This is a genomic window from Pantoea sp. X-Soil-TKNS-1211 (genome assembly GCF_059730495.1).
Map to the genome: position 1 here is coordinate 1541122 of NZ_AP035953.1, position 114964 is coordinate 1656085.

General features: G+C 51.8%; 116 protein-coding genes, 5 tRNA genes and 1 pseudogene (2 of these 122 running past the window's edge). 76 read left to right on the top strand and 46 right to left on the bottom strand.

Features of this window, described 5'->3' with window-relative positions; translation table 11 throughout:
- Positions 1-625: the 5' portion of an envelope biogenesis factor ElyC gene (gene elyC, locus AC6I8W_RS07320; RefSeq protein WP_497837575.1), read on the bottom strand. It extends 161 nt beyond the left edge of the window; 625 of the gene's 786 nt are visible here — the first part of the coding sequence; it begins with the start codon at positions 623-625; its stop codon lies off the left edge, out of view.
- Between the two features lie 124 nt (positions 626-749).
- On the opposite strand from elyC, the gene cmoM reads away from it, so the two are divergent.
- The 7 genes from cmoM to AC6I8W_RS07355 all read left to right on the top strand — a co-directional run bounded on the left by cmoM (position 750) and on the right by AC6I8W_RS07355 (position 11394).
- The gene (cmoM, locus tag AC6I8W_RS07325) at positions 750-1520 is read left to right on the top strand and encodes a tRNA uridine 5-oxyacetic acid(34) methyltransferase CmoM (protein WP_497837576.1); all 771 of its coding nucleotides are present in this window, start codon (positions 750-752) and stop codon (positions 1518-1520) included.
- Positions 1521-1531: 11 nt separating this feature from the next.
- Positions 1532-2854 carry a chromosome partition protein MukF gene (gene mukF, locus AC6I8W_RS07330; RefSeq protein ID WP_497837577.1) on the top strand — a complete coding sequence of 441 codons (1323 nt, stop codon included), beginning with the start codon at positions 1532-1534 and terminating at the stop codon, positions 2852-2854.
- Complete coding sequence (gene mukE, locus AC6I8W_RS07335) at positions 2835-3560, top strand: chromosome partition protein MukE (protein ID WP_497837578.1); 726 nt, start codon at positions 2835-2837, stop codon at positions 3558-3560. The genes mukF and mukE overlap by 20 nt, the downstream gene beginning before the upstream one ends.
- Positions 3557-8023: a chromosome partition protein MukB gene (gene mukB / locus AC6I8W_RS07340; RefSeq protein WP_497837579.1), complete on the top strand. Its 4467-nt coding sequence runs from the start codon at positions 3557-3559 to the stop codon at positions 8021-8023. The genes mukE and mukB overlap by 4 nt, the downstream gene beginning before the upstream one ends.
- A 156-nt stretch (positions 8024-8179) precedes the next feature.
- Complete coding sequence (ldtD, locus tag AC6I8W_RS07345) at positions 8180-9988, top strand: L,D-transpeptidase (RefSeq protein ID WP_497837580.1); 1809 nt, start codon at positions 8180-8182, stop codon at positions 9986-9988.
- Between the two features lie 188 nt (positions 9989-10176).
- A complete protein-coding gene (mepK, locus tag AC6I8W_RS07350) occupies positions 10177-10728 on the top strand; it encodes a peptidoglycan L,D-endopeptidase MepK (protein WP_497837581.1) in 552 nt (183 codons plus the stop codon).
- A gap of 36 nt (positions 10729-10764) precedes the next feature.
- Entirely contained in the window at positions 10765-11394 is a 630-nt protein-coding gene (locus tag AC6I8W_RS07355) for an MBL fold metallo-hydrolase (protein ID WP_497837582.1), read from the top strand.
- Positions 11395-11483: 89 nt separating this feature from the next.
- On the opposite strand, the gene AC6I8W_RS07360 is transcribed toward AC6I8W_RS07355, so the two are convergent.
- The 4 genes from AC6I8W_RS07360 to pncB form a co-directional block, all read right to left on the bottom strand.
- Positions 11484-12674 (bottom strand): amino acid aminotransferase, encoded by a 1191-nt coding sequence (locus AC6I8W_RS07360; protein ID WP_497837583.1) that lies wholly within the window; start codon positions 12672-12674, stop codon positions 11484-11486.
- Positions 12675-12874: 200 nt separating this feature from the next.
- Positions 12875-13954, bottom strand: coding sequence for a porin OmpF (gene ompF, locus AC6I8W_RS07365; protein ID WP_497837584.1), 1080 nt, complete (start codon positions 13952-13954; stop codon positions 12875-12877).
- A 300-nt stretch (positions 13955-14254) separates the two neighbouring features.
- Positions 14255-15655: an asparagine--tRNA ligase gene (gene asnS, locus AC6I8W_RS07370; protein WP_497837585.1), complete on the bottom strand. Its 1401-nt coding sequence runs from the start codon at positions 15653-15655 to the stop codon at positions 14255-14257.
- 159 nt (positions 15656-15814) lie between these two features.
- On the bottom strand, positions 15815-17035 hold the full coding sequence (gene pncB, locus AC6I8W_RS07375) for a nicotinate phosphoribosyltransferase (protein WP_497837586.1): 1221 nt from the start codon (positions 17033-17035) through the stop codon (positions 15815-15817).
- Positions 17036-17266: 231 nt separating this feature from the next.
- Between pncB and pepN the strand changes: the two genes are divergently transcribed.
- Positions 17267-19882, top strand: coding sequence for an aminopeptidase N (gene pepN / locus AC6I8W_RS07380; protein WP_497837587.1), 2616 nt, complete (start codon positions 17267-17269; stop codon positions 19880-19882).
- Positions 19883-19970: 88 nt separating this feature from the next.
- Here the strand turns inward: pepN and ssuB are convergent, their stop codons facing one another.
- From ssuB to ssuE, 5 genes are read right to left on the bottom strand one after another with little or no spacing between them, the layout of a single operon-like run.
- A complete protein-coding gene (gene ssuB / locus AC6I8W_RS07385; RefSeq protein ID WP_497837588.1) occupies positions 19971-20762 on the bottom strand; it encodes an aliphatic sulfonates ABC transporter ATP-binding protein in 792 nt (263 codons plus the stop codon).
- On the bottom strand, positions 20759-21544 hold the full coding sequence (gene ssuC, locus AC6I8W_RS07390) for an aliphatic sulfonate ABC transporter permease SsuC (RefSeq protein ID WP_497837589.1): 786 nt from the start codon (positions 21542-21544) through the stop codon (positions 20759-20761). The genes ssuB and ssuC overlap by 4 nt, the downstream gene beginning before the upstream one ends.
- A 10-nt stretch (positions 21545-21554) precedes the next feature.
- Positions 21555-22700 (bottom strand): FMNH2-dependent alkanesulfonate monooxygenase, encoded by a 1146-nt coding sequence (gene ssuD / locus AC6I8W_RS07395; RefSeq protein ID WP_497837590.1) that lies wholly within the window; start codon positions 22698-22700, stop codon positions 21555-21557.
- 10 nt (positions 22701-22710) lie between these two features.
- Entirely contained in the window at positions 22711-23664 is a 954-nt protein-coding gene (locus tag AC6I8W_RS07400) for a sulfonate ABC transporter substrate-binding protein (protein ID WP_497837591.1), read from the bottom strand.
- Positions 23665-23674: 10 nt separating this feature from the next.
- Positions 23675-24226 carry an NADPH-dependent FMN reductase gene (gene ssuE, locus AC6I8W_RS07405; protein ID WP_480370044.1) on the bottom strand — a complete coding sequence of 184 codons (552 nt, stop codon included), beginning with the start codon at positions 24224-24226 and terminating at the stop codon, positions 23675-23677.
- 746 nt (positions 24227-24972) lie between these two features.
- Here ssuE and AC6I8W_RS07410 point away from each other — a divergent pair.
- The 4 genes from AC6I8W_RS07410 (at position 24973) to AC6I8W_RS07425 (ending at position 29180) form a co-directional block, all read left to right on the top strand.
- A complete protein-coding gene (locus tag AC6I8W_RS07410; protein WP_497837592.1) occupies positions 24973-25980 on the top strand; it encodes a glycosyltransferase family 2 protein in 1008 nt (335 codons plus the stop codon).
- A 58-nt stretch (positions 25981-26038) separates the two neighbouring features.
- Positions 26039-27340 (top strand): flippase, encoded by a 1302-nt coding sequence (locus AC6I8W_RS07415; protein WP_497837593.1) that lies wholly within the window; start codon positions 26039-26041, stop codon positions 27338-27340.
- A gap of 134 nt (positions 27341-27474) precedes the next feature.
- Entirely contained in the window at positions 27475-28485 is a 1011-nt protein-coding gene (pyrD, locus tag AC6I8W_RS07420; RefSeq protein WP_497837594.1) for a quinone-dependent dihydroorotate dehydrogenase, read from the top strand.
- Positions 28486-28637: 152 nt separating this feature from the next.
- Positions 28638-29180, top strand: a complete 543-nt coding sequence (locus AC6I8W_RS07425; protein WP_497837595.1) for a cell division protein ZapC — start codon at positions 28638-28640, stop codon at positions 29178-29180.
- Between the two features lie 4 nt (positions 29181-29184).
- On the opposite strand, the gene AC6I8W_RS07430 is transcribed toward AC6I8W_RS07425, so the two are convergent.
- Positions 29185-30294: a YcbX family protein gene (locus AC6I8W_RS07430; RefSeq protein ID WP_497837596.1), complete on the bottom strand. Its 1110-nt coding sequence runs from the start codon at positions 30292-30294 to the stop codon at positions 29185-29187.
- Between the two features lie 109 nt (positions 30295-30403).
- On the opposite strand from AC6I8W_RS07430, the gene rlmKL reads away from it, so the two are divergent.
- From rlmKL to rmf, 6 genes are all read left to right on the top strand, one after another.
- Positions 30404-32515 carry a bifunctional 23S rRNA (guanine(2069)-N(7))-methyltransferase RlmK/23S rRNA (guanine(2445)-N(2))-methyltransferase RlmL gene (rlmKL, locus tag AC6I8W_RS07435; protein ID WP_497837597.1) on the top strand — a complete coding sequence of 704 codons (2112 nt, stop codon included), beginning with the start codon at positions 30404-30406 and terminating at the stop codon, positions 32513-32515.
- A gap of 5 nt (positions 32516-32520) precedes the next feature.
- On the top strand, positions 32521-34434 hold the full coding sequence (locus AC6I8W_RS07440) for an ABC transporter ATP-binding protein (protein ID WP_497837598.1): 1914 nt from the start codon (positions 32521-32523) through the stop codon (positions 34432-34434).
- Positions 34435-34451: 17 nt separating this feature from the next.
- Entirely contained in the window at positions 34452-35735 is a 1284-nt protein-coding gene (gene pqiA / locus AC6I8W_RS07445) for a membrane integrity-associated transporter subunit PqiA (protein WP_497838128.1), read from the top strand.
- Positions 35707-37350: an intermembrane transport protein PqiB gene (pqiB, locus tag AC6I8W_RS07450; RefSeq protein WP_497837599.1), complete on the top strand. Its 1644-nt coding sequence runs from the start codon at positions 35707-35709 to the stop codon at positions 37348-37350. The genes pqiA and pqiB overlap by 29 nt, the downstream gene beginning before the upstream one ends.
- The gene (pqiC, locus tag AC6I8W_RS07455) at positions 37347-37913 is read left to right on the top strand and encodes a membrane integrity-associated transporter subunit PqiC (RefSeq protein ID WP_497837600.1); all 567 of its coding nucleotides are present in this window, start codon (positions 37347-37349) and stop codon (positions 37911-37913) included. The genes pqiB and pqiC overlap by 4 nt, the downstream gene beginning before the upstream one ends.
- Before the next feature lie 277 nt (positions 37914-38190).
- On the top strand, positions 38191-38358 hold the full coding sequence (gene rmf / locus AC6I8W_RS07460) for a ribosome modulation factor (protein ID WP_013508548.1): 168 nt from the start codon (positions 38191-38193) through the stop codon (positions 38356-38358).
- 75 nt (positions 38359-38433) lie between these two features.
- On the opposite strand, the gene fabA is transcribed toward rmf, so the two are convergent.
- A complete protein-coding gene (gene fabA / locus AC6I8W_RS07465) occupies positions 38434-38952 on the bottom strand; it encodes a bifunctional 3-hydroxydecanoyl-ACP dehydratase/trans-2-decenoyl-ACP isomerase (protein ID WP_013508549.1) in 519 nt (172 codons plus the stop codon).
- Positions 38953-39018: 66 nt separating this feature from the next.
- Positions 39019-40877 (bottom strand): annotated as a pseudogene (locus tag AC6I8W_RS07470) (AAA family ATPase).
- Between the two features lie 53 nt (positions 40878-40930).
- Here AC6I8W_RS07470 and matP point away from each other — a divergent pair.
- Positions 40931-41401: a macrodomain Ter protein MatP gene (gene matP / locus AC6I8W_RS07475; protein ID WP_497837601.1), complete on the top strand. Its 471-nt coding sequence runs from the start codon at positions 40931-40933 to the stop codon at positions 41399-41401.
- Between the two features lie 67 nt (positions 41402-41468).
- Here the strand turns inward: matP and ompA are convergent, their stop codons facing one another.
- Both ompA and sulA read right to left on the bottom strand, forming a co-directional pair.
- Positions 41469-42539 carry a porin OmpA gene (gene ompA / locus AC6I8W_RS07480; RefSeq protein ID WP_497837602.1) on the bottom strand — a complete coding sequence of 357 codons (1071 nt, stop codon included), beginning with the start codon at positions 42537-42539 and terminating at the stop codon, positions 41469-41471.
- Positions 42540-42888: 349 nt separating this feature from the next.
- Positions 42889-43380, bottom strand: coding sequence for an SOS-induced cell division inhibitor SulA (gene sulA / locus AC6I8W_RS07485; RefSeq protein ID WP_497837603.1), 492 nt, complete (start codon positions 43378-43380; stop codon positions 42889-42891).
- A gap of 223 nt (positions 43381-43603) precedes the next feature.
- Between sulA and AC6I8W_RS07490 the strand changes: the two genes are divergently transcribed.
- Positions 43604-44203, top strand: a complete 600-nt coding sequence (locus tag AC6I8W_RS07490) for a TfoX/Sxy family DNA transformation protein (RefSeq protein WP_497837604.1) — start codon at positions 43604-43606, stop codon at positions 44201-44203.
- 19 nt (positions 44204-44222) lie between these two features.
- Here AC6I8W_RS07490 and yccS read toward each other — a convergent pair whose 3' ends face one another.
- Entirely contained in the window at positions 44223-46361 is a 2139-nt protein-coding gene (gene yccS / locus AC6I8W_RS07495; protein WP_497837605.1) for a YccS family putative transporter, read from the bottom strand.
- A gap of 9 nt (positions 46362-46370) precedes the next feature.
- On the bottom strand, positions 46371-46814 hold the full coding sequence (locus tag AC6I8W_RS07500; protein WP_480370085.1) for a YccF domain-containing protein: 444 nt from the start codon (positions 46812-46814) through the stop codon (positions 46371-46373).
- Positions 46815-46937: 123 nt separating this feature from the next.
- On the opposite strand from AC6I8W_RS07500, the gene helD reads away from it, so the two are divergent.
- Positions 46938-48992 (top strand): DNA helicase IV, encoded by a 2055-nt coding sequence (helD, locus tag AC6I8W_RS07505; protein WP_497837606.1) that lies wholly within the window; start codon positions 46938-46940, stop codon positions 48990-48992.
- Between the two features lie 4 nt (positions 48993-48996).
- On the opposite strand, the gene AC6I8W_RS07510 is transcribed toward helD, so the two are convergent.
- Both AC6I8W_RS07510 and AC6I8W_RS07515 read right to left on the bottom strand, forming a co-directional pair.
- Entirely contained in the window at positions 48997-49458 is a 462-nt protein-coding gene (locus tag AC6I8W_RS07510) for a methylglyoxal synthase (RefSeq protein WP_497837607.1), read from the bottom strand.
- 68 nt (positions 49459-49526) lie between these two features.
- The gene (locus AC6I8W_RS07515) at positions 49527-50165 is read right to left on the bottom strand and encodes a YccT family protein (protein WP_497837608.1); all 639 of its coding nucleotides are present in this window, start codon (positions 50163-50165) and stop codon (positions 49527-49529) included.
- A 176-nt stretch (positions 50166-50341) separates the two neighbouring features.
- Between AC6I8W_RS07515 and AC6I8W_RS07520 the strand changes: the two genes are divergently transcribed.
- The gene (locus tag AC6I8W_RS07520) at positions 50342-50764 is read left to right on the top strand and encodes a CoA-binding protein (RefSeq protein ID WP_497837609.1); all 423 of its coding nucleotides are present in this window, start codon (positions 50342-50344) and stop codon (positions 50762-50764) included.
- A gap of 31 nt (positions 50765-50795) precedes the next feature.
- Here AC6I8W_RS07520 and hspQ read toward each other — a convergent pair whose 3' ends face one another.
- Together hspQ and rlmI are read right to left on the bottom strand one after the other, a co-directional pair.
- Positions 50796-51113 (bottom strand): heat shock protein HspQ, encoded by a 318-nt coding sequence (gene hspQ / locus AC6I8W_RS07525; protein ID WP_497837610.1) that lies wholly within the window; start codon positions 51111-51113, stop codon positions 50796-50798.
- 59 nt (positions 51114-51172) lie between these two features.
- Positions 51173-52363 (bottom strand): 23S rRNA (cytosine(1962)-C(5))-methyltransferase RlmI, encoded by a 1191-nt coding sequence (gene rlmI, locus AC6I8W_RS07530; protein ID WP_497837611.1) that lies wholly within the window; start codon positions 52361-52363, stop codon positions 51173-51175.
- Between the two features lie 85 nt (positions 52364-52448).
- Here rlmI and yccX point away from each other — a divergent pair, with 85 nt between their 5' ends.
- Positions 52449-52727 (top strand): acylphosphatase, encoded by a 279-nt coding sequence (gene yccX / locus AC6I8W_RS07535; protein ID WP_497837612.1) that lies wholly within the window; start codon positions 52449-52451, stop codon positions 52725-52727.
- Here the strand turns inward: yccX and tusE are convergent, their stop codons facing one another.
- Complete coding sequence (gene tusE, locus AC6I8W_RS07540) at positions 52728-53054, bottom strand: sulfurtransferase TusE (protein ID WP_497837613.1); 327 nt, start codon at positions 53052-53054, stop codon at positions 52728-52730.
- A gap of 99 nt (positions 53055-53153) precedes the next feature.
- Positions 53154-53810 (bottom strand): FtsH protease modulator YccA, encoded by a 657-nt coding sequence (yccA, locus tag AC6I8W_RS07545; RefSeq protein ID WP_480371546.1) that lies wholly within the window; start codon positions 53808-53810, stop codon positions 53154-53156.
- A 223-nt stretch (positions 53811-54033) separates the two neighbouring features.
- On the opposite strand from yccA, the gene AC6I8W_RS07550 reads away from it, so the two are divergent.
- The 3 genes from AC6I8W_RS07550 (at position 54034) to agp (ending at position 56093) form a co-directional block, all read left to right on the top strand.
- Positions 54034-54121: transfer RNA gene (locus AC6I8W_RS07550), tRNA-Ser, on the top strand.
- Between the two features lie 35 nt (positions 54122-54156).
- Positions 54157-54244: transfer RNA gene (locus AC6I8W_RS07555), tRNA-Ser, on the top strand.
- A 256-nt stretch (positions 54245-54500) separates the two neighbouring features.
- The gene (agp, locus tag AC6I8W_RS07560) at positions 54501-56093 is read left to right on the top strand and encodes a bifunctional glucose-1-phosphatase/inositol phosphatase (RefSeq protein ID WP_497837614.1); all 1593 of its coding nucleotides are present in this window, start codon (positions 54501-54503) and stop codon (positions 56091-56093) included.
- A gap of 88 nt (positions 56094-56181) precedes the next feature.
- Here the strand turns inward: agp and AC6I8W_RS07565 are convergent, their stop codons facing one another.
- Genes AC6I8W_RS07565 through wrbA form a run of 3 tightly spaced genes read right to left on the bottom strand, consistent with a single transcriptional unit; the run spans position 56182 to position 58481 of the window.
- Complete coding sequence (locus AC6I8W_RS07565) at positions 56182-57555, bottom strand: NAD-dependent succinate-semialdehyde dehydrogenase (RefSeq protein ID WP_497837615.1); 1374 nt, start codon at positions 57553-57555, stop codon at positions 56182-56184.
- A gap of 54 nt (positions 57556-57609) precedes the next feature.
- Positions 57610-57840: a YccJ family protein gene (locus tag AC6I8W_RS07570; protein ID WP_013508568.1), complete on the bottom strand. Its 231-nt coding sequence runs from the start codon at positions 57838-57840 to the stop codon at positions 57610-57612.
- A gap of 20 nt (positions 57841-57860) precedes the next feature.
- Positions 57861-58481, bottom strand: a complete 621-nt coding sequence (wrbA, locus tag AC6I8W_RS07575) for an NAD(P)H:quinone oxidoreductase (RefSeq protein WP_497837616.1) — start codon at positions 58479-58481, stop codon at positions 57861-57863.
- A gap of 43 nt (positions 58482-58524) precedes the next feature.
- Here wrbA and AC6I8W_RS07580 point away from each other — a divergent pair, with 43 nt between their 5' ends.
- The gene (locus tag AC6I8W_RS07580; RefSeq protein ID WP_497837617.1) at positions 58525-60225 is read left to right on the top strand and encodes a recombinase family protein; all 1701 of its coding nucleotides are present in this window, start codon (positions 58525-58527) and stop codon (positions 60223-60225) included.
- 41 nt (positions 60226-60266) lie between these two features.
- Here AC6I8W_RS07580 and AC6I8W_RS07585 read toward each other — a convergent pair whose 3' ends face one another.
- A complete protein-coding gene (locus AC6I8W_RS07585) occupies positions 60267-61181 on the bottom strand; it encodes a hypothetical protein (RefSeq protein ID WP_497837618.1) in 915 nt (304 codons plus the stop codon).
- An 856-nt stretch (positions 61182-62037) separates the two neighbouring features.
- Here AC6I8W_RS07585 and AC6I8W_RS07590 point away from each other — a divergent pair.
- From AC6I8W_RS07590 to AC6I8W_RS07615, 6 genes are all read left to right on the top strand, one after another.
- Positions 62038-62874: a hypothetical protein gene (locus tag AC6I8W_RS07590; RefSeq protein ID WP_497837619.1), complete on the top strand. Its 837-nt coding sequence runs from the start codon at positions 62038-62040 to the stop codon at positions 62872-62874.
- 667 nt (positions 62875-63541) lie between these two features.
- Positions 63542-63910, top strand: coding sequence for a hypothetical protein (locus tag AC6I8W_RS07595; RefSeq protein ID WP_497837620.1), 369 nt, complete (start codon positions 63542-63544; stop codon positions 63908-63910).
- Positions 63911-64118: 208 nt separating this feature from the next.
- Complete coding sequence (locus AC6I8W_RS07600; RefSeq protein ID WP_497837621.1) at positions 64119-64670, top strand: recombinase family protein; 552 nt, start codon at positions 64119-64121, stop codon at positions 64668-64670.
- A gap of 329 nt (positions 64671-64999) precedes the next feature.
- Positions 65000-65221, top strand: a complete 222-nt coding sequence (locus AC6I8W_RS07605; protein WP_497837622.1) for a hypothetical protein — start codon at positions 65000-65002, stop codon at positions 65219-65221.
- A gap of 834 nt (positions 65222-66055) precedes the next feature.
- Entirely contained in the window at positions 66056-66832 is a 777-nt protein-coding gene (locus AC6I8W_RS07610) for a hypothetical protein (protein ID WP_497837623.1), read from the top strand.
- Positions 66833-66905: 73 nt separating this feature from the next.
- Positions 66906-69167, top strand: a complete 2262-nt coding sequence (locus tag AC6I8W_RS07615; RefSeq protein WP_497837624.1) for a tape measure protein — start codon at positions 66906-66908, stop codon at positions 69165-69167.
- 79 nt (positions 69168-69246) lie between these two features.
- Here AC6I8W_RS07615 and AC6I8W_RS07620 read toward each other — a convergent pair whose 3' ends face one another.
- Entirely contained in the window at positions 69247-70182 is a 936-nt protein-coding gene (locus AC6I8W_RS07620) for an AbiTii domain-containing protein (RefSeq protein WP_497837625.1), read from the bottom strand.
- A gap of 601 nt (positions 70183-70783) precedes the next feature.
- Here AC6I8W_RS07620 and AC6I8W_RS07625 point away from each other — a divergent pair.
- The gene (locus AC6I8W_RS07625) at positions 70784-70948 is read left to right on the top strand and encodes a con-10 family general stress protein (protein WP_013508570.1); all 165 of its coding nucleotides are present in this window, start codon (positions 70784-70786) and stop codon (positions 70946-70948) included.
- A gap of 110 nt (positions 70949-71058) precedes the next feature.
- Positions 71059-71982, top strand: a complete 924-nt coding sequence (locus AC6I8W_RS07630) for a DMT family transporter (RefSeq protein WP_497837626.1) — start codon at positions 71059-71061, stop codon at positions 71980-71982.
- Here AC6I8W_RS07630 and rutG read toward each other — a convergent pair.
- Genes rutG through rutA form a run of 5 tightly spaced genes read right to left on the bottom strand, consistent with a single transcriptional unit; the run spans position 71979 to position 76395 of the window.
- Positions 71979-73307 (bottom strand): pyrimidine utilization transport protein G, encoded by a 1329-nt coding sequence (gene rutG, locus AC6I8W_RS07635; protein ID WP_497837627.1) that lies wholly within the window; start codon positions 73305-73307, stop codon positions 71979-71981. The genes AC6I8W_RS07630 and rutG overlap by 4 nt on opposite strands.
- Before the next feature lie 45 nt (positions 73308-73352).
- Entirely contained in the window at positions 73353-74150 is a 798-nt protein-coding gene (gene rutD, locus AC6I8W_RS07640) for a pyrimidine utilization protein D (RefSeq protein ID WP_497837628.1), read from the bottom strand.
- A complete protein-coding gene (gene rutC / locus AC6I8W_RS07645) occupies positions 74150-74545 on the bottom strand; it encodes a pyrimidine utilization protein C (RefSeq protein ID WP_013508575.1) in 396 nt (131 codons plus the stop codon). The genes rutD and rutC overlap by 1 nt, the downstream gene beginning before the upstream one ends.
- 48 nt (positions 74546-74593) lie before the next feature.
- Positions 74594-75304: a pyrimidine utilization protein B gene (gene rutB / locus AC6I8W_RS07650; RefSeq protein WP_497837629.1), complete on the bottom strand. Its 711-nt coding sequence runs from the start codon at positions 75302-75304 to the stop codon at positions 74594-74596.
- Positions 75304-76395: a pyrimidine utilization protein A gene (gene rutA, locus AC6I8W_RS07655; protein ID WP_497837630.1), complete on the bottom strand. Its 1092-nt coding sequence runs from the start codon at positions 76393-76395 to the stop codon at positions 75304-75306. Before rutA ends, rutB begins: the two co-directional genes overlap by 1 nt.
- Before the next feature lie 305 nt (positions 76396-76700).
- Here rutA and rutR point away from each other — a divergent pair, with 305 nt between their 5' ends.
- On the top strand, positions 76701-77336 hold the full coding sequence (gene rutR, locus AC6I8W_RS07660) for an HTH-type transcriptional regulator RutR (protein WP_497837631.1): 636 nt from the start codon (positions 76701-76703) through the stop codon (positions 77334-77336).
- A gap of 12 nt (positions 77337-77348) precedes the next feature.
- A complete protein-coding gene (locus tag AC6I8W_RS07665) occupies positions 77349-78323 on the top strand; it encodes a metal-dependent hydrolase (RefSeq protein ID WP_497837632.1) in 975 nt (324 codons plus the stop codon).
- Positions 78324-78364: 41 nt separating this feature from the next.
- On the opposite strand, the gene cycA is transcribed toward AC6I8W_RS07665, so the two are convergent.
- Positions 78365-79756, bottom strand: coding sequence for a D-serine/D-alanine/glycine transporter (gene cycA / locus AC6I8W_RS07670; RefSeq protein ID WP_497837633.1), 1392 nt, complete (start codon positions 79754-79756; stop codon positions 78365-78367).
- Between the two features lie 285 nt (positions 79757-80041).
- Here cycA and AC6I8W_RS07675 point away from each other — a divergent pair, with 285 nt between their 5' ends.
- Positions 80042-80740 (top strand): extensin-like domain-containing protein, encoded by a 699-nt coding sequence (locus AC6I8W_RS07675; protein WP_497837634.1) that lies wholly within the window; start codon positions 80042-80044, stop codon positions 80738-80740.
- A gap of 2 nt (positions 80741-80742) precedes the next feature.
- On the opposite strand, the gene AC6I8W_RS07680 is transcribed toward AC6I8W_RS07675, so the two are convergent.
- The gene (locus AC6I8W_RS07680; protein WP_497837635.1) at positions 80743-81417 is read right to left on the bottom strand and encodes a DUF4396 domain-containing protein; all 675 of its coding nucleotides are present in this window, start codon (positions 81415-81417) and stop codon (positions 80743-80745) included.
- 562 nt (positions 81418-81979) lie between these two features.
- Between AC6I8W_RS07680 and AC6I8W_RS07685 the strand changes: the two genes are divergently transcribed.
- Both AC6I8W_RS07685 and AC6I8W_RS07690 read left to right on the top strand, forming a co-directional pair.
- Positions 81980-82702: an autoinducer binding domain-containing protein gene (locus tag AC6I8W_RS07685; RefSeq protein WP_497837636.1), complete on the top strand. Its 723-nt coding sequence runs from the start codon at positions 81980-81982 to the stop codon at positions 82700-82702.
- Between the two features lie 124 nt (positions 82703-82826).
- Positions 82827-83438: an acyl-homoserine-lactone synthase gene (locus tag AC6I8W_RS07690; RefSeq protein WP_497838129.1), complete on the top strand. Its 612-nt coding sequence runs from the start codon at positions 82827-82829 to the stop codon at positions 83436-83438.
- A gap of 33 nt (positions 83439-83471) precedes the next feature.
- On the opposite strand, the gene AC6I8W_RS07695 is transcribed toward AC6I8W_RS07690, so the two are convergent.
- On the bottom strand, positions 83472-83696 hold the full coding sequence (locus AC6I8W_RS07695; protein WP_497837637.1) for a DUF2594 family protein: 225 nt from the start codon (positions 83694-83696) through the stop codon (positions 83472-83474).
- Between the two features lie 428 nt (positions 83697-84124).
- On the opposite strand from AC6I8W_RS07695, the gene uvrY reads away from it, so the two are divergent.
- From uvrY to AC6I8W_RS07725, 6 genes are all read left to right on the top strand, one after another.
- Positions 84125-84784 carry a UvrY/SirA/GacA family response regulator transcription factor gene (gene uvrY / locus AC6I8W_RS07700; RefSeq protein WP_013508586.1) on the top strand — a complete coding sequence of 220 codons (660 nt, stop codon included), beginning with the start codon at positions 84125-84127 and terminating at the stop codon, positions 84782-84784.
- On the top strand, positions 84777-86609 hold the full coding sequence (uvrC, locus tag AC6I8W_RS07705) for an excinuclease ABC subunit UvrC (RefSeq protein WP_497837638.1): 1833 nt from the start codon (positions 84777-84779) through the stop codon (positions 86607-86609). Before uvrY ends, uvrC begins: the two co-directional genes overlap by 8 nt.
- 68 nt (positions 86610-86677) lie before the next feature.
- Positions 86678-87226 (top strand): CDP-diacylglycerol--glycerol-3-phosphate 3-phosphatidyltransferase, encoded by a 549-nt coding sequence (gene pgsA, locus AC6I8W_RS07710; RefSeq protein WP_013508588.1) that lies wholly within the window; start codon positions 86678-86680, stop codon positions 87224-87226.
- Between the two features lie 147 nt (positions 87227-87373).
- Positions 87374-87449, top strand: a tRNA-Gly gene (locus AC6I8W_RS07715).
- 44 nt (positions 87450-87493) lie between these two features.
- Positions 87494-87567 (top strand) — tRNA-Cys (locus tag AC6I8W_RS07720).
- 11 nt (positions 87568-87578) lie between these two features.
- Positions 87579-87665, top strand: a tRNA-Leu gene (locus AC6I8W_RS07725).
- 124 nt (positions 87666-87789) lie between these two features.
- Here AC6I8W_RS07725 and AC6I8W_RS07730 read toward each other — a convergent pair.
- From AC6I8W_RS07730 to AC6I8W_RS07765, 8 genes are all read right to left on the bottom strand, one after another.
- Positions 87790-88803: a tyrosine-type recombinase/integrase gene (locus tag AC6I8W_RS07730; RefSeq protein ID WP_497837639.1), complete on the bottom strand. Its 1014-nt coding sequence runs from the start codon at positions 88801-88803 to the stop codon at positions 87790-87792.
- The gene (locus AC6I8W_RS07735; RefSeq protein WP_497837640.1) at positions 88803-89030 is read right to left on the bottom strand and encodes a DUF4224 domain-containing protein; all 228 of its coding nucleotides are present in this window, start codon (positions 89028-89030) and stop codon (positions 88803-88805) included. The genes AC6I8W_RS07730 and AC6I8W_RS07735 overlap by 1 nt, the downstream gene beginning before the upstream one ends.
- A gap of 4 nt (positions 89031-89034) precedes the next feature.
- The gene (locus tag AC6I8W_RS07740) at positions 89035-89424 is read right to left on the bottom strand and encodes a hypothetical protein (protein WP_497837641.1); all 390 of its coding nucleotides are present in this window, start codon (positions 89422-89424) and stop codon (positions 89035-89037) included.
- Positions 89425-89434: 10 nt separating this feature from the next.
- Entirely contained in the window at positions 89435-89698 is a 264-nt protein-coding gene (locus AC6I8W_RS07745; protein WP_497837642.1) for a hypothetical protein, read from the bottom strand.
- Complete coding sequence (locus tag AC6I8W_RS07750) at positions 89679-90680, bottom strand: phosphoadenosine phosphosulfate reductase domain-containing protein (protein WP_497837643.1); 1002 nt, start codon at positions 90678-90680, stop codon at positions 89679-89681. The genes AC6I8W_RS07745 and AC6I8W_RS07750 overlap by 20 nt, the downstream gene beginning before the upstream one ends.
- Entirely contained in the window at positions 90677-91408 is a 732-nt protein-coding gene (locus AC6I8W_RS07755) for a hypothetical protein (RefSeq protein ID WP_497837644.1), read from the bottom strand. Before AC6I8W_RS07755 ends, AC6I8W_RS07750 begins: the two co-directional genes overlap by 4 nt.
- Positions 91401-92069 carry a hypothetical protein gene (locus AC6I8W_RS07760; protein WP_497837645.1) on the bottom strand — a complete coding sequence of 223 codons (669 nt, stop codon included), beginning with the start codon at positions 92067-92069 and terminating at the stop codon, positions 91401-91403. The genes AC6I8W_RS07755 and AC6I8W_RS07760 overlap by 8 nt, the downstream gene beginning before the upstream one ends.
- Positions 92070-93126: 1057 nt before the next feature.
- Positions 93127-93786 (bottom strand): S24 family peptidase, encoded by a 660-nt coding sequence (locus AC6I8W_RS07765; RefSeq protein WP_497837646.1) that lies wholly within the window; start codon positions 93784-93786, stop codon positions 93127-93129.
- Positions 93787-93895: 109 nt separating this feature from the next.
- Here AC6I8W_RS07765 and AC6I8W_RS07770 point away from each other — a divergent pair, with 109 nt between their 5' ends.
- The 3 genes from AC6I8W_RS07770 to AC6I8W_RS07780 all read left to right on the top strand — a co-directional run bounded on the left by AC6I8W_RS07770 (position 93896) and on the right by AC6I8W_RS07780 (position 95103).
- Positions 93896-94153 (top strand): transcriptional regulator, encoded by a 258-nt coding sequence (locus AC6I8W_RS07770; RefSeq protein WP_497837647.1) that lies wholly within the window; start codon positions 93896-93898, stop codon positions 94151-94153.
- 2 nt (positions 94154-94155) lie between these two features.
- A complete protein-coding gene (locus AC6I8W_RS07775; RefSeq protein WP_497837648.1) occupies positions 94156-94743 on the top strand; it encodes a YmfL family putative regulatory protein in 588 nt (195 codons plus the stop codon).
- Between the two features lie 138 nt (positions 94744-94881).
- Positions 94882-95103 carry a DUF4222 domain-containing protein gene (locus tag AC6I8W_RS07780; RefSeq protein ID WP_497837649.1) on the top strand — a complete coding sequence of 74 codons (222 nt, stop codon included), beginning with the start codon at positions 94882-94884 and terminating at the stop codon, positions 95101-95103.
- Between the two features lie 18 nt (positions 95104-95121).
- On the opposite strand, the gene AC6I8W_RS07785 is transcribed toward AC6I8W_RS07780, so the two are convergent.
- Positions 95122-95319, bottom strand: coding sequence for a BrnA antitoxin family protein (locus AC6I8W_RS07785; protein ID WP_497837650.1), 198 nt, complete (start codon positions 95317-95319; stop codon positions 95122-95124).
- A gap of 36 nt (positions 95320-95355) precedes the next feature.
- A complete protein-coding gene (locus tag AC6I8W_RS07790) occupies positions 95356-95703 on the bottom strand; it encodes an HVO_A0114 family putative DNA-binding protein (RefSeq protein ID WP_497837651.1) in 348 nt (115 codons plus the stop codon).
- Between AC6I8W_RS07790 and AC6I8W_RS07795 the strand changes: the two genes are divergently transcribed.
- The 27 genes from AC6I8W_RS07795 to AC6I8W_RS07925 form a co-directional block, all read left to right on the top strand.
- A complete protein-coding gene (locus AC6I8W_RS07795) occupies positions 95702-96562 on the top strand; it encodes an ash family protein (RefSeq protein ID WP_497837652.1) in 861 nt (286 codons plus the stop codon). The two genes, AC6I8W_RS07790 and AC6I8W_RS07795, sit on opposite strands and share 2 nt — an antisense overlap.
- Positions 96559-97530: a helix-turn-helix domain-containing protein gene (locus AC6I8W_RS07800; RefSeq protein WP_497837653.1), complete on the top strand. Its 972-nt coding sequence runs from the start codon at positions 96559-96561 to the stop codon at positions 97528-97530. Before AC6I8W_RS07795 ends, AC6I8W_RS07800 begins: the two co-directional genes overlap by 4 nt.
- 10 nt (positions 97531-97540) lie before the next feature.
- On the top strand, positions 97541-97927 hold the full coding sequence (locus tag AC6I8W_RS07805; protein ID WP_497837654.1) for a MarR family transcriptional regulator: 387 nt from the start codon (positions 97541-97543) through the stop codon (positions 97925-97927).
- Between the two features lie 50 nt (positions 97928-97977).
- Complete coding sequence (locus AC6I8W_RS07810) at positions 97978-98808, top strand: ParB/RepB/Spo0J family partition protein (RefSeq protein ID WP_497837655.1); 831 nt, start codon at positions 97978-97980, stop codon at positions 98806-98808.
- Positions 98805-99272: a hypothetical protein gene (locus tag AC6I8W_RS07815; protein ID WP_497837656.1), complete on the top strand. Its 468-nt coding sequence runs from the start codon at positions 98805-98807 to the stop codon at positions 99270-99272. The genes AC6I8W_RS07810 and AC6I8W_RS07815 overlap by 4 nt, the downstream gene beginning before the upstream one ends.
- Positions 99269-99790, top strand: a complete 522-nt coding sequence (locus tag AC6I8W_RS07820; protein WP_497837657.1) for a hypothetical protein — start codon at positions 99269-99271, stop codon at positions 99788-99790. The genes AC6I8W_RS07815 and AC6I8W_RS07820 overlap by 4 nt, the downstream gene beginning before the upstream one ends.
- Positions 99791-99800: 10 nt before the next feature.
- A complete protein-coding gene (locus tag AC6I8W_RS07825) occupies positions 99801-100796 on the top strand; it encodes a DUF968 domain-containing protein (protein WP_497837658.1) in 996 nt (331 codons plus the stop codon).
- 25 nt (positions 100797-100821) lie between these two features.
- Positions 100822-101496: a bacteriophage antitermination protein Q gene (locus AC6I8W_RS07830; RefSeq protein ID WP_497837659.1), complete on the top strand. Its 675-nt coding sequence runs from the start codon at positions 100822-100824 to the stop codon at positions 101494-101496.
- 279 nt (positions 101497-101775) lie between these two features.
- Positions 101776-102852: a DNA-methyltransferase gene (locus tag AC6I8W_RS07835; RefSeq protein WP_497837660.1), complete on the top strand. Its 1077-nt coding sequence runs from the start codon at positions 101776-101778 to the stop codon at positions 102850-102852.
- Between the two features lie 217 nt (positions 102853-103069).
- Complete coding sequence (locus AC6I8W_RS07840) at positions 103070-103432, top strand: phage holin, lambda family (protein WP_497837661.1); 363 nt, start codon at positions 103070-103072, stop codon at positions 103430-103432.
- On the top strand, positions 103416-104048 hold the full coding sequence (locus AC6I8W_RS07845; RefSeq protein ID WP_497837662.1) for a glycoside hydrolase family 19 protein: 633 nt from the start codon (positions 103416-103418) through the stop codon (positions 104046-104048). The genes AC6I8W_RS07840 and AC6I8W_RS07845 overlap by 17 nt, the downstream gene beginning before the upstream one ends.
- Positions 104036-104491 carry an Rz lytic protein gene (locus tag AC6I8W_RS07850; protein ID WP_497837663.1) on the top strand — a complete coding sequence of 152 codons (456 nt, stop codon included), beginning with the start codon at positions 104036-104038 and terminating at the stop codon, positions 104489-104491. The genes AC6I8W_RS07845 and AC6I8W_RS07850 overlap by 13 nt, the downstream gene beginning before the upstream one ends.
- Complete coding sequence (gene lysC, locus AC6I8W_RS07855) at positions 104382-104633, top strand: Rz1-like lysis system protein LysC (protein ID WP_497837664.1); 252 nt, start codon at positions 104382-104384, stop codon at positions 104631-104633. The genes AC6I8W_RS07850 and lysC overlap by 110 nt, the downstream gene beginning before the upstream one ends.
- Before the next feature lie 161 nt (positions 104634-104794).
- Positions 104795-105466 carry a hypothetical protein gene (locus tag AC6I8W_RS07860; RefSeq protein WP_497837665.1) on the top strand — a complete coding sequence of 224 codons (672 nt, stop codon included), beginning with the start codon at positions 104795-104797 and terminating at the stop codon, positions 105464-105466.
- 80 nt (positions 105467-105546) lie between these two features.
- The gene (locus tag AC6I8W_RS07865; protein WP_497837666.1) at positions 105547-105777 is read left to right on the top strand and encodes a hypothetical protein; all 231 of its coding nucleotides are present in this window, start codon (positions 105547-105549) and stop codon (positions 105775-105777) included.
- Between the two features lie 41 nt (positions 105778-105818).
- On the top strand, positions 105819-106709 hold the full coding sequence (locus AC6I8W_RS07870) for a hypothetical protein (protein ID WP_497837667.1): 891 nt from the start codon (positions 105819-105821) through the stop codon (positions 106707-106709).
- Between the two features lies 1 nt (position 106710).
- Positions 106711-106962 carry a hypothetical protein gene (locus AC6I8W_RS07875; RefSeq protein WP_497837668.1) on the top strand — a complete coding sequence of 84 codons (252 nt, stop codon included), beginning with the start codon at positions 106711-106713 and terminating at the stop codon, positions 106960-106962.
- Between the two features lie 154 nt (positions 106963-107116).
- On the top strand, positions 107117-107626 hold the full coding sequence (locus tag AC6I8W_RS07880; protein ID WP_497837669.1) for a terminase small subunit: 510 nt from the start codon (positions 107117-107119) through the stop codon (positions 107624-107626).
- Positions 107598-109538, top strand: coding sequence for a phage terminase large subunit family protein (locus AC6I8W_RS07885; protein ID WP_497837670.1), 1941 nt, complete (start codon positions 107598-107600; stop codon positions 109536-109538). Before AC6I8W_RS07880 ends, AC6I8W_RS07885 begins: the two co-directional genes overlap by 29 nt.
- Positions 109522-109728 carry a phage head-tail joining protein gene (locus AC6I8W_RS07890; RefSeq protein ID WP_497837671.1) on the top strand — a complete coding sequence of 69 codons (207 nt, stop codon included), beginning with the start codon at positions 109522-109524 and terminating at the stop codon, positions 109726-109728. The genes AC6I8W_RS07885 and AC6I8W_RS07890 overlap by 17 nt, the downstream gene beginning before the upstream one ends.
- The gene (locus AC6I8W_RS07895) at positions 109725-111308 is read left to right on the top strand and encodes a phage portal protein (protein ID WP_497837672.1); all 1584 of its coding nucleotides are present in this window, start codon (positions 109725-109727) and stop codon (positions 111306-111308) included. The genes AC6I8W_RS07890 and AC6I8W_RS07895 overlap by 4 nt, the downstream gene beginning before the upstream one ends.
- Entirely contained in the window at positions 111298-112602 is a 1305-nt protein-coding gene (locus tag AC6I8W_RS07900) for a S49 family peptidase (RefSeq protein ID WP_497837673.1), read from the top strand. The genes AC6I8W_RS07895 and AC6I8W_RS07900 overlap by 11 nt, the downstream gene beginning before the upstream one ends.
- Positions 112603-112615: 13 nt before the next feature.
- Positions 112616-112936 (top strand): head decoration protein, encoded by a 321-nt coding sequence (locus AC6I8W_RS07905; protein ID WP_497837674.1) that lies wholly within the window; start codon positions 112616-112618, stop codon positions 112934-112936.
- A gap of 50 nt (positions 112937-112986) precedes the next feature.
- Complete coding sequence (locus AC6I8W_RS07910) at positions 112987-114012, top strand: major capsid protein (protein WP_497837675.1); 1026 nt, start codon at positions 112987-112989, stop codon at positions 114010-114012.
- A 49-nt stretch (positions 114013-114061) separates the two neighbouring features.
- Positions 114062-114511 (top strand): DNA-packaging protein FI, encoded by a 450-nt coding sequence (gene gpFI, locus AC6I8W_RS07915; RefSeq protein WP_497837676.1) that lies wholly within the window; start codon positions 114062-114064, stop codon positions 114509-114511.
- Positions 114512-114520: 9 nt separating this feature from the next.
- Complete coding sequence (locus AC6I8W_RS07920) at positions 114521-114880, top strand: head-tail joining protein (protein ID WP_497837677.1); 360 nt, start codon at positions 114521-114523, stop codon at positions 114878-114880.
- A gap of 2 nt (positions 114881-114882) precedes the next feature.
- A protein-coding gene (locus tag AC6I8W_RS07925) for a hypothetical protein (protein ID WP_497837678.1) crosses the window boundary here: on the top strand, positions 114883-114964 show its 5' end (the start). It continues 578 nt past the right edge of the window; 82 of the gene's 660 nt are visible here — the first part of the coding sequence; its start codon is at positions 114883-114885; its stop codon lies off the right edge, out of view.

Below are 114964 nucleotides of genomic sequence, written 5' to 3' on the forward strand. Positions count from 1 at the left end.
CCGGAGCTGCCAGCGGATTGAGTCCTGCGCGCTGGAAAAACTGCATCGCCCGTGGCAGATGATTGGCAGAGGTCACCAACAGGAAAGGATGCTGCCCCACGGCGATTTTCACCGCCTGCGCTTCCTCCCGCGTATCCTTGGGTTGGTCCAGCACAATAATTGCGCTATCCGGTACGCCGAGGCTTTCCGCCACCTGGGCCGCCACGAGCGCGTTACTCATGGGGTTATTCCCTGCCGCCGCGCCGGTAAAGATCATCTTCGCCTGCGGATAGCGTCGCCACTGACGTACCCCTTCAGCTACCCGAGGCAGACTATTCCCAATCAGGTTCGAACTGGGCGCCCAATCCGGATTAAAGGTATATCCGCCCCCCAACACCACGATATAATCGACGCTATCGTTGCGGTTCCAGGTTGGATAAGCATTTTCCAGGGGCAGCAACAGGCGATCGGCCACCGGTTGCAGGCTGAGTAACAGCAGCGTCAGCCAACTGATTGATATCAGAATTTTGCCGCTTTTCTGCCAACGACTGAACCAGAGCAATAAAAGTCCGGCTGCCATCAGTGACAGCAGCAGTGGCAAGGGCAGTAACATCCCACCGATCACTTTTTTTAACGTGAAAAACATCGAAAATTGCTCCTTTTGGCCGAAAAAACAGCAGCCAGACACTAACCACGGGATGAAAGGTTCATTCTTATTGCGCCTGTGACAAAATAGCACAAGTTGAAGGCAGCAGAGCGGAGCGACCAGCATGCAGGATCGTAACTTTGACGATCTCGCGGAGAGATTTTCAAAGAACATTTATGGCACCAAGAAAGGCATGGTGCGTCAGGCGATCCTGTGGGATGAGCTGGACACGTTGCTGCCGACGCTACCCGCCGGGCCGTTGTCAGTGCTGGATGCCGGTGGTGGTGTAGGGCAAATCTCCAGCGGACTGGCGGCGCGCGGCCATCAGGTGCTGTTGTGCGACCTGTCGGCGGAGATGTTGAAGTTGGCCGAGGCACATGCCCTTGCCGAGGGTGTGAGCCACAACATGCAATTCAAACAAATTAGCGCGCAACAGGTCGGCGAACATTTGGATAAGCCGGTTGATCTGGTATTGTTTCACGCTGTGTTGGAGTGGGTAGCGCAACCCGAGGCGGTATTGCAGGCGTTATGGCACACCCTGAAGCCAGGCGGCGTTTTGTCGCTGATGTTTTTTAATCGTCATGCCTTAACCTTACGCCTGCTGACCCTCGGTAATTTCGGCTATCTGCAGGCCAATATGTCCAAGCGCAAGAAGCGCACGCTGTCGCCCGATTACCCACGCGATCCCGAAGAGGTATATCGCTGGCTGACAGACTGTGGATTTGAGATTGAACAGCGCGCGGGCATTCGCGTCTTTTGTGACTACATGAAAGAACAGTCTGCCGCTGTGAAAGACGTTGAGTCCATTATTGAGATGGAACGGCGCTACTGTCGCCAGGAGCCCTTTTTAAGTTTAGGGCGTTATATCCATGTGACCGCGCGCAAACCCAGGTAGAAGGACCAACTATGAGCGATTTTTCCCAGACGGTGCCCGAACTGGTGGCATGGGCGCGCAAGAATGACTTTTCCCTTGCGCTGCCGGTTGAACGTCTGGCGTTTTTGCTGGCTATCGCCACCCTGAACGGTGAGCGGATGGACGGCGAGATGAGTGAAGGCGAGTTGATTGACGCATTTCGTCATGTCAGTAAAGCATTCGAACAAACTCACGAAACCGTACAGGTGCGTGCCAATAACGCCATCAACGATATGGTGCGGCAGCGCCTGCTCAACCGCTTTACCAGCGAGCTGACGGAAGGCCATGCCATCTACCGTCTGACGCCGCTGGCTATCGGCATTACCGACTATTACATTCGCCAGCGCGAGTTTTCGACCCTGCGTCTTTCGATGCAATTGTCGATTGTGGCGCAGGAGCTGAAACGCGCGGCGGATGCAGCGGAAGAAGACGGTGATGAATTCCACTGGCATCGCAACGTATTTGCGCCGCTGAAATACTCGGTGGCGGAGATCTTCGACAGTATCGACATGACGCAACGCCTGATGGATGAGCAGCAGCAGGCGGTGAAAACCGATATCGCTGATCTGTTGAACAAAGACTGGCGCGCGGCGATCTCCAGCTGTGAAATGCTGCTGTCAGAAACCTCCGGCACACTGCGTGAGTTGCAGGATACGCTGGAAGCGGCGGGCGATAAGTTACAAGCCAATCTGCTGCGTATTCAGGACGCTACGCTGAGCAGCCCGGATCTCGGCTTTGTTGATAAGCTGGTGTTTGATCTGCAAAACAAGCTGGACCGCATTATCAGCTGGGGCCAACAGGCTATCGACCTGTGGATCGGCTATGACCGTCACGTGCACAAATTCATTCGTACCGCCATCGACATGGACAAGAACCGGGTGTTCGCCCAGCGTTTACGTTTGTCGGTACAAAACTATTTCGACCAGCCTTGGGCGCTGACTTACGCTAACGCTGACCGCCTGTTTGATATGCGCGACGAAGAGATGACGCTGCGCAACGACGAGGTGATGGGTGAGTTGCCGGCAGAGCTGGAGTTCGAAGAGTTTAATGAGATCCGCGAGCAACTGGCCGCGATGATTGAAGCAGCCTTGCTGGTGTATAAGCAGGAACAAAGACCCCTTAACCTCGCTACGGTGATGCGCGACTATCTGGCGCAATATCCTCGTGCGCGCCACTTCGATCTGGCGCGCATTGTCATCGATCAGGCAGTTCGTCTCGGCGTGGCTGAGGCAGATTTAGCCGGTCTGCCCGCGGAATGGCAGACCATTAATGAATACGGAGCCAAGGTGCAGGCACATGTCATCGACAAATATTGAACAAGTGATGCCAGTTAAACTGGCGCTGGCACTGGCTAATCCCCTTTTTCCTGCGCTCGATAGCCAGTTACGCGCAGGACGCCACATTGGCATCGAAGAGCTGGATAATCACGCTTTCCTGATGGATTACCAGGAGTATCTGGAAGAGTTTTACGCGCGCTACAACGTGGAACTGATCCGTGCGCCGGAAGGTTTTTTCTATTTGCGCCCACGTTCGACGACGTTGATCCCGCGTTCGGTGCTTTCCGAGCTGGATATGATGGTCGGCAAAATTCTGTGCTACCTCTATCTCAGCCCGGAACGTCTCGCCAACGAGGGCATTTTCACTCAGCAGGAGTTGTACGATGAGCTGCTGTCGCTGGCGGATGAAAGCAAACTGCTCAAGCTGGTGAACCAGCGTTCCACCGGTTCTGACCTCGACCGTGCCAAATTGCAGGAGAAGATGCGCGCGTCACTGAACCGCCTGCGTCGTCTCGGCATGGTCTGGTTTATGGGCAATGACAGCAGCAAATTCCGCATCACCGAATCGGTGTTCCGCTTCGGGGCGGATGTGCGCAGCGGTGATGATGCCCGCGAAGCGCAGCTGCGTCTGATTCGCGATGGTGAAGCCATGACGTTGGAAAATGCGACGGTCACCGAGGAAAGCGACAATGACAACGACGCCGAGAGTGAAGCGAGTGATAACGCGGAGGATGAACAGGCATGATTGAACGCGGTAAATTTCGTTCGCTAACGCTGATCAACTGGAACGGCTTCTTTGCCCGTACCTTTGATCTTGATGAACTGGTGACCACGTTGTCAGGCGGGAATGGTGCGGGGAAATCCACCACCATGGCCGCCTTTGTCACCGCGCTGATTCCGGATCTGACGCTGCTGCATTTCCGTAACACCACCGAGGCTGGGGCCACCTCCGGTTCACGCGACAAAGGTCTGCACGGTAAATTACGTGCGGGCGTCTGCTATGCGGTGCTGGATGTCGTCAACTCGCGCCATCAGCGTGTGGTGGTTGGCGTGCGTCTGCAACAGGTCGCCGGGCGTGATAAGAAGGTGGACATTAAGCCGTTCAGCATTCACGGCCTGCCCACCGATACCCAACCCACCGACATCCTGACGGAGATCCTTGGCAGCCGCCAGGCGCGGGTGTTGCCGCTGACTGAAGTGAAAGATCGCGTTGAGGCGCAGGAAGGCGTGCAGTTCCGCCAGTACAGCTCGGTAACGGATTATCACGCCACGTTGTTTGAACTCGGTGTGGTGCCGCGTCGTCTGCGTACCGCAGGCGACCGCAGCAAGTTCTATCGTCTGATTGAAGCCTCGTTGTATGGCGGTATCTCCAGCGCCATTACCCGATCGCTGCGTGATTACCTGCTGCCGGAAAACAGCGGTGTGCGTAAAGCTTTTCAGGATATGGAAGCGGCATTGCGTGAAAACCGCATGACGCTGGAAGCGATTCGCGTCACCCAATCTGACCGCGATCTGTTTAAGCATTTAATCTCCGAGGCTACCAGCTACGTTTCGGCGGATTATATGCGTCACGCCAATGATCGTCGTATCCACCTGGATGGCGCATTGCAGCTGCGTAATGAGTTGTTTACCAGCCGCAACCAGTTGGCGTCAGAGCAGTATCGCCATATCGAAATGGCGCGTGAGTTGTCCGAGCACAGCGGCGCGGAAAACGATCTGGAAACCGATTATCAGGCGGCCAGCGATCATCTGAATCTGGTACAGACGGCGATGCGTCAGCAGGAGAAGATCGAGCGCTACGATGCCGATCTGGAAGAGCTGACTTACCGTCTTGAAGAACAGAACGAGGTGGTGGCGGAAGCCCGTGAAATCCATGAAGAAAACGAAGCACGCGCCGAAGCGGCTGAAGTGGAAGTGGATGAGCTGAAAAGCCAGCTGGCCGATTTCCAGCAGGCACTGGATGTGCAGCAAACCCGCGCCATTCAGTATCAACAAGCCTTGCAGGCACTGGACAAAGCCCGCGCGCAGTGCCAGTTGCCGGATCTGACCATCGACAACGCGGCCGAGTGGCAGGAAACCTTCCAGGCACGCGAAGAAGAAGCGACAGAGCAACTGCTGCGTCTGGAGCAGAAACTCAGCGTGGCTGAAGCGGCGCACAGCCAGTTTGACCAGGCGCTGGCGCTGGTTACCAGCGTTGCCGGTGAGGTAAACCGTCAGGATGCCTGGCAAGTGGGGCGTGAATTGCTGCGCGATGCCGCCAATCAGCGTCATCACGCCGAACAACTCTCCTCACTGCGCCTGCGTCTGAATGAGCTGGAGCAACGTCTGCGTGAGCAGAATGAAGCCGAGCGCCTGCTGGCGGAATTCTGTAAGCGTCAGGGCCAGCAATATGATGCCGATGCGCTGGAAGGTTTGCAGCGTGAGCTGGAAGCGCAGATTGAACAACTGAGCAGCAGCGTTGCTGATGCCGGTGAACGCCGCATGTTGATACGCCAGGAGCTGGAGCAACTGCGTGAGCGCATCGCCGCGCTGACCACGCGTGCGCCGCACTGGCTGGCTGCGCAGGAGATCCTGACGCAACTCAGCGAGCAAACCGGGCAGCAGTTGACCAGCAGCCAGCAAATCACCGAATTTATGCAGCAACTGCTGGAGCGTGAGCGTGAAACCACCGTCGAGCGTGACGAAGTGGCGGCGCGTAAACGTGAAGTCGAGAAGCAAATTGAACGCCTCAGCCAGCCGGGCGGGGCGGAAGATGCACGTCTGACTCAGCTGGCCGAGCGTTTTGGCGGCGTGCTGCTGTCAGAAATCTATGATGACGTGACATTGGACGATGCGCCGTACTTCTCCGCGCTGTATGGCCCGTCGCGCCATGCGATTGTGGTGCCGGATCTCTCGCTGGTGCGCGAGTTGCTGAATGGCCTGGAAGATTGCCCGGAAGATCTCTATCTGATTGAAGGGGATCCGCAGTCGTTTGATGACAGCGTATTCGGCGTTGATGAGCTGGAAAATGCAGTGGTCGTTAAGGTGGCCGAGCGCCAGTGGCGCTATTCCCGCTACCCGAAAGTGCCGTTATTTGGTCGTGCTGCGCGTGAAAATCAACTGGAGCTGTTGAATAACGAGCGCGATCAACTGGCGGAACGTTATGCCACGCTCTCCTTTGACGTACAGAAAACCCAGCGTCTGCATCAATCTTTCAGTCGCTTTATCGGTAGTCACCTGGCGGTGGCGTTTGATGAAGATCCGGAAGCATTGATGCGCCAGTTGAATAGCCGTCGCGGTGAATTGGAACGCGCGCTGAGTCAGCATGAAAACGATAACCAGCAGCAGCGTATGCAGTATGAACAGGCGAAAGAGGGGGTTGCCCAGCTTAACCGTCTGCTGCCGCGCGTGACTCTGCTGCTGGATGATAGCCTGGCGGATCGCTGCGAAGAGATTCGTGAGCGGGTCGAAGAAGCCCAGGAGGCGGCGCGTTTCCTGCATCAGCACAGCAACAAGCTCAGCAAGCTCGAGCCGCTGCTGGCGGTACTGCAAAGCGATCCACAGCAACACGATCAGCTGGAGCGTGATTATCAGCAGGCGCAGCAGTTGCAGCGCGAGGCGCGTCAGCAGGCGTTTGCCCTGACCGAAGTGGTACAGCGTCGCGCGCATTTCAGCTACGAAGATTCCGCAGGCATGCTGACCGGCAACAGCGATCTAAACGAAAAATTGCGTCAGCGTCTGGAACAGGCGGAAGGTGAGCGCAGCCGTACACGTGAGCGTCTGCGTGAACATCAGGCGCAGTTGACCCAGTATGCACAGGTGCTGGCTTCGCTGAAAAGTTCGTATGACGCCAAACGCGATATGCTGAAAGAGTTGCAGCAGGAGATGCAGGATATCGGTGTGAACGCCGATGCCAGCGCCGAGGAGCGCGCCCGCGCCCGTCGCGATGAACTCTATACCGCGTTAAGCCATAACCGTGCACGCCGTAACCAGCTGGAGAAACAGCTCACCTTCTGCGAAGCGGAAATGGACAGCTTGCAGAAGAAACTGCGCAAGCTGGAGCGTGATTACCACCAGGTGCGTGAGCAGGTAGCCACCGCCAAAGCGGGCTGGTGTGCAGTGCTGCGCCTGGTGAAAGAAAACGGTGTCGAACGCCGCTTGCACCGTCGTGAACTGGCGTATCTGGGCGGTGATGAACTGCGCTCGATGTCGGATAAAGCATTGGGTGCGCTGCGTCTGGCGGTGGCGGATAACGAACATCTGCGCGATGTGCTGCGTATGTCGGAAGATCCGAAACGTCCGGAGCGTAAAATTCAGTTCTTTATCGCGGTGTATCAACATCTGCGCGAGCGTATTCGTCAGGACATCATTCGCACTGATGACCCGGTGGAAGCGATTGAGCAAATGGAGATTGAGCTGAATCGTCTGACGGAAGAGTTGACGGCACGCGAGCAGACGCTGGCCATCAGTTCCCGCAGCGTTGCTAACATCATTCGCAAAACCATTCAGCGCGAGCAGAATCGTATCCGTCAGTTGAATCAGGGCTTGCAGGCGGTAAGTTTTGGTCAGGTGCGTAGCGTGCGGTTGAACGTTAATGTGCGTGAAGCCCATTCGATGCTGCTGGATACGCTGTCAGAGGAACACGAACAGCATCAGGATCTGTTCAACAGCAATCGCCTGACCTTCTCTGAAGCGCTGGCGAAGCTGTACCAACGCCTTAATCCGCAAATCGATATGGGGCAGCGCACGCCGCAGACCATCGGTGAGGAACTCCTCGACTACCGCAACTATCTGGAGATGGAGGTTGAAGTTAACCGTGGCTCCGATGGCTGGTTACGTGCGGAAAGTGGCGCGCTCTCTACCGGTGAAGCGATCGGTACGGGTATGTCGATTCTGGTGATGGTGGTACAGAGCTGGGAAGAGGAATCACGTCGTCTGCGTGGCAAAGATATTTCCCCGTGCCGTCTGCTGTTCCTTGATGAGGCTGCCCGTCTTGATGCGCGTTCCATCGCTACCCTGTTTGAGTTGTGCGAGCGTCTGGAAATGCAGCTGGTGATCGCTGCGCCGGAAAACATCAGCCCGGAAAAAGGGACCACCTATAAGTTGGTACGTAAGGTGTTTAACAATACCGAACACGTCCATGTGGTGGGCCTGCGCGGCTTCTCTGCGGACCCGACGCCGGTGAAACGCGAAAATAGCGCACCAGACCTGGAAACAGAAAATTCGTAGCGGGAATTGTGGTTAAAATTTATCGCTACGGTTAATGTGTAAACGGCATTTGCTACCAGAGGCAAATGCCGTTTTTATTTGTATACTCAAAAATATGTATAAGGTAGTACACAGCATAGCGAGTTGGCTGTGTCTTAGGCGAGAAGGGGGCCAGGGATGTTGCTGAATAATAAGATCAGATGTAATCGTGCTGTCATCGCACTCAGTTTGTCACTGGTATTGTCGCCACTGGCAATCAGCCATGCGGCAATTATCGCCGCGTTACCGGGTACTGTGCACCAAACCCTGTCGGTTGTGGATAGCCAGCGCCAGATTCAGCAGGTTTTCAGCCCCAGCGAACAACCGTTCTACCTGCCAGGCCTGGCGGGAATCTATGCCGCACGTAATATGGCGCCGTTATGGCAGGACCGGACGGCGGTGCAGGTGTTTCAACAGCAACTGGCAGAAGTTGCGTTATCCGGGGTACAGCCGCAGTTTACTCGCTGGGTCGGGCTACTGACCAACCCGGCGATCAAAGGGCTGGCACGTGATATCGTGCTGAGTGATGCCATGCTGGGCTACCTGCAATTTGTTTCAAATGTCCCGACTCAGGGTGAAACCTGGTTGTACAGCAATGTTCCGTATAAGATGGCGATGCCCACCGTTGCGGTGATTAACCAGTGGCAAAATGCGGTAAATGGCGGCGGAAGCCGTGCCTTTGTCACCTCGCTTGAACCGCAACATCCGCAATACGCTCCCATGCACGCGGCGCTGAAAACCCTGTTGACCGATAATCGTCCGTGGCCGCAATTACGCGACAGCGGCACGCTGAAGCCTGGTCAAATCAGTAATGACGTGCCTGCATTGCGTGAGATTTTACAACGTACCGGCATGTTGTCCGGTCGCAGTCCAACGCCTACACCCGCCGATGATGCCGTACCGGTGGCACCGGTGCCGGTGAGCCAGAGCGCGCAGCCGGTTGCGGTCAGCCCATCAGCCGCCAATGTGAATGATCTCTCCACTCAGGCACCACAAGCACCGGGCAATGTCGCGGCGAATCCTGTGCAGTCGGCCAACAATGTCTACGATGCTACGCTGGTGGACGGCGTAAAACGCTTCCAGCACTGGCAAGGGTTGGCCGATGATGGTGCGATTGGTCCACGTACCCGTGAATGGCTGAATGTCTCGCCGCAAATGCGCGCGGCTTTGCTGGCGTTAAATATCCAGCGTTTGCGTTTGCTGCCGGATGACATGCATAACGGCATCATGGTGAATATCCCGAACTATTCCCTGACTTACTACAACAACGGCGCAACCATTCTGTCATCACGGGTGATCGTCGGCCGTCCTGACCGTAAAACACCGCTGATGCGCAGCGCATTAAATAATGTGGTGCTCAATCCGCCGTGGAATGTGCCGACGTCGCTGGTGCGTCAGGACATTGTACCGAAGGTGAAACAGGATCCGGGTTATCTGTATAAACACGGCTACACCTTGTTGTCTGGCTGGAGCGCCGACGCGCAGGTGATCGATCCTTCCACGCTCGACTGGAGTATGGTCTCAGCGGCCAGCTTCCCGTACCGCATACGTCAGGCTCCCGGCGCGATGAATTCGCTGGGGCGCTATAAATTCAATATGCCCAGCTCGGATGCGATCTATCTGCACGATACGCCGAACCACAATCTGTTCCAGCGTGATATTCGTGCGCTCAGCTCTGGCTGTGTACGTGTGAATAAGGCGTCGGAACTGGCGGATTTGCTGCTCCAGGATGCGGGCTGGAATGACAGTCGTATCTCCGATACCTTGAAAGAAGGTAATACGCGCTACGTACCCATTCGTCATCGTATACCGGTTAACCTCTATTATCTGACGGCCTGGGTGGCTGATGATGGTCAGCCGCAATATCGTACAGATATTTACAATTATGATAATCCGGCTCGTTCAGGTAGCCAGGTGCTGGCTAAAGCGGGTCAATTGCTGCTCTAGTGTTTGATTTAACACATCTCCTGCAAGCGTAACTTTCTCAGAACCGGCGGCAAAATTGCGATTTTGCGCCGGTTCTGCATTTTCTTTCCCTTATTCTGGGTTGACTGAGTCTGAGGTGGGCGTTAATGTTCCGCCTTGTGTGCTTTTTACACATTTTTTCTCGCTTTATTTTCAGGTAACCCCGTTTCATGGCTAATTTTGATTCTCAGCGTCGCAAATTGCTCCTGATCGGAGGCGCAACGGCAGGTCTGGCTCTCCTTCCTGGCTCAGCACTGGCCTCGATCTCCACCTCACGTCCGCGCATTTTAACGCTTAATAACCTTCACACCGGTGAAAGCCTCAAAACGGAGTTTTTTAACGGTAAGAGTTATGACAAGGATGAGTTAGCGCGCTTAAACCACTTCTTCCGTGATTACCGCGCCAATCAGATCAAAACCATTGATCCGCATTTGTTTGATCAGATTTATCGCCTACAGGCCGCGCTGGGAACACGTAAACCGATCCAACTGGTTTCAGGCTATCGCACCATTGCCACCAACAATATGTTGCGTGAGTCCGGTCCTGGTGTGGCAAAACACAGTTATCACACCAAAGGTCAGGCGATGGACTTCCATATTGAAGGCATTTCCCTGAGCAATGTTCGCAAAGCGGCGTTATCTCTGCGTGCAGGTGGTGTAGGATATTACCCGCGCAGCAACTTTGTTCACATTGATACTGGTCCTGTAAGGCACTGGTCCTAAAACCGGCAGCGCTGCGTGTGTCGGTCATGGAGCGCTATGAACTACCTCATTATTCCGGTCACCGCCTTTTCCCAGAATTGTTCTGTAATCTGGGGTGACGATACTCAGCAGGCTGCGCTGGTGGATCCAGGTGGCGATGCGGCGACCATCATCGCCATACTTCTGGAGCGTGGCATCACCCCGGCCCAGATTCTGCTGACGCATGGGCATCTCGATCATGTAGGTGCGGCGGCTGAACTGGCTGCGCATTACCAGGTGCCCATTGTCGGGCCGCAACGTCTTGACGCCTTCTGGCTGGAAGCCTTGCCGACCCAGAGTCGTATGTTTGGTCTGCCGGAGTGTGCGCCGCTGACGCCGGACCGCTGGCTGGAAGAGGGCGAAACGGTGCAAGTGGGTGAAGTGACGCTGGAAGTGCTGCATTGTCCAGGACATACTCCGGGCCATATCGTGTTTTTTGACCGCGCCGGTCGTCTGTTGATCTCAGGTGACGTGATTTTTAATGGTGGTGTAGGGCGGACAGATTTTCCACAGGGCAGTCACAGCGATTTAATCGCGGCTATCAAAACAAAATTGCTGCCGCTGGGTGACGATGTGACTTTTGTGCCGGGGCATGGACCGATTTCCACGCTCGGCCGCGAACGTATCAGTAATCCGTTTCTGCAATAAAACTGCATGTATAAACCGTAGCGGCGTGATTTATCACGCGTCTTTTTCGCAATGCGCGATAAACCGCGCCGCTACGGGATCGTAATGTTTTACAGCACGGCGACAATCGCTTCGCACAGCGCCGACATATTGTCTGGCGTCATTCCCGCGACGTTAACACGTCCTGAGTTCACCGCGTAAACCCCAAACTCCTCACGCAGACGCACCACCTGATCTTTGGTCAGGCCGCTGAACGAGAACATACCGTTCTGCTTGATGATAAAGCTGAAATCCTGCTCTGCACCGCTTGAGGCCAGCGTGTTCACAAACAACTGACGCATACGCTGGATACGCTGGCGCATATCGGTCAGTTCCTGCTCCCAAATGGTACGTAGCGCATCGTTACCGAGGATGGTCGCCACTACCGCCGCACCGTGTGCAGGTGGGTTAGAGTAGTTAGCACGAATGCTGTACTTCACCTGGCTGAACGCAGTTTTCGCCACATCGCTATTAGCGGCAACTACGGTCAGAGCACCCACACGTTCGTTATACAGGCCGAAGTTTTTCGAGTAAGAGCTGGCAACAATCAGCTCCTGATGCGAAGCGGCAAAAATGCGCAGACCTTCAGCGTCTTCTTCCAGGCCACGGGCAAAGCCCTGATAGGCGAAATCAAACAGCGGGAGCCAGCCGTTAGCCTGAGAGAGAGCGGCCAGCTGTTGCCATTGCTCGGTTGTTGGATCGATACCGGTAGGGTTGTGGCAGCAGCCATGGAACAGCACCACATCGCCCGCTTTCGCGGCCTGCAGTGACGCGACCATGCCGTCAAAATCCAGCGTGTGGTTTGCTGCATCGTAATATTGGTAATCGCAGACTTCGAGACCGGCGGCGTTGAACACGTTTTTATGGTTCGGCCAGCTTGGATTGCTCACCCAGATACGTTTCACGCTGGTCTGATTGGCAAGGAAATCTGCGGCAACACGCAGCGCGCCCGTACCACCCGGCGTCTGTGCCGTGCAGGCGCGTCCTGCGGCAATCAGTGCGCTCTCTTTACCAAACAGCAGCTCCTGCGTGCAGCGGGCAAAATCAGCCAGACCATCAATGCTGAGATAATTTTTGGTGGTTTCGTTTTCCAGCAAATACTGCTCAGCTTTTTTCACACTGGTGAGCACCGGCGTTTTACCGGTTTCGTCTTTATAGACACCAATGCCAAGGTTGATTTTATTCGGGCGGTCGTCGGCGCGAAACAGATCGGCCAAACCAAGAATGGGATCGGCGGGTGCGGCAGAGATCGATTCAAACATGAGTCAGGTCCAGTTGCGTGAACTTTAGCGAAATGAGCTATCAGGTTAGCGTCAGTCGGCACACTTGCCAACCGTTGAGACGAAAAAGAAATAATGCCACGGCTGCCATTAATGCCGCTTATTGCGAAGTGGATCACTGAAAAGCAAAACGGAGCCAGAAGGCTCCGTTTTTAAGGTATTACACGGTACTAATCGGCAGATTAGAACTGGTAAACCAGACCCACTGCAACTACGTCGTCGGTAGCCAGACCCAGCGGGTTGTTGTCGTCCAGTTGGTTGATTTTGTAATCAACATAGGTAGACATGTTTTTGTTGAAGTAGTAGGTTGCGCCCACTTCAACATATTTGTACAGGTCAGCATCGCCGATACCTTCGATGTCTTTGCCTTTAGACTGTACGTAGGCAACAGACGGACGCAGGCCGAAGTCGAACTGGTACTGAGCAACGAATTCGATAACCTGAGATTTGTTAGCGAAACCGTCAGCACCGGTGTTTTCGTTGCTGATGTAAGTTGCATTACGGGTTTCGCTGTACATTGCTGCCAGGTATACGTTGTTCGCGTCATATTTCAGAGCAGTTGCCCACTGCTGAGCTTTGTCGCCACGACCGTAGGTCGCTGAGTTCTGCGCGTTGGTGCGGTCGCCTGAACCATAAGCACCTACGATGCCAACACCGATCGGAGAGGTATAGGAGACTGAAGTACCCCAGCCGTCACCGTTAGCACGACGAATTTCGTCACGATCGTTTTTGCCCTGGTACTGAACAGCGAAGTTCAGGCCATCAACCAGACCGAAGAAGTTGCTGTTACGGTAGGTAGCCAGACCGGTAGAACGGCCAGCCAGGAAGTTGTCAGAGTAACCAGAGTCACCGCCGTATTCCGGCAGCATATCGGTCCAGCCGATTGCATCGTAAACAACGCCGTAGTTACGACCGTAGTCGAAAGAACCTGCGTCAGCAAATTTCAGACCGGCAAAGCCCAGACGGGTTTTGTTGCCATTTTGCGCGTCAGTTGAACTTTCTGAGTTGTTAGCCTGGATGTTGTATTCCCACTGGCCGTAACCGGTCAGTTGGTCGGTGATCTGAGTTTCACCTTTGAAGCCGAAGCGCACATAAGTCTGGTCGCCATCGTTGTCTGTGTCGTCAGAGAAGTAATGCAGACCATCAACTTTACCGTACAGGTCTAATTTGTTGCCATCTTTGTTATAGATTTCTGCTGCGTTTGCTGCACCAGCAGCTAACAGAGCAGGGATAACCACTGCAAGAATGTTGCGCTTCATCATTTTTTATTACCCTCATTGGAGTTATTTGGACACCTGCCACTGCCGTCAAGAAACCTTTACGGGAACCTTGAAAGAAGTTTGGTGTCTCCTGTGTCTGCACGCATCTTTCCATCCCGGGGTTGGTAATTCTACCCCCAAAATGCTACTAATCTCGCAATTACGTATCAAAAGGAAAAATTGTATTACAAAATGTAATAATCCGGGAACTTTGTGAGAGAACTCTAAATTTACAAAAATAAAAAAAGGCCGGCAAAGCCGACCTCGTTATATATATGAATTACTTATAATTAATCGCGAATTTTAGAAATTGGCGTTGCGCGGTGTACGTGGGAAGGGGATAACATCCCTTACATTTTGTACGCCGGTGACATAGGCGATTAATCGTTCGAAACCTAAACCGAAGCCGGAGTGCGGCACGGTGCCGTAACGACGTAAGTCACGGTACCACCAGTAATCTTCTTTGTTCAGCCCCATCTCAGCCAGACGTGCATCCAGCACATCCAGACGCTCTTCACGCTGTGAACCCCCGATGATTTCACCGATACCTGGTGCGAGGACATCCATCGCCGCCACGGTTTTGCCATCTTCGTTCATACGCATATAGAAGGCTTTGATATCTTTCGGATAGTTCTTCACCACCACTGGTGCTTTGAAGTGCTTCTCAGCGAGGTAACGCTCGTGTTCTGACGACAGATCGACGCCCCAGGAGACCGGATTTTCGAAGCTCTGGCCGCTTTTCAGCAAAATCTCGATGGCATCGGTGTAGTCCACCTGAGCGAAATCTGCACTAACAAAACGTTCCAGGCGAGAAATCGCATCTTTGTCTACGCGCTCCGCAAAGAACGCCAGGTCATCAGCACGCTCTTCCAGCACCGCCTTGAAAACATACTTCAGCATGGCTTCTGCCAGGGCCGCCGCATCATCAAGTGTGGCGAACGCCACTTCCGGTTCCAGCATCCAAAATTCCGCCAGATGACGGCTGGTGTTGGAGTTTTCCGCACGGAAGGTTGGGCCGAAGGTGTAGACTTTAGATAGCGCACAGGCGTAGGTTTCGCCGTTCAACTGGCCGGACACCGTCAGGAACGCTTCTTTACCAAAGAAGTCTTTGTCGTAATCGACTTTGCCCTGTGGGTCGCGCGGCAGGTTTTCCATGTCCAGCGTAGAGACGCGGAACATCTCACCGGCACCTTCGGTATCGGAAGCGGTGATCAGCGGCGTGGAAACCCAGAAATAGCCGTTTTCATGGAAGAAGCGATGCAGCGCCTGCGCCAGGGTGTGACGTACGCGAGCCACGGCACCAATCAGGTTGGTGCGCGGACGCAGGTGCGCCACTTCACGCAGGTATTCGATGCTGTGACGTTTGGCCGCCATCGGATAGGTATCCGGATCGTCCACCCAGCCTACCACTTCAACCTGCGTGGCTTGCAGTTCAAACGCCTGGCCTTCGCCCGGCGATTCCACTACTTTGCCGGTCACAATCACCGAGCAGCCCGTGGTCAGACGCAACACTTCGTCCTGATAATTATTCAGAGAATTATTGACGACAGCCTGAACGGGATTAAAGCAGGAACCGTCATAAACGGCGATAAAGGAAAGACCGGCTTTGGAATCTCTTCGGGTACGCACCCAACCACGTACGGTGACGTCACTGTCAACCGCGACACGGCCGTGCAGTACATCCGCTACAGGCACTACGCTCATAAATATCTCTCTATATATTAGGATGAAGTCAATTTATACATTCCCCATACCGGGGTTTTGCTATGTTACTTACGAGCCATCAGGAAACAAGCAAAATTGCCGGGATAGCGGGAGATTTGTTGCAGTACAGCAGGGTACAGGTACCCTGCTGTCGGGTGGTTAGCTGGCTCTTTTCACCAGCGGCAGGTCGAAGGCTTTGCGCAGCGCGCGGACAAAGGCTTTATCCTGGCAGATGGTTTTGCCCGGACTGTCCGACAGTTTGGCGACTGGCTTGCCGTTGCAGCTCACCAGTTTGATCACGATATTCAGCGGTGTGACGCCCGGAATATCACAGGTCAGGCGCGTGCCGATACCAAACACCACATTAGCGCGTTGACCAAAGTGACGATACAGCGCCAGCGCTTTGTCCAGGTCGAGATTGTCGGAGAACACCAGGGTTTTGCTTCTCGGATCGATATCCAGGCGCTGATAGTGAGCGATGGCTTTCTCACCCCATTCCACCGGATCGCCCGAATCATGGCGCAAACCCTGATAGCGATTGGCAAAGCCGGGGCCGAAATCGCGCAGGAAGGCATCCATGGTGATGCAATCGGTCAGCGCGATACCAAGTTGGTCATCGTACTCATCCAGCCAGGATTGCAGTGCAGCACGCTGACTATTTGCCAGCACCGGACTGATTTGTTGATGCGCCTGGAACCATTCATGTGCCTGAGTGCCGACCGGGTTAAGTTGCAGACGGCGCGCCAGGTCATAGTTGCTGGTGCCCACCAGCCAGGGGAAATCTTGTTTCAGGGTGCTGACGATCGCTTCCTGCACCGGCTGTGAAAAGCGACGACGGGTGCCGAAATCCATCAGATGGAAGCGCGACATATCCAGATCGCCCACCTGTTGGCGAAAATCTGTCAGCTTTTGTTGCAGATGATCGACCGCCTGCGTAACACCGATCTGCGGCGTGCGATGTCGATGTACCAGTTCGCTAATCAATGCCAGCAATGGCACTTCCCACAGAATTACTTCACGCCACGGACCGCTGATCTGGATCGCCAGTTTACCGTGATCGTTGCGTACCACCACCTGGCGGGGATCGAAACGGAAGCCACGCAGCCAGCTGAGATAGTCGGCGTCAAAGAAAGGCAGGGCGGAAAGATAACGATACTCCTCTTCGCTCAGGGCGAGGGAGTGCATCGCATTGATGTGGGTGCGGAGTTCATCCGTGTAGACGCCGAGTAACTCGGTGCCGCGGCAGCGAAATTCCGCCGTGACCGGGACATCGTAATAACGATGATATACGGCCTGCTGCATATGAAGCTTGTAGGCATCGGTATCAAGCAGCGTGGTCAAAATCGGGGAAGCGTGTCCTGTCATGGTGCGTTTCAGCATCCTCTTCCGCGGAGCATAGCCCGGTGTTCAACAAAGTCATAAAGACGCAGGAGTATAAAACAGTAATAGACCGCGATCACACCATATTTGCAGGGGTCAGGTCGATGGTCATTTGTGCCATTGTTAATAAATTGTAGCATTTTCTGCTAAGGCACGCATTGTGCGTGGCAACTGAGGCCCAACCCGCTTAGACTTTGACGGGTATACCTTTTAACGATGCGAGAAGGATTTATGACGCAACAGCCGCAAATAAAATATCGTCACGACTACCGTGCACCTGATTTCACCATCACTGATATCGATTTGACGTTTGACCTTAATGAGGTCACCACCCGCGTCACGGCGGTCAGCCAGGTGAAGCGTTTAGGCAACAGCCAGGCTGAGCTGCGTCTGGATGGAGAAGACCTGACGCTGGTCTCGCTGGCGGTGGAGGGGAAACCCTGGCCGCATTATCGCGAAGAAGAGGGCGCGCTGGTGTTGAGCCAGTTACCGGATGCCTTCACCCTGACCATCATCAATGATATCCACCCGGATCAAAACACCGCGCTGGAAGGCTTATATAAGTCGGGTGAGGCGCTGTGTACACAATGCGAGGCCGAAGGTTTCCGCCACATCACCTGGTATCTGGACCGCCCGGATGTGCTGGCGCGTTTTACCACCACCATCATCGCCGATGCGGCACGCTATCCGTTCCTGCTCTCCAACGGCAACAAGCTGGAAAGTGGTCGTCACGAAGATGGTCGCCACTGGGTAAAATGGCAGGATCCGTTCCCGAAACCCTGTTATCTGTTTGCGCTGGTCGCCGGTGATTTTGACGTGCTGCGTGACAGTTTCACCACCCGTTCCGGCCGTGATGTGGCGCTGGAGATCTTCGTCGATCGCGGCAACCTTGACCGTGCCGACTGGGCGATGACCTCGCTGAAGAACAGCATGAAATGGGATGAGGAGCGCTTTGGTCTCGAATATGACCTCGATATCTTTATGATCGTCGCGGTGGATTTCTTCAACATGGGCGCGATGGAGAACAAAGGCCTCAATGTCTTTAACTCCAAATATGTGCTGGCAAAAGCGGAAACCGCCACCGACAAAGACTATCTCGGCATTGAAGCGGTGATTGGTCACGAATATTTCCACAACTGGACCGGCAACCGCGTTACCTGCCGTGACTGGTTCCAGCTCAGCCTGAAAGAGGGGCTGACGGTGTTCCGCGATCAGGAGTTCAGCTCGGATCTCGGTTCCCGTGCCGTCAACCGCATCGATAACGTGCGGGTGATGCGCGGCGCGCAGTTCGCCGAAGATGCGAGCCCGATGGCGCATCCCATCCGCCCGGACCAGGTGATTGAGATGAACAACTTCTACACCCTGACGGTGTATGAAAAGGGTTCAGAAGTCATTCGCATGATGCACACCCTGCTGGGCGAAGAGAATTTCCAGAAAGGGATGCAGCTCTATTTTGAACGTCACGATGGCAGCGCAGCCACCTGTGACGATTTTGTGCAGGCGATGGAAGATGCGTCTAATGTCGACCTGTCGCAGTTCCGCCGCTGGTACAGCCAGTCCGGTACGCCGGTATTGACGGTACGCGATGATTACAACCCGGAGCTGGAGCAATATACGCTGCACGTCACCCAGCACACGCCGCCGACCGCCGAACAGAAAGAGAAGTTGCCGTTACATATCCCGCTGGATATTGAGCTGTACGATAGCGAAGGCAAGGTGATCCCGCTGCAACACAATGGTCACCCGGTGCATCATGTGCTGAATGTCACCGAAGAGTTTCAGAGCTTTGTGTTCGATAAAGTTTATTTCCAGCCGGTGCCGTCACTGCTGCGCGAATTCTCTGCGCCGGTGAAGCTCGACTATAAATGGAGCGATGCGCAACTGACGTTCCTGATGCGCCATGCACGCAATGATTTCTCTCGCTGGGATGCGGCGCAGAGCCTGCTGGCGACCTATATTCGTCTGAATGTGGCGCGCCATCAGCAGGGACAACCGCTGTCGCTGCCGTTGCATGTGGCCGATGCGTTCCGTGCGGTGTTGCTGGATGAGCAGGGCGATCCGGCGCTGATGGCGCTGATTCTGTCGCTGCCTTCGGAGAATGAAATCGCGGAACTGTTTGAGGTGATTGATCCACAGGCCATCACCGAAGTGCGTGAGGCGCTGGTGCGTACCCTGGCGAAGGAACTGAGCGATGAGTTCCTCGCGGTTTATCGTGCTAACCAGAGCAGTGACTACCGGGTTGAGCATGCGGAAATTGGCAAACGCACGCTGAAGAATGTTTGTCTGAATTATCTGGCATTTGGCGATGCTGAACAGGCCGATAAACTGGTGCAGGCGCAATATCAGCACGCCACCAACATGACCGATGCGCTGGCGGCATTGTCTGTGGCGGTGGCTGCGCAGTTGCCATGCCGTGATGCCTTGCTGGCGGCATACGACGAGCGCTGGCATCAGGATGGTCTGGTGATGGACAAATGGTTCGTGTTGCAGGCTACCAGCCCGGCGGCAGACGTGCTGAGCAAGGTGCGTGAATTGCTGCATCATCGCTCCTTCACCATGGGTAACCCCAATCGCATTCGTTCGCTAATTGGTGCCTTTGCCTCGGCCAATCCGTCAGCCTTCCATGCCAAAGATGGCAGCGGTTATCAATTCCTGGTGGAGATGCTGACCGATCTGAACACGCGTAACCCACAGGTTGCTGCGCGGATGATCGAGCCGCTGATTCGACTGAAACGTTACGATGCCGGGCGTCAGGCATTGATGCGCCAGGCGCTGGAGACGCTGAAAGGGCTGGATAAGTTGTCCGGCGATCTGTACGAGAAGATCACCAAAGCGTTGAATGCGTAACTAACCGTAGCGGTGCGATTTATCGCGCAGTTTTCTGCCGCCATTGGCAAAAAGCCGCGCGATAAATCGCGCCGCTACAGGGTAATGATTATCGCTGCTGCGCAAAGCGCAACGGCTGTTCGCTGGCGCCGCGTTTCATTACACGGTCCAGCACTTCGGCTTCCAGCTCGGCCAAACGGGCAGAACCACGACGACGGGGCCGCGGTAAATCAACCGTCAGGTCCAACCCGATTTGGCCTTCCTCTATTAGCAGCACCCGATCCGCTATCGCCACCGCCTCGCTGACATCGTGCGTCACTAATAACACCGTGAAGTTATGCTGTTGCCACAGTGACTCGATCAATCCCTGCATTTCAATACGCGTCAATGCATCCAACGCACCCAGCGGTTCGTCCAGCAACAACAGGCCGGGACGGTGAATCAAGGCCCGTGCCAATGCGACACGTTGTTTCTGCCCACCTGACAATGCGGCGGGCCATTCGTTGGCGCGTTCCGCCAGACCCACGGCCGCCAGCGCTTCCAGCGCATTTTCTCGCCAGGCGCGGCCTTTCAACCCGAGTCCGACGTTATCAATCACCTTTTTCCACGGCAGCAGACGGGCATCCTGGAACATCAGACGCGTATCATCACGCGCTGAGGCCAGAGGTGCATTGCCCGCCAGCAACTCGCCATGCGTAGTGGATTCCAGTCCGGCCAGCAGGCGCAGCAGGGTGCTTTTGCCGCAGCCACTGCGACCCACCACTGCAACAAATTGTCCTGCCGGAATGTGCAGGTCGATATTATTCAGGATGGTACGGTCGCCATAGCGTTTGACGACACGGTTAACGCCCACCGGTGTCCCGCTGTTGAGACGCGCCGGGGTGAGGGTTGCAGTGCTCATGCGTTAGCCTCCTTCAGTTGATAAGCCGGATGCCAGCGTAACCAGACGCGCTCCAGCAATTGTGCCGCGACATCGGCCAGTTTGCCGAGCAGGGCATACAGAATGATGGCGACCACCACCACATCGGTTTGCAGAAATTCACGTGCGTTCATCGCCAGATAGCCAATGCCTGAGTTGGCAGAGATGGTCTCGGCAACGATCAGCGTCAGCCACATCAGACCCAGCGCAAAACGCACGCCAACCATAATTGAGGGCAGGGCGCCGGGCAAAATCACCTGAATAAACAGGCTCCAGCCGGAAAGGCCATAGCTGCGCGCCATCTCCACCAGTCCGCGATCGATATTGCGGATACCGTGCCAGGTATTGAGGTAGATCGGGAACAGCGTACCGAGCGCCACAAGGAAAATTTTCGCCGCTTCATCAATGCCGAACCACAGGATCACCAACGGGATCAGCGCCAGATGTGGCACGTTACGCAGCATTTGCACCGAGGTATCGAGCAGACGCTCGCCCAGACGCGAGGTGCCGGTAATCAGGCCCAATATCAGACCGATGGAACCGCCGATACTGAAACCAATGGCCGCGCGCCAGCCGCTGATGGCGAGATGCTGCCACAATTCACCGCTGGCCGAGAGCTTCCAGAAGGTAATCAGGATGTTTTCCGGCGACGGCAGAATACGTGTCGACAGTAGCCCGAGTTGTGAGGCCAGTTGCCACACCACCACCAACATCACCGGCAGCGCCCACGGCAGCAGGGCATTGGTCAGTTGTTTCTTTGCCATGATGGGACCCTCAGCTCTGCGACACTTTTTGTGGCGCGAAGTCATGGGCGACCGCCTCTCCGCGCGCTTTGATCCTGGACGGCTGCGGGATCTGCGGCACCGCCAGATCGAGGTGCGGGAACAGCAGCTCGCCAACGCGATACGCCTCTTCCAGATGCGGATAGCCGGAAAGAATAAAGGTCTCGATGCCGAGATCGGTGTATTCCTGCATCCGTGCGGCAATCGTTGGACCATCACCGACTAACGCCGTACCGGCACCGCCACGTACCAGGCCGACACCGGCCCACAAGTTCGGGCTGATCTCCAGCTTGTCACGGCGTCCACCATGCAACGCCGCCATACGTTGTTGACCGACAGAATCGGTGCGGGCCAGTGCGGCTTGTGCTTTGGCGATGGTGGCATCATCCAGATGAGCGATCAGCCGATCGGCCGCCTGCCACGCCTCTTCATTGGTTTCTCGCACAATCACATGCAATCGGATACCGAAACGCACTTTGCGCCCCTGGGCTTCTGCTTTCGCGCGCACCTGGGCGATTTTTTCTTTAACCTGGGCTGGCGGCTCGCCCCAGGTGAGATAGACATCGACCTGCTCAGCCGCCAGATCCTGTGCCGCGTCAGAGGAGCCACCGAACCACAGTGGAGGACGGGGTTGCTGTACCGGTTTAAATAACAGGCGGGCACCACGTACCTTGACGTGTTTGCCGTCATAATCGACGGTTTCCCCTTCCAGCACGCGACGCCAGATACGGGTAAATTCGGCGGATTCGGCATAACGTTCACGGTGATCGAGAAACACGCCATCCCCGGCCAGTTCCTCCGGGTCGCCTCCGGTCACCAGATTAAACAATGCGCGGCCATTCGACAGACGATCGAGCGTGGCGGCCTGACGTGCGGCTTGGGTCGGTGAAATCACCCCCGGACGCAGCGCCACCAGAAAACGCAGGCGTTGCGTCACCGGAATCAGTGATGCGGCAACCAGCCAGGCATCTTCACAGGAACGACCGGTCGGGATCAGCACGCCACCAAAACCGAGGCGATCGGCAGCCTGTGCCACTTGTTGCAGGTAGGCATGATCCACCGGGCGCGCACCCTGATCGGTGCCGAGATAGTGACCATCGCCGTGGGTCGGGAGAAACCAAAAGACGGATACGCTCATTATTCACTCCTTAAGGCTGGGCGGACTGTGGTTGCCAGATGCGGTCGGCGATCGTTACCTTCACCGGCATCAAATGATTGGCATAGAACAGATCAGCCGTTTGCTGTTGGGCCTGCGCGGTATGGGCGCTGACCGGCGTAATGGTGGTGGGAGGCCGATGATCGAGATAGCTGGCTATCACCGGCTTGGGCAGACCCATCGCCTGCGCCAGCAGATCGATGCTTTGCTCACGCTGGCTGCGGGTTAACGCATCGGCATCACTAAAACTTTGCAGCACTTGCTGCACGAAGTTGCCATTGGCGGCGGTGAATTTGCGGGTGGCGAGATAGAAGGAACCGGTTTGATTCAGTTTGCTGCCATCGGCCAGTACGCGTACATTGCCTTGCAACAACGCAGCAGAGTAGTAGGGATCCCAAATCGCCCAGGCATCAACGTCGCCCTGTTGGAAGGCAGCACGGGCATCGGCAGGGGTCAGGTACGTGGGTTGAATATCCTTAAAGCTCAGACCGGCCTGCGCCAGCGCACGTAATAACAGGTTGTGTGAACTGGAACCTTTCTGAAACGCTACCTTATGGCCTTTTAATTCGGCTACGCTGTGAATTGGGCTATCTTTCGGCACCAGAATCACTTCTGCTTGTGGCTTGGGTGGCTCCGATCCGACATACAGTAAATCCGCGCCAGCGGCTTGGGCAAAAATGGGCGGGATATCGCCGGTGCTGCCGAGGTCGATACTGCCGACATTCAACGCTTCCAGCATCTGTGGACCGGCGGGGAACTCAATCCACTGAATCTGCGTATGCGGGAAGCGTTGTTCCAGCAGCCGATGTGATTTAGCCAGCACCATGCTGACGGAACCTTTCTGGTAGCCAATACGAAATTGCGCCGGTGCCTCAGCGGCGAGTGTGCTCAGGCTAAACAATGCGCTAAGGGTAAACAGCAGCAAACCAGATAGTGTCCTTTTCATACTTCTTCCTTTATACGGCTTTAGCGTAGGGTTGATGGCGGCGATGCAGCGCATGCCAGAAGGTATCCAGCGCTTCATCGATGCGCGCAGCCAGCAACTGATCCAGCTCCGGCTGGCGATCGTAGTGTTGGATTTGGCTGTCATCAGCGAACACGCCGTGCAACACTTCCTGCGCTTTAAGCGCGTTGAGCACCGGTTTCAGGGCGTAATCCACCGCCAGCATATGTGCCACGCTGCCACCACTCGCCAGGGGCAGGACAACTTTATGTTCCAGCGCGCGTTCCGGTAACAAGTCCAGCAACGTTTTCAAGGCGCCAGAAAAGGAGGCCTTATAAATTGGGGTGGCGACGATTACGCCATCGGCCTGTACCAAATCTTCTTTCAGTGCCTGCAACGCCGGGGAATCAAAACGTGCATACAACAAATCTTCCGGTTGAAAGTTGTGAATATTCCAGGGAATTACTTCGACACCGCGTGCTTCCAATGCCTGCTGGCACAGGCTCAGCAACGCTGTGGAACGGGAAGGAAATCGTGGGCTGCCTGCCAGCGTAATAACCCGCATAGTCACTCCTTATAACTAAAAGTTATTGATTATCTGATATTGAGAACTGATGTGGTAATCCTGACAGAGCAGGGGGCAGGGCTTAAATGATTTATCCGGCAATGATAAGCCGGAATCTGCAAATAAACGGCGGCTATTCCTCGTAAGGTGGGGAGGAATCGATACGACAATTCCGAAAACCAGTAAGTCACAAAATAGAAATGATTCACTCTCTTAAAGCAATGAAATGAGCCTGGGTGAATTTATTAGTGTGCGGAAGAATAACAAGTGTATCGACATGACTCAAAAGTCATGTCGGCACCATACCAGAGCACAGTACGATTATTTTCACTGATTAACGATAATCTCTCGTAAAAACAATCATGAAGTGGTGACTGGCAGCGTGATGATTATGTCTGGTTGTATCTTCAGGTATCCATTTAATCAACTTCTTCTGCATCGCCACCTGTGACGAATTAACCGCTTTTACATGCTTTTTTGTCTTAAATTACAAATGGCAAGATTTCTTTCTGGCTTGCAAACTAAACCACAACTCAACAGGGTGAAAATAATAAACAGATACTTCACGGCTGATAATCATTCTCTCTGGTTATCAGAGGCTCAGTTGAAAAACGGAACTGTCAAAACCCCCGGCCACTGATTAAGCTAGCGCTAAATGATTTTTTTGATAATGCATTCTGTGCGTTCTGGTGCACGGGAATGTGATTGCTGTTTTTCTTTTTACAAAGTGAAAAAAGAGAGTGCTTATGTCAGAGAAACTGCTGTCCGTTATCATTCCTACTTACAACGTAGAGAAATATATTGTTGAATGTGTGGATTCTCTGTTAGCGCAAATATCCGCGCCCAATGAAATCATTATCGTTAATGACAGCTCAACCGATGGCACGCTGGCACTGCTCAATCGACATTATGCCAATGTGCCACAGGTGCAGATTATCACTGTCCCTAACGGCGGTGCGGGACTGGCGCGCGACAAAGGGATTGAGCTGGCTCAGGGGGAGTTTCTGTTTTTCTGCGATCCGGATGACCGTGTCGCCCCCGGTCTGGTACAGGAGTTGCGGCAAGTGGCGCAGACGCAGCCGCAGGTAGAGTTGTTCTGCTTCAACTCGATAGCTTTCTCGCACGAGCAGCCGCAGTACACCTCCTTTAAAGTGAAGCACGACCTGGCCGGTTTGCACCCGGCGCAGCAGGTCCTTTCCTCTTTATTACGCAACGGTACTTATACCTCCGCAGCCTGGAATTACATCTTAAAACGCACGGTGGTGGATAAATATCAGTTACGTTTTGAACAACGTGTGCACGAAGATCATTGCTTCAGCCTTGGTGCTTTTCTGAAAAGTCGTCAGGCATGGGTGAGCGAGAAAAGTTATTATCAGCAACGCGTACGTGCGGGTTCATTAACCAATGGCAGCAAAAATAGTGATTATTTTTTGCAACGTTACCATGCTTTCATGCAGGCCTATCATGATTTAATGACCACGCTGGAGAAAAATGACTGGCGTAATCAGATCCAGAAAGAGTATTTATTGCACTCCTTCCGGTTAATGATATATCTCTCACTGTACAACCGCACACCAGTGCCGCATTACGTGATTAACGCCATTCGCTTTCTCGGGCGGGAAATCAAACCTGCCGGTTTTAAAGAGTGGCTTTTATTGAATCAGCCGGAACTGTTTATTCGTCTGCAAAATTACAAAGTGATAAAAGAGATGAAGAAAAACCGCCTTATTCCGAAAAGTGTTCCGGTGGTTTGATTGCACCAGAATTAAGTGCGAAAGTCATTGCTGGTATGAGCATTAAGGTTGTTGCGTCATGGCAAAAACACTCGATAAGAGTTTAGTGATTAATATTTTATCTTTGCTGGCCTATCGGGGAGCGTCATTTCTCTTTCCTTTAGTCACCTTGCCCTATCTGGCGCGTATTTTGGGCGTCAACCAGATGGGCGTGCTGGCGCTGGCGCTGGCCTGCGTGATGTATTGCAGCACCATCTCCGACTGGGGTTTTAATGTTTACACCACCAAGGACATCGCCCAACATCGCGAAGATAAAACGCGGGTGACGCAAATCTTCTGGTCGACCTTTAACGCTAAATTGATGTTGATGCTGTCCACCAGCGGGGTGCTATTGCTGGCCACCTGGCTTAATCCGGGTTGGCATTTCCTGTTCTGGGTGGTGCTGGCGAATTGCACCACGTTGCTCGGTTCATTGTTCTCCTTTGGCTGGTTGATGCAGGGGTTCGAAAAACTCGGCAAAACGGCGGTGATCGCCACCTTCGGTAATTTCTGCGCCATTCCGCTCACCTTTCTGTTGGTGAAGACGCCGGAAGATACCTGGCTGGCAGCGCTGATCCCTGGTGTGGTGTCGATTATCAGCGCGTTGATTACCCTCAGATTTGTATTGATGATGAAGGTGATTGGCCGCTATCGCTTCGAACCCAGCGAAATCAAACAGCGCCTGAAAGACAGCGTGCATGTGTTTATCGCCATTGCAGGTGCCAATCTGTTTAATAGCGTCAACGTGGTGATTTTGGCGGCCTTTACCTCGCACTATGCGATTGGTATCTATAACGGTGCCGATCGTCTGCGTAAGGCGGCGAACTCGGTGCCGGAACAGATCGGTAACGCGTTCTTTCCGCGCGTCAGTTATCTGTTTTCCCGTGATAAAGCGGCCGCTATTGCTGCGACGCGGAGAAGTTTGCTGATCTCTTTCCTGCTCAGTCTGGGCATTGTGATCTTCACGTATTTCTTCGCCGATGAGGTGGTGAGTATCCTGCTGGGGAAAGAGTTTGTGGCTTCGGCTGATGTGCTGCGGGTGTTTGTGTTGTGTTTCCTGTTCGGCAATATCGCTTATCCGGCGGGGTTGCAGGTGTTGATCCCCCACGGTCTGGCGCGTCAGCGTATGCTGGTGATGTTGGGGCCGGGAATTATCAATATTCCGGTTTGTGCGTTTCTGGCCTGGAAGTACGGGGCGATTGGCGCAGCCTGGTCGATGGTGATTGCTGAATTCCTCGTCTGCGTGGGGATTTTCTGGGTAATGGCCCGGCACGGTATTCTGCGCGAATACCTGCATAATTCACCACCAGCCAGCACCCCGATTAAAGATACCGCAAGTTAATGATGATGCAGGTCAATTTGACCTGCGTTTCCTCGCGCTGCAATTTACTTTTGTGCCAGAGGCCTTTACCATTCTGGCGCACATTTTCCCGTGCACCCCGACTTTCACGAAGCTTCCGCCATTCAGGAGAGTGCATGTTATATCCTATCGTCCGGCCGGCGCTGTTTAAGCTCGATCCAGAGCGTGCGCACGAACTTACCTTTCAACAACTGCGTTTTATCAGCGGTACGCCGCTGGAAGGGTTTATCCGCCAGTCGTTACCTGCGCGTCCGGTGAACTGTATGGGGCTGACCTTTCCAAATGCTCTGGGGCTGGCAGCCGGTCTCGATAAAAACGCCGAATGTATTGATGCCTTTGGTGCGATGGGCTTTGGTTTTGTCGAAGTCGGCACTGTCACACCCCGCGCGCAACCCGGTAATGATAAACCGCGTATGTTCCGCCTGGTGGAAGCGGAGGGCATAATTAACCGCATGGGATTTAATAATCTGGGTGTCGATCACCTGGTGGAAAACGTTAAAAAGGCGCGTTTTAAAGGAATCCTTGGTATCAATATCGGTAAAAATAAAGATACGCCGGTTGAACAGGGGAAAGACGATTATCTGATTTGCATGGAGAAGGTGTATGCCCATGCCGGTTATATTGCTATCAATATTTCGTCGCCTAACACCCCAGGATTACGCTCGCTGCAATATGGGGAAGCGCTGGATGATCTGCTGTCGGCGATCAAGTTAAAGCAAAAAGAATTGCAGGAACGACACCTTAAATATGTGCCGGTGGCGGTGAAGATCGCGCCGGATCTTTCTGAAGAAGAATTGATCCAGGTGGCTGACAGTTTAGTACGTCATGAAATTGATGGTGTGATTGCCACCAATACCACTCTGGATCGTTCACTGGTTGCCGGGTTGAAATACAGCGAAGAAGCCGGTGGTTTAAGTGGTCGTCCGGTACAAACCCGCAGCACCGAAATCATTCGTCGTCTGTCACAAGAGCTGCAAGGCCGTCTGCCGATTATAGGTGTGGGTGGTATTGATTCGCTGGTGGCGGCGCGTGAAAAAATCGCCGCAGGTGCCACACTGGTGCAAATATACTCAGGATTTATTTATAAAGGCCCTGGCTTAATTAAAGATATCGTGACCCACCTCTAAGACATTTCCCACATTCCCGCGCCAGGGGGTTTATTTATCCCTCTGGCTCGTTTATATTTTGTTCTGCTGGTGCATTTTTCAGCTTTTCCTTAGCGTTATTTTTCCTTGCTGTGAACCGCAATTTTGCGCAGCGATAAACCACAGGGCACATCATGAAAATCAAACCCGATGACAACTGGCGTTGGTATTTTGACGCGGAGCATGACCGGATGATGCTTGATCTGGCTGATGGCATGTTATTTCGCTCGCGCTTCTCACGTAAAATGCTCACGCCGGATGCATTCAGTGAAAGCGGCTTTTGCGTGGATGATGCCGCACTTTATTTTACTTTTGAAGAACGTTGTCGTCAGAGTGGATTAAAAAGCGATCAACGTGCTGAGCTGGTATTAAATGCACTGGTTGCCAGCCGTTTTCTTAAACCGTTGATGCCGAAAAGTTGGCACTTCACCAGCCACGCCCACAGTTGGCAACCTGTCGCGGGTGATATGGTTGCCGTGACGTTGGCAGATAGCGGTGAGCAGGCACAACTGCTGGTGGTGGAAAGTGGTGAGAATGCCGCGTTGTGCCTGCTGGCACAACATGCGCTGACCGTGGCAGGTAAAGGCATGGTGTTAGGGGATGCGATTAAAGTGATGAACGATCGCCTGCGACCTTGTCAGCAGGAATCATCCGCCCCGTTCGCCAGGGCGGTATAAGCGGTTACGCCAACTCAATATCTCCGGCAGGAATGCAGCTACAACTCAGGATGGTGCCATCCGCGCGCACGGCACTTTTCTTTAATGCTTTCACTTCCCCTGATACCAGCGTCATTTTACAGCTGCCACAAATTCCGGCACGGCAGGAGTAGGGGATACGAAAACCCTGCATCTCAAGCTGCTCCAGCAAGACTTGCTGATTATCGCCGGTAAAGGCGCTGCCCTGATAATCAATGGTGAGATTACTGGTCGGGCTGGCGGTGGTTGCCAGCGTCTCCACGACCTGACCAGCACCGTAAGCGCGAGCGGGTTGCTTTTCAATAATGGTGATGGGATCGCCCACCCGGATCACGCCGCTGTTCAACGCAATTAAATTCAGACCGAAATCGATATCACCGCTCCCATCCTGCGCACTGCGGAAACGTTGCAGCGTCGCCAGCGGTTCACCTTGCGGATGTTTCTTTCCACTCTCGGTTCCCACGGTGGTAAACACGCAGCGGCTACAGGGTTTCGGCATCTCAAAGGTGATATCGCCTATTTTCAGGGTTTTCCAGCTGTCTTCTTCCCATGCCTGCGCGCCACTGACCACCAGGTTGGGGCGGAACTGTTCCACACGGACGCTGGCGGGGCAGCGTTGTTGCAGATCCTGCAAGGACGCCATATTCACCAACAGATAAGGAAAGCCATCGGCGAAACTCAAGGGCACCTGATCAAAGCGTTTAACGCGTCGGGTGGGTTGGGATCCGGTCCAGCGTAGCTGCACCGGACGCGGAAAAAAGCCGCTCAGCCATTGATTGACCGCATCCGGGGCAATACGCGAAGTAAAGTGATTACCCCATACTTCAGTGGGGGCGTCATTGGCGGCGAAATCGGCAAAGCGAATCAGCGCCTGACTGCCGTCGGGTGCCTGTAAAAACAAGCCATCCGGCAACAATGCCGGGGTGAAGCGCACCATCTCCGGGTACTGGCGTGCGGTGATAAAGGTGCCATCGGTTTCGGTGACCATAAATATGCGGTCAAAGCCCAGGCCGCTCTCCTGGACCTGGGCATGCGACAATTGAAGACCGCGCATCGATTTAACCGGATGGATATACAGACGGGACAACGTAATCATCACTACTCCCTGAAAGCCGTCATGCAGGACAAAAAGAAGCTAACTTTAGGATATAGGACGCTGATTCGCTATAATGCGCAACAATTTTATCAAGGGTATAAGTGACGATATGAATTCTCTGTTTGCCAGTACGGCGCGTGGGCTCGAAGAGCTGTTGAAAACTGAGCTGGACGCACTGGGCGCGCAGGATTTGCAGGTGGTGCAGGGCGGGGTGCATTTCGAGGCCGATGACCGCGTGATGTACCAAAGCCTGCTGTGGAGCCGCCTGGCTTCGCGTATTTTACTGCCGCTGGGAGAATTCGGCGTCTGGAGCGATCTCGATCTTTATGTCGGCGCCCAGAGTATTCCGTGGTGCGACATCTTCGACAGCAACACCAGCTTTGCTATCCACTTCAGCGGCACCAACGAGGTGATCCGTAACAGCCAGTTTGGTGCGCTGCGTATTAAAGATGCCATCGTTGACAGTTTTACCCGCCAGAATTTGCCACGTCCGAATGTCGATCGTGAGCAACCGGGTATTCGTATCAATGCCTGGCTGAACAAAGATCGTGTCAGCATCGCGCTGGATCTGAGCGGTGATGCACTGCATCAACGTGGCTATCGTCAGCAAACCGGCCAGGCACCGTTGAAAGAGAATCTGGCGGCAGCGATTGTGATGCGTTCCGGTTGGCAAACCAGCACACCACTGATCGATCCGATGTGTGGTTCCGGCACTTTGTTGATTGAAGCGGCACTGATGGCCTGCGATCGTGCTCCGGGCCTGTTGCGTTCACGCTGGGGTTTTAATGGGTGGAAAAAACATAACCAACCACTGTGGCAGGAGTTACGTGCTGAAGCGCAGCAGCGCGCCCGCGCGGGCACGGCAGCCACCAGCGCACGTTTCTTTGGTTATGACAATGATGGCCGCGTGCTGGAATGGGCGCGTGCCAATGCGCGTCGTGCTGGTGTGGCTGAACTCTTCACCTTCGCTCAGCAGGATGTTTTGAAGCTGAGCAATCCGCTGTCCACTGAAGTGACCGGTACGGTGTTGAGTAACCCGCCGTATGGTGAGCGTCTGGAGAGCGAGCCAGCACTGATTGCGTTGCACAGCCAGCTGGGACGCATCATGAAGCAGAAGTTTGGGGGCTGGAACCTGTCGCTATTTAGCGCCTCACCGGAGCTGCTCAGCTGCCTGTCGCTGCGTGCCGATCGCCAATTCAAAGCGAAAAATGGCCCGCTGGAGTGCGTGCAGAAAAATTATCAGTTGGCTGCTAACAGTGGTGCAGGCTCGGCACAGATCGCGGAAGATTACGCCAACCGTCTGCGCAAGAATTTGAAGAAACTGGAAAAATGGGCGCGCCAGTCGAACATCGATTGTTATCGTCTGTACGATGCTGATCTGCCGGAGTATAACGTGGCGGTGGATCGCTACGCCGATTGGGTGGTGATTCAGGAATACGCACCGCCAAAAACCGTTGATGCCAACAAAGCGCGTCAGCGCCTGTTCGACGTGATCAGCGCCACGCTCAGCGTGCTGGAAATCCCGGCGAACCGCCTGGTACTGAAAACCCGTGAGCGTCAGAAAGGCAAAAACCAGTATCAAAAGCTGGCGGAGAAGGGCAACTTCTTTGAAGTGCAGGAATTTGACGCCCGTTTTCTTGTCAACCTGACTGACTATCTCGACACCGGTCTGTTCCTTGATCACCGTATCGCGCGTCAGATGCTGGGCAAAATGAGTCAGGACAAAGATTTCCTCAACCTGTTCTCGTACACCGGCAGCGCCAGTGTCCATGCTGGTCTGGGCGGGGCGAAATCCACCACCACGGTGGATATGTCGCGCACCTATCTCGAATGGGCGGAGCGCAACTTGCGCCTCAACGGCCTGACGGGCCGCCAGCATCGCCTGATGCAGGCTGATTGCCTGAGCTGGTTGCGTGACAGTAATGAACAGTTTGACTTGATCTTCATTGATCCGCCGACCTTCTCCAACTCGAAGCGTATGGAAGACGATTTTGACGTGCAGCGCGATCATCTGATGTTGATGCAGAATCTTAAGCGTCTGCTGCGCCGTGGCGGTACCATTATGTTTTCTAACAACAAACGTGGCTTTAAAATGGATCTCGATGGGTTAAAGCGTCTGGGCTTACAGGCGCAGGAAATCACTCAGAAGACCCAGTCACAGGATTTCGCCCGTAATCACATTCACAACTGCTGGCTGGTTAGCCACGCCGGTAAGGAATAAGTTTTATGTCACTGATCAGTATCCATGGCGCTTACCTCTCTTTCAGCGATGCGCCGTTGTTGGATAACACCGAGCTGCACATTGAAGAGGGCGAACGCGTTTGTCTGGTGGGCCGCAACGGGGCCGGTAAATCCACGCTGATGAAAATCATCAACGGTGAGCAGCCGCTGGATGATGGGCGCATCATTTATGAAACCGACCTGGTGGTGGCACGTCTGCAACAGGACCCGCCGCGCAACATCACCGGTTCGGTGTATGACTTTGTCGCCGAAGGGGTGGAAGAACAAGCTGAACACCTGAAGGCGTACCACGCGATTTCCCATGTGGTGATGGATGATCCCAGCGAGAAGAACCTCAACGAAATGGCGCGTTTGCAGGGCATTCTGGATCACCACAATCTGTGGCAGCTGGAAAGCCGCATCAACGATGTGCTGGAGAAAATCGGTTTACAGGCCGATACCGAGCTGTCGTCGCTGTCTGGTGGCTGGCTGCGTAAGGCGGCGCTGGGACGCGCGTTAGTCAGCAATCCGCGCGTACTGATGCTGGATGAACCGACCAACCACCTCGATATCGAAACCATCGACTGGCTGGAAACCTTCCTCAAAACCTTTACCGGCAGCATCGTGTTTATCTCGCATGACCGTTCCTTTATCCGCAACATGGCGACGCGCATTGTCGATCTTGATCGCGGCAAGTTAGTCTCCTGGCCGGGTGATTACGACCAGTATCTGCTGGCCAAAGAAGAAGCGTTGCGCGTGGAAGAGATGCAGAACGCCGAGTTTGACCGCAAACTGGCGCAGGAAGAAGTGTGGATCCGTCAGGGCATCAAAGCACGTCGTACCCGTAACGAAGGCCGTGTTCGTGCGCTGAAAGCGCTGCGCCGTGAGCGTTCTGAACGCCGTGAAGTGATGGGCAAAGCCAATATGCAGGTGGGTGAAGCCTCGCGCTCCGGTAAGATCGTGTTTGAACTGGAACACGTTAATTATGCGGTTGATGGCAAGGTGTTAGTGCAGGACTTCTCCTCGCAGGTGCAGCGCGGTGACAAAATTGCCCTGATTGGCCCCAACGGCTGCGGTAAAACCACGCTGTTGCGTCTGATGCTGCAACAGCTGCAGGCCGATAGCGGTCGCGTGCACTCCGGTACTAAGCTGGAAGTGGCGTACTTTGACCAGCATCGCGCGGAGCTTGATCCGGATCGCACCGTGATGGATAACCTGGCGGAAGGCAAGCAAGAAGTGCTGGTGAACGGCAAGCCGCGCCATGTGCTGGGTTATTTGCAGGACTTTTTGTTCCACCCGAAACGTGCCATGACGCCAGTGCGTGCGCTCTCCGGTGGTGAACGTAACCGTCTGCTACTGGCGCGTCTGTTCCTGAAACCCAGCAACCTGATGATTCTCGATGAACCGACTAACGACCTGGATGTGGAAACGCTCGAACTGCTGGAAGAGTTGATCGATGGCTATCAGGGCACCGTGCTGCTGGTGAGCCACGATCGTCAGTTTGTTGATAACACCGTCACTGAATGTTGGATCTTTGAAGGTAATGGTGAGATCGGTACCTTTGTTGGCGGTTATCATGATGCCCAGCAACAGCGTGCTGCTTATAAACAGCTAAAGGCCGCTCCGGTGGTGAAAACCAGCACCACGGCAAAACCGGCGGAAAAAAATGATGCCAGCAAACGTAACGTCGCCAAGTTAAGCTATAACCTGACACGTGAGCTGGAGCAGTTGCCACAAAAGCTGGAGCAGCTTGAAGCACGTATTGGCGAGTTGCAGGCGCAGATGAGCCATCCAGATTTCTTCAGCCAACCGCATGATAAAACGCAGCCGGTGCTTGATACCCTGGCGCAGACTGAGAAAGAACTGGAAACAGCGTTTGAACGCTGGGAAGAGTTAGAAGCGCTGAAAAACGGCGCGTAATGCAGAAGGAAACCAGTATGTGTGCAGCGGGTGATACGCAATCGTGGATACTCTGTCCACAGTGCGATTTAACGGTTAAATTGCCTGCTGTACCGGTCGGCAGCCGGGCGCGTTGCCCGCGCTGCCATACCACACTGACGGCAAACTGGCACGAACCGCAAAAGCGTCCAACCGGTTATGCCTTTGCCGCGTTGTTTATGCTGGTGTTGGCGAATCTGTTCCCCTTCGTCAATATGCATGTCGCCGGTCTGAGCAGTGAAATCTCGCTGCCGGAAATTCCCAATGTGATGGTGCGCGAGGATTACAGCAGCCTCGCGACCTTGTTCTTGCTGTTCGTGCAAGGTATTCCGGCATTCTGCATGGTGACCATTATATTGCTGGTCAATCAGGTCAGAATGCCGCATCACCTGCGTCTGGTGCTGGCACGCATCCTGTTTCAGTTACGTAACTGGGGCATGGCGGAAATTTTCATGGCCGGGGTACTGGTCAGTTTTGTCAAACTGATGGCCTACGGTGAGATTGGTCTGGGTCTGAGTTTCTGGGCGTGGTGCCTGTTTTGTTTATTACAACTGCGCGCGTTTCAGGTGGTGGATCGCCGCTGGGTGTGGCAGAAGATCGCGCCATTGCCCGCGCTGCCACATGCACCCAAAGCAGGTATCAGCGGTTTGCAGCAGGGGATGAGACGTTGTCCTTGCTGTACCGCCATTATGCCTGTTGAACGTAATCACTGTAGCCGCTGTAACGTAGTGGCGCATGCACGGCGACCTCACAGTCTGCAATGGACCCTGGCATTGCTGCTGACTTCGCTGATCCTCTACCTTCCTTCCAATATTATGCCGATCATGGTGACGGAAACGTTAGGCACACAATATCCCTCCAACATTATGGCAGGAGTGATTTTGCTGTGGAGTGACGGTTCCTGGCCGGTAGCGCTGGTGATTTTTATCGCCAGTATCATGGTGCCGTCGCTGAAAATGCTGGCGATCGGTTGGTTGTGCTGGGATGCCAGTGGGCGGGGTCAGCATGACCGCGAGAAGATGCATCTGGTGTATGAGGTGGTCGAGTTTGTGGGGCGCTGGTCAATGATCGATGTATTTGTCATTGCTGTACTTTCCGCGTTGGTGCGGATGGGGCGGCTGATGAGTGTTTACCCAGCGCCAGGTGCGCTATTGTTTGCGATCGTGGTGATTCTCACTATGTTTGCGGCATTGGCTTTTGATCCGCGCCTGATCTGGGATCGTGTACGGAAAACCGAACGTAAGGAGCCGCGTCTTGACGGACAATCATCAGGGAATTGCTAACGTCGACCAGATTAAACGCTGGTCGCCGGTCTGGATTGTACCCATCGTCACGCTGTTGATCGGCGGATGGATTCTTTTTTATCACTTCAGCCATCAAGGGCCGGAGGTGACGCTGATTACCGAAAACGCCGAAGGTATCGATGCGGGCAAAACCACGATTAAAAGCCGCAGCGTAGATGTCGGCGTGGTGGAAAGTGCGGTGCTGACCGACGATCTGCATCATGTGGAAATCACTGCGCGCCTGAATTCCGGTATGGAAAAACTGTTGCATGGCGACAGCGTATTCTGGGTGGTTAAACCACAGATTGGTCGGGAGGGGATTACCGGCCTCGGCACCTTGCTATCGGGTGCTTACATTGAATTGCAGCCGGGTACCAAGGGTGACAAACCGACAAGTTACCCGTTGCTGGATGCGCCGCCGCTGGCACCGCCTGACGCTAAAGGTATTCGCGTCACGCTTGATAGCAACAAAGCCGGTCAGCTCAATCCGGGCGATCCGGTGCTGTTCCGCGGCTACCGGGTTGGGTCAGTGGAGACCAGCACCTTCGATACCGATAAACGCATGATGACCTATCAGCTGTTTATCTCTGCGCCTTATGATCGGCTGGTCACCACCAATGTGCGTTTCTGGAAGGACAGCGGCATTGCCGTGGATATGTCCTCATCAGGCATGCGTGTCGAGATGGGTTCGCTGACCACGCTGTTCAGTGGCGGTGTGAGCTTTGATGTGCCGACCGGCTGGGAGTTGGGCGAAGTGGCGCAGAACAAGGCGGAATACCATTTGTTTGACGACCAGCGCAGCATCCAGGATTCGCTCTATACCAAACATATCGATTTTCTGATGTTCTTCTCCGATTCCATTCGTGGTTTGCAGGTGGGAGCACCGGTTGAGTTTCGCGGTATCCGCCTTGGCACTGTGGCAAAAGCACCTTACATGATCCCTGGCCTGGATCAGGCTCTGGACAACGATTATCGCGTGCCAGTATTGATTCGTATTGAACCCGATCGCTTTATCAGCCGACTGGGCGGAGATTTCAACCTTGAGCAGCATCTGCAAGATGGTAAAAAACGCGGCCTGCGTGCCACATTGAAAACCGGCAATCTCCTCTCGGGCGCGCTCTACGTTGATCTGGATTTCTATGACAATGTGGCGGCGTATCAAGGGCCGAATAAAGTTGCCGGATTAGAAGTCATTCCGACGGTCAGTGGCGGCCTCAGTCAGATCCAACAAAAACTGATGGCGGCACTGGATAAGATTAACAATCTCCCGCTGAATCCGATGATCAATGAAGCAACCGGTACGCTGAAAGAGAGTCAGAGAACACTGCAGCAGTTGCAAAAAACCTTGAACAACCTGAATCAGATCACTGCCAGCCCGGCGATGAAGACGCTGCCGGCCGATATGCAGCAGACGTTGCGTGAACTGAACCGCAGTATGAAAGGGCTGCAACCGGGATCGCCAGCCTATAACAAGCTGGTGGGCGATATGCAGCAGCTTGATAAGACGCTGCGTGAATTACAGCCGGTGTTGAAGACACTGAACGGCAAAAGCAACGCGCTGGTGTTTGAAGCCAAACCGGGTCAGGATCCACAGCCAAAGAGGGCGAAACAGTGAAAAAAGGGCTGATGATTGGAGCGCTGCTGCTGCTGGCAGGTTGCAGCAGCACCGTTGAAACCACGTACTATCAACTGCCCGCAGGAGCCGCGATGGCACCTGTGAGCAGCGATGCCAGCAGCACGCGGCCGATGCTGTGGGTACAGCAAGTCAGTGTACCGGATTATCTGGCGGGTAATGGCCTGGTGTATCAAACCAGTGATGTGAAATACGTCATTGCCGCTAATAATCAATGGGCCAGTCCACTCGACCAGCAATTGCAGCAAACGCTGGTGAATAATCTGAGTCGCGCGCTGCCAGGCCGCCTGGTGTCTGGCTCACCGTTGGGTGAGACGCACGACACGCTGACCGTCAACGTGACCGGTTTTCAGGGGCGCTATGATGGTAAAGCAATTGTGAGTGGCGAATGGGTGTTACAACATGAAGGACGCCTAATCAAACATGGCTTTAATCTGGCGTTACCACAGACGGAAGATGGTTATGATGCCCTGGTGCGTACGTTAGCGCTGGGCTGGCAACAAGTCGCCCAGCAGATAGCGAATAATGCGATCGCGCTAAATTAAGAATTGTTCGAAGAATATCTAAGTCCTTGATTTGCCATTAACGAGTGGCAAAAATATCAGGGACTTTTTTATCGGCTAATCAGCCAGATAAGCGATTTTTCCGAAAATTTACCTCATTCTGTGATGTCGGTTTCAGGTCATATTTATGACATTGGCGTGAAATTTGCGCATTGATCTTTTAGGCGCATGGCGTTAGAACGTTAGAGTGGTTGAACATTATTCCGCCACTCTATCTTTCCACCAGATTCCACCAGACCTGAAATGAGGGAAACGAGGTATGAAGAGACAGAAACGAGACCGCCTGGAACGAGCACATTCACGAGGCTATCAGGCCGGTATTACGGGACGCTCAAAAGAGATTTGCCCGTATCAAATGATCGACGCACGGTCTCACTGGTTGGGAGGTTGGCGACAAGCCATGGAGGACAGGTCGGCGGTGGCTTAGCACTGCCGGATGTCTATCAATAAGGAACAAACCTCCGCATAATGCGGAGGTTGTCATTTTGACGCGGGATAATGTTTAGAAAGCCGTAGTATCTTTAAACAAGCCCACTTTCAGGTCAGTCGCGGAGTAAATCAGGTTACCATCGACAAACACTTCGCCATCAGCCACGCCCATCACCAGTTTACGGTTGATGACACGTTTGAAGTGAATTTTATAAGACACTTTCTTCGCAGTTGGCAGCACCTGACCGGTGAACTTCACTTCGCCGACGCCCAGAGCGCGGCCTTTACCTTCTGCACCTAACCAGCCCAGATAGAAACCAACCAGCTGCCACATGGCATCCAGACCCAGACAGCCTGGCATTACCGGATCGCCGATGAAGTGGCAATCAAAGAACCACAGGTCAGGGCGGATATCCAGTTCGGCTTCCACAAAGCCTTTGTCGTATTTTCCGCCGTCTTCGGTCATTTTGACCACGCGGTCCATCATCAACATATTGCCTGATGGAAGCGGCGGTCCGTTTTCGCCAAACAGTTCTCCGCGACCTGAGGCAACCAGGTCTTCTTTGCTATAGGATTCGCGTTTATCTACCATGTTCTCAATAAGCCTTATTTAGTGAAGCCCGAATATTAGCGAACAGTTGTACGCTGGGCAATGCTATCAGCTGTGGTTGAACCAGTTCAGCCAACGTAAGGGCCACGGACGGTGATGCGTTTCCTGCTGATTCAGCTGCGCGATACGTTCCTGGATGGCGCTCAGCAAGGATTCCCCGCTTTCACTTTGCCACACCACACCGGTCAGCAAGGGTAATGCTTCGTCGACGCTTTCAATTGCCCAGATATGAAACTGGCCCTGCTGCACTGCTTCAACAACCGCAGCATTCAGACTCAGATGACGGACATTACTGGCAGGCAAAATCACACCCTGCTGGCCGGTAAGACCACGTTCGTGGCAAATACTGAAGAAGCCTTCAATTTTTTCATTAAGGCCGCCTACTGGCTGGACATTGCCAAACTGATCAACCGAACCGGTCACGGCGATTTGCTGATTTAGTGGCTGATTTGCCAGTGCACTGATCAGCGCGCAAAGCTCGGCCAGAGAGGCGCTATCGCCATCGACTTCAGAATAGGACTGTTCAAACACCAGTGAGGCTGAGAAGGGGAGCTGCTGTTCCAGCTCCAGCTCGGCAATCAGGTAGGCCTGCATTATCATCATGCCTTTTGCATGGATATTGCCGCCCAACTCCGCTTTACGTTCTACGTCGGTGAACTCACCATCACCCGGATGCACCACGCAGGTAATACGCGACGGTTCACCCCATGGACGTGGATGACCGGGAAACTCAATCACGGACAGGCCATTGATCTGACCGACGACTTCTCCTTCTGTCTCAATCATGATCTGGTTTAGCAGAATTTCATCACGCATGCGATCGGCGAGGAAACTTTCGCGCCACTGGCGGGCTTCCAGCGCATCCCTCAATGCTTCGGCATTGAGGGAATCACCGTGCAGAGCGGCTTCCTGCATTTGGCGACGCAACCATCGTGGGCAAAGCGGTAAGATGTCCTGATCGCCAGTGTTCCGGACAGCTTCATTAATCAATAATGGCCAGAAGTCTGCTTCCGGTGCCGCCAAACCGGCCAGATCGGCCTGAGTCAGCGTCCACTGGCACCAGGCGGTCATATCATCTTCATCCACCAACTGGATGCTCTCTTCAAACTCACTGTAAAGCGCCATTTCATGTGCTTCAGTGTCCAGAGTCTGAAAATCGGCCAATGCATCACGTTCGCCGCATAAAATCAGGCGCAGCTGTAACGGCAGCGGTGGAATAGCGACCGGTAGCGGCTGGCGTTCATCCTGGGAGTGCCACTCAAAACGACCCTGCTCAATGCATTTTTTCAGCCGTAACCACATCAGGGGCTGTGCCAGGAGTGTATTGACGCTGAGGATCAGGGTGCCACCATTGGCACGATGGATTAAGCCTGGCTCAAGCTGTATACGGTCCTTGAACTGACGGACGCAGCCGAATAGCTGCTCAAATTCGATCCAGTCGGCATAGTGCACACCACCCTGGCTGGTGAAAGGGCGGTTTTCCGCTGGTGGCAACAGGCTGACATTGTCACCCATCACCAGATAATCACCACCAAACAGGGATTCTTCATCTGGCTGAAAACGTTGCGCGGCGGAGGCAATCCAGGCGAGATAGTCACTGTTTTCCTGGCTACGTAACAGCAGCAGCGGGAAACCCTGTTGTTGATGGTGTAAATGCGCCAGGGCATTCAGCAGACGCGGCTGGACCGCGGCTAGACTATCGCTATCTTCCAGTGAGACATTGGAGAAAATGGATTGGTAGCGGGTGCTATCCGGCTGCAGGGCTTGCCACGTAAGTTGAGAGCTGGTCAAAATATTCCATTCGTCGAATTCGGGAAAAGCGCGATTATACAGGAATCAACCAGGTTAAGCACTGCGGAGTTCCGGCCCGAATTGTGATGGCCGCAACATGTTTTTCCTTGCTGCATCCAGGAAAAAAGCTGTTATTCTTAGTTTGTTACGTGATCACGATGAGATTCCGATGAAATACCAGCAGCTCGAAAATCTTGAAAGTGGATGGAAGTGGAAATACCTGGTGAAAAAGCATCGGGAAGGTGAGCAGATCACCCGTCATCTGGAGCTGAGTGCTGCTCAGGCAGCGGTAGACGCGTTGCTGACGATGGAGAATAGCCCTGTCGAGGTTAACGACTGGATTGTCCAGCACATTCATCCGGATTTGGAGAATCGTCTTAAGCAGACTATCCGTGCTCGTCGTAAACGCCACTTCAATGCTGAGCATCAGCATACCAGGAAGAAATCGATCGATTTGGAGTATCTGGTGTGGCAACGGCTGGCAGGACTGGCACAGCGTCGCAGCAGCACGCTTTCTGAGACCATTGTCCAGTTGATTGAAGATGCGGAACGCAAAGAGAAGTACGCCAGCCAGATGTCGACATTGAAACAAGATCTCCAGGCGATTCTTGGCAAAGGAGAGGATGCCGGGAGCGAGTGATTTTTTCGTTGCTGTCAGGCAGGCATAAAAAAACCCCGCTTAAGCGGGGTTTTTATCACGCGAAAACTTAAGCCTGCGGCTGAGTTACCACGTCTTTGATACCTTTCACGTCGATTTCAACGCGACGGTCCGGTGCCAGGCAGTCGATCAGGGCATTGCGGCCTTTCACGCTGTCACAGGTGTTGCCGGTAACCGGGTTAGATTTGCCCATGCCACGTGCAGAGATCTTGTTAGCCGGGATACCTTTAGATACCAGGTAGTCGACAACAGACTGAGCGCGTTTCTCAGACAGTTTCTGGTTGTACTGCTCTGAACCGATGCGGTCGGTGAAGCCCAGAACCACGACTGAACCGTCTTTCGGGTCCAGTGAGCTCAGCTGGCTGTACAGCTGATCCAGAGCCTGCTGACCTTCCGGTTTCAGGGTTGCTTTGTTGAAGTTGAACAGAACGTCAGACTTCAGGGTGAAACGCTTGGTTTCAACAACCGGAGCTGGTGCCGGAGTCGGAGCAACAACCGGTGCAGCAGCTTCATCCTGACCGAAACGGTAGGAAACACCGACGCTCAGCATGCTGTTGTCAGGGCGTGCGCCAACGGTGCCAGCGTCGCCGATGTTGTTAACCCACTGATAGTCCAGACGAGTTGCCCAGTTTTTGGTCAGTGCGTATTCAACACCAACAGCAGCCAGCGGAGAAACGCCGGTGTCGTGGTCGCTGATGCGGCCAGTGGTCGGGTTGGTCTGAGTTGAGTCAGCACGCCATACCATGCCGCCCAGACGGGTGTACACGTCCAGATCGTCAGTGATCGGGTAGCTCAGCTTAGCAGCCAGCTGAACGCCTTGTGCTTTGAATGCGCCGTTAGTTACGCTGCCTTTGTTCGGCATACGGCCCAGCCAGTCGTAGCCCATCTCGAAGCCCAGGTATGGGTTAGCCTGGTAGCCAAGGAAGGCACCTGCGCCCAGCTGGCTTTCGTGAGTCGGACCGTTGTTGTTCTCATAACCGTTACCGTAGTAACCAGTATCATGATACTGAGACCAGCCCAGTTTAGCACCGGTATACCAGGTGTCATCTTTAGGAGCGGCCTGCGCTACGGTAGCGAAGCCAGCCAATGCCACTGCAATTGCGATAGCTGTCTTTTTCATTTTGCGCCTCGTTATCATCCAAATAGGCAATGAGCAAAAATAGTTTGCTCTGGGTTTAATCCTTCGCCGGGTCAAAATGCTCGCTTATGACTCTACCGAAAAAACGGAGGTTATTGAGCACCCTGGCGAGGTAAAGTCTACAACGAGATTGGAAAGTTACAAGTATGATGTGACGCCAGGCGATAAAAAAACAGGGATTTATACACACATTTTAACAATTGACATGGCATAATCTTCGTGATCAGAATTAAAAAAATCTGCTAAGCCATTGTCTAAGCTGGCGGGACAAGAATCAGTGGCTTAGCGTCATCTTCCGCAAAAATCAGTGTGAGAAAAATCCTAATTTTACTTAATGAAACAAATCTGAGGGAATTTTTGACGCTGATGGTTGTCTGCTCAAAACCGTCTCGTGTCCCTGAGGACGCATCACCAGACCCAACGCTTCACCTTCTGCGGCAGCCTGTTTCAATTCACGGCGTTCATCATCACTCAGTTCATAAGGGATCCACGCCAGAACAACGCTATAGTTGCCGGTGCGTAGCGCTTTAACCATGCTTTCTACCGTGCTATAGCGTTCGCACTCCGTGATATGCATGCTCTTTTCCAGCGGTAAACCCGACTGCTGCATCCAGTGACGGTTGATCTTATGTGCCGGCGTTAACCAGAGCTGCCAGCGCGATTGCAGGCTCAATTGTTTCAATACCGGCAGCAACAAAAGCTGCATCATTCCGGGTTGCTCGCTATAGCGCAATTCGGTAATGCCACCCAAAGAGGGCTGCGCTACGTCTGAAGTCGCAAAACGGTGAGAACGATCAGCGGTGCCAGAGAATTGAGTACGCATAATTTAATCACTCAGTAATGAACTGTATGAATATACAGTAATGAGTTCCTGGACAAAGATCAACCTCAATTTCTGAAAACGTCTCGCAAATTCGCACAAATTTTCACCTTAAACGCATTTATTCATTGAACAGCTGGATCGTTTTCAATATCTTCTAACCTGATGAATACATGAAGTATTTATTAGGACAGTTCTGGTAAAAGGAATTCAGGAAGGTATCAGGATGAAAAAATCTCACCCGATGGTTGAACAATCTAAAGCCCATTTAGCCGCATTAGGCGAAATCGAATCCCGCACGCAGTTTGGTGGTTATGCCTTGTCAGTAGAGAAGGTCGTCTTTGCGTTCATCAATGAAGATGCGCTGTATCTACGAGCCTGCGAAGCGGTAACGAACTATGCGACACGATGTCCAATGGAGCCGCTGATTTACAGTAAACGCGGTATGCCGGTGACACTGAGTTATTACAAGGTCGACACGCGTCTTTGGCAGGAACCGGAACAGTTAATGCAGCTCTCTTCGAGTGCGTTACGTGCTGCGCGTGAGGAGCTGCAAACTCGCTATGTCTCACTGCGGCTGAAGGACTTGCCCAATCTCAGCCTGCGTATGGAGATGATGCTGTATAAGGTCGGTATCTGTTCGGTCAAACACTTGTGTGAAATTGGGGCCAAAAAAAGTTGGCTGAAACTGCGGGCCATTAATAAACATATTGGTCTGAAAACGCTGCTGGCATTAGAAGGGGCGATCTCAGGCCATCACGAGGCGGCATTACCTCGTGAGGTGAGAGAAGAGCTTTGCGCGTGGTATCAAAAAACACTCCGCTAGCAGCAGAGTGTTCCTGGTCTTACTCTGCCGCGAGGGTACGACGCAGGCGCGCAATTTCAGGCAAAAGCGCAAGTAACAATCCCAACTGTTGTAAAACCAGCGGCGCTTGTGTTTCGGTACTGGCTTTCATTTCTGTCAGGCGATGCAGCAGAACTTGCTGCATCCGAGTTGCTTCAGCATCGCTGACGCGTTCAATTTGCAAAACATCATCAACAAAGCACACAGCATCATCCAGTAGCTTCAATAGCGTGGCGTCATTTAACCCGACACGATGAGCACCCAGCGCTGAAATATAGCTGAGGAAGGAGTGATTCAGGCAGAGCAAGCGGAAGGCGTTTTCACGTAAAGATTGCTGGTAGCGGGCTTCGTTACTCATGTTGGATACGACCGAAGCCAGTTCGGCATCGGCATTGTGTGCATCCCGACGCGCAACACGATAAGCCAGACGGTTATCTTTCCCCTGGTGATACTGCTCCATAATTGCATCAAGGTAGCGGCAGTTGGCATTGAGGGTGCGCTCGGCAACGGCGGGCAACTGGCGGAAACGCCAGTCCGGCCAGACGAAAGTAACGGCCAGCCAGGCGAGGCCACAACCGAGTAGCGTATCAACCACACGTGGCAGCGCGACTTCGAAGCCTTCGCCCAGCAAGTTAAAGCATAATAATACCAGTAGGGTAATGAATAGCGTTGCCTGAGCATATTGAATCTGGCGAAACGCGAAAAACAGCACACCGCTGAGCACAATTAACACCAATTGTCCTTCAATAGAAGGCACCAGCCACAGTACCGGTAACCCGATGGCAATCCCAGCCAGGGTGCCACCGATACGCAGCGCCAGGCGTCGTCGGGTGGCATTGTAGTTCGGCTGGCAGACAAACAGGCTGGTGAGCAGAATCCAGTAGCCGCGATGCACTCCGGTGAGCTGGATAAACCCATAACCGATGCACAACACCAGTGTCATTCTGACCGCGTGACGAAAAAGTGCGGATGATGGCGTGAGATGACGACTAATGCGCAATCGAATATCCGCCCAGCTACCTGGCCCGTCGCTGGAAAGATTGTCATCGCTGGATGCGGCCGGTTGTGCCAACTGCTGTTCTGACTCGATCGACGCCAGTTGCGCGTCGATGGCGCGCAAATTACGCAGCAACCAGAACAACGCACGAATATGGGCGTCATCCGGGGTATTCTGTTGCAAGCGTTGCAGCGCGGTTTCCAGCCGTTCGAAGGCGCGCTCAACGTGCGTATCATGATGCCAGGCCTGGCGTAAGAAAAGGGTTTCAGCTAACTGACGGCAGGCCTGCGCCTGCATGTTAAGCACGCGCTGGAAGCGAAATAGCACTTCAGTATAACGCCAGTCGTCGCGCAGTTGATGATATTGCAGATGTGAGGAACTGGCGCGTTCATGAATATCCTGCGCCACAAAATAATAATGCAGGCTGCGTCGGGTGCTACGTGAACCCCGGTCGCCACGTAACCGACTCTGAATGGTACTTTTGGTCAGATTAAGTTGAGCCACCAGTTGGCTATTTACCATTGCAGTGGCAATCAGGTTCGTATCATCTTGCTCGTCGCCATCAGGATCGAACAGGTTGGCTTTGGCGTCCAGATAACGCGCCAGCTGAGAAAAACTGGCGGCCAGTTGCTCCTGCACCGGGCGTACCGGAAACATGACATGGCCTACCAGGGTCAGCAGGTTGTACCATAAGGCTCCCAGCAGCAGCAGTGCTGGTTGCATCCACCATTGTGGGAACAAACCCACGCCGAGCATGGTATATACCGCAATCAGTAACGCACCAAAGGCGATGGTGGCATAACGTTGCCCGAGGGCACCCAGCAGAATAAAACCCCAGGTTGAGAGGGCCAGGCCGAGTACGAATGCCCAGGGGTGCGGAAACAGTAACTCGACGGATACCGAAGCGATACAGAAACAGACCAGCGTAATCAGTAGATTGCGCAGACGCCCCGCGAGGCGATCATCAAGATCGGCCAGTGCCGCTGCAACCACGCCAAGCGTGAGGGGAATCGTCCACTCAATCTGCTGTAACCACCAGGGAACAGCGGCACAACCCGCAAGGGCGAAAAAAATGCGCAGCAAATAGCGCAAACTGCTATTAAACAAATAACGGCGCCAGCCGGGTAAGGCTTCATGCATCATGGCTTCGCCTCAGTAACGACGACGGGCATTCGCTTCCCGTGCGGCCTGTGCTTCTTCTACCGAGACGACACGCCGTCCGACTGGCCACAGCGCAATGGCGGCAATTTTGAAATTAGCAATCCCGACGGGAATGCCGATGATGGTCAGGCACTGCACGATACCCGCTGAAATGTGCATCAGGCACAGCCACCAGCCGAAAAACACCAGCCAGAAGATGTTGAGAAACGTTCCACCGGCGTTCATTACCTGATTTTTGCTGTCGGGACGCAGCACATCGATATGTACTGCCTCGTTACCGAATGGCAGCAGAGAAAGTTTAGTTATCTCCCAGCAGGAACGCGTTAATGGCAGTGTGAAGATAAGAATGATGCTGACCAGCGTCGCCAGCAACCAGCTCAGGGTGGTAAAAACGCCACCCAGTACAAAGTTGAGAATGTTGAGCACGGTGCGCATAACACGATTTTCCTTTTGCAATCCGCAATATGTGTTGCCCAGTTTAGCCTGTTTTAAGGCTGGAGCGTCAAGGGTCTGACAGGTAAACTGCGCGATAATCCTCTTGCTGAACACGGTGCGGACATGGAACTGAAAGCAACATCAATGGGCAAACGTCTGGCTCAGCACCCTTATAATCGCGTACGCCTGCTGGAAGCAGGGGTGGAAGTTAGCGGCGATCGTCACGAATATCTTATCCCTTTCAATCAGTTACTCGATATATCCTGTAAAAGGGGGCTGGTGTGGGGTGAGCTGGAGTTTTTGCTGCCGGAAGAAAAAGTCGTCCGATTACATGGCACGGAATGGCAGGAAACCCAGCGTTTTTTTCATTACCTGCAACACGCCTGGCAGCAGTGGAGTCAGGAGATGAGTGCGGTCTGCGTCGAGGTATTGACGGGATTACAGCAGGAAATTTTCGCGTTTACCGGGCAGGACCGCTGGCTAAAGCGTAGCGAATTGCAGGCGGTTAAAGAAAGTATTACCCGGCAGTTCTCCGCCTTACCTTTACCGGTATCACGCCTGGAAAAATTCGAGAATTGCCGCGAATTGTGGCAGTTCTGCCAGCAATGGCTTGGGCAGGGCGAAACCGCGATTCGTCAGCGCAACCGAGAATGGACAGCAAAAATTTTACAGCAGTATCAGACGTTCTTTTCCACGGTTGAAACCACGCCACTTAATCCTTCGCAGTGTGAAGCGGTGGTCAATGGCGAAGACGCATTATTAGTACTGGCAGGGGCTGGCAGCGGAAAAACCTCGGTGCTGGTGGCCCGCGCTGGCTGGTTGTTACAGCGCAAACTGGCGCAGCCTGAGCAGATTCTGCTGTTAGCCTTTGGACGTCAGGCGGCGGAAGAGATGAACGATCGTATCCAGTCCCGGCTGGGTGAAAGCGCGATTCAAGCGCGAACGTTCCATGCGCTGGCATTGCATATCATTCGTGAAGGTAGCAATAAACAGCCCGCCATCAGCAAGCTGGAGAGCGACAGCAATGCCCGCCGTCAGTTGCTGATTGAGAGCTGGCGTGAGCAATGCAACAGTAAAAAAGCGCAGGCCAGTGGCTGGCGTCAATGGTTGCAGGAAGAGCTGGAATGGGAAATTGCTGAGGGGCCGTTCTGGCAGGATGACAAACTGGCACAGCGGCTGGCATCCCGGCTGGAGCGCTGGCTGGGGCTAATGCGTATGCACGGTGGTGCTCAGGCGGCGATGATTGCTGATGTACCTGAGGAACAGCGTGATCAATTTAGTAAACGCATTAAATTGATGGCACCTATCCTGAAAGCCTGGAAAAGCGCGTTGAAAGAAGAGGGGGCTGTCGACTTCTCCGGGCTGATCCATCAGGCGATTGCCATTCTGGAAAAGGGACGATTTATCAGCCCGTGGAAGCATATTCTGGTGGATGAGTTTCAGGATATCTCGCCACAGCGTGCGGCATTGTTGACAGCGCTACGTCAACAAAATAAGCGAACCTCACTGTTTGCCGTCGGTGATGACTGGCAGGCCATTTATCGCTTCAGCGGTGCCGAGATGAGTCTGACCACGGCCTTCCATCACTATTTCGGTGAAGGTGACCGCTGTGTACTGGATACCACTTACCGTTTCAATGACCGCATCGGTGAAATCGCCAACCGTTTTGTGCAACAAAACCCACATCAGCTGCGTAAGCCACTGAATAGTCTTACTAAAGGCAATAAAAAATCGGTGACCTTGCTGACGCAGGATCAACTGGAACCGCTTCTCGATAAACTGAGTGGTTATGTGAAGCTGGATGAACGGGTACTGCTGCTGGCGCGCTACCATCATCTGCGTCCGGCGCTGCTGGATAAAGCCAAAACGCGCTGGCCGAAACTGCAACTGGACTTTATGACCATTCACGCCAGTAAAGGGCAGCAGGCCGACTTTGTCATTGTGCTGGGTCTGCATGACGGTCGAGATGGTTTCCCGGCTGCTGCTCGTGAATCGATCATGGAGCAGGGATTGCTGCCACAGCCAGAGGCTTTTCCGGATGCCGAAGAGCGTCGTCTGGCGTACGTGGCGTTAACGCGTGCACGCCAACAGGTTTGGTTACTGTTTGATAAGGAACGGCCTTCCGTGTTTGTCGAACACTTCCGCGATTTAGGCGTGCCGCAAAGCAGGAAGGCCTGAGGCATTATGATTTCAGGCGTTCTGCCAGGTAACGCGGATAATCGGGGATCTGAATCTCAACTTCGCTGGCAAACAGTGGTGACTGGATCAGGAAGTCTGCGGTGGCGCGGTTGGTGGCAACCGGGATATTCCACACCGTTGCCAGACGCAGCAGCGCCTTGACGTCCGGATCGTGCGGCACGGCATTGAGTGGGTCCCAGAAGAAGAACAACACATCAATTTTCCCTTCGGAAATCAACGCACCGACCTGTTGGTCGCCGCCCATCGGGCCGCTCAGCATCGCATTCACCTCAAGGCCGGTATGGCGATTGATCAGATTGCCGGTGGTACCGGTGGCATACAGGACATGTAACTGGAGTGTGCTTTGGTTTTTCTGCACCCAGTCCAGCAATGAGGCTTTGCAATGATCGTGGGCGACGAGGGCAATGTGTTTCTGAATATTGAGGGTACGAACGGTCTGCTCCATAGGGCTTCCTGACTCTTCTCGGGCTAGGTTAAGTAATGCACGAGTGTACCCCTGGCGTTTCGTTCCTATCAACTTGCGCGTAAGGTTTTCATCCAACTGAGAAAACGCAAACGGGTGGCGGCATCAAAACGTTCAAACCAGCGCTGTAGTGAGGGCAGATCGCTGGCTTCCTGCCAGGCAAAATCGGCGTTCAACTGAATATCTGGTGTGCTGCTGGTTTGCACAGCAAAGCGCGGCACCGAGGCGACCTGGCCATTACGGTTATAATTCAGCATGGCTTGCTCAAGATCGCCCGCTGTCTGAGAGGGCAGGCGGTCGCGAATACTGGCGATCTCTTTACCCTGTTCATCAACCAGTTGGAAGTTTAGCGACTTATCGAAGGCATGTCGTTCACGCCGACTGCCCAGTGCAGGCAGGCGAATGGCCACCGTTTTGCCGCTGGCGGTAAACGTCACAATCATCGGCACAGACTGATAATGCGGGCCATTGTCTGTGGAGGTCGCGGGAGATTTTTCAACGCGAAACAAGAATTGGTGCTGACCACGATCCAGCTCAAGGCTATCAGCGCCTTTAAGCAGAGAACCGGAAATTTTGCGCCCATCCAGCACCAGAAGATCGATCTCCGGATCAAGTTTCAGGGTAATGGCATGGCAGGATGCTGTTACGAGTAAGATAGACAGACTCGTCGCAGCCAAAAACAGCTTCATTTCAACTCCCGTAAACTGGGCGCAAATCAGTGATGTGTAGCAAATTATTACATTATGGCAGTAAATTTACATTTTTACATATTTATTCGTGCTGCCGCGCAAAGTTTTCTGTCACCAGGGTTGCGTGGTGTAACCAGATGCCATCTACACTCAGGCGAGTGAAAAAGGAGAGATGCATGAACGATCAAATCATTCGTGATGTTTTGACCCACACCAAACGTATTGCGCTGGTGGGGGCCAGTGATCGCCCCGATCGTCCCAGCTATGGTGTGATGAAGTTTTTGCTTGAACAGGGCTACCAGGTGGTGCCGGTCAGTCCGAAACTGGCCGGGCAGCAGCTACTGGGCCAAACCGCCTATGCCACCCTGGCTGATATTCCCGGTAAAGTGGACATGGTGGATGTGTTCCGCAATGCAGAAGCGGCGTGGGGTGTTGCGCAGGAAGCTATCGCGATAGGTGCGAAAACGTTGTGGCTGCAACTGGGGGTGATCAATGAACAGGCGGCGGTGCTGGCGCAGGATGCGGGGTTGACGGTGGTGATGGATCGTTGCCCGAAAATTGAGATACCACGGCTCGGGCTATCGCAACCGGTGCATTAAATAAAACGGCGACCTGGGTCGCCGTTTTTGATCAATGACGCAGACGTGGTGTCTGAAGCTGTTGTCGGATAGAGGCGGCCAGCTCATCCATCGAGGGTTGTTCTGGGTGTTCGAATGAGGTCTCACCGGCAAGCTGGATCTCGGCAACGTAAGTGTGGACCTGTTCACCGTCCTCATCTTCCATCACCACATGATACCAGGGTGCGGCGCGCAGTTTCTCGGCAGCCCCTACTTCCTCGAGCTTAGGTTCTTCAAGTGAATACTCCGGATCGACATCCACAATCACGCCGAGCACCCCGGAGAGACGATGCCGGACTTGCTGTCCAATTCCAAATTTACTGGCAATCATAGTGACCTCCCAAAATACTGCCCTGCGTCAGATATGGAGGCAGGAGCAGAATTTTCAAGTCACAGTACGCGGCAAGCAAAACCTTTCAGATAAAGCCCTTCAGGGTAGCTGGCAATCACCGGATGGTCTGCTGCCTGACGGAACTGTTCTATGAATTGTACATCACGGCCTGCATCAACGGCGGCATCTGCGATGATCTTCTGGAACAGATCGGTTGCCATCAGGCCGGAACAGGAGAACGTCATCAGAATCCCGTTGGGGTTCAGCAGTTGCATCGCCAGCATATTGATGTCTTTATAGCCACGACAGGCACCCGCCAGCTGATTTTTGTTCTCAACAAATTTGGGGGGATCCATCACGATGACATCAAACTTTTCACCGCTGTCACGGTAGCGGCGCAGCAATTTGAACACGTCATCACGCAGGAACTGTGCACGGGATACATCCAGCCCGTTCAGCTCCACGTTCTGTTTCGCCACGTCCAGCGCATCCTGCGAGGTATCCACGCTGATCACTTCACGACAACCGCCGAGTAACGCAGAGACGGCAAAACCGCCAGTGTAGGAGAAGCAGTTCAGCACACGGGCATTCTCAGCATAGCGACGGGTGGCAAAGCGACTGTCGCGTTGGTCAAGGTAATAACCGGTTTTGTGACCACCCTGGATATCCACCAACAATTTCATGCCGTGTTCAGTAATCGGCAGCAACGGTGGCGGCAGCTCGCCAGTGACTGGACCCTGGGTCAGCTCCAGACCTTCCTTTTTACGCACGGCCACATCGGAACGATCGTAAATTGCGCATTGTGGGAAGCATTGTTGCAGGGCGGAGATAATTGCCGGGCGCTGATATTCGGCACCGGCAGACAGTAACTGGAGAACCAGAAAATTGCCGAAGCGGTCAATAGTAACACCAGGCATGCCATCCGATTCACCCGCAATCAGACGGTAGCTATCCAACCCATCGCGTTGTGCCAGCCAGGTGCGCCATTGTTGAGCTTGCTCGAAGCGACGCACGAAGAAGGCAATATCGACTGACTCATCCTGTTGCCAGCTCCAGACGCGCGCCCGAATTTGTGATTGCGGTGAATAAGCGGCACGAGCCAGCCATTTGCCATTGCTGTCGCATATATCAATGGTTTCCCCGGACTGGGCTTTACCTTCCAGACGGGCAACGGCACCGGAAAAAACCCAGGGATGGCGGCGGAGCAGGGATTTTTCACGTCCCTTAGCGAGAATCAATCGAACAGTCATAGTTTGCTATGCTTACCTGAAAAAATGAGGCGTCATTTTCCGGTGGATGGCGGCAAAATGCAATGAACAGTGAGGGAAGGGGATAATGAGCACAACCTGCTTCAAAATTTGGGTGCACGGTATGGTGCAGGGGGTCGGTTTTCGTTACAGCACGCAAGCACAGGCCAGAACACTGAACGTAACAGGTTACGCGCGCAACCTGAGCGATGGCAGCGTCGAAGTGCTGGCATGGGGGGAAGCGTCGCAGGTCAATGCATTGATTGATTGGTTAAAGGCCGGTGGTCCGCGTAGCGCGCGCGTAGAAAAAGTGCTGGTGGAGCCGTATCAACCAACTGAACCCCCCAGCCGTTTTACTACGGGGTGATTACAGACATTTCGCCGGTTTGGGCAATCCGGCAATTTTCGTCGCCTGCTTAGCCGGACCTTCCGGGAACAGACGGAACAGATAACGACTGTTGCCTTTCTCCTCGCCATATTTCTGTGCCATCGCTTTGACCAGCATACGGATAGCTGGCGAGGTATTAAATTCCAGATAAAAGGCACGCACAAAATGGACTACTTCCCAATGTGCCTCACTCAGGGTGATGTCTTCAGTGACGGCAATGGCTTCCGCCAGGGGTTCGCTCCAGTCGGCGCTATTCTTCAGATAGCCTTCCGCATCGGTGGCTATCTCTTTACCGGCAAAAATCACGGTGACTCCTCAGGTTCAGTTTGCGCGTATTGTAGGGCGGCGTAGCCAGAAAAAGCAAAACCCCGCCGGAGCGGGGTTTTCATTATGGCCTGGCCGAGGTTAGTCGCGGCTGGCAAAGCCCAGCAGACTGAGCAGACTGACAAAGATGTTGTACAGCGAGACATACAGGCTGACCGTCGCTCGGATGTAGTTCGTTTCACCGCCGTGGATGATGTTACTGGTCTCCCACAGGATGGCTCCGGCAGAGAACAGAATAAACAGCGCGCTGATTGCCAGATGCAGAGCCGGTAACTGCAGGAAGATGTTGGCAACCACTGCCACCAGCAGCACCACAAAGCCTGCCATCATCATACCGCCGAGGAACGACATATCGCGACGGGTGGTCAGCACATAAGCCGAACAGCAGAAGAACACCAGCGCCGTACCACCCAGTGCCATACCAATCACATCGCCCATGCCTGCTGACAGGAACGAGTTAAGGATCGGGCCAAGGCAGTAGCCGAGGAATCCGGTAAAGGCAAAAGCGGCCAGAATACCAGTCGGGCTATTCGCCAGACGATAAGTCAGAAACATCAGACCATAAAAGCCGACCAGCATCAGAATCAGCCCCGGCGACGGCAGAGCAAATACGGTGCTCAGCGTGGCGGTGAGGGCGGAAAACGCCAGGGTCAGGCCAAGTAAGAAGTAAGTATTACGCAGCACTTTGTGTGTGCTGATTAGCGACTGTCGCTGTGACGAGGTAATAATTCTATCCATCATGCGCTCCTTAAAGTGAAAGAACACCAAATATGCGGAGAGAATACGCAGCGCTGCTGGGACAGAAAAGGCGTTTTACCCTTCTTTACGCGATAAATTGCTGTTTCCCTGAGCGGAATGGCGATTATGACGCCGATTAAATAGTTTTTGACTGTTTTTCAGGCGAATGAATCGCAGCAGGCTTTACATCTTCCGGGGGGATGTTTATAGTGCGCGTCATTGCGGAGGGGTGGCCGAGCGGCTTAAGGCAGCGGTCTTGAAAACCGCCGATGGGAAACCATCCGAGAGTTCGAATCTCTCCTCCTCCGCCACTTAACTCGCTCAGGGTTAAGTAACTGTTTTATCCGGAGGGATGGCCGAGCGGCTTAAGGCAGCGGTCTTGAAAACCGCCGATGGGAAACCATCCGAGAGTTCGAATCTCTCTTCCTCCGCCACATTAAAGAAGCCCGCAGCGATGCGGGCTTTTTGCTTTTTACCTTCAGAGATTCCGAAAAACATCCCGTTGCTTTTCAATCTGCTGCCTCAGTCCACCGGCAGCGTCCATGTCTGCTATAGTCCATTCACGGTTTTTGCAAACATCTGGCGATTTTCCCAGGCAAGCTGAGTTACACTGTGGGGCATTTCGCTCTGTGGCCGAGCTAATCGTTTGAATGCCAGAGTGTTTCACTGATGAATTATGGAATAGGCACAATGATCAAGAAACTGAGTCTTTGCGCGTTGTCAGTCATCGCTGCGTTACCGATGGGCATGGCAGCACAGGCTGCGGAAGGGGACATGCAGCTGCAGCAGGTGCTGATGCTGAGCCGTCACAATCTGCGCGCACCGCTGGCGAATAACGGCAGCGTGCTGGAGCAATCAACCAAAAAAAGCTGGCCACAATGGGATGTACCTGGTGGGCAGCTCACCACCAAAGGCGGTGTGCTGGAAGTCTACATGGGCAATTACACCCGTCAGTGGCTGGCACAGCAGGGGCTGGTCGAAAACGGTGTCTGCCCGGACAGTAACAATGTCTTTGTCTATGCCAACAGCTTGCAACGTACCGTGGCGACCGCCCAGTTCTTCGTCAATGGTGCCTTCCCTGGTTGTGATATTGCGGTGACGCATCAGGATGCCATGGGCACGATGGACCCGGTGTTTAACCCAGTCGTGACCGATGGCAGCGACGATTTCAACAAAAAAGCACTGGCGGCGATGACGGCGGCTAACGAAAAGCTGGCGTTGAAACCGGCGTACCAGCAGCTGGAAAAAATTGTCGATTACAAATCAGCACCTGCCTGCAACGGCAAGAAACAGTGCGATTTGAGCAGCGGACAGAACACCTTCAGTGCTGACAACGGTAAAGAACCGAACGTCAATGGCCCGCTGAAAGTGGGTAACTCGTTGATCGACGCCTTTACCCTGCAATATTACGAGGGTTTCCCGCTGGATCAGGTGGCCTGGGGTCAAATCAAGACGCCTGAACAGTGGAAAGCGCTGGCGGCGATCAAAAACGGCTATCAGGATGCACTATTCGCTTCACCGGAAGTGGCACGTGAAGTAGCGGCTCCGTTGGTGGATTACATTCGTAGCCAACTGATCGATCAGGACAAAGCCAGTGCGCCAAAAGTGACGTTGATGGTGGGGCATGATTCCAATATCGCCTCGCTGCTAAGCGCATTGCAGGTGAAGCCTTATGAACTGCCAGGCAACGATGAGAAAACACCCATTGGTGGTCAGGTAGTGTTTGAGCGCTGGCATGACGCGAAGAACAACAAAGATTTGTTGAAAGTCGAATACGTTTATCAGACCAGCGATCAGCTGCGCAATGCAGATGTGCTGAGTCTGAAGAACCCACCGAAACGCGTGACGCTGCAACTGGCGGGCTGTGACGCCGATGCCAACGGCTATTGCAGCTGGGATCAGTTCGCCAGCGTGCTGAATAGCGCCTTACAGGGCACGCCGCTACAGCCTGCGGCACCGGAACCTGCCGCGCAGCCTGAACAGGCCGCGACAGCTGAAGATGCGCAGGTGCAAGCGGATCAGACGGCTGCCGACCAGGCTGCGGCAGAGAAAGCCGCAGCAGACAAAGCAGCGGCGCAGAAAGCGGCGGATGCGAAAGCGGCAGAAGAGAAGGTGAAAGCCGATAAAGCGGCTGAAGCCAAGGCTAAAGCAGAGAAAGCGACGGCGCAGAAAGCGGCGGAAGATAAAGCGAAAGCTGATGCAGCCGCGGCGGAAAAGGCGAAGGCTGACGCCCCGGCTAAATCGGACAAGAGCGACGCCAGTACCGCACCTGCCAGTAATTAACGTCCGTAGCGGCGCGATTTATCGCGCGTTTTTGACCTTTAGTGGGCAAGGCGCGATGAGTCGCGCCGCTACGAAACCAAGTGGCCTTTTAACCCGCCACCACCACCAGCTTTTGATTCGCAAACTCTTTCAGACCGAGATCGGACAGCTCGCGCCCATACCCTGAACGTTTTACCCCACCGAACGGCAATTCAGCGGCGGTATCGCTTTGTGAATTGATAAACACCATACCGGTTTCAATTTGCGACGCGATTTTACGTCCGCGCGCGATATCCCGTGTCCACACCGATCCGCCCAGACCATAATGCGAGTCGTTCGCCAGCGCAACAGCGGCACTGTCGCTTGCCACCACATACACCTGCGCCACCGGGCCAAAAAATTCCTGATAATAAGCCGGATTGTCAGGCGTCAGGCCGGTGAGGATGGTTGGTTGAAAATAACATCCCACGCCGTCGATGGGGCGACCTCCGCATTCCAGGCGCGCACCATGCTGCACCGCTTCATCAACCTGTTTAATCAGCCGCTCGCGTGCTTCACGCGAGGATAGCGGGCCAAGGGTGGTTTTCTCATCCAGCGGATCGCCAGCTACCGCCGATTGCAGCGTGGCGCTGAACTTCGCCATAAACTGTTCGGCCACCTGTTCATGGACAATAAAACGTTTCGCAGCGGTACACACCTGGCCACAATTACTCAGCCGAGCCTGAGCGCCCTGACGCACCGCTTCATCGAGATCGGCATCATCCAGCACCACAAACACATCGTTGCCACCCAGTTCCAGCGTCGATTTCTTCAGGTGTTTTCCCGCCTGTTGCGCGACTGCGCTACCTGCACGTTCTGAGCCGGTGAGCGCTACCCCTTGTACCCGATGGTCAGCGATTAACTCCGCCACCTGTTCATTGGAGATATACAGATTGGTCCAGGCCCCCAGGGGAGCGCCAGCCTCCTGCACCAGTTTTTCGAAGGCATCCGCGCAGTGCGGCACGATGGGCGCGTGTTTAGCCAGCACCGGATTGCCGAGCGCCAGGTTGGGGGCCAGTACACGCATCAGCTGATAATAAGGGAAGTTCCACGGCTCAACCGCCACAATCACGCCAATCGGATGATATTCCAGCCAGGCATCGCCGACGTCGCTGGGATAGGCTTGTGGCTGGAGCAGCGTGGCGGCGTGCTCAGCGTAGTAACGCGCGATTTGTGCACAAATTTTTACCTCACCCCGGCTTTGACCAATCAGTTTACCCATCTCCAGGCTGGCTATGGTCGCCAATTTCTCAACATTGGCGTCGATCAGGTCCGCCAGTCGTTTCAGCACCTGTAGTCGCGGTTGGATATCTCCTTTGCACCAGTCGGAATGGTAAAGACGATCGGCGGTTTCCAGCGCCTGCTGCATCCAGGCGTCATCATGCGATGGCCAGGTTTTCAGCAATTGATTGTTGGCTGGATTGATACTTTGATAGGAAGACATACAACGCTCCTTGGTCAATTAAAATGACAAAGGCGGGACTGGCCCGCCTGAGATTCAAATATTTTTACGCTCGACCGTCTTGTCGTCCCAGGTCAGGACGTCCTGATCGGTCTTGTCAAAGGCGCGAAACAGGACTTCATCGCTACCCTGCTGACGCCAGATTTCCTCTGCCAGCCGCTCGTCATAGTTAGCGACCTCAAAGATTGCTTCGGCAATTTCGGTTGAGGTGTGACGTAGGGTGGCCCATTCGCCCACGTGGTGAGCTTTAGACTGTTCTGTTGCCATAAATGTCTCCTGTTGTGGATTTATCCTTTCAGTTTTACCGCCAGTCCGGCGACATGCTCGCCCTGGAAACGTGCGATATCGAGTTCCTCCGCAGAAGGCTGGCGCGATCCATCGCCCCCTGCAATGGTGGTGGCGCCATACGGGGTGCCACCGCGCACATGGGAGATATCGAAAAGTTCTTTGGTGCCATAACCGATGGGGACAATCACCATGCCGTGGTGGGCGAGGGTGGTCCAGACTGAGGTGATAGTCTGCTCCTGACCACCGCCAGTGCCGGTCGAGGCAAACACGCTGGCGATCTTGCCGTAGAGCGCTCCGGATGCCCACAGGCCGCCAGTGCGATCGAGAAAGTTGCGCATCTGACCGGCCATATTCCCGAAGCGTGTCGGCGTACCGAGAATGATGGCATCATATTGTGGGAGATCCTCGGGAGTTGCTTCAGGTGCGGCTTGCTGTACTTTTCCGCCGACTTGCGCAAAGCGTTCAGCGTCCATGGTTTCCGGTACGCGTAGGATCGTGACCTCCGCACCGCTAACACGACGCGCACCCTCGGCTACAGCCTGCGCCATGGTTTCAATATGTCCGTACATGGAGTAATAAAGCACAAGTATTCTTGCCTTACCGCGTTCTTCATCTTGCATGTTACAATCCCTCTGGCAATTGAACCTAAAGGAAAGCGTAGCAATGAAACTGCTTGTCAGCTATGTACGGTGGAGCACTAAGGCTCAAGATTCTGGCGATAGCTTACGCAGACAGAACGACATGATCGATGCGTTTTACCGTAAGCATAGTGACCAGTATTTCATGTCTGCAACCCATCGTTATGTCGATAAAGGGAAGTCTGGATTCCATCAGAAACACAAGGCTGACGGGGGAGAGTTCAAACGTATGCTGGACAATGTCATGTCTGGCAATATTCCCGCTGGCAGTCTGATTGTTCTTGAAAATTTTGACCGTGCTTCACGTGCAGACATTGACAGTGCAATTGATGATATTCGGCAGATTCTGAGGAAAGATGTCGAAATTCTGACCTTGGGTGACAATGAATATTATGACAAATCTTCTCTTTCTGACCCAATCAGACTCATCAAACACATTCTTATAGCGGAACGTGCTCACCAAGAATCAGTTGTTAAGCAAGAGCGCACCATTGCTGTCTGGAAAGCGAAAACTGCTAAGGCGATTGAAACTGGCCTACCAATGGGAAGACAAACACCCGGATGGATTGAGTTAAGCGGTGACCGTCAATCATTTTTGGTAAACGAACAGAAAGCAGAGGTTGTCCGTAAGATCTTCACTATGCGATTACAGGGTCATAGCATGTTCGCCATCTGTAAATGGCTCAATGAGAATGGCATAGCAACAATTAATGACCGTAAAGCGCGAATCTCTAAAACTTTCAAGCCTAGTGGCGGTGGTTGGTCTGCAATATCGGTTAAATGCCTTCTGACCTCACGCAGTGTCATCGGTTACCTTCCAGCGAAGATAAGCACAGAGGATCGCAAGACTGTCTTACGTGAAGAAATAGCTGACTATTATCCTCCTGTAATTGATGAACAGACGTTTAATGCTGTCCAAACACTACTGGAGCAAGGAGGGAAGGGTAGGCTTGCAACAGGTGACCATTGGCTCTATGTGAACATCTTCAGAACAATGATCCGCTGTAAGTGTGGTTTGACAATGACTCCATCGGGTATACGTCAGCCAGTTTACCAAGGTACATATCGTTGTAACGGTATGCATGAAGGTCGCTGTGATTATGGTTCGGTGTCACGTAAAAAACTTGATACAGAACTCTGCACACGTTTATTTAGCAGATTGTCACAGCTTTACGACAGTAACGTAGACCAGAGCAAAATAATCGAACTCCAGCGTAAACTCCAAACGGTGGACAAGGAACTTGAGACGCTTACTGACGCATTGCTTCAGCTCCCAAATATTACTCAGATACGTGATGCACTCGCTGAAAAGCAGAATGAAAAGGAATCGCTTCAGGCTGAACTAAGACGCGAGACGATGCGTATTCAATCAGTATCAGACCTCGACCTGTCAAAACTGAATCTTCAAACAACACAGGGAAGGACTGAGGCGCATGTCATTATCAAGAAGATGGTGCGGGAGATCATTGTAGATGGTCGTGTCAAACTAGTTGACGTGTATCTTCACAATGGGAATGTGATCCGAGGATTTTCTCTTACTGGTGAACGAGACCTTACGCTGACCTTTGAACGCGCAACTGACGATACGCCTGATCAGGACTTTATTGCAGTAATGGGACAACAGTTGCCGAAGGTATTCCCAGCAGATGAATTTACCAAGCAGGAAAGGCCAGAGGTAACTGATTGGCCTGAAGTGGAGCCAGACTACCCAAACGCGAGAGAGTAGTGATAGAAAAGCGCGAGTACTTATCCCGCGCCCTAAATTCATTACGGCAAGAATTTCACAATTTCGGCTTGCCATGAATTTTTATGAATAACTCTGCCTTTGTGCAGGTTAGCATCCAATATTTCAGCTTTACTGAGTTGTGACAACATCGCCCACTTACTATCAAAAATGTAGGTAGCATTGTTGCATTGGGAGCTTTCCAAAACGAAAACATTGCTTTTGGTAAAACCAAATACAACGTACCCTTGAAATCCTGCATGACCGACTGCTACAAAATCAGGCTTTCTGCCATTGATTAGTTCGAGTCTGCCTTCAACTACAGCAGCATTAGACTTGCTTCGAATGTTTATGGCCGAAATAATTTGAGATCCGATCTCATCCCAAGGGTGTTGACCTGGCGGTAACAGGTTCCAGTTAAGTTTTATCGACTTACTTTTGATTATAGTGTTGAGCTGATCATCAACAGGCTCACATAAACCAAAAATTTCCAGAAAAAGATTTACGCAGTGTGTAACCAGCTCTTTATTGTTATCTGATAACGTTAGCTTTGGAGAGATCACTAATCTCTCTCCTTGCAAATTTTCTACAATCTTTAGTTCTATGCTTGGGGGAGGTGTGAAAATCCTTTTGTATCGCTTATATTCAATTTCGCAAGTATCTGTGACCTCTTGGGTATCACCACCCCCGATCCATTGTTTACGAGTCCATGACATTTGCCGATAAGCTGTTTCTTTGGGGGCTTTTTTATCAGGAACCGATTTACCAATTGAATTGAACCGTGTAATTGGCCCCATAACTTTGGGTAGAACTTCTTCACCTAACCCCCTGTTACTTGAGAAGCCAATTGAGTCAGTTTTCTTGGTATCAGGTAATGCATGAGCAATGTAGATTTCCCGGCCATCGAAATTGGCTATGTAGTTATCAATATTACGAATACGCTTTTTCTGAATAAGCATTGAACGTTCCTTTTGACTACTTCTATCGGTTTACATAACCAAGCGAGCCAGGCACAATCACACTGTTGAAATGTAGGAAGGGTGACTGACGTTTGAGTCTGCAAACTCATGTTGGTTATGCCCAGAGAACCGGGTCACAATCGTGCTCCCGGTTTTTTTATGCTCTATTGACAGCGAGAGCACTACATGTAGTGTCTTTTGGGATATCAAACACTACATGATGAGTATATTAGCCAGCATTTTAATCAGTACAAGAGTTGATTTTCGCGAAAAAATCCGTCACGAAGGGTGGCGTAATTCTTGGATCGTTATTCCATAAGGGCTGTCACTGGTGTCAACTGCCAGCGACTTTTTTTTTCAATTTTTGATCGGGCGCGTTGTGATTGCTCAAAATCTCCTGTTGTGGAAAGTTCTGAAGCCTAGAAAGCCTTGAAAAGGCCGTCAGGATTGAACTTATCAAAAATCGCTTAAGAAGTTTTTTAAGTTGGTAGATATGAAACATGACTACGTAGCTGCTTCATACGGAGCATAAAACAAGTGGCTTGTCAATTAAATGTTGACAATTGTTACAATTATGTTATCATTAATTGTGGTTGATGAACTTCCCGCAATCTTCCCACATTAACAATGTATGTATCTTTCTGAACCAAAATAAACTCTTCAATGTCACCTGACTGATTACTTTGATTGTCCTTGCAAGTTGATGCGGGTCGTAAACCGATATTAGCTCTCATACATGGCTAACGGTTTCTCACAGGGACAATTCTTTTAACAAGGTGGCATTGAAGAGTTTTTTAATGTCTGTTTGGCAATAGCTCTAATATCCCGCAATCGACTATCACCCCATGAGGTATTAATGTATGTAACACAATCCGCTCATCTAAAAAAATGCTTACCTAAAAATTTTAAGGTTCCAACTGAACAAGATGTAAGTAAAGCAGTTGATGAAGTCCTCATTGAAATTATGGGGCAGGCTCCCAAAAATCACGTTAAACCGATTACAATTACAAAGACGGGTAAAATCAGAAAGCCCCATATGGGTAAAGAAACTCCCAATACGTTCCGGTCAGATTTTAAAGATATTCATCAGTACTCAAACATGCTTCCTCACGTCGAGGATATTTTCATGGGTGCGATTCGTCAAAATACCACAGGCAACCACCTTAATAGGTACATGTTGTTTAATCTGCTCAAGTCTTTGGATACCATCTCAGCAGAAGTGATCTATATAGTTGTTAATTCCCATCGTCCAGTAGCTGAGCATATTTCAGAGCGCTATGCGCAACAGTTGGCTAATGCATGTCGTAATGTTATCTCTGCCTTTGAGCATCATCTCGAAGTCAAAAATATAACGAACTATGTAGTAGAGGATGCAATTGATGGGGATCATTTGAGCGCTGAATCTGATGAACTCGGTTACATTGCACATACACAACCTGTTCAGACTCCAGAACACAAGAGGCAGCTACTTGTACAAGCTGGTTTAACCGACTCGCAAATTAAGCAGTGCATGACAGGTTGTAAGGTTCAATGGGGTAAGTCAATCTCAGCAAAAGGCGGTTCAACGGTTACTGTTGAGTCTGCACATGTGCATATTGATATCTTGCCAGACAATTACGACAACTTGAAATGGTTGTCTGACCTTTCCTGTTATGTTGATGTGGCTACAGGTGAAATCTTCACTTGCTCTTAGCCAAAAATATAACGAACTATGTAGTAGAGATCTGAAAAGTAATTTGTACATAGTTCAATAAACAGTCTGGAGCAATCTGGATTGCGACTAATGGTCGATACCCAACAAGGGGAGACCAGTCTTTAACTACTGAACAGAAACCGCATCACACTTAAAATCTTTCTTCGTCACCTATGTGGGTTGACTCATTTTAATTGATGCGGTTTCTGTTCAATCATCCAATAGGTAAAAATGTAATGAACCTTACACCAACGCACAGAGCACTTTTTCAGTCACTATCTGAAAAAAAGAATATCCGCCAATCTGATCTGCTGACCCGAATCCTTGAACTGAAACTCATGGGAAAGAATCACCGTGATATCGCGGAACAACTCGGTTATAGCAAAGCATATATCGATCAGCTTCATTCCAAAGCCAAAAGATCTATCTGAGGTTGAACATTACCAATTTTATAGCTCTATGGTATCTCTTTTAGGATAACAAAATGTCTCTCTTACACTTCATTTTCCAAGCAATCATTGTCTGTGCTGTTACAAGTGTGATCTTTTATATCATTGATAATAAGATTAAATAATCCAATTTTTTCAATTTTTAATATTTCTCAGACATCGTTATCGCCACCCACATGTGCATTCATTTTTAAAATAATTTCCCAAATAGGTGACCAATGCCTCGCATTAATCGACCACACCCTGAGCTTTTCAATTCACTCCCAGATGACCATACCCCTCCACTATCCGTGCAGTGGTTTGAAGCCATCCTTACCGGGGATGCTAAAAAACTCAAAATGTTTGGCCTGAATCAAAAACAGATAGCCGAACTACGCCAGTTAGAGCACCGCACAAACGCAGCAACCAAACTATTGACCCGTGATAACACCTCTGTTCGCAATGTCTCAAAACGCGTTGTAGCAGCACAGAACGGTATTCTTCCAGTTCATCAAGCAAAGGCTCTTAGCACTCGTTCTCAGCGTCCAGCATTAGGCGTATTCCACAGTAAAGTTCCAGCGCCCGTTACAGTCCAGGTTAATGGTTAATTGCTGTAAGTGGCTATATGACAAGAAGCGACCATCATCCTGCGAGGGGTGTTGTTCTCTGGCTATCCCTCCAGTGTCTCATAACCATCTCCTTTTGAGACACAGTTCCCCGTACCTAAAAAGACGCTTTTCATTGTCTCAAAAGATTGTTTTCAGTTTATGAGACACGTATACTTATGAGACTAACTTTTGAGACAGGAAACAGGCTATGTCAATCATCGGGTATGCAAGGGTATCGACCAATGACCAAACGGTTGAGAATCAGAAGCAACAAATCACTGAGGCTGGTTGTCCGGTCACTAAATGGTTCACTGATACAGCAGTCTCCGGTGCAGTCTCCGCATCACAGCGTCAAGGCTTCAGTGACCTACTGAACTATATCCGTGAAGGTGACACACTTGTTGTCGTCGCTATCGACCGCTTAGGACGTAATACAATCGACGTTCTACAGACCATCGAAATGCTACAGTCAAAAGGTGTGAAGGTTATCAGCATCCGTGAAGGGTTCGATTTGACCACCCCTGTAGGGAAAGCGATGCTGACTATGATGGCTGGTTTAGCATCACTCGAAAAAGACCTTATTGCAGAACGCCGTACAGCAGGTATCAAACGCGCACAATCAGAAGGTGTCCATTGTGGCAGACCAATCAAAGTAACCACTGAACAGATTGCTGAACTCGTTGCTCAGGATATGTCACCGAAAGAAATCATGAGTGCTCTGAACATCAGCAAAGCAACTTTTTATCGTTTGAAACCTTGAGCACCAAACCATTGTGACAACTCTTAGGGTATCCCTGCTCAGAACACTGCTCAAATACCCGCAATAAACTTTCACATTGCTTTTTATATGTCTCTCAATTTCTCAGTAAGTCCAGATATTTGAGATTTTGCCAACTTTTTTAACCCGTGTGTCTGGATGAGCAAGCACGTATACACGTATTTAGCACAATAGCCACACAGTCCCTGTATCTCACCGTCCAGATACTTTCCGATATCCCCTCATTCATCCACCAGCTACTGTGACCCTTTTTCATGAAAAAAAATGAGAAAAGGCACTCAGCGCCCTATACATTTCAGGAGCCATTTACAATGGCTAAAGCACCGCACATCAGCAAAGCAGAACGTGATTACAATCGTCAGATCTCAGAAGAAGACCGTCAGCGCGAGCAACAGCGCCAACTCTCATACAAAAATGTACGTGCGACAGCGTATCTGTATCGTCGTCCCTTAGATGAACCGAACATGAGTTACCAGAATGCAGATGGACTTATAGTGACCACACCCAATAGCCTTCCCATCAGCCTTTGCTAAACACATTATCTTCATAAATGCAAGGAATTTATCTTGACATTATGTTGCAAAACTGTTATAGTATCATTGTTATCTGGTAAAAAGTGTTAGCCCGCTTCTCAGTGATATCATCTCGAACAAAGATCAAGAGTCTCCAAAGCGGATTGTTTCATCGGACAATCCCTTTTCTCCTCAGCACCACATTGCACAGATCATCTTCTTGTTCAGTCTCCTTGGCAGGTAACTGATAAGGCTCATCACCTTTCCTAAACGATGGCACCTATCACCCATAACCTGCTTCTGGCGAGGTTCCTGGTGTGCGGTGATTTGTGCAATGTTGTGTCATTGCAGCATTACCTGATTATCTCTCCTGGTAATACCTCTTCGCCTTGGCATGGAAACGTGCCTCGGCAATTTTTATGTCTTCTCTCCTAATATCTGGAATCTCGCCTAATGCTAATTTCATTCTTCTGCACGTATACCCTGTTCGCGCTGTTCAGCTCTCACATTGAATCCATCATCACCAAGGGGGCTAAATAATGAACGCTTATGACATCATCACAGTTGACCCTATAAGAGGTTGTGTACTCTTCGATTTCGACACTGTCCCATTCGGTGACCTGATGAATATCGTATTCATCGACACTACCAATCTTCACAAAGCAATTTATCAAGCCTTCTTCGCAGCAGGGTTTGATGAGGAAACATGTCAACACCAAGCAGATGTTGGCCTCCTACAGATTCGAGACGGTCTATCCCGTGTGATTGACAGTGCCAGAGGCCACCAGCCAATCGTCTCAACATTCGTACACAACCCATCTTCTTTATACGCTCACTAATCCTGGAATCTCGCTAATGAACAACGCTATCGGCTACCAAACAGTAAACAACGGCAATACAGCTATTGCACCAATCACAGACCCTGTGACAGGTAAAACCACTTTCAAAGAGTCCCACCACCAGCGCAAGGAAGAGATTCTTCCACCTGATATTGATGGTTCCCTAATGGATGCGTCACAGCGCCATGCAGACGCACTGAATCAGATTGAACGTGACCGTGTAGAACAGGCTGAAGAAGCCAGTAAGGCGACTTTTGAAGACTTATATCCTTCTGAACAGCGCCTATTTGTAGAACGTCATTACACCAAAATCATCCGTAAGCTGGACAAAGAGCACGTTCAAGCGTGTGATTCTGTGACAGATTTTGAATCACGTGAGTTAACATTCCGTGCACAGATTCAAGCTCAGTATGCGTTTGAAGGTAAGCACCCTGATGTGAAGACCATTTATAGCGCTGGTGACACGCACTTCAAACACTTGCTCACATCTGGCGCTTTCAACGTTGACGGTTACAAACTGGCTGACCAACGCAAAACAACTGGTGATGCTTCTCGAATCTTCCTGATTCCTTCAAGTGTTCCTAACCTGATGGCATATGCAGATTCACCTGAAGCCAAAGCACTCAGCCTCACAGAATATCAACGTGACCTTGACCGCCTGGTCAGCAAACGTAAACAGGCAGCGGTAAAACTCACTGAGACTAAGAAAGCAGCACGTGACGCACTTGCAGCTATTCCGACTTTTGAAGATCTCGTATCAGACGTTGTCAAACGAATGAAAAAATCTTCATAAACACCGTTACACACACAATTAAGAGTCCCTGCCAGCATTGGTACGGGACTTTTTTCATATATGGAACTTAGAAATGTCCAATAACAGTACACATGTTGTCGATCAGTTCGTGATTGAAATGGGTATGCAGGAAACTGTCATGCGTGGTCTGGCAAAACTCGAAAAGCAGATCCTGCCAGTCGCTAACCGTCTCGAAAAAACTCTAACCCGTCCTTTCACCAAAGATTACTCGCGCGGCCTAAAGCCTACCTTCAAGAATATTGAGAAGATGGCGAACAGTTCAGCCCGTAACATTCAAAACTCTCTAAGTCGTGCCTTCAACACTGGCACTGCTGGACGTGGGCTATTCAATAACTATGAGCGTGAAGGACTGGCAGCCGCACGTAACGTTTCCCGTGCCATTCGTTCTGCATATTCTTCACCACAGCCAATCGTGCCACCAGCAGGACTGAACCCACGAGGCTCAAGTAGTAGACGTAATCCTACAGATGCAATTAATGACATCGTGAACCGCACCCGTACAAGCGCGTTCTATGGCAATCTGGCGCTACGTAACCCTGAACAGCACCAAGCGTACACTCAGCGTCTTCAAGCCCTCCAAGAGCAGCACAGTGCATCTGGTGACCTACGTTCTTTCAGACAAGATCTACGCTCACTCAACTATGAGTTTGCTCAAACACAACGCGCTTCAGCAATGGCACGTTCAGCACAGCGTTTGCAGGTGATGGAAGCATCTGGTGGCATCCGTGGTCTGTTGAATGGCCTTAGTGAATCCGTCTTACCTCTGACAGGTGCATTCTTCTCCCTACACAAAGCAATTGAATTCTTTCAAGAGTCAATCCAGGAAGGTATGGATCGCAAGAACGCAGAACTCGTCTTTAACTCTGCTTTCGGTCACGGTGCATCTGACACAGCAGCAGCCGCAATGCCAGCTAAGTTACAGGTATTCGACATTGCTGATCAGCTTGGTTTAGACAAGACACAAGCACTTCAGGATTATGGACGCTTCAGAGCATCCGCGCCCACCAGCATCAGTGACGATGATCTGATCAAGTTCCAGCGTAATGAATCATTCTTCGCACGTAAAACAGGTGCATCTCAGGACGCTGTTTCCCGCGCCAATACACAGTTACTTCAGGATATGGCAGCAGGTAAGGTCTCTATGCAGAACTTCAAACTGTTTGAAGAAGACCTTCCAGCAGCGAACCGTGCATTGCAGCATATCAATGGCGTGACAGGTGGCGCTCAGGCCATGAAAGACTACTACCAGACACATGGTGGCACAGAGCAACTTTTCAAAGACCTGACAAAGGCTATGGCTCTGTCAACTAAAGAAATGGCAGTCTTGACCAAATCACTACAGTTTGAACAAGGTCGTGCAGACTCATCTGTACAGGCAGCGAAGATAAACTTCTTCAATGGTTTCTCAGGTGGTCTGGATCACTTCTATAAGTCAATTGAACATGCAACACGCTCAGGGCTATTCGAGAAAGCAGGTCACGTTGTAGGATATTTCATTAACCGTGTCGCTGATGTGATTGATGTCCTGTCCACAGTTGCGGATAACATTGATGGTTACCTGTTCCTGATCGAAAAAGATTTCTCAGACTTCTGGAACAAACTGTCACCCGAAACTCTGCACCGTCTTGAACAGCTTGGGAAATACTTCAACGATTTCTTTGATCTGTTACTTGTCGTAGCAGCGGGTAAACTTGGTCTGAAAGGTGCACAAGCAATTGCTTCTCGTCTTGGTCTGAACAGTGCAGCGACAGCAGCAGAGAGTACCGTTGCAGCATCTACCGTTGCCTCTACAGCAGGTGGCGCAGCAGCAGGATCAGCAGCGACAGCAGCAGTTGCAGGTGGTGAAGCCACAGCAGTTGGTACAGGTACAGCAGCGACAGTTGCAGGTGAAGGTGCAGCCACAGCAGGTGCAGGTCTCGTTGGTCTGCCGCTATTAATGGCAGGTCTGGTTGGTTACCTATCATCAAGTGATGAACAGAAGCAGTGGATAAAGGATTACGATGCACACCGTACCACCAGCAGTGATTACCAATATGGTATGGTTCCACATCCTTCACTCTACGCACCAACACAGTCATATAACTACGGTCAACCACAGCCACAAAAAGTAGTTGTCCAGCAAGCGCCTATCGAGTTTAAACCTGTAGACGTGAACCTACGTCTGCCTGATGGATCAGTGCAGAGGGTTGCTCTTGAAATGGTTCAGCAGCACTCAGAGGTTCAGATGATGTCTGCTCAAGGTCTTGGTGGTGATTGGCAATCAGCAGGTAAAAATGCTGGCTGGTCTCCTTCAGAACTTTTAAGGACAAAGTGACAATTAATTACTCACAGCCGTTCGTCTAAATAAAATATATTTACGAACGGCCTACCAGAGTCTGATTAATAAGTAATAGTTAGACTGGTATGCCATAATAATGACATAAGTAATTGACTAATAAAACTGGTGCGGCTGCACTGGCGATTTTAATCGTTCCACTCCCAGCCTTTTCGATCATCTTACTGATCCAACCACCGAAACTTGATTCAATCTGACTTTTGTTTTTAGGTGGTTGAATCTTATCAATAATATTTTTAAGGTCATTAATGTCTGAATCTTGTATTTCGTGTTCTTTCAGATGACGTTCCAGGGAGTTAAAATCTCCTTCTTTAATTAAAACACTCAAATGTGATGCGCCAGAATTTCCGAGTTCAAAAATACTATTAGTGCTATTGAAATCACGACCGACATTTATAGAGTTAACACTACGATTGTCATTAATTGTCACGTTATAGCTCCTCTCTTTTTCTTTTGAAGAAAATAATAACTTCTCCCCTAATATCCCGTTCGCCTCCAGTTCCAGAGACCAATCAAGAACTTTTGCTCTAACATTAGTTATTATAGTTTTCATTTGTAATGTGTTGAGCTTCCAAGCTAAACGGAAATCTATTTTTTCAATTTCCTGCAAAAAACCAGCGAGGTCACTTGGCATTTCTGCATAAATAGGGTTCTCAAAGTTTGAGTATTCAACGATGGTTGACATAGTATTAGTCACGTAAACAGTAGTTAATACCTCGTAAATATCTCGACTTTTTTCGCCAACATTTAGTAAATCGAAAGGTATCCAACCCACGGGAGGATTAAGAGCAACAATGCGGGAATTTTTCAAGACCCTGTAATCTGGTAGGAGTTGATTATTAGGGTAACCATTTAACTCATTATTTATCCATTCAGTTGTGCTCTCTTGACCAAGTTTAACCGCAATGATTTTCGCTCTCATAAGTAGAGTTTCCATTTCGGTTGATAAATCTTCGGCCATTGTTTGAAGTTTGATAACTGGAGAATCGTTCATTTGATTCGCACCTTGCTTGACTAGGATTTAATCCTACCCATAAAGGTTAGGATTAAAATTTATCATTAAAATTATTATAAACCATCAATGTATCTTATACAGTATCATCCAAACTTGCTTTAACCCAATCTAGCATTTCTTCAAGCATCTGCTTGCGTGGCGTCCTGTCGTACCCTGTGAAATTAGACTCTTTGTCACCAAATTAATTTTATAATATTAAATATAATTAAATCAATGAATTATGATTTTCGCGTATAGGAGTGTAAGATGACCAAAATTTCCGCCATCTTCTTCCTTCCTGTAGGTATCAACACGTAATCAGAAGTATAGAAGAGCCTGCGTGACCTGCCGCTCAGCGATTAAGCAGGGAAAATCACGGCTTCGCTTAATCTTCCACTAAGCGATTGTTGAATAGCGTAAAGCTCCGGTTTGTTATGAAAAATGAGAAGAATATGTGTTTCAAAGTATAAATATTCACCATAAACGTAACGCTGTTGGCTATTCTTTGTACGGGTGGTACGGAAGACGCACCATCCTGCTTTTCACCTTTTGCATGTGAAAAGTCCTGACCACTGATGAGAAAACTCTATCGGAGGAAATGATGGCACAACATCGTGGAGGATCAGGTAATTTCGCCGAAGATCGCGAAAGAGCCGCGGAAGCAGGCCGTAAAGGCGGTAAAAATAGCGGCGGGAATTTCAGAAATGATCCGCAGCGCGCTTCCGAAGCAGGTGAAAAAGGGGGACGCAGCCGTAATAAAAAATAGCCCGGCTGTAACATAATTCCCTCCACCGCCGGGTTTGCCCGGCGGTGACAGACATTGCAATTCCTTCTGACTCTGCGAAAATGGCGCCCGAATCCTTATTGTGGTGCTTTATGTCTGTTGCAGCTTCTCGCCTTTTTCTGCGTCTGACGCGTCAGGAACTTGTCCTTATCTTCATTACTATGGTTTGGGGTGGCACCTTCCTGGTGGTGCACCGGGCGATGGCACACTCTGGCCCGTTTTTCTTCGTCGGCCTGCGGTTTGCTACGGCGGCGTTGCTGCTGGCTTTTTTCTTCCGTCGTTACCTCAGACACACCAGCTGGCTGGAGTGTAAAGCAGGCGCATTGATTGGTCTGGCGATTGCGGGCGGGTATGGGCTGCAAACCTGGGGCATGCAAACCATCTCCAGTAGCCAGTCTGCCTTTCTCACGGCGTTGTATGTGCCGGTGGTCCCGTTGTTGCAATGGCTGTTTTTACGCCGTCCACCGGGGTTGATGGCCTGGCTGGGTATCCTGCTGGCGTTTATCGGTTTGCTGCTGGTGGCCGGCCCACAGAATGGACAATTTGCGCTAAATGCCGGAGAAATGGCAACGTTACTCAGTACCCTGGCGATTGCTGCGGAGATTATCCTGATCAGCCGCTTTGCCGGGCGGGTTGATGTCCGTCGTGTCACCTTGATTCAGCTGGCGGTGGCTTCGGTCTGTGCCTTTATCTTTATGATCCCAAATGGCGAATCGCTGCCAACCTTCAGCATTCCACTGCTGTTGAGTGCGTTGGGCCTGGGAGCGGCGAGTGCATTGATTCAGGTCACCATGAACTGGGCGCAGCGCAGCGTTTCGCCGACGCGTGCCACGGTGATTTACGCTGGTGAACCGGTATGGGCAGGGGTAGTGGGGCGATTAGCGGGTGAACGTCTGCCAGCGGCAGCGCTGCTCGGCGGTGCGTTGATTGTTTGCGGCGTCATCGTCAGTGAGTTGCGTATCCGACGCAAAAAAGCGGTGCCAGAATCGACACCGCAGGAGCTACAGGAACCTTAACTGTTTTGCCGTGCCGTTTGGTTTTCACCCATACTGGAACCGCGACGGCGCAGGATGGCGTTAAGAATGATGGCGCCAAAGGTGGCGGTGCCGATACCGCCGAGGGTAAAGCTACCAATCTTCAGCGCGAAATCCCCAGCCCCCAGCACCAGCGTGGTTGCGACCATAATCAGGTTGCTGTTCTGGCTGAAATCCACATGGTTTTGCACCCAGATGCGTGCGCCAGCCACCGCGATCAAACCAAACACCACAATCGACGCTCCGCCAATCACCGGACCAGGAATGGTGTGAATCAGCGCACCAAATTTCGGTGAGAAGCCCAGCACCAGTGCAATCAGCGCTGCCGCGACAAACGCCAGCGTTGAGTAGACTTTGGTGACCGCCATCACGCCGATATTTTCCGCATAGGTGGTGACTCCGCTACCGCCGATCGATCCGGAGAGCATGGTGGCGAGGCCGTCACCGACAAAAGCGCGCCCCATCCAGGGATCGAGATTACGCCCGGTCATACCGGCCACGGCTTTGATATGCCCGAGGTTTTCCGCCACCAGAATGATCGCTACTGGCGCGATCATCACTATGGCCTGCATATCGAACACCGGTGCGGTAGTCTGCGGCATACCAAACCAGGCGGCATTGGCCACAGCACTGAAATCGACCGGTTTGCCGAATCCCAGACCATTGGTGAGCAGGGCGTAGATCGCCCAGGCGACAATCAGCCCGACCAGAATCAGTAAGCGTTGCACCATGCCACGGGTAAACACCGCCACCAGGCCGATGCACAGCACCGTCATCACCGCCATCCAGCTGTCGAACATGGATGACGATACGCTGTGCACCGCAATCGGTGCGAGGTTAAGGCCGATAGCCATCACCACCGCCCCCGTGACGACCGGCGGCATCAGCCGTTCAATCCAGCCGGTGCCCGCCTTCATCACCACAAAACCAATCAGCGTATACAATGCACCACAGGCGATTACGCCACCGAGTGCCAGCGCCAGGTTGGGGTTAAGTCCCTGGCCGTTGAAACCGGTGATGGCGATAATCACACCCACAAAGGCGGCGCTGGAACCAAGATAGCTTGGTACGCGTCCGCCGGTGACCACAAAGAACAGCAGGGTGCCGATACCGGAGACCAGAATGGCCAGGTTGGGGTCCAGTCCCATCAACAACGGCATCAACACCGTTGCACCAAACATTGCCACAGCATGCTGAAGACCCAGAATTAACGTCTGCCCGAGCGGCAACGTTTCGTCCGGTGCAATCAACCCATTTTCAGTTAAGGCTGACTTTTTCTGCCAGCGGGGAAACCAGGAACTCGCCATCGTCTTCTCCAGAGTGTCTGTGGAACCGGACCGCGCAGGGCGGCATTAGCGGGCTTCCTGCCTCGCATGGCTACGCGTCAGCCATTGCAACAACAACGCATTGAAGTTTTCCGCATCGGTTACGCTCATGGCATGCCCACCCCAGGCCATTTCAATCAGGCTGGCATTGGGCAAGGCGGCGGCCAATTCGGGTGAGCAGCTCCACGGCACCAGCAGATCATCCTGGCTGTAGATAGCCAGCACCGGCTGGGTGATTTTGGCTGCATGGGGGCGAAAATCGGCGCTTTTCAGTGCATGCAGGCGGCGTAGCAGGTTTTCCATGCCCTGAAAATGTTGCACATGATGCGTATCTTCCTTCTCCAGGCGAGCCTGGTTGCGCGCCATCCATTCTGCCGGATAGAGAAACAACGGCTGGGCGCGCACAAAGGCCTCCACGCCGACATTCAGCAGCAGATCCTGACGAACCTGGAAGCAGCGGCGAGTGTGGGCATTCAGCGACAGCCAGCCGTTAATCACCACCACGCGTCCCACGCGCTGCGGATAATCGAGCGCCAGTTGCAGGCCAATCAAACCGCCGAGCGCGTGGCCGACAAGGTCAAAACGTTCGATACCCTGCTGCTCCAGCGCATCAGCCAGCTCGGTTGCCATCATCTCCATGCTGTAGCCTTCCGGCAGGGTATCGGCGCTGCGACCGGTGCCGCGTTGATCGTAGGTGACAACCCGATAATGCTGGCCTAACGCGGCCAGTTGCGGCTGCCAGAAACCGGCAACGCCACCGAGGCCAGAAGAGAGCACCAGTGTTGGGGCATCTTCTGTCTGCAATCCCTGAATTTCCAGATGCATCACGCCTCCTGTTTACCGATATGCGCCACGGTAGCGATCTCGACCAGCGCGTCAGGTTTCACCAGCCCGCATTGAATGCAGTAGCGTGCTGGTTTATCGCCGGGGAAATATTCGGCATACACCTGATTAATCGCGGCGTAGTTGCTCCAGTCGGTGAGGAAAATCGAGTTGAAGGTGACGTCATCCATGGTACCGCCAGCAGTTTCAATCACCTTTTTGATGGTCTCCAGCACGTGGCGAGCCTGGGCAGCAGCATCACCGACATGGACGACATTATTTTGCGCATCAAACGGCAGCGTGCCGGAAACATATACCACGCCATCGGCGAGGGTGCCGGGTACAAACGGGGCAATTGGCGTGGTGGTTCCGGGGGGAATAATGACACTTTTAGGCATGGCGAAGTCTTCCTTATCATTGTTTTTGCAGATGAAATGCGTGTGGCATCAGGCTTTTAACGTTTCACAGAAGGTCGCGGTATCGCTAACCCAACCGAAGAATGTTTCGATGTTAAAGATGGCGGCTTGCTGAGCGAATGGCGGGCCAGCCTGATAAGTGGCGTCTTCCAACACCACGCCAAAATATTCAAGAAAGAAGCCATCACGCAGCGTCGACTCCACGCAAACGTTGGTGGCGATGCCGGTGAACACCAGATGGCGAATGCCGCGACTGCGTAGCATGCTGTCGAGCGGTGTGTTGAAAAAGCCGCTGTAGCGCGGTTTAGGCAACACGATATCGCCGGGTTGTGGCACCAATTCATCCACCAGCGCATAATCCCAGCCACCTTTCGCCAGCAACGTCCCCTGCAACTCCGGGCGTTTACGCATGGTTTTTAACGCATTGGATTTGTGAAAGTTGGGTGAACCGGCATCGCCCGCTTCGACGTATTGATTGTCCCAGCCATTCTGGAACCAGATGATCTGGATGCCCGCCGTGCGTGCTGCGGTGACTGCCTGGTGAATTTTGGCAATCACCGGTTTGGTGGCAGAGACATCAAAACCCGCCAGATCGAGATAGCCGCCCTCGGTGGCGTAGGCGTTCTGCATATCCACCACAATCAACGCGCTTTGTGCAGGCGGGAAGGCGATGGCTTCCGGGCGGGCAGGCAGGGTGACCTGCGGTAAGGTCGAGGTATGGGCGCAAACAACGGCATTCATCAGGCAACCTCCTTCTGCGATTCAATCAAAGCATGACGGCACTGCATTAGCGGCTGAATAAATTGACCAAACTCCTCGATCCCTTGCAGGAAATCGTCAAAGGTCAACAGCACACCCTGAGTTCCTTCGACCTCAGCAACTTCATCCAACATTCGTGCCACGTTGGCATAAGAACCCACCAGCGTGCCCATATTGATATTGACGGCGGAAGTGGGATCGGCCATCTGGCGCACGTTGGTATCGCTACCGGACTTGGTGTCCTGCTGGCTTTGCGTAGTCAGCCAGGCCAGCGCTTCTTCATCGGCACCCGCTTTGTAGTGCTCCCATTTAGTGCGTGCGGCTTCATCGGTTTCCGCCGCAATGATCATAAACAGCACGTAGGAACCGACTTCACGGCCCGCCTTGTCAGCGGCTTGTTTCATGCGTGCGGCGGTCGGGGAAAAGGCGGTTGGGGTGTTGACACCCTTACCGAAGCAGAAATTGTAATCGGCGTGCTGGGCTGAAAATGCCATACCGGCATCGCTCTGTCCGGCGCAAATCACCTTCATCGGTTTCTGTGGTTGCGGGCTGAGGCGGCAGTCGTTCATGGTGAAAAATTCACCTTTAAAATCGCTTCGACCGTTGCCCCACAGGTCGCGCAAAACGGTGACGTATTCGGTGAGGTATTGATAACGGCTGGCGAAGTAGTCATCACCCGGCCACAAGCCCATCTGCTCATACTCCGGCTTCTGCCAGCCGGTCACCAAATTAACGCCAAAACGGCCATTGGAGATGGAGTCGATGGTCGATGCCATGCGTGCGACAATCGCCGGTGGCAGCGTCAGCGTGGCGGCAGTGGCGTAGATCTCAATTCGCGAAGTGACCGCAGCCAGCCCGGCCATCAGGGTGAAGGATTCGAGGTTATGGTCCCAGAATTCGGTTTTACCGCCGAAACCGCGCAGTTTGATCATCGACAGCGCGAAGTCGAAATGGTAATGCTCCGCTTTCTGCACAATCGCTTTATTCAGCTCAAAAGTCGGCTTGTATTGGGGGGCATGGGTGGAGATTAACCAGCCATTGTTGCCAATCGGGATAAAGACGCCAATTTTCATGTGAAACCTCTCAGCAAAGAACGGGTTTGTCTCACGCGCTGCGCTGCGTCCTGCTCGCTCCCTGCTGGCGGCGCTCGTTCACAAAATTGCAAAGCCTGTGCCACATTTTTAAATGCCATAGATAACAATGTGTTAAAAATAATGTTTGAGATAAGTTGGATTGCTCGGTCCGTTTTGGACCATATGGTCAAAACAAATTGCACATTTTTCATGCGTCAGTGGTCAAAAAAGGTGCAGGGCCGGCATTAGGCAGGAGCGGGGGCCTTTGTTATGATGCGTTTACGCAGGATGGATGAGGTAACAGTGTGAAAAGCGATGAAAAAAAGCCAACACGGCGGTCGCGGGCGGTCGCGGCAAAACGGGCGGCAATACTTGAAGCGGCGCTGACCTTCTTTTCGCAATACGGTATTCATGGCACCAGCCTCGATAAAGTGGCCGAGCGCGCTGATGTGTCAAAAACCAATCTGCTTTATTACTATCCCTCAAAAGAAGCCCTGTATATTGCGGTTCTGAAGGAGATTCTGGACGTCTGGCTGGCTCCGCTGCGCGCACTGCGTCACGATCAGGAGCCACTGACCGCCATCCGACGTTATATCCGCCTGAAGCTGGAAGTCTCTCGCGACCATCCCCAGGCGTCGCGTCTGTTTTGTCTGGAGATGTTGCAGGGTGCACCTTTGCTGAAGGGGGAACTGGCAGGCGATCTTAAGATGCTGGTGGATGAAAAGGCGGCGATCATTGAACAGTGGATCGATGAAGGTCGGCTGGCCGGTGTGCGACCGCAGCATCTGTTTTTTCTGTTATGGGCGACTACTCAGCATTACGCTGATTTCGCTTCACAGGTTGAGGCGATCACCGGGCAGACGCTGAATGATCCCACGTTCTTTGAGCAGACCGTTGATAATGTGCAACGCATGATCATTGAAGGTATCCGCGTGCGTTAAACAGGAGACTGCATGGATTCGCTTTCACAACTGGCGCTAGGCGCATCGGTCACCGTCGCGGTGATGGGCAAACGGGTGCCGATCTGGCAGTCCGTGCTGGTGGGGGCGGTAGCCGGAACCCTGCCAGACCTTGATGTATTTATCGATCATGGTGATGCGATCCGTAACATGACGCTGCATCGCACGGAAAGCCATGCGCTACTGTGGCTGACCCTGGTTGCCCCGTTGCTGGGCTGGCTTATTGCTGGCGTATTGCGGCAGCGTCAACACTGGCGAAGCTGGTGGCTGGCTATTTGGTTGGCGTTAATTACCCACCCGTTACTCGATTTAATGACGGTCTACGGCACCCAACTGGGTTTACCGCTCACCGATTTTCCCTATGCCATCGGCAGTATCTACATCATTGACCCACTGTTTACCTTGCCGTTGCTGGTTGCCCTTGGTGTTGCGTTATGGCGACGTGATACGCGGGGACTGCGCTGGAATCAGGCAGGTTTACTGGTCAGTAGCCTGTATCTCGGCTGGAGCATGGTGGCGCAGAGTATCGCCACCCAGCATATTGGTCAGGAACTGGCGCGCCAGGCAGTACAACCACAGCAGCTGCTGGTGACACCCACCGCGTTCAACACGCTGGTGTGGCGCACGGTGATCATGACGCCGGAACGCTACGGTGAGGCCTGGTGGTCGCTGTTATCACCAGAACGGCCATTGGCGATCCGCTGGTACGATCGTCAGAGCGCGTTGTTTACCCCTTTTAAAGGCCAGTGGTTGGCCGAACGCGTCGCCTGGTTTAGCCACGGTTTTTATGCCATGCGTCAGCAGGGGAATGATACTCTGATTGCTGATTTACGTATGGGGGAAGAACCGAATTATACCTTCACCTTCAATCTTGGCGCGCCGGATGCGCCAAATGCCGCGCCATGGCGGGTGCCGTCGCTGAGACCCTCGCTGGCGGAGGCATGGAAGAAGTTACGGGAAAGATTATAAATAACAAGGCCCGGTCATCGGGCCTTGTTATTTCAGGGATATCAGGCTTTACGACGACGCAGCAGCCAGCCCATGGTCAGGAGGGCAAACCACAACGGCGTAACCATCAGCGCCTGGCGGGTATCTTCCTGTAGGGTCAGCAGCACCAGCACGAAGGCGAAGAACGCCATACACACCCAGCACATCAACTTGCCCAGTGGCATTTTAAATGCGGATTCAGCGTGACGTTGTGGATGCTGTTTACGGTACGCCAGATAGCTACACAGGATAATGGTCCAGACAAACATAAACAGAATCGCCGACACCGTGGTCACCAGCGTGAACACTGTCATCACATCCGGGATGAGATAAATCAGCGCCACGCCACCCAGCAGGCACAGGCATGAAAAGAACAGGCCGGTGGTAGGAACGGCGCGAGCTGACAGGCGTCCAAATGCTTTATGCGCCACCCCCTGTTCTGCCAGTCCGAACAGCATGCGGCTGGTGGAGAAAATGCCACTGTTAGCGGAGGAAGCGGCAGAGGTCAATACTACAAAATTGACGATGCTGGCGGCAGCCGGCAAGCCAATCATCACAAACATCTCTACAAACGGACTGCGATCGGCCAGTACCTGGTTCCACGGTGTTACCGCCATGATGACCATCAGCGCCAGCACGTAAAACATAATCACGCGCAATGGAATGGCATTGATGGCGCGCGGCAGCACCTTATGGGGATCATGCGTCTCAGCCGCCGCCGTACCAACCAGTTCAATGCCGACAAAGGCGAAAACGGCAATCTGGAAACCCGCGAAAAAGCCGCTCAGTCCTTTCGGGAACATGCCGCCATGATCCCAGATGTTGCTCAGTGAGGCGGTGCCACCACCCGGTGATGGGTAGTGCATGGCGACCAGCACCACGCCGGTGATGATCAACGCGACGATAGCGACAATTTTGATAATCGCAAACCAGAACTCCATCTCACCGAACAGTTTTACGGTGGCGATATTCAACGTCAGGAACACGCAGATGCAAAGCAGGGCGCTCATCCAGATCGAAAAATCCGGGAACCAGAGCTGGAAATAGGCGCTGATCGCCACCACATCAGCGATGCCCGTGACCACCCAGCAGAACCAGTAGGTCCAGCCGGTGAAATATCCAGCCCAGGGACCCAGCAGGTCAGCCGCAAAATCACTGAAGGATTTGTATTCCAGATTGGAGAGCAGCAGCTCACCCATCGCGCGCATAACAAAGAACAACATAAAACCGATGATCATATAGACGAAAATGATCGAAGGGCCGGCCAGGCTGATGGTTTTACCGGACCCCATAAACAGCCCTGTGCCGATGGCTCCGCCAATAGCAATCAGCTGAATATGACGATTGTGCAGATTTCGTTGTAGTTTGTCTGGCTGCTCAGCGTTGAGCAGCGCCTCTTTGGATTGGTCAACCATAAAGATTTCTTTCCTGTCTTGATGTCGTGTCAGCTCTGCTGGCTGTTAGATAACGTGCAGTTGCACGGTGCAAGATGGCATAAGATAGTGGAATAGCGGTAACTTTCGGTAATTGTTTTTTAACAACTGTGACCTTTTAGCTGCTTTGCTCCGTCAGTAAATATTTACACGGAACAATCTTTCGTCAGGGTGGGTAAAAAGTGAACGATTTCAGAGCGTATCTGCTGCTCTCCTCGCCAATAGCAACTACCTTTGTATATCCCCGACCATCAAAACCGAGGTGTTGTGCGCATATTGCTACTGATTCTCTTACTGGCGGTTGCTGGCTGGTGGAGTTTGCCATGGTTGCAGCAACATCTGCCGCCTGCCTGGAATCCCTTTACCCCGCTGGCGGTGACCGATCCACCCGGTTGGCTGACGCGTTATAAAATCAAACGGCTGGCAGATGATCCCGCCGCCTGCCTGGATGTGATGCGCAGGGCGCAGCAGAGTGGCAAGGTGCAGTTTACTGAGGTGCCTGCGCTACAAGGGGCATGTCCGGTGGAACAACCACTGCGTATTAGCAGTTTTGGTGCGGTGACGCTCAGCAGCAGTTTCCTGGCCAGCTGTTCTCTGGCGGTGGTCAGTACGATGTACGTTTTGCAAAGCCAGGTTCAGTTACAACAGGCGGGTATCCATAGCCCCTTACAACGCATCGCGCATGTCGGCAGTTATGCCTGTCGCAATATTTATCATCGAGAGGAAGGACGTCTCAGCGAACATGCGACGGCAAATGCCTGGGATATTACCGGATATCAGTTGGCGAGCGGACGTTGGTTACGGGTGGGGACGAACTGGCAACAACCCAGCGATGCAGCGACAGCTCTACATGCGCTATGGCAGAATGGTTGCGCCAATTTTGGCAATGCGCTTGGCCCGGATTATAACGCCGCACATGCCAACCATTTTCATTTTGGCATGCGCGGCAGCGGCTATTGTCGCTGAGTTTATACCGCAGGATTTAGTCCACGCTTGATCAGAAAATGATTCGCTGGCCATGAGAAAAGAAAGCCAATCATCATGGCGAGCTGGAGCATAAACCAGAAACCGACCAGTAGCGGATTGATTTGCTGATTTAGCACAAATTTTAGCGCCAACCCCATAAAGAGAAAGATACCCAATTGGTAAATCAGCAGAGGAAAGGTTTCGGTTTTCAATGCTAATAATAACGCACGGCCAAATGAACGTTTTTCACGTTGCCGAATTGCCAGGAATTGAAAAAATAACCCCATCAATAACGAAATCCCAACGCAAATAATTGCTTCCATCCATAATGCCGGAGTAATCGCGAACTGATTTAGTAAGGTGATTATCGGTATTGTCATTATATCGCCAAATATACAGGCGGCGGCTGATAATGAAGTAGAAATAAAGATGGTTTGCCAGCCAGCGTTACGATGTAATTTTTGCGGAACCAGCAGGGAAAGTTTAACCTGACGGGAAGGTTTTCTTCCCAGATACCACCAGGCCAGCCAGCCAACGAAAGGCATATATAGTCCGGTTAATGGCCAGATGATATTCATCACCGCAACCGGGTGAGGATGGCGGAAGAGGTCTTTTAAAATCATCAGGGCAGTACAGCCGCCCAGAACAAGGAAAGGTAATGCCACCTGGTTCAACATAGTCAGTCCCGCTTAGCTTCTCGAATACGCGCGACAATGCGCTCTGCCTGGCTGCGGCATTGTCTTCCCCTGCAAATCACCGTTGCGTGTTACGCCGCTCATAGCTAAGAGTAGCCGGAAACGTGCGTGACGGGAATCACTGTGAAGGGTGAAAAAGCGACCATATGGCAGAAATAAAGAGGATTAAGAATAAGGTAATTGAAAAATGTGGCATAAAATAACCGGGAGTTTAAGGTTAAAACACTGTAAACAATCGATTTCAGTTAATGACGATGCTCAATGTTTATCACAGTATTGACAATTTTAAATGAATGAGGCGATTGAAATAACATCAGAAAAATCCTATTCTAATCGTCTGTCACTTTAAAAATTGTGATGGTGTTAACAAACACACGAAGCTCAATCCATCCCTTGGTGGTAATGCATTGACAACTGGATGTTTATGATTGCTACGAGTGGCTTGGATCTTTCAATCAATATTTTTTCTCTAGTTAATTTAATTTTTTGTGTTAACCGGACCGAATAACAAGGCGCGAGAGCGTTGCAAGACGCTGAGGCAATAATGACGACCGATAATTATTTCGTCTGGCGAGGCGAGACCGAAATTCAATTTCAGGCGGTGACTGCCGTACTGCAATTGAAAGCGCTTTTACAGAAGCACGTTGAAATCTTGGGTTTTGATTACTTTGCTTTTCTGATCCAGCATCCGGTGCCCTTTACCCGGCCGCGAATTTTTTTGTTCAGCACTTACCCGGAAAACTGGGTTAAACACTACGAAAGTGAGAACTTTTATGCTGTTGATCCCGTGCTGCTACTTTGCCAGCGGCCAGGACATGGTGTGGAGTGGACACGCGATCTTTTTACCGGAGCGGGCAATTTATGGGCAGAAGCGAATGCTTATGGCCTGATGAGTGGATTTTCATGCTCGGCAATGGCATCAAATCGTGCCATTGGTATATTATCTATTGCATCTAAGCAACAGAGTAAGACCCAGCATTTACGTGTTGAGCTGGAAGTAAAACTACACTTTCTGGCGGAACTGAGCTTGCGTGTTCTGGATCGCCTTAACGATAACGCCATGGTGGTTTTGTCTAATGATTTCAGCCAGAGAGAGCTGGAAATTTTGAAATGGACGGCAGAGGGGAAAACTTCTGCGGAAATTTCACTTATTTTAGCGATTTCAGAACACACGGTGAACTTCCACCAAAAGAATATGCAAAAGCGTTTTAATGTTTCCAATAAAACGCAAATTGCCTGTTATGCCGCAGCAATTGGACTGATATAGCAAAAAGGGAACGACTAACTTTAGTCGGTCCCTGCCTGAAGTCAGTTGTCAACCCTGCGCCGGAACTTTGCCAGGCTGGCGCACATAAAAATCATTGCAAACATGGGGATGTCAGGGGCGCATGATGAAAATAATTCAAACCCAGTTAAAGGATATGCCGTCCTCTCTGCTGGCCGAATTGGGAACCTATCGCTACAGCGTGTTTGCGCGCGGTGAAGGCTGGTCAATTCCACCCCGATTGAGCACCCCAGGTCAGGAATATGATCGCTTTGATCGTTCTGATGTGACCTGGATTATTGCCTGGAATGCACGGCAGGGCATCTGTGGTTGCGCGCGTCTGATGCCGTGGCAGGAACCAGAAATGACGGAAGGGGTAATATTGCCTTTCAGCCATGAAAAAGTCTGGGAGATGTCGCGCTTTTCTGCCCGACTGGAACAGGATGCAGAATTGCCGCTTAACATCCTCTGGCATTCTGTACAGTTCGCGGAGTTAAGTGGGATAGAATTTCTTATCAGTTCCGCCACGCCGATGCTGGAAAAGATGTTTGAACAACATCAGGTAATCTATGAGCCGTTATCGCCAGGATTGATTCAGTCTGAGGATAATCTGTTTGCCATTCGCATCCCGGTTCAGCAACCGGTACTGGCGGAAAAGTACCGCGGAACGCGTCGGTTTAGCCCCGAGGAGGTTTTGCCGTCATTGGGGGTTTCCGTTAACTGGCAAGCGCACAGTTAAATCTCCCCGCGTGTGCGGCGCGGGGCAGGCCGCTTACTGACGGTAGGCGGTTTTGATTTGACGAATGGTGTTGCTGAACACTTCCGCCTGCGGTTTGTCCCCTAACGTTTGCACATAACGTTCCATATTGATGATCACTTTCCCGGCATCCGCCTGACCCATACCTTTCAGAATCAGTGTCACCATCATTTTCAGACAGGCGACTTCATCTGCCAGCTTTTGAGTTTCCTGCGAAGTTGCAAAGTCTTCATCACTCATAATTGACTCCCTGGTTATGTTGCATGGTCTTGACACATTCTTCCTGTGTACGAAAAACAGAGTATATCATAGGGTTGTCAAAAGAATTTATTAGCGCTGAAATCAGAAATTCATGCCAGAAATGGAATGAGAAATTGCTGTATTTATCGTCAATAAATAATGACGGGAACGATTATTTATTTTAAGCATGATACGATAAAAGCGAAGCACTGCATAAATTATAACTTAATGATATTAATCATTATTTTACTATTTTATTCTTGCGTGATATCTAGGGTGACTTAAAATGTGTGGTCCTTAACCTCTATTTGATGTGGTTCATTTACGTCAGGATTTATCTGCATGGACGATGTTTTTTCCCCGGAAAACCCGGTAAGATAAGCCTCCTGAAATATATTCCCCATCACTAACTTGCGGAGTACGTCCCGTTGATCAGCTTGCTTCTTGTTGATGACCATGAACTGGTACGCGTTGGCATTCGTCGCATACTGGAAGATATGAAGGGATTGGTAATTGCCGGGGAAGTGGCTTGTGGTGAGGATGCGGTAAAGTGGTGCCGCAACAATCCGGTGGACGTCGTGCTGATGGATATGAACATGCCTGGCATTGGCGGTCTTGAAGCTACGCGTAAAATCATGCGTTACAACCCGGATATTCGCATCATCATGCTGACTATTCATACGGAAAATCCGCTACCCGCGAAGGTCATGCAGGCTGGTGCTGCGGGTTACCTCAGTAAAGGAGCCGCGCCGCAGGAAGTGGTTAGTGCCATCCGCTCAGTGCACGCGGGGCAGCGATATATCGCTTCTGATATCGCTCAGCAGATGGCGCTCAGCCAGATTGAGCCACAAAAAGCCGAATCTCCGTTTAGCTGTTTGTCGGAAAGGGAATTGCAGATTATGCTGATGATCACGCGCGGGCAGAAAGTGACGGAGATTTCCGAACAGCTTAGCCTCAGCCCGAAAACCGTTAACAGCTACCGTTATCGTATGTTCAGTAAGTTGAACATCAGTGGCGATGTGGAGTTAACGCATCTGGCCATACGACATGGCCTGTTTAATGCGGAGCCGTTAATCAGTAGTGAGTGACGTTTTCAACTCTAAAGCCTTTCTCAGCACCGTGACCAGTCAGCCCGGCGTCTATCGTATGTATGACGCGACAGGCACGGTGATCTATGTTGGTAAAGCCAAAGACCTCAAAAAGCGCCTTAGCAGCTATTTTCGCTCGCAGGTGGGGAGTCGCAAAACCGAGGCGCTGGTCAGCAACATTCAGCAAATCGATGTCACTGTGACCCACACCGAGACGGAAGCGCTGCTGCTGGAACATAACTACATCAAGCTGTATCAGCCGCGTTACAACGTTCTGCTGCGTGATGACAAATCTTATCCCTATATCTTTCTGAGTGGCGATAGCCACCCACGGTTGGCAATGCATCGTGGGGCTAAACATGCCAAAGGCGAATACTTTGGCCCGTTTCCCAACGGTTATGCCGTGCGTGAAACCCTGGCGTTGTTGCAGAAGGTTTTCCCGATTCGCCAGTGTGAAAACAGCGTGTATCGCAATCGTTCGCGGCCGTGCCTGCAATATCAGATTGGCCGGTGTCTTGGACCCTGTGTCGCTGGTTTAGTCAGTGAAGAGGAATATGCCCAGCAAACCGACTATGTGCGGCTGTTTTTGGCGGGTAAAGACGATCAGGTGCTGAATCAACTGGTAAAAAGGATGGAGGCTGCCAGCCAGGCGTTACGTTTTGAAGACGCTGCGCGCTTACGCGATCAAATTCTGGCGGTACGTCGCATCACGGAAAAACAGTTTGTTTCCAATCAGGGGGATGATCTGGATGTGATGGGCGTGGCATACGATGCGGGAATGGCTTGCCTGCACGTCTTGTTTATTCGCCAGGGCAAAGTCCTGGGAAGCCGTAGTTACTTTCCCAAAGTCCCGGCAGATACTGAACTGGCAGAAGTGGTGCAAACGTTCCTTGGTCAGTTCTATTTGCAGGGCAGTGAGGCGCGCACCTTACCGGCCGATATTTTGCTGGATTTCAGCCTGCCAGAGCGCGAATTACTGGCGGAATCGCTCAGTGAATTGGCAGGGCGTAAAGTGAGTATCCAAAGCAAGCCTCGTGGTGATCGCGCCCGTTATCTTAAGCTAGCGCGTACCAATGCGGCGACCGCGCTGACGACGCGCTTATCGCAGCATTCAACGATTCAGCAGCGTCTGGCGGCACTGGCGGGGTTCCTTGAACTGGAGCAGATCAATCGAATGGAGTGCTTCGACATCAGCCACACCATGGGCGAGCAAACCATTGCTTCCTGCGTGGTGTTCGATCGCAATGGTCCGTTACGCAGCGATTATCGACGCTACAATATCGAAGGCATTACGCCGGGTGATGATTACGCAGCGATGAATCAGGTGTTACGTCGGCGCTATGGTAAAGCGCTGGAAGAAGAAAAAATACCTGATGTGATTCTGATTGATGGCGGTAAAGGGCAACTGGCGCAGGCGAAGCAGGTGTTTGCCGAGTTGGATGTGCCCTGGGATAAAGATCGTCCGATTCTGCTCGGTGTGGCGAAAGGCAGCGATCGTAAAGCGGGGTTAGAAACGCTGTTTTTCGAGGCGGAAGGAGAGGGGACATCATTACCGCCAGACTCACCTGCGCTGCATGTGATTCAACATATTCGTGATGATGCTCACAATCATGCGATCTCAGGTCATCGTAAAAAACGAGCCAAAGTTAAGAACACCAGTGCCCTTGAAAGCATCGAAGGCGTCGGACCAAAACGACGTCAACAGCTGCTTAAGTACATGGGGGGCCTACAGCCTTTGATGAATGCCAGTGTCGAAGAGATTGCCAGAGTACCGGGTATTTCTTTCTCGCTGGCAGAAAAAATCTACTATTCCCTTAAACACTAACATTGAAACGGGGGGGGCAATGTAGGAACATACGTTAAATTCTACCCATACCAGACAGTTACTGGCATATGCAATTTAACATTCCGACATGTCTTACCCTGTTTCGAGTCGTCCTGATTCCTTTCTTTGTGCTGGCGTTTTATCTGCCATTCCACTGGGCGCCTTTTGTTACCGCGTTGATTTTTGTGGTAGCCGCAGTCACTGACTGGTTTGATGGCTTTCTGGCGCGTCGTTGGAAGCAAACCACGCGTTTTGGTGCGTTCCTTGATCCGGTGGCGGATAAAGTGATGGTGGCGATCGCGTTGGTGCTGGTCGCGGAGTATTTCCACTCCTGGTGGATCACTTTGCCTGCCGCTACCATGATCGCCCGTGAGATTATTATTTCTGCTTTGCGGGAGTGGATGGCGGAAATTGGCAAACGCAGCAGTGTGGCAGTCTCCTGGATTGGCAAAGTCAAAACCACTGCACAGATGCTGTCGCTGGTGGCTCTGCTGTGGCGTCATGATGCTACGGTTGTTGGCGTTGGCGTGGTTGCGTTATACATCGCGGCTGTGCTGACTTTCTGGTCGATGTACCAATATTTGAACGCCGCGCGTGGCGATTTGTTCGAACGGTGATCGATGCGATTTAAAAAGCAGCAAACGGACGCGCTGTGTGGATAATTTTATTGACTCATTGCGCCAGTTCAGTAGAATGCATCGCATCGAACGGCAGCGTGCTTGCTAAAAGCTGAATGAAATCAGCAAGTTCGATAATAATATAATGCGGGAATAGCTCAGTTGGTAGAGCACGACCTTGCCAAGGTCGGGGTCGCGAGTTCGAGTCTCGTTTCCCGCTCCAGATTTAGCACTCTGTTCAGTAACGGAATGCACATCAGATTGAAAGGCGCGTTGGCAGAGTGGCCATGCAGCGGATTGCAAATCCGTCCACCTCGGTTCGACTCCGGGACGCGCCTCCACTTTACACCCTGCCCGGGTGGTGAAATCGGTAGACACAAGGGATTTAAAATCCCTCGATCGTAAGGTCGTGCGGGTTCAAGTCCCGCCCCGGGCACCATATTTATCTTCCGATAAAAACCGAATAAAATCAAAGCAATAAGCAGTGATGTCGTGACCGCCCAAGGGCGGTTTTTTGTTTCTCTATCTCGCCTTCCTAATATCCCTTCCTAATATTCGTTGTTCTATTTTTGACCGCCGACCACAGGCACAACTGCAATCTTGCGATTGTAGCGAGCAGTTTGCTCAACATTTTTATGCCCCGATATCGCCTGCTTCTCATATAAATTCCCATCCAAATCCGAAATGCCCTTAGCCTTCAGATCGTGGAAAGTGAAATCGAAGGTCATCTCTGGAAATTTCTCTTTTGCTTCCTTCTTCGCTTTCAGCCATCGGCTGTTAAAGCCATCACGGGTATATTTCGCACCTGATGGCTGGTGGATCACATAAATGCTACTCATCCCGGTTTTTAACGGCAGGCATGAAGCATCTCTGATAATTTTTTCAAGGCGCGGAGACCAGCCCTTAATCTGAGACACTGAAGTTTTGCTTTGCTTGATCAATATCCCTTCGTCAATCAATTGGCTTTTCTTCATTTCGAGAACATCACCCTGGCGAGCACAGCACAGATAAGCCAACTCCATAGCAATCTGAACAACGTCAGGCGCAACACTAAACAGTGCGGAATATTCAGCATCTGTTACATAACGATCACGGGCCTTCTCTTTGAACTGTTTTACACCCTTCGTAGGGTTGCGCTTAACTATGCCGCGCTCGTATCCCCAACGATAAATACGAGACATGAAAGCCTTTTCCCTGTTAGCCTGGGTGCGACTTTTCAGGCCGCGCTTATCCATGTATTTACGGATATGCTCCGGCTTAACCGCATCAGAGGGCATTGCACCGAATACGGCTAAAACACTTTTAGAATATTTTCTGTAATCCTTCTGTGTCTCTGGTGCCAGCTCAAAGAAATCGGCTGACTTGAAGAAACGATCAGCGAGAGCAGCGACAAGGCTGTCATCTGGCAATTCGTTCAAAAGTGCTTCGTATGCTGCCCATACCTGAGATTGGGGAGCATCAAAACTGCAAAGCCTGATTGCACCGCCATTCTTCGGGTGAAACTCAAACGCAGACTTGCCCCGGTAAACACGGGGCGGCATCCAACTGTCTTCTTTATTTTTTCTGGTCCGGGCCATTAGTCGAGTGCCCCAAAATTAGGTTCGAATGCATCCGGCATCACTGTCTTACGGTGAGTGATGGGATCGTTGAAATGTTGCCAGGTTGTGCGTGGACGTCCATCACGGCGAACCACGAAGAAAACCCCGGCTTGCTTGAGGCACTGACATTGTTTAGACGGGATTTTGTACCCGGTGATTTGTTCAATGTCAGCATCAGAAATTATATCGTTGGTTTGCATATTCATCTCTTCATGCCCTTCCTGCTGCAACAGGAGAATTAATTACCGTGATATGTCGCAGTGTGATTTTTAATTTCGTCTCATGCCAGCCACGATGAAGCCAGCACGCACTCTCATCAAAAAGAAAACACTCTTTAACCGGCAGTGAATCTCCGCACTTACCACACTTACGTTTACTGATGGATTTAATCAGGCCGCGCGCCCGTGCATCATCCTGGCGAATCAGCAGCGCGATATACTCATTCGCTTCATAAGGTTCGCGTCCTGGCCTGCGGGTGGCGCAATTACGCGCCAGCATTTCGAGTTCCTGATTATCGAGCACAAGCTCAAGTTTTTTATCACCGGCAGCGGCCTGACGTGCTCGCTGTTCCTTTTTGCGTTCTGCGGGTGACTTAGCCATTGTCCACCCCTTATTCACAAAGGCCGTAGCGTGATGCGCAAACGCCGGTATCTATGCTGGCTTTAACAAGGTCGTAAACTTTCCCGCCGCGCCCCGTTTTTGACCATTCGACCACGTCATTAACTGATGGAGCGCCCATTCCGCCCCGTGTACCATAAAATGCAGACCAGTCGATGTTCTGCACTTCAGGCGTAAGGCCGTAGAGTTGAACGGCGCGCCCAAGTGGAAGTGAGTATTTGCGCATCCATGACTGATCAAACGTTCCAACACTCATCCAGTGCACCCAACGACTCACGAGGCGAACTTTTTGTTCCCCACTCTCTATGCTTCTCAATGTGATGTGGGTATCGCGCCGCAGTCTGTGCAATCTCTTCTTTATTGCATAGCACACAGTTCATGCACCCAACCCGAGCTGCACCCTCCAGATAAAGAGGATTCGGTTTGACGCCAAAATATTTATGTAGCGCGAACACATCAGAAGCAGTCCATTTGTGAATGGGTAAAAAGTTATACAGGAAGCTGCTATCACGGCGGTCAGCTTCAAAGCGTGGATATGATGCCCGTTTGCTTGATTCATCCCCTCGAACACCTGACCACTGCACAACAACTTCGCCTTCTTCAAGTAGTGGATTAATAGCCTGGTCAAAAGCGGCATTAATTTTTAACTCATCGGTGCAGAATCGATCGCGCATCATTGGGAACTTCCCATGCAACAGCGCAGCATCAAGAAAACTATTACCGCTTGGCTTCAATACTGAAAGGGCGGCATTGAGAGGGGTATCAAACTCAACAGCCCAGCGCCTTGCTGACTTACGCCATGCTTCGGCAAACTTAGTATCAGCGGCTGCAAGTGATGGCATCACTACCCCGCGATAGGCACCCATGCGTATAGCCTGTCGCTTAGGCCAATTCTTCTGGATTGATGCACGCCGCTTTGCAAAGTCGTCTTCGGTGTAGATGCGTTTCACTAACTGAACTGTGCGACATCCGATCTGCTTGTGGATGTTTTTCGCATACTCAATCGTGTATTCATGCTCGTTATCGGTGTCAGCCATGACATTACGAACTTTATCACCGAAGAGATGGTTAGCTATTGCCAGCGTTGCTGTGGAGTCCTTGCCGCCTGAATAGTTGACCACGATGATGTGATCGGACGGTATGCGGAACTTATCCACGTAACCTGCATAAGAGGCTTCAATTTCCCGAATCATCGCGGAGGCATCTGTAGGAATAATCAGAGCTGGTGCCTCGATCATTTCACACCCTCCACGCGCTTAAACTCAATAACCCACACCCACGGGTTAGCCTGCCAGCTTTCCTCTCCGTAGATGGATTCCCACAAGACCTCGAATTTCTCTCTTGCTGATGCGCCGCCGCTGCCAATGCAGCCATCTAAGCCTGTCCACGGCTTTATGTCTTTCAATCCTTCAGCAGAAGCATCAGCATTGGAGATATCCTGCAACCGCTCCACACGAACGCCGGTAATCTCCAGCGTTATGCGGGAAGCCCAGCGCGGCATGTGGATAGATGGCCGCCAGTTACCCTCTGTGTCATTAATCAGGTCTGAGTACCACACCGCAAATTCATACTTGGCTACTCGTGGATCGTCGTAATTAAATGCGCCGTCTTCATCTAGGAACGATTCATCATCCATCGGCGAATAAACATCATTATCAGCGCGGTATGCTACAGCCGGGATGCCTTCAAGGTTCACATCGGCCCACGTCTCACTCACCCACAGGCGATCACCAACTTCACCAAATGGGCATGAAAAAAGCTTTGAGCGGATGTGATGACCGGTAGCATTCGATTCAGACCAGTAGTATTTGCCGATATCGCTGCGTTTAGTTGAAGCCTTGACGCGAGACAGCCCAAGCTGGTTTGATTCCGGCTGCACCTTCATAATCTGGCGTGTCTGCGTCTTGCTGCCGTTCAGAGCTGCACGAACCATTTCGGCGTTAAAGATGATTGGACGTTCACGCATGTTTACCTGCCTTAATGCGCTTTGTAGTCCATGACACAGAATGCTCAGCTGTTAACGAGAAAGAATTTCCGCATTCATCACACTCGTGAGCCTTACAGTCAGCGTCATAACTTTCATCTGTGCAAATTGCTGCACTGCACCAAGGGCACTTAGCTTCATCATCGAGCCGGAAATCACTTTCATCATAATATTCGTCAGGGACAATTCTTGCCAAAGCTGCTGACCGCTTTTCAGCTTCTTGAGCTTCGTGGCACGCATGACAAGTCCATCCCCAAACATCATTTTTGTCACGCGACCCCCAAACTGCACCACCATGATCCCATTCGTTACGTGGCGGAATTTCAGTCGCATAGGCGCGTTTTACTCCACAGCCCTGGCAACGGTTATGCTCATCGCAAACAACGTACGACATTTTCTCGCCGTTCTGATTGCAATGGGTGCAGCCATTCACCCACATCCATTTGCCATTTATCTCAAGGGCATAGTGGTGTCTTTCATTTGGTTCAATAGAAAAATCACACGGCTGGATTTCTTTACCACCCCGAACGATTCGAGGCCCGAACTGCTGAACGCTGCCATTACGGGTGCGCTCAATTCCTGGTGTGAGGCGGAAATCGATAATTGGCCCTATGATGATTTCACCTTTAACCGTTCTTTCCATCACTCACCATCCTTAGCGGTATATGAAAAAGTGTCATCGTTACTCATCTATATCTCCATGCCGTTATTTAGGTTGCACGAATCCCTTGCCACTGATGGCAATAAATCGCTAATGGATTCATTAAATAGGCAGGCAGGTTCTGCTAAACCTGCTGCCTGGTTCTCCACACTGAAAAGGGGATGTGGTGCCGGGTGCCTCCCGGTGCCCTGTGTAAGCTGACAAAGTGCAGGGCGGTAACTGATAGAATTGACGCACCGGATACTAAGGTGATTGTCAGTTTTACCGCGAGCGCATAGCCGCATTCACCACAACGGAAAGAGCGCTGAATTATTTTCGATCTTGGCGTTGAAAAGTGCGATTAGACAAATCAGCCAACATACAATGCTCTTACCTGTTGTGTGCCGGTTACTGGTCCGGCTCGCTCGGCCTCAGCCTGCGAAGAGCTAAATTGTGGTCCTGCCTTGTTGAGCTTTGCGTTCGGCTGGAACAGGTAGGTTCCGCATCACTCCCCGCACTTTTTCGTATAGGCGGCGGGAATCCTGTTGTGATGACCGGTACTGACATCTTCCGGCATGTGCTGGTCAGGTTTTGCTTTCGCGTGTTTCACTCACAACTGACAACTATCGCACTGGCTATCGACCACTTAGCGCATCAGCCTGCGCATTCACCACAACGGTAAGAGCACTGTCAGGACGCTTCAGGCGCTATACCCGCCATCGGCCAATGCTCTAACCTGTTGTGTGCCACACTTCGCAGTGGCCGCGTTCGTCATTTGAGCTACTTACGCGTTAACCGGGCGCTAACCGGCTACTTAGTGATGCCTGCGCCTCCTCTCCCTCACTACGCCGCCGTGGGAGCCAGACCGTATTACGCCGTCTTCACGATGCGCCACCCGTCAAGGTGGGCATGAGCGGTCTGACCGCTTTGCTACTTCATTTCGATGACCCCTTGCGTAACACTGTACCTTGTATTTTGATACATTATGTACCCGCAAGATACATTGTCAAGCGCAAAAAAACCCGCATTGCGGGCAATTTGTTGTCGCGTCGTTTAGTAACTAATGACGTATTTTCCCGGAGAAAATTACTTTTCCAACGATGACACAGTTTTTCTCCGCATTTATATACGGCTCAGGCCAGGTCTCATTCAGCGCCTTCAGATAAACTGAGCCACTGTCGTGTACAAGTCTTCTGAAAGTGTATTGCCCACTTAGTGGGAAGAATGCGATCACATCATCCCCGGCAGTGTATTTCGCATCAGGATCGACGAAAACCAGCTCACCAGGACGATATTCCGGGAGCATGGAATCGGCGTTTACGTCTAACACGAAAGTTTTTTCACCACAGGGAACAGGGCATGGGAATTGGTTATTCAATTTCAATGTCTCTGCTGACGGGGTTTGGATAAAGGTCATAATTTGTGACCACTCTAAAATCGGCACCCATCTCAAAGTGTGACGCAGATCAATTAACTCTTTAGTGGTAGTTGTTGTATCACCATTAGAATGACTGACATCAAGCCAACCTCTTTCAAGGTTAAACGCTTTCTCAATATGCCTCGCTAAATCATCGCCAATTGACTTTGTTGGTTTTGGACCAAGAAACCGGCTGGTTTGGGTTGGTTCCCGATTTATTTTTCTGGCGAAAGCAGAGTTGCCGCCTTCTTTGTCTCTCAGTTGCCTACCATTTATTAGCCTGATTTCATCAATTGTTTTCATAGCTTTATTAGTAACTCTGGTAAAAAAACGATCATATGAAGTGTACCTGTCTGGTTCAATGGCCTTGCAGGAACAATTCAATAGTGTAAGATGTGCCCAGGAGGTACATATGCGGATTAAAAATTACACTTACTGGGATTCACTCACCAAAGTCGAACGCACGGAGTTGGCTAAAGCACTTAACCGTACTCCTGCTTATCTGCGACTTGTTTTCAAAGGCAATAAATCAGCTTCAGCTGAACTCGCTCAGTTATTGCAGAAAGTCACTGATGGAGCGGTTAGTCGTAGCGACATGCGCCCTGACATCTATCCAGACGAAGAATGCGGGGAATTCAAACGCGCCACAACCACGATTGCGGGGTGCTAAGTGTGGGTAAATCAGAATGCCTGGTGGAAAAGCAACCACGCTGGCTGGTGGCTGCTGTCAGGAGGACCATAGTTGAGCTTCATGGTGGATATGATGAAGCAGCAGAAATACTTGCCCTTTACAAAGCGGATGGCATAACCCCTTCAGCTGACGCATTGCATAACCGGCTGCGTACAGGTGGGGACCAGATATTCCCAATATATTGGGCGCTGCTGCTCCAGCAGGCTAGCGGGACCACCCACGTCGTTGATGCATTAGCCCGTCAATGCGGTGGTGTATACGTCCATTTGGTGGAAATCAAAGATATTGCAAATGCGGATATCAATGAGCGTCTGATGGAAACCATTGAGTGGATTGGAAGGCACGCCGCCTTCATTCGTGAAGCAATCGCGGATGGTGAAATAGACAGGGGGGAGCGTGAGCAGATTGATGAAAATAGTTATCAGGTTATGACTAAGTTTCAAGAGCACATAACGCTACTGTACCGCTATTTTTGCAAGCCGGAAAAGTTGAACGCCCCAGGTAGCAGCCTGGAGCGTTCGGTCGCGATCAATATCCAGCGTGGAGACGGTGGAGGTAAAACCGCATGAGCATTGTAACAGCTAAAGTTCAGATGCCTCAATTCTACTGTTTTCCCATAAAGGGGAAAGGCGGCGAATTCAGGTATATCCAGATATTACCGGGGGAATGGGTTTCGCGCACCCGCGAGCAGGTGGATATGGCTGTGGGTGACTTTCTCAAAAAGCTGGGGGAGGGAAGTCACCATTGAAAACGAACACATTGAACCGTGGGTTGCCCACTACCGGGATCATCGGGGTGTTGTGGTTAAAACCATTGGTATCGACACAGTTAACCAGAGGGTCATTTTCAGACGTTCCGGCTATGAGCATGACTGTGTATGCCCACGCCGGGACTGGAAAAGGAAGTTTAAGAGAGTGGATGGCGGTTAATACCACCCTCAATACGGATCAGATTTTGACATCAGCGGGGTTGTGCTTTTTAAGCCAGTCCTTAAGTGCTGCATCCATACGTGTTTGCCAGCCTGCACCGGTCGATTGGAATGCTTCGATAACATCATTGGAATATTCAATGGTTACCGCAATTTTTCCATCATCTGGACCTGCGGTCGTCAATTCATCTGCTGCGCTCATTTTCTGGTTATTCATCAGTGCTCCAGCATTTTTGCATTGGGCAAAAAGCAATCAAGCCACTTTGCCGATGGTAAATTCAAAGTGGATGTCTTCGTATGGGAAAAGAATACCGTTTTCGCCTTTTTCGATTACACCCTGCGTGATTAGTTTGGTTACATCCGAATGTACCGCACGCACATCCCGATTTACGCGTCGCGCAACCTCACGGATGGAAATCTCACCAGCTCCTGTCATTGCTTTGATGATAGCCATGCGGTTAGGGGATAGCGTGTCATGCAGCAAATCCCAGCTCAGGAATGATATGAAATGCCCGCGAGCTGACTCTTTGCCCTGCAAGGCATCCAGCGTGTTTTTCTTAACGTCCTGGATGGATGCTACCCGGATATTCAGCGTCGTCATGGGGTTACCTCCTGAGTTTATCTACGTCATCGAAAAAGCTTTCTACAAGCGCCTCAATGGTGGTGAATGTTGTGTCAATTTCGGTTTTTCCGATGTGTTTGTGGTCGCCCTTGCCGCGTTCATTGTCATATCGCATCAAACATTCACCGTTTACAACGTAAGCAAGGCTGTATTTATAGCCATGTTCACTGCCGAGAATGGCAGGGTCAACTTCCCAAATCACAATCGAAATAAACGATTGATTATCAAGCTGGAACTTATCCTTCCTAAACAGTCTGGAACCCATCGGAACTTATCTCCATGTTCTGGTGTTGTTAATGTTAGCAACACCATCAGGGTGTTGTCAAAGAAAGCAACACTTGATTGTCAGAATTCCGGGCGTTATATTGCACCGGCAGCGGCAAAATCCGCTGACGGGCGTGGAAACCCGGAAGAAATTAGAGCGCACAACCGCGCATGCGGTTTTTTTGTGTGCGGCGCACGGCTACACCTTTCAATGGTGGGGCGTGCAGGGCAGCTTTCGGGCTGGCCGGTTTCTCTGATTCCCGGTATTTCCACCCCTGTACGTCTCACCACCCAAGAGCGTGGAAACTCTGGTGGTGGGTTATCAACACCCGAATCAGAGGATGCCCGGATGGCTACTACCCCTACCCAAACTCAGCCTGAGTTTACCTACCACAGTAAAACCTGTTTATCCCATCACGCTCTCATGACCAGCGCACTGCTGGACGCTATTTGTTATCTCGCGCTTTCAGATGACAGTCAGGCCAGACGTCACGTTATCGATCTCAGCATCATTGCCTCAGAACGCGCCGACGAACTTGCAGAACACCTGGAATTCTCGGAGGTGCGCCTGTGAGCAACAAAATCTCCGGTTACGTTTGGGATGCGTGTGCTGCCACGGGAATGAAATTAACTAGCGTAGCCATCATGGCCCGTCTGGCCGACTTCTCCAATGATGAGGGCGCTTGCTGGCCTTCCATTGCAACAATAGCCCGACAGCTCGGTGCGGGTGCCAGCACTATTCGCACAGCAATTTCGAAGCTGGAAAAAGACGGCTGGTTGACTCGAACTGCACGACGAAACGGCAACCGCAACACTTCGAACATGTATCAGCTCAACGTCAGAAAGTTGTGTGAAATCGCGACCGCTCACCGTCCAGAATCTGATGCATCAAAATTTGACCCGTCAAAATCTGGCGTATCAAACGCTGGGTATGAAAGGTGTGCTCATCCGCCAGAATCTGATGCATCAAATTCTGATGCGTCAAAATTTGACCCGTCAGAATCGAGCAAAAACAGCAGTTTTGACCCGCCAGAATCTGGCGACGATCCATCAGTAACTTCAACTAATGATCCATCAGATAAAAACCCTTCTTGTCCGGAATCTTCGTTTCCGGACGATGAGAATGATTTTTTATCGACTCATCCTGAAGCTGCTGTGTTCAGCGCGAAGAAACGCAAATGGGGTACAGCGGAAGACCTGCGGTGCGCGAAATGGATTTGGGCGCGGATTATTGCCCTGTACGAAAAAGCGGCGGAAGGCGATGGGGAGCTAACCCGACCCAAAGACCCAAACTGGGCGGACTGGTCGAACGATGTACGCCTGATGTGTCAGCAAGATAACCGCACCCATCGGCAAATTTGCCAGATGTTTGATCGTGTTCAACGTGATGGATTCTGGTGCCAGAGAATTCTAAGCCCTGCGAAGCTGCGCGAAAAGTGGGACGAGTTGGCACTGAAACTTAGTACGGCAGCGAGTCAGCGGAACATCACTCACATGCCCTCGGCTGACTATGAAATCCCTGATGGTTTCAGGGGCGAATAGGAGATCACGGATGAACACAACCCAATTGATTTTTAACCACCTGATTTCACAGCCTAGCCAGACACAGGGCCAGATAGCCAAAGCAATTGGCAGAACACCGGTAACGGTCAAGGTTGAGATAAACCGGATGCTGGAGGCAGGGCTGGTCTGGCGCGATGAGTGTTTTTGTTTCTACGCGACAGAGCCAGAAGGTCTTGGTGACGAGAAGTTTGCCGCAGCGCGTAACCTGGCAGAAAGCCTTGAGAATCGCTGCTTGTGGAACCGTGCCGCTGCCCAATGGCATGAAGCGCAGCGTGTGACACTCAAAACAGGCTTGCGTGAGATGGCGATGTCCAGGGCAAACCAATGCGTAGGGATGGCGAGGGTGAATGATCCCAAGCCCGAGGCATGGAGATAAGCGATGGCAACTGAATTGATTATTACTTTGGCATGGGAGCTGGCAACCAAATGACAACTTTAACGAAGATTTACGACAGCAAGAAAAAAGAAGATAAATCAATCACTACCCGCAAGACATACTTTGTTAGCCCAAAGCGCCTGTATGTTGAGCCAGGTTACAACGTTCGCGAAATCGATCCTGAGCACGTTGAAGAATTCCGCGCTGCCTACAAATCCGGGGAATATGTACCGCCTCTGACGGTCCAGATTACAGAGAAGGGCATCAAGATTATCGACGGTCATCATCGCTATCACGGTGCACTTCTGGCAATGGACGATGGTCATGACCTGCGCCTGGAATGTGCTGATTTTTCTGGCGACGAAGCGGATCGCGTTGCATTCATGGTCACAAGCAGTCAGGGCCGAGCACTGGAGCCACTTGAACGCGCCGCAGCTTATCAGCGACTGTTTAATCAGGGGCTGGAGCCGTCAGAAATCGCGAAGAAGGTTAAACGCTCAGTCGCGGATGTGGATCATCATCTGGCGTTGCTGACAGTTGGTGATGGCCTGAAGGAAATGGTCAAAACTGGCGAAGTTGCGGCAACAACGGCAGTTGCGTTAGCTCGGGAGCATGGAGCGAAAGCCGAAAGCGTTGCCAAAACCCAATTGGAAAAAGCCAAAGCCAGTGGTAAGAAGAAACTGACCCGTTCCGCTGCCATGCCGCAATTCAGCGCCACCAAAGCACGCCGTCTGGTTGAGCTACTGTGTGACGCCCGCTACATGGGTGTAGTTGATGGTGAAGCAGTGCTGTATCACGATGATAAATATACTACTGAAATCCTGTCCATCCTCAACGAATACCGCGATGCCAATGAGCGGAACGGGGAGGGTGCAGTATGACCGAAGACACCCAACATCCTGATGACAGCGATAACGTCCTGGCCTTTACCAAACGTTTTGAAGGTAACGCTGATATCCGTGAAATGCGCAATCTCGTGGAAGCCGATCGCCCTAAAAACATCCCGCATCACTGTATGCATGTGAATGTGCTGGTGGATGAATATTGCCGCCAGCTTACCTGTCGTCACTGTGGGGCCGTAATTGATGCATTCGACTGGATAAACGCCCGAGCTAAAGGTGAGAGCAAAGTCGAATGGGAACTTAAGGGGCTGCGTGCCGAAATCACATGTCATCGCACAGGGCTGGAGAAGCTGAAGCGGGAAGAGGTTAACTGCAAAGGCCGTATAAAGACGGCTCAGTTCCGGCTCAACGATATCAACATGCAGATTGTCAGCAAAACACAGGAATTAGGCTTCCTGTCGGAACGGCTTGAGCAGGTGAAGAAAATCAGGAGCAAATCATGAGAATGACACCGCCATATCTTCAGCCGGTTTTATCCAGGGTTAAAAGGCTGGTGGAGAAGATGCCTGAAGGCGCGACGCTTACGATGCTTTGCCAAAAGGTTCCTGCATACCAGGAATTGAGCAAAAAAGACAAGTTACAGCTTATCGAGATCATCAGAGACAGCGGGATCCTCTGCGTTGTAGAGGAAAAGAGGACCACTACCATTCATCACCCTAAATTTGGTCATTTCAGCGCATCATCGATTACAGCACCTTTCAGAAGACAAACGGAGAAGACAGTGAATCAGAAACAGGTAACACCAGAGGCATTACGCCAGCAGTCCGTTGAATTAATTCGTGCTGCCGAAGAGTTAGAGAAGAAGGCCACGGACCGTGCTGAAGTCAGAAAGCAGGTGGACCAACTTAAACTGGAAGTATTGCAGGCTTATGGGGCTGCTAACCGTAAATTCGACGAATTTATTGATGCAATGGCGGACATGGGGAAAGCCGTGCAGAAGTTGAAAGAAATTTCGCTCTAAGGTTTCCTGAATGAGGGCGCTGCTAACACCAGAAGTTGCACCGAGAACAGGGATCGTCTTGCTTAAGCCGGGGAGTGAGCTGCTCCCCTTATTTCGTGGACGCGTGTTGATATGCACGCCACCACATGATTTATCCAATACTCCATCCGGGCTGCTAAACAACAGCCCCCAGCCTTTGCTTGATGAAAAAATGCTGACAGATTTTTTCACTGATGACCGGGTGATAAAAGCTGCTGGTGGTTGGACGGCACACACTGCATGGGCAGAAAAGCTGCGCTGTTGCCAGCACAGGTCCAATGATACGTGGTGTCATCAACATTACACGACAATGCGCACCGATACGGGAGTGGTATCCCTGTGTTTTGCACATGACAACTATTATCGGGAGAACGGACTACCGGAAAGCATACAGGCAGTTGCATCTTCCAATGTGGCTCTGTGGGTCATTGAATCGGCTTGTCTTCAGATTGGCCTGGGCAGTGAGCATCTGATGACATTGCCGGAACTATGCTGGTGGGCCTGCCTCAATGACCTTACGGACCTGATACCTGAAGCACCAGCACGCCGCGTGCTGCGGATGCCAGTAGAGAAAATGGCAACAGGGCCACAAAGGGAGTCAGAGATAAAACCGGCGCCCGCTGCCCGTGAAATTATTCAGGAGGCCATTAAGTCGGTCATCACCCTTAAAGCCGATCCTGAGTCGCCAGAGTCATTCATGAAGCGACCGAAGCGGAAACGCTGGGTAAACCAGAAATACACCCGATGGGTAAAGACGCAGCCATGTTCAGGCTGTGGCCGGTCAGCAGATGACCCGCATCACATCATCGGACACGGACAGGGAGGGATGGGAACCAAGGCACACGATTTGTTTGTGATACCGCTTTGCAGGGCATGTCACGACGACTTACACCGTGACCTTGCGGCATTTGAAGATAAGCACGGTAGTCAGCTTGAGCTGCTGCTCAGATTCCTCGATCACTCGATAGCAGTCGGCGTGATTGGGTAGATAAGAAAGCGTGGAGAATAGCAGCATGATTAATTTTTCGTATATTCGCGAAAGTGTGAATATTGCTCTGATGGAAATCAGCGCCAGCACTAAAGGCCAGTTGGAGGCTTTCAGCGAATCCCCAATGGCGCGGACCACAGTCTATACGCGTCAAAGATTGCGCACAGTCGAACTTGAAAAGAATCGCACGGTTTTTGCCGATACAGAACCAGTGAAATGCAACCAGACCAGAATCAGCAAAAAACCATTTCCCCCCATCCATGAAATGACTTTCATGTATGCATCATGGCGGCGTGCCATTGGTGAATTAACCCCTGAACATCATGCCTGGATAAGTTACTGCTATGGGTACGATCTCAATTATGAGCATCAACTTGAGATAGCCAGTTTCATCACTAATAGATTTGGTCAATATCTTAAAACCGTTCGTGTGAGTGAGAAGGTGGCTAAATGTTTCCTCACCTGTTTCGAACAGCTGGCGGCCCAGGTTGTGGTGTATGAGTTGCGCGGACTGGATGCAGGTAAATACACGCAGGTCCAGCTGGCTCAGATGGCAATGGTGAAACCTGATAACTGGCGTAAGCAGTACCACCAGCACTGGTTGAAGTTACTGGATATTTGCCAGCAGCTTGACATTGACGCGCTCACCGAAGTGAATATTAAGCAATTTCAAACGATTTCGAAAAATATAGCGTCATGATGCTTGCAATTTTCCGCTTTTTCCTGCATATTTAGCGAAATTTTGATATTTTGCCATTTTTCTAATGAGCCTCAGCGGTTAATCTGCTGGGGTTTTTTAATGTCCAGTTTAATCAGATATTAACCCCTGTGGCTGACGAGCTTGGTATTCAAACTCCGATATGCGTCAGGGTGTTTTGATTCAGATTAATGATCAAGACCCGCCACGGTGCGGGTTTTTTGTTTTTGATTCTCAGATTTCACATGAGATGTGATTTATTTTTTTGGGGAAATCCGACTCATGATGAACATCACCGAGGTATCCGGCGCGGTGCTGGTGAACGCCGATTGCCTGGAGTATTTAAAGACACTGCCTGATAACCATATCGACCTGATCCTCACTGACCCACCTTACTTCAAAGTCAAACCTGATGGATGGGACAATCAGTGGAACGGCGACGAAGACTATCTTAAATGGCTGGATGAATGCCTGGAGCAATTCCGGCGCGTGCTGAAGCCTGCCGGAAGCATCTATCTGTTTTGCGGACATCGTCTGGCACCAGATATAGAAATACTGATGCGGGAGCGGTTCCGGGTGCTGAACCATATCATTTGGGCAAAGCCAAACGGCTATTGGAACAAATGCCGCAAAGAAGACTTCCGGTCATATTTCCCGGCAACGGAGCGCATTCTCTTTGCGGAGCATCGGCAGGGGCCATGTTCAGGCAAAAGCGATGGATACGAGAAAGCGTGTAGTGACCTGAAGCAAAACATCATGTCACCACTGATAAATTATTTCCGTTCTGCTCGGTCTGCCCTGGGGGTATCAGCAAAGCAGATTGCTGAAGCGACCGGGAAAAAGAACATGGCGTCTCACTGGTTCGGTCTGAGTCAGTGGTCGTTGCCGAACGAAGCCGATTATACAAAGTTGCAGCAGTTGTTCAGGGATGTCGCTCTCCAGCAAAAGGGCGAGAAGGGGTTGGATATTCCTCACGCTACGCTTAACGAGGACTGGTCTGGATTAAACCGTCAGTATTCAGAGCTGGTGGAAGAGTATAAAGCCATGCGGCGCTATTTTGCCGTAACCGCCAGCGTGCCATATACCGACGTATGGACGCACAGTCCTGTCCAGTTTTATCCGGGTAAACACCCCTGTGAAAAACCGGCAGCAATGCTTGAGGACATCATCCGGGCCAGCAGTCGTTCCGGCGAGCTGGTGGCAGATTTCTTCATGGGTAGTGGTTCGACGGTAAAAGCTGCATTAAGCCTTGGGCGACGCGCTATAGGCGTTGAGCTTGAAACAGATCGTTTTCTCAACACGGTTGAGGAGGTCTTCGATTCTTCTCCCGGTGAAATCACGTCGCGAGTTACAAATTAACCCTGTGGCTGACGAGCCAGGAAGTTACCGCGTTGTCGTCAGGGTTGATAAACCATAAGCGGGGAATGGTCCCCGCACCAAATATTCAGAGGCTGCCCTTTGGGCGGCCTTTGTCATTTTTGCGCACCTGAATCAGTTCCACGGGTTTAGCCGAAGCTGAACGGTGTGCAGTTTCCTCGTTACCACTGGCAGCCACCCCAATACGCGGGAGATGGAGATGAAACGCATGCCGGAAAATGATGTTGGGTTCTGGGCCAGTCTTCTTGCCTGGCTCTATGCCCACAAGAATGAGGCCGGTTATGCCGCAGCTTCAGGAGTAATGGCAATCATCAGAGCCTCATACTTTGGCAGGGACACCTGGCCCCGGCGTCTGATGGATGCCGCGATGTGTAGCCTGTTTGCCTTCTTTGTTAAGCCCTCATTGCAGCTGCTTGTCTCGATATTCCACTGGAACATCGGGGACGATTTCGCGTGGGTGGCCGCGATTCTCATTGGTTTTATTGGCATTGATTATCTGTCGTTCCGTTTCAGGAGACAGCTTGATAAAAAACTCGGAGGAGCAGATGAAAACAGCCAGTGATTTTCAGCGAGCAACGGGCGTTACATCAGCGCTGGCCGCTACCTGGTTTAACTCTATTGCCAGCAGCATGGCGGATTTTGAAATTGATACGCCGCTACGACAGGCGCATTTCCTCGCGCAGATCGGCCATGAATCAGCCGGATTCATGAAGGTAGAGGAGGGGCTGAATTACAGCGAAAATGCGCTGACGGCGATGTTTCGCAAGCGTATCACCAGTGAGCAGGCGCGCACTTACGGGCGCAATGATGCCCACGCTGCCGACCAGAAGATGGTCGCCAATATCATCTACGCGAACCTAAATGGTAATGGCGATATTGCCTCGGGTGATGGTTACCGTTATCGCGGTCGGGGATTAATCCAGATCACAGGCAGAAAGAATTACGCGGCACTGGTTAAAGCGCTGGGCGCTGATGTCGTGGCGCAGCCTGACCTTCTTACCGGGTATCGACTGGCGGCAGAGTCGGCAGCAGCATGGTGGAAAAGCCACGGCCTCAACGAGCTGGCCGACAGGGATGATATTGACGGTATCACCCGGATTATCAATGGTGGCATAAACGGACTGGATGACCGGAAATCCCGATTAGCCAGAGCGAAGGAGGTTTTATGTTCATCATAATCAACTTAATCAGAAAAAATATCGGCATCTTTTTTGTGATCCTGGTCTGCGGTGCGCTCTGGGTACTCAATGCCAGAGACGCACAACTTGAAGCTACCAATCAGCGGCTGGAGAAGCTGAACGACAGCAAGGACAAGCAGATTAATGACCTGCGCTCCAAAAATGATGATCTGGCGTCCAGCGTGAAAGACCTGGTGATTGCAGTGAAGCGGCAGAACGACGTCATGGGCGAGGTTGCGGCACAGCGTGCGGTGACTGCCGAACAGAACAGGAAATTACAGGATGAAATCAAACGCTATCTCGCTGCCGATAAGTGCGCTTCTGCTGCTGTCGATGCTCGCGCTGTTGAGCGGTTGCGGGACGCCGCAAAGTCCGCAAGTCGAGTATCGAACAATCAAACAACCCCGGCTAAACCTGCCATCGGAGCTGACAACCCCGATTGATGCGCCGGAGCCAAAACCCGGCATGCTTTACGGCGATAGCGTGGAGTTGAATCTCGCGCTCTATGGCGTGATAGAGCGATGTAATTTAGATAGGGAAGGTATACGGAAAATAGAAGCAGGAAATGCTGCTGCGGTTTGGTAAACAATTTGAAAGATCTCATTTAACGCATGGGGATGACGCCGTTATATAAAATAATATATTTAAATCATTCAGATATCATAAAGTTCAACATTTACGCATGAAACTTGATTTTTATGCGTAATGAGGTGATTATGTGTTCTCATCCATACGGGAGAACACATATGGCGTTTAGATCAGACGAAGAGAAAGACAAAGGGCTTGAAAAAGCATTTCAGAGATTGGTTCCCCGGGGTGGCTCACAAGAAGAGCGTGATGCTGCGAAGCAAGTTATTTATGACATTATCGATAAATATGGGCCTGTGGTAGAAGGTTATCCCTCCTGGCACCCTCTGGTGTCTACCCCCAAGAGTCCGTATTCTCGATACCCGTTTACAACGCCAGGTAACGATAATGGATATGCGGGGGTTGACCATACGATATATTTCGCGAATGCATTTTTGACCTGTCCCTATGACGGTGGAAAAGAAATATTATCATCTATTGATTCACGACCAAGACATCATCTGGCGAATATCACAGCAGAGAAACTTTCCACAGTAATGTACAACTCAAATGCAACACCTGTACTTGTTACTTGTGAGTGGGATGAAGTCTTAAATTTTGATAAGACAATTCCTAAGCGAATTGCGATTGGTTTGATGTTGGAAGAAGAAATACCAGCCTGGAGGTATGCTGAAGTCGCTGAAACATGGGAATCAATGAAGCCGTACTTCCTTGGCAGACCTCATGGTGCACGTTCTTCGTTATTTGTTGACCAAGAAACCGGGCAGGCCATGAAAGCTATCTGGAATGCTATTATTTACACAGGAATGTACGGACCAATTAAGGTATAGAATCAAGAGCTGGTGACACTATCAGCAATTTTGTTGTTGTGATAACTTTCTAACTCCATTGAATAAAAGGAGTTTTGAAGATGTCTCAAGAACAGGTTTTTGAGCAAGCCGTACATGCTGTATTGGGCGCAGCGATTGAACTAGGTTATGACATTGATAAGATTTCAGAACGCGCAAAACTGATTATGCATGGCAATGAAGTTTATCGTTTTGTTGGTCATTCTGACCAGGAAGTATCAAAGACGGTTCACATTATCGATGAGATTTCAGAAGAAATAAAAACCATCTATCAAAATAAACCTGGTAAATGAAAACAAGCCGCCCTCTGGGGCGGTTTTTTTTGGGATGAAAAATGCAGGACACCTTTAATATCACCTTCATTGGCGGTACAAGTCTGCGCGGCATCTCTGTACCCGGAATGGTAAAACTTGTCAGAAGTTCATCGGGCAATAAAACAAAAGTAATTGACCTCACCGGAACGGACATTGATTCCGATGTAACTTTTGCGGGACCACCTCACTATTACCGCAACGCAGCGGGTTTGCTGGTGATGAGTAGTGCCAATGTATGGCCCCTCGAATATTCGAATGGTGTTCCTGTTGGCAGGCACGAACCTGAACCGGAACGCAAAAACTATCAGGGCAGCAGTCAGGTCAGCACGATAACAGGTAGTGACTTTGTTTCGTCATCTGGTACGACAGCGACAACCACAGCAGGCCCTAACGGCAGTAATGTTTCTGTTTTGGCAGCAGACCGTCTGAAGTCTGCGCTGTATGACCCAACCGCCGCCGCATGGCTGGTGGCTGAATTTACCCCAACGGCATCAGCGACATTTGCGCATGTCATTATGTCCGGTGCACTTGTTGCCAGTACCCCATTGCGTACCTATATGGCGAGGCGTGATTCCGCTACATACATCTACGGACTTAGCCAGGCAGTGCCTACGGGCAACGTTACGGCTTCCTTTTTCCGCGCCGTACTGTCTGCCGGTGTGGCGGTTGGCATGCTTCAGGTTGAGAGCGGCCTGCTTGCAACATCACCCATTGATACACAGGCAGGCCAGACGGCAACGCGTGCAGCTTCATCTGTCACAGTGAATACGAGTGACGCTTCCTCTATCACGGTGACCTACAGCAGCGGTGAGAGCGAAAGCTATGACACGCCGGATGAGACATTCACGCTGCCATTTGCAAAAGCTCACTGGCAGACGCGTCACATTACAACCATCGAACTGAGGGCCTGACATGGCTAAGAGTCTCCTGCTGACTTCAGCGAAATTCGTGCAGATAACTGACGGGTCGAACTATGGCTATCTGTCGGTGCAAAACACACCGGGCAACGGTGTGATGTGCTGGACCGACTCGGAGATCGAACCCGCTGCCGATGCTCCAGTACACGAAGGTGACCGCAGAGTGAAGGCCGGACCGGGTCTGACTGTCTGGGCGCGGGCAAAATCAGCGGACTGCGATGCAACCCTGACGAACTGGACCGAATAATGCGACTGAAATTGCTTCTCGTTTGCGTTTTGGCGGGTCCTTTCCGGCGTTTCGAAGCACCGAGGGTCTGCCGGACGCGCCAAATGTCGCGATTTATGACCTTTTTCTGGAGGTTGGTTGTTGTTTAATTGTCGGTGAAATCAGAAGGTGAGCGGTGGCACATTTACTTAATAAAAGTGACATGGCGGCATCTCTGGGTATATCGGTGCAGGCTTTTGATAAATGGGGAGTTACGCCGGTTGAAAGGCGAGGGCGGGAGGTGCTTTATGACGTACGTTCCGTACTGAATAACCGGCTCGACCATCAAGGCCGAAAACAACAACTTGATGATCCTGACGGTCAGGATTTAGCCAAAAAAAAAGATTATGAAGACTGGCGTCTCACCCGCGCACAGGCCGATGCACAAGAAATTAAGAATCAGAAGTCCAATTCCGAAGTTGTTAATGTCCAGTTTTGCTCGGTTGTTATGTCACGCCTGGCGGCTGAAATCGCCAGCATTCTGGACACCATTCCTTTGTCGATGCAGCGGCGTTTTCCAGAGATTGAAACGCGTCATATTGAGTTCCTGAGAGCTGACATAATCAGGGCGCGCAACAAAGCCGTAAACGTCGGCAATATAATTCCGGACATGCTTGATGAATTTATCGAGAGCGCAGCTGAATAATTTGATGGCTGCTGTAAGAACCGGTTTAAGTGTGCTGTACAAGCCTGAAGAAATGACGGCGGTGCAGTGGATGGATGAACATTATTACCTTCCCAAAGAATCTGCCTATCAGGAGGGACGCTGGGAAACGCTTACGTTTCAGAAGGCGATCATCAACGCGATGGGGTCAGATTCGATACGTGAGGTAAATCTCGTCAAGTCTGCTCGTGTTGGCTATTCAAAAATGCTGCTTGGCGTCATCGCCTATTTCATCGCCCACAGGCAGCGAAACGAACTGCTTTTCCTGCCGACAGATGGGGACGCAGAAAACTTCATGAAAAGCCACGTTGAACCAACCATCAGGGACGTGCCGTCGCTACTGGCGCTCGCCCCGTGGTTTGGGCGCAAGCATCGCGACAATACTCTCAGCATGAAGCGCTTCGCTAACGGGCGCGGATTCTGGTGCCTGGGTGGGAAAGCAGCCAAAAACTACCGCGAGAAATCTGTTGATATCGTGGGCTACGACGAGCTGGCGGCTTTTGATGCAGATATCGAAAAAGAAGGGTCACCGACTTTCCTCGGTGACAAGCGAATCGAGGGTTCTGTCTGGCCCAAATCCATCCGGGGATCGACGCCAAAGCTGCGTGGTTCATGCCAGATAGAACGTGCCGCTGAAGAGTCGGCGCACTTTATGCGTTTCCATGTTGCCTGTCCGCATTGTGGTGTTGAACAGTATCTGAAGTTTGGTGATCGGGGTACACCATTCGGTCTTAAGTGGGATGAGGGAAAGCCTGGCAGCGTTTTTTATCTTTGTGAGCACAACGGATGCATCATCCGACAGCAGGAGTTTGATTTCACCAGTGGGCGTTATGTTTGTGATCGCACAGGTCTGTGGACCAGAGACGGCTTAGTCTGGTTTAGCGTAGACGAGCAGGAGATTTCCCCTCCCGAAAGTGTGACGTTTCATATCTGGACTGCCTACAGCCCGTTCACCACCTGGGTACAGATCGTCAAAGATTTTCTGAAAACCAAAGGAGACCCCGGCAAGCGTAAAACCTTCACTAACACCACGCTGGGTGAAACGTGGGAGGAGGCGCTGGGCGAAAGGCCAGATGCCAATCAGCTGACTGCCAGAGTGGAAAAATACGCTGCCCGTGTACCGGAGCGCGTGGTGTATCTGACGGCGGGGATTGACTCTCAGCTTGATCGTTATGAAATGCGCGTCTGGGGCTGGAGTGCCGGGGAGGAAGCCTGGCTGATAGACCGGAAAATCATCATGGGGCGTCATGATGCTGAAGAAACACTGGTGCGCGTGGACGTAGCCATTAACAGCAGGTATGCCTGCCAAGGTGGCGGAGACATTGGGATTGGTCGCGTCTGCTGGGATACGGGTGGTATCGATCCGGCAATTGTCTACAACCGTTCGAAAAAACTCGGGCTGTTCCGGGTTATCCCGGTCAAAGGCTCTTCTGTTTACGGCAGGCCCGTCGCTGATATGCCCCGCAAGCGTAATAAAGACGGTGTGTATCTGACGTCTGTCGGGACTGATGTTGCTAAAGAACAGATATACAGCCGTCTGGATATTCCACTGCCTGAAGACGGCAGCCCGACACCAGGCGCAATTCACTTCCCGGATGACATAGAGATATTCGACGCCAGCGAAGCGGGTCAGATTACCTCCGAAGAGCTGGTGGAGAAGTGGGTCCGGGGCATCAAAAGAATTCTGTGGGACAACAAAGGGCGGCGCAATGAAGGGCTGGACTGTTTTGTCTACGCTCTCGCGGCGTTGCGCATCAGTATCATCCGCTGGCAGCTGGACTTGCAAAAACTGCTCGATCAGAAACAGCAGGTTAATGGCGGGCTGTCTGAGGCCGATGCGAATCTGGCGGAAATTGCAAAAATGCTGAGGGGAACCGATGGCAACACAGGCTGACCTGAATTCCGCCTACCGGGCATTACATGAACTGATGACCGGGAAGCGGGTTAGCGCAGTACAGAAAAACGGGCGGAGCGTGACGTTTACATCAGCCACACTCGCAGAGCTTAAACAGTATATTTCAGACCTGGAGGACGAGCTGGGTGTTAATGTCCGCCGTCGCGGACCAGCGAGGTTTGGCTTATGAAGCAGCCAAAATTATTGGGTCCGGACGGTCATACACCTTTGCGGGAATATGCCGGATATTCAGGTGGGGGGCAGGGTTTTGGCGGGCAGCTTAACGGCTGGATGCCACAGTCACAGAGCGCAGATGCGGCACTATTGCCGGTACTCGAAAGAGGTAATGCCCGTGCGGACGATCTTATCCGCAATAATGGCTATGCCGCCAACGCAATTCAGTTGCATCAGGATCATATTGTCGGTTCCTTCTTCCGGCTGAGTTACCGTCCGAGCTGGCGTTATCTGGGAATGGATGAGGAGGATGCCCGCGCATTTTCCCGCGATGTCGAGGCCGCCTGGTGGGAGTTTGCCGAAGACGACCAGTGTTACATCGACGCCGAGCGCAAGCGCACGTTTACGATGATGATCCGTGAAGGTGTTGCCATGCATTCGGTTAACGGGGAAGTGGCAGCGCAACCGTGCTGGTCCGACAGCCCGTCACGGCTGTTTAAAACGCAGTTCAAAATGATAAGTCCCCGGCGAATCTGCAATCCCAACAACACGATGGACAGCGCAGGTATTCGGGGCGGCGTCGAGATAGACAGCAGCGGGGCGGCGCTGGCTTATCACATTGCCAGCGATGACTACCCGTCCTGGTCGGTTCGGAAGTGGGTACGTATTCCTCGCGAACTGGCAAACGGACGACCCGCCATGATTCATATTTTCGAACCGTCAGAAGACGGTCAGACGCGTGGCGCTAACCAGTTTTTCAGCGTGATGGAGCAGATGAAAATGCTGGATACGTTGCAGAACACGCAGTTGCAAAGCGCCATCGTTAAGGCGATGTATGCCGCAACGCTGGAAAGTGAGCTGGATACGGAAAAGGCGATGGAATTCATTCTGGGTCAGGGCGGGGAGGCAAAGATCACCGACCTGCTGAAAGGTGCCGTTGCTTACTATCAGAGCGAGCCTGTCCGCATGAACGGGGTGCGCGTTCCGCACCTTTATCCGGGCGACTCGTTAAACCTCCAGTCCGCGCAGAACAGCGATAACGGTTATTCCTCGTTCGAGCAATCGCTTCTGCGCTATATCGCGGCGGGTCTGGGGGTATCGTATGAGCAACTGTCCCGCAACTATTCCCAGATGAGCTATTCCACCGCCCGCGCCAGCGCCAATGAGTCCTGGTGTTACTTCATGGGTCGCCGGAAATTCATCGCTTCCCGACAGGCAAGCATGATGTTTCTGTGCTGGCTGGAAGAGGCTATTGCCAGAAGGGTCATTCGGCTGCCTTCCCGTGCCCGGTACGACTTTTATCAGGCTCGGAGCGCGTGGGGTAACTGCCAGTGGATCGGCGCGGGGCGTATGGCTATCGACGGACTGAAGGAGGTTCAGGAAGCGGCAATGCTGATTGAGGCGGGCCTGAGTACCTATGAGATCGAGTGTGCCAAACGCGGTCACGATTATCAGGAAATTTTCGCACAGCAGGTCCGAGAAACGATTGAGCGCCGCAGCGCAGGATTACAACCGCCTGCGTGGGCTGCTGCGGTGTTTGATGCGCAGATTAAGAATCCCGCGAACGAACAGGAGGCAACACAGGATGCTGCGTGATTTACCCCATATAGCCAGCCTGGCATTTAATCAGCCGCTGCTACTGGAACCCGCCTATGCGCGGGTTTTCTTTTGCGCGCTCGGCAGGCAACTCGGTGCCAGGCAGATGACCGATGCCGGGGGCCAGATTTTCACAGGTCCTGAAGGTATGAATGTGCCGCTTGCGGCATATGGCGATGGTGACCGGGCAGAGCGTGAACGTAATTATCAGGTGCAGGGCCGAATAGCGATCATCCCGGTGGTGGGCACGCTGGTGAACAAAGGGAGCTGGCTTGGTGCGATGAGTGGCATGACCGGTTATAACGCGATCATCAGTCAGATACAGCAGGCCATTTCTGATCCGGGTGTGGACGGTCTTCTACTGGATATGGACACGCCGGGCGGCATGGTCGCAGGGGCGTTTGACTGTTCGGACACCATTGCCCGGTTACGTCAGGAAAAACCCATCTGGGCGCTCGCTAACGATATGAACTGTTCAGCGGGTCAGCTGCTGGCAAGCGCCTGTTCACACAGGCTGGTTACCCAGACGGCGGCAACCGGATCAATCGGCGTGATCACCGCCCACAGCAGCTACGAAAAGCAGCTGGAAACGGAGGGCATTGATATCACGCTGATATACAGCGGGGCGCACAAAGCGGACGGCAATAGCGTCGAAAAACTTCCTGCCGCTGTCCGCGATCAGATGCAGACCGCCAGCGATGCCCTGCGTCAGATGTTCTGCGAAAAAGTGTCTCTCTATACCGGCATGAGTGTGCAGGCGCTGCTCGATACAGAAGCCGCTGTTTTCAGGGGCCAAAGTGCGGTTGATGCAGGCCTGGCCGATGAGCTGGTGCTCAACACCGACGCGATTGCGCATATGCGCGAAGCGATTAACGCAAAAACTCAAATCACATCGACAGTCAATAAAGGAGTGAGCATGAAAACTGAAAACACCACCACGCAGAGTGCGGCGGCGGACCTGCCCGATGGTGCCGACCTCGCTCTAAAAACCGCTGGGGAAACGGGTGCCGCTGTGGAGCTTGCCGTCAGCGCCGAGCGCACCCGCATCATGGGGATTCTCGGCTGCGAGGAGGCGAAAGGGCGTGAAGACCAGGCACAGGTGCTTGCCGGGATCGCTTCCATGAACGTGGAAGACGCTAAAAAAATTCTCTCCGCCTCCCCGGTTGCAGTCCAGGCACGCAGCGAAACCGCGCTGGATGTGCTGATGAAAGATTCTCCCGGTGCGGTTGAGGCGGCACAGACGTCAGCAGAAACAGACAGCGATCTTAAATTACTGATGTCTATCCCGTTGTAAGTGAGGTTTACCGATGAGCAACACAGAAATCTTTGAACATTTTCAGCCTCTTGCAGGCAGTGATCCGGCGTATACCGGTATCACTGAAAGCGGCATCACAGAGGCTACACCGGCGTTTACTCCGCTCGCGATGACAGACGGCAAAGCTGCCGTGTGGGACGGCGAGGGCAACTGTTTTGGCATGCTGGCGCTGGCACTTGCGGGGACAGAATCCCGGCTGACGTATTTCAAAACCGGCACGTTTCGTAATGCTGACGTGAACTGGCCTGCTGATATTGAAGAATCGGTGAAGTTTACCGCCTTTGCAGGAACCGCGATCAGTATCGTGGACTGATTACACTTTCAAACAGGCCGGAAATCCGGCCTTTTTTCTGAGGATTTTCCATGAGTATTTTCTCAACCCGTCAGCTGGTGGCGGTGACGCAGCAGAAATTCAAATTTGACCCGTTGATCCTGCGTCTGTTTTTTCGTGAGACCTACACCTTTGACACCGAAACCGTGGACCTGGCGAAAATCCCCGGTAACGTCGATATGGCACTTTATGTATCGCCCATGGTGGCAGGCAAGGTCATCCGCACGCGCGGTGGCGAGGTGACGCAGTTCAAACCCGGTTATACCAAACCGAAACATGAGGTTAATCCGGGCATGCTGGTGCGCATGCTCCCCGATGAAGATCCGGCTAACCTCAATGACCCGGTTTATCGACACGGAAAACTGGTAATGCAGAACCTCCAGGATGAGGAGCTTGCTATCAAACAGGTTGAGGAGCACCAAGCAGTGGAGGCGGTGCTTTACGGCAAGTACATCATGGAGGGTGAAGCCTTTGAAGCGGTCGAAGTGGACATGCAGCGCAGCCCAGAAAACAACATTATTCAGGCCCCCGGTGATGGCTGGTTGACGCAGGATAAAGACACCTACGAACCGGCTGACGATCTGGAAGCCTACGCACTGGCGGCCAGCGGCGTTATTAATATCGCGCTTATGGATGCAAAAGCCTGGTCAGTATTCCGTTCCTTTAAAACCGTGCAGGCGAAACTCGACACCCGCCGGGGGTCCAACTCAGTGCTGGAAACCGCTGTTAAGGATCTGGGGCTGGCCGTGTCGTACAAGGGCATGTATGGCGACGTGGCTATCGTGGTGTATGCGGGCCAGCACATTGTTGATGGCGTTAAGAAAAATTATATGCCGGATAACACGGTCATCCTTGGCAACTTGCAGGCACGCGGCCTGCGCACCTACGGTGGTAACCAGGACATTGAAATCATCGCGGAAGGCATTGTAAAAGGCACCCGCTTCCCGAAAAACTGGGTTCAGAAAGGTGATCCGGCCCGTGAATTCACCATGACACAATCTGCGCCGCTGATGTTGCTGGCTGATCCTGACGAGTTTGTCGTCTTCACGTTGGGTTAAATTCCCGGCCAATCCTGACCCGAAAGGGTCTTTTTTTTAAGGAATTTTCATGGCTACCAAAGAGCAAAATATCGTCCGTCTGGGCGAGCTGGCCGTCATTCTTGGACGCAATGTGGATGTCACCGGCAATGCAGCAGAAATCCAGCAGCGCGTGAATGAATGGGAAGTTGAAGCCGCTGAACTGTCATCAGACGGGAACGGCAGCGACGGTGCTGACACTGAAACCGGGTCTCAGACCGGGACCGGAACAGAGACCGGTAGTGAAACAGGTTCTGACACTGAAACGGTCACGGGCGCTGAAGCTGGTGGGGATACATCCAGTCAGGTCGTACCTGATGTGGCCTACGAGACGGTAACGCTGCTGCGTACCACACACCTCAACGCGTTGGCTGAGCTGACAGACGATGCGGTGAAAATTGCCGTGAAGGGTACGCGCGTGCGGGTGACACCAGCCCGTGCCAGTGTCCTGGCGAAAGCGAAGCTGGTCAGCCGGGGCTAAGGAGCAGGCATGAGTGAGTTCGATAACCTGTTTGATCAGGCAATGAGTGAGGCCGATGGCATCATCAGGGATACCTTCGGGCGTCAGGCTGAAATTGTCATTGGCAGCACGGGGCGAACTGTCCGCGTGGTATTTGATGACGAGGGGATAGTTCAGCGCATTGCTGACGGTCAGGTGATGAACTCCAGCCCCGAGATTTTCTGCGCTTTAGCTGACGTTGACGGACTGAAAAAGCGCGATGCCGTGTATATCGGGGGTGTCGCGTTTTATGTCTCGGAGATTGGTCGGCCCGACGGCGACAGCGTGACGATAAAACTGGCGCACGGCGAACCGGGTAAAACGGCACCTGATATCAACACCTGGAGTTAATTATGTCACGAGAAAAGCGGCTAAGCCGTAATCTGCCGGTGGATATCGACATCAGTGCCATGTGGCGGATAGCGGAATCCCTCG

Bases quoted from the DNA above. Each gene is read 5' to 3' on its own strand.
- mukF (WP_497837577.1), top strand. From the start codon at position 1,532: ATGAGCGATTTTTCCCAGACGGTGCCCGAACTGGTGGCATGGGCGCGC.
- AC6I8W_RS07520 (WP_497837609.1), top strand. From the start codon at position 50,342: ATGAACGATCAAATCATTCGTGATGTTTTGACCCACACCAAACGTATT.
- AC6I8W_RS07665 (WP_497837632.1), top strand. From the start codon at position 77,349: ATGGATTCGCTTTCACAACTGGCGCTAGGCGCATCGGTCACCGTCGCG.
- rmf (WP_013508548.1), top strand. From the start codon at position 38,191: ATGAAGAGACAGAAACGAGACCGCCTGGAACGAGCACATTCACGAGGC.
- sulA (WP_497837603.1), bottom strand. From the start codon at position 43,380: ATGCGTACTCAATTCTCTGGCACCGCTGATCGTTCTCACCGTTTTGCG.
- AC6I8W_RS07790 (WP_497837651.1), bottom strand. From the start codon at position 95,703: ATGACGACGCTGAATATCCGGGTAGCATCCATCCAGGACGTTAAGAAA.
- AC6I8W_RS07690 (WP_497838129.1), top strand. From the start codon at position 82,827: ATGAAAATAATTCAAACCCAGTTAAAGGATATGCCGTCCTCTCTGCTG.
- AC6I8W_RS07440 (WP_497837598.1), top strand. From the start codon at position 32,521: ATGTCACTGATCAGTATCCATGGCGCTTACCTCTCTTTCAGCGATGCG.
- AC6I8W_RS07590 (WP_497837619.1), top strand. From the start codon at position 62,038: ATGTATGTAACACAATCCGCTCATCTAAAAAAATGCTTACCTAAAAAT.
- ssuE (WP_480370044.1), bottom strand. From the start codon at position 24,226: ATGCGGGTTATTACGCTGGCAGGCAGCCCACGATTTCCTTCCCGTTCC.
- AC6I8W_RS07630 (WP_497837626.1), top strand. From the start codon at position 71,059: ATGTCTGTTGCAGCTTCTCGCCTTTTTCTGCGTCTGACGCGTCAGGAA.
- AC6I8W_RS07610 (WP_497837623.1), top strand. From the start codon at position 66,056: ATGAACAACGCTATCGGCTACCAAACAGTAAACAACGGCAATACAGCT.
- AC6I8W_RS07755 (WP_497837644.1), bottom strand. From the start codon at position 91,408: ATGCGTGAACGTCCAATCATCTTTAACGCCGAAATGGTTCGTGCAGCT.
- ompA (WP_497837602.1), bottom strand. From the start codon at position 42,539: ATGAAAAAGACAGCTATCGCAATTGCAGTGGCATTGGCTGGCTTCGCT.
- yccA (WP_480371546.1), bottom strand. From the start codon at position 53,810: ATGGATAGAATTATTACCTCGTCACAGCGACAGTCGCTAATCAGCACA.
- rutA (WP_497837630.1), bottom strand. From the start codon at position 76,395: ATGAAAATTGGCGTCTTTATCCCGATTGGCAACAATGGCTGGTTAATC.
- pncB (WP_497837586.1), bottom strand. From the start codon at position 17,035: ATGCTGAAACGCACCATGACAGGACACGCTTCCCCGATTTTGACCACG.
- rutB (WP_497837629.1), bottom strand. From the start codon at position 75,304: ATGAATGCCGTTGTTTGCGCCCATACCTCGACCTTACCGCAGGTCACC.
- AC6I8W_RS07615 (WP_497837624.1), top strand. From the start codon at position 66,906: ATGTCCAATAACAGTACACATGTTGTCGATCAGTTCGTGATTGAAATG.
- AC6I8W_RS07595 (WP_497837620.1), top strand. From the start codon at position 63,542: ATGCCTCGCATTAATCGACCACACCCTGAGCTTTTCAATTCACTCCCA.
- AC6I8W_RS07875 (WP_497837668.1), top strand. From the start codon at position 106,711: ATGGCTAAGAGTCTCCTGCTGACTTCAGCGAAATTCGTGCAGATAACT.
- AC6I8W_RS07355 (WP_497837582.1), top strand. From the start codon at position 10,765: ATGAACTACCTCATTATTCCGGTCACCGCCTTTTCCCAGAATTGTTCT.
- AC6I8W_RS07820 (WP_497837657.1), top strand. From the start codon at position 99,269: ATGAGAATGACACCGCCATATCTTCAGCCGGTTTTATCCAGGGTTAAA.
- pepN (WP_497837587.1), top strand. From the start codon at position 17,267: ATGACGCAACAGCCGCAAATAAAATATCGTCACGACTACCGTGCACCT.
- gpFI (WP_497837676.1), top strand. From the start codon at position 114,062: ATGGCTACCAAAGAGCAAAATATCGTCCGTCTGGGCGAGCTGGCCGTC.
- rutG (WP_497837627.1), bottom strand. From the start codon at position 73,307: ATGGCGAGTTCCTGGTTTCCCCGCTGGCAGAAAAAGTCAGCCTTAACT.
- AC6I8W_RS07735 (WP_497837640.1), bottom strand. From the start codon at position 89,030: ATGAATATGCAAACCAACGATATAATTTCTGATGCTGACATTGAACAA.
- AC6I8W_RS07920 (WP_497837677.1), top strand. From the start codon at position 114,521: ATGAGTGAGTTCGATAACCTGTTTGATCAGGCAATGAGTGAGGCCGAT.
- AC6I8W_RS07415 (WP_497837593.1), top strand. From the start codon at position 26,039: ATGGCAAAAACACTCGATAAGAGTTTAGTGATTAATATTTTATCTTTG.
- yccX (WP_497837612.1), top strand. From the start codon at position 52,449: ATGAGCACAACCTGCTTCAAAATTTGGGTGCACGGTATGGTGCAGGGG.
- AC6I8W_RS07810 (WP_497837655.1), top strand. From the start codon at position 97,978: ATGACAACTTTAACGAAGATTTACGACAGCAAGAAAAAAGAAGATAAA.
- pqiA (WP_497838128.1), top strand. From the start codon at position 34,452: ATGTGTGCAGCGGGTGATACGCAATCGTGGATACTCTGTCCACAGTGC.
- AC6I8W_RS07815 (WP_497837656.1), top strand. From the start codon at position 98,805: ATGACCGAAGACACCCAACATCCTGATGACAGCGATAACGTCCTGGCC.
- ompF (WP_497837584.1), bottom strand. From the start codon at position 13,954: ATGATGAAGCGCAACATTCTTGCAGTGGTTATCCCTGCTCTGTTAGCT.
- asnS (WP_497837585.1), bottom strand. From the start codon at position 15,655: ATGAGCGTAGTGCCTGTAGCGGATGTACTGCACGGCCGTGTCGCGGTT.
- AC6I8W_RS07825 (WP_497837658.1), top strand. From the start codon at position 99,801: ATGAGGGCGCTGCTAACACCAGAAGTTGCACCGAGAACAGGGATCGTC.
- AC6I8W_RS07830 (WP_497837659.1), top strand. From the start codon at position 100,822: ATGATTAATTTTTCGTATATTCGCGAAAGTGTGAATATTGCTCTGATG.
- AC6I8W_RS07770 (WP_497837647.1), top strand. From the start codon at position 93,896: ATGCGGATTAAAAATTACACTTACTGGGATTCACTCACCAAAGTCGAA.
- mukB (WP_497837579.1), top strand. From the start codon at position 3,557: ATGATTGAACGCGGTAAATTTCGTTCGCTAACGCTGATCAACTGGAAC.
- ssuC (WP_497837589.1), bottom strand. From the start codon at position 21,544: ATGGCAAAGAAACAACTGACCAATGCCCTGCTGCCGTGGGCGCTGCCG.
- AC6I8W_RS07760 (WP_497837645.1), bottom strand. From the start codon at position 92,069: ATGGAAAGAACGGTTAAAGGTGAAATCATCATAGGGCCAATTATCGAT.
- agp (WP_497837614.1), top strand. From the start codon at position 54,501: ATGATCAAGAAACTGAGTCTTTGCGCGTTGTCAGTCATCGCTGCGTTA.
- pgsA (WP_013508588.1), top strand. From the start codon at position 86,678: ATGCAATTTAACATTCCGACATGTCTTACCCTGTTTCGAGTCGTCCTG.
- AC6I8W_RS07685 (WP_497837636.1), top strand. From the start codon at position 81,980: ATGACGACCGATAATTATTTCGTCTGGCGAGGCGAGACCGAAATTCAA.
- helD (WP_497837606.1), top strand. From the start codon at position 46,938: ATGGAACTGAAAGCAACATCAATGGGCAAACGTCTGGCTCAGCACCCT.
- AC6I8W_RS07585 (WP_497837618.1), bottom strand. From the start codon at position 61,181: ATGCTTATTCAGAAAAAGCGTATTCGTAATATTGATAACTACATAGCC.
- AC6I8W_RS07620 (WP_497837625.1), bottom strand. From the start codon at position 70,182: ATGAACGATTCTCCAGTTATCAAACTTCAAACAATGGCCGAAGATTTA.
- rutC (WP_013508575.1), bottom strand. From the start codon at position 74,545: ATGCCTAAAAGTGTCATTATTCCCCCCGGAACCACCACGCCAATTGCC.
- AC6I8W_RS07695 (WP_497837637.1), bottom strand. From the start codon at position 83,696: ATGAGTGATGAAGACTTTGCAACTTCGCAGGAAACTCAAAAGCTGGCA.
- AC6I8W_RS07865 (WP_497837666.1), top strand. From the start codon at position 105,547: ATGTCTCAAGAACAGGTTTTTGAGCAAGCCGTACATGCTGTATTGGGC.
- AC6I8W_RS07565 (WP_497837615.1), bottom strand. From the start codon at position 57,555: ATGTCTTCCTATCAAAGTATCAATCCAGCCAACAATCAATTGCTGAAA.
- cmoM (WP_497837576.1), top strand. From the start codon at position 750: ATGCAGGATCGTAACTTTGACGATCTCGCGGAGAGATTTTCAAAGAAC.
- AC6I8W_RS07860 (WP_497837665.1), top strand. From the start codon at position 104,795: ATGGCGTTTAGATCAGACGAAGAGAAAGACAAAGGGCTTGAAAAAGCA.
- AC6I8W_RS07845 (WP_497837662.1), top strand. From the start codon at position 103,416: ATGAAAACAGCCAGTGATTTTCAGCGAGCAACGGGCGTTACATCAGCG.
- mepK (WP_497837581.1), top strand. From the start codon at position 10,177: ATGGCTAATTTTGATTCTCAGCGTCGCAAATTGCTCCTGATCGGAGGC.
- AC6I8W_RS07430 (WP_497837596.1), bottom strand. From the start codon at position 30,294: ATGATTACGTTGTCCCGTCTGTATATCCATCCGGTTAAATCGATGCGC.
- AC6I8W_RS07785 (WP_497837650.1), bottom strand. From the start codon at position 95,319: ATGAATAACCAGAAAATGAGCGCAGCAGATGAATTGACGACCGCAGGT.
- AC6I8W_RS07605 (WP_497837622.1), top strand. From the start codon at position 65,000: ATGGCTAAAGCACCGCACATCAGCAAAGCAGAACGTGATTACAATCGT.
- AC6I8W_RS07490 (WP_497837604.1), top strand. From the start codon at position 43,604: ATGAAAAAATCTCACCCGATGGTTGAACAATCTAAAGCCCATTTAGCC.
- lysC (WP_497837664.1), top strand. From the start codon at position 104,382: ATGCTCGCGCTGTTGAGCGGTTGCGGGACGCCGCAAAGTCCGCAAGTC.
- AC6I8W_RS07765 (WP_497837646.1), bottom strand. From the start codon at position 93,786: ATGAAAACAATTGATGAAATCAGGCTAATAAATGGTAGGCAACTGAGA.
- AC6I8W_RS07795 (WP_497837652.1), top strand. From the start codon at position 95,702: ATGGGGTTACCTCCTGAGTTTATCTACGTCATCGAAAAAGCTTTCTAC.
- AC6I8W_RS07730 (WP_497837639.1), bottom strand. From the start codon at position 88,803: ATGGCCCGGACCAGAAAAAATAAAGAAGACAGTTGGATGCCGCCCCGT.
- AC6I8W_RS07905 (WP_497837674.1), top strand. From the start codon at position 112,616: ATGAGCAACACAGAAATCTTTGAACATTTTCAGCCTCTTGCAGGCAGT.
- AC6I8W_RS07835 (WP_497837660.1), top strand. From the start codon at position 101,776: ATGATGAACATCACCGAGGTATCCGGCGCGGTGCTGGTGAACGCCGAT.
- AC6I8W_RS07680 (WP_497837635.1), bottom strand. From the start codon at position 81,417: ATGTTGAACCAGGTGGCATTACCTTTCCTTGTTCTGGGCGGCTGTACT.
- AC6I8W_RS07910 (WP_497837675.1), top strand. From the start codon at position 112,987: ATGAGTATTTTCTCAACCCGTCAGCTGGTGGCGGTGACGCAGCAGAAA.
- ssuB (WP_497837588.1), bottom strand. From the start codon at position 20,762: ATGAGCACTGCAACCCTCACCCCGGCGCGTCTCAACAGCGGGACACCG.
- AC6I8W_RS07745 (WP_497837642.1), bottom strand. From the start codon at position 89,698: ATGAGTGTTGGAACGTTTGATCAGTCATGGATGCGCAAATACTCACTT.
- AC6I8W_RS07500 (WP_480370085.1), bottom strand. From the start codon at position 46,814: ATGCGCACCGTGCTCAACATTCTCAACTTTGTACTGGGTGGCGTTTTT.
- AC6I8W_RS07885 (WP_497837670.1), top strand. From the start codon at position 107,598: ATGAATTTATCGAGAGCGCAGCTGAATAATTTGATGGCTGCTGTAAGA.
- cycA (WP_497837633.1), bottom strand. From the start codon at position 79,756: ATGGTTGACCAATCCAAAGAGGCGCTGCTCAACGCTGAGCAGCCAGAC.
- hspQ (WP_497837610.1), bottom strand. From the start codon at position 51,113: ATGATTGCCAGTAAATTTGGAATTGGACAGCAAGTCCGGCATCGTCTC.
- matP (WP_497837601.1), top strand. From the start codon at position 40,931: ATGAAATACCAGCAGCTCGAAAATCTTGAAAGTGGATGGAAGTGGAAA.
- AC6I8W_RS07400 (WP_497837591.1), bottom strand. From the start codon at position 23,664: ATGAAAAGGACACTATCTGGTTTGCTGCTGTTTACCCTTAGCGCATTG.
- AC6I8W_RS07850 (WP_497837663.1), top strand. From the start codon at position 104,036: ATGTTCATCATAATCAACTTAATCAGAAAAAATATCGGCATCTTTTTT.
- AC6I8W_RS07890 (WP_497837671.1), top strand. From the start codon at position 109,522: ATGGCAACACAGGCTGACCTGAATTCCGCCTACCGGGCATTACATGAA.
- yccS (WP_497837605.1), bottom strand. From the start codon at position 46,361: ATGATGCATGAAGCCTTACCCGGCTGGCGCCGTTATTTGTTTAATAGC.
- AC6I8W_RS07895 (WP_497837672.1), top strand. From the start codon at position 109,725: ATGAAGCAGCCAAAATTATTGGGTCCGGACGGTCATACACCTTTGCGG.
- wrbA (WP_497837616.1), bottom strand. From the start codon at position 58,481: ATGCAAGATGAAGAACGCGGTAAGGCAAGAATACTTGTGCTTTATTAC.
- rlmKL (WP_497837597.1), top strand. From the start codon at position 30,404: ATGAATTCTCTGTTTGCCAGTACGGCGCGTGGGCTCGAAGAGCTGTTG.
- AC6I8W_RS07625 (WP_013508570.1), top strand. From the start codon at position 70,784: ATGGCACAACATCGTGGAGGATCAGGTAATTTCGCCGAAGATCGCGAA.
- AC6I8W_RS07840 (WP_497837661.1), top strand. From the start codon at position 103,070: ATGAAACGCATGCCGGAAAATGATGTTGGGTTCTGGGCCAGTCTTCTT.
- AC6I8W_RS07410 (WP_497837592.1), top strand. From the start codon at position 24,973: ATGTCAGAGAAACTGCTGTCCGTTATCATTCCTACTTACAACGTAGAG.
- AC6I8W_RS07510 (WP_497837607.1), bottom strand. From the start codon at position 49,458: ATGGAGCAGACCGTTCGTACCCTCAATATTCAGAAACACATTGCCCTC.
- AC6I8W_RS07740 (WP_497837641.1), bottom strand. From the start codon at position 89,424: ATGGCTAAGTCACCCGCAGAACGCAAAAAGGAACAGCGAGCACGTCAG.
- AC6I8W_RS07570 (WP_013508568.1), bottom strand. From the start codon at position 57,840: ATGGCAACAGAACAGTCTAAAGCTCACCACGTGGGCGAATGGGCCACC.
- AC6I8W_RS07900 (WP_497837673.1), top strand. From the start codon at position 111,298: ATGCTGCGTGATTTACCCCATATAGCCAGCCTGGCATTTAATCAGCCG.
- AC6I8W_RS07870 (WP_497837667.1), top strand. From the start codon at position 105,819: ATGCAGGACACCTTTAATATCACCTTCATTGGCGGTACAAGTCTGCGC.
- AC6I8W_RS07425 (WP_497837595.1), top strand. From the start codon at position 28,638: ATGAAAATCAAACCCGATGACAACTGGCGTTGGTATTTTGACGCGGAG.
- AC6I8W_RS07360 (WP_497837583.1), bottom strand. From the start codon at position 12,674: ATGTTTGAATCGATCTCTGCCGCACCCGCCGATCCCATTCTTGGTTTG.
- ssuD (WP_497837590.1), bottom strand. From the start codon at position 22,700: ATGAGCGTATCCGTCTTTTGGTTTCTCCCGACCCACGGCGATGGTCAC.
- mukE (WP_497837578.1), top strand. From the start codon at position 2,835: ATGTCATCGACAAATATTGAACAAGTGATGCCAGTTAAACTGGCGCTG.
- AC6I8W_RS07805 (WP_497837654.1), top strand. From the start codon at position 97,541: ATGAACACAACCCAATTGATTTTTAACCACCTGATTTCACAGCCTAGC.
- AC6I8W_RS07580 (WP_497837617.1), top strand. From the start codon at position 58,525: ATGAAACTGCTTGTCAGCTATGTACGGTGGAGCACTAAGGCTCAAGAT.
- AC6I8W_RS07515 (WP_497837608.1), bottom strand. From the start codon at position 50,165: ATGAAGCTGTTTTTGGCTGCGACGAGTCTGTCTATCTTACTCGTAACA.
- fabA (WP_013508549.1), bottom strand. From the start codon at position 38,952: ATGGTAGATAAACGCGAATCCTATAGCAAAGAAGACCTGGTTGCCTCA.
- pyrD (WP_497837594.1), top strand. From the start codon at position 27,475: ATGTTATATCCTATCGTCCGGCCGGCGCTGTTTAAGCTCGATCCAGAG.
- ldtD (WP_497837580.1), top strand. From the start codon at position 8,180: ATGTTGCTGAATAATAAGATCAGATGTAATCGTGCTGTCATCGCACTC.
- AC6I8W_RS07600 (WP_497837621.1), top strand. From the start codon at position 64,119: ATGTCAATCATCGGGTATGCAAGGGTATCGACCAATGACCAAACGGTT.
- AC6I8W_RS07750 (WP_497837643.1), bottom strand. From the start codon at position 90,680: ATGATCGAGGCACCAGCTCTGATTATTCCTACAGATGCCTCCGCGATG.
- rutD (WP_497837628.1), bottom strand. From the start codon at position 74,150: ATGCATCTGGAAATTCAGGGATTGCAGACAGAAGATGCCCCAACACTG.
- rlmI (WP_497837611.1), bottom strand. From the start codon at position 52,363: ATGACTGTTCGATTGATTCTCGCTAAGGGACGTGAAAAATCCCTGCTC.